The sequence below is a fragment of the Prescottella soli genome, from assembly GCF_040024445.1.
In the GTDB taxonomy this organism is placed as follows: Bacteria; Actinomycetota; Actinomycetes; order Mycobacteriales; family Mycobacteriaceae; genus Prescottella; species Prescottella soli.
The window spans coordinates 1,712,593-1,826,141 of sequence record NZ_CP157276.1 but is presented as its reverse complement, the minus strand read 5'-3'; the positions used below and the strand labels follow the sequence as shown (position 1 = coordinate 1,826,141).

Annotated in this window: 107 protein-coding genes and 2 pseudogenes (1 of these 109 running past the window's edge); 65 read left to right on the top strand and 44 right to left on the bottom strand. The window is 68.4% G+C overall.

Annotation, left to right across the window (positions count from 1 at the left end; translation table 11 throughout):
- The first annotated feature begins 18 nt into the window (after positions 1-18).
- Positions 19-699 (top strand): GOLPH3/VPS74 family protein, encoded by a 681-nt coding sequence (locus ABI214_RS08590; protein WP_348608715.1) that lies wholly within the window; start codon positions 19-21, stop codon positions 697-699.
- Between the two features lie 15 nt (positions 700-714).
- Here the strand turns inward: ABI214_RS08590 and ABI214_RS08585 are convergent, their stop codons facing one another.
- The 5 genes from ABI214_RS08585 to ABI214_RS08565 all read right to left on the bottom strand — a co-directional run bounded on the left by ABI214_RS08585 (position 715) and on the right by ABI214_RS08565 (position 5,231).
- Positions 715-2,220 carry a carboxyl transferase domain-containing protein gene (locus ABI214_RS08585; RefSeq protein ID WP_348608712.1) on the bottom strand — a complete coding sequence of 502 codons (1,506 nt, stop codon included), beginning with the start codon at positions 2,218-2,220 and terminating at the stop codon, positions 715-717.
- 75 nt (positions 2,221-2,295) lie between these two features.
- Positions 2,296-3,498 carry an ABC transporter permease gene (locus ABI214_RS08580; RefSeq protein WP_348608709.1) on the bottom strand — a complete coding sequence of 401 codons (1,203 nt, stop codon included), beginning with the start codon at positions 3,496-3,498 and terminating at the stop codon, positions 2,296-2,298.
- Positions 3,495-4,394, bottom strand: coding sequence for an ABC transporter ATP-binding protein (locus ABI214_RS08575; RefSeq protein ID WP_348608706.1), 900 nt, complete (start codon positions 4,392-4,394; stop codon positions 3,495-3,497). Before ABI214_RS08575 ends, ABI214_RS08580 begins: the two co-directional genes overlap by 4 nt.
- Positions 4,391-4,948: a hypothetical protein gene (locus ABI214_RS08570; protein WP_348608703.1), complete on the bottom strand. Its 558-nt coding sequence runs from the start codon at positions 4,946-4,948 to the stop codon at positions 4,391-4,393. The genes ABI214_RS08575 and ABI214_RS08570 overlap by 4 nt, the downstream gene beginning before the upstream one ends.
- Positions 4,949-4,964: 16 nt before the next feature.
- Positions 4,965-5,231, bottom strand: a complete 267-nt coding sequence (locus ABI214_RS08565) for a helix-turn-helix transcriptional regulator (protein ID WP_348608700.1) — start codon at positions 5,229-5,231, stop codon at positions 4,965-4,967.
- A gap of 100 nt (positions 5,232-5,331) precedes the next feature.
- On the opposite strand from ABI214_RS08565, the gene ABI214_RS08560 reads away from it, so the two are divergent.
- From ABI214_RS08560 to ABI214_RS08550, 3 genes are all read left to right on the top strand, one after another.
- Complete coding sequence (locus ABI214_RS08560; protein ID WP_348608697.1) at positions 5,332-5,874, top strand: hypothetical protein; 543 nt, start codon at positions 5,332-5,334, stop codon at positions 5,872-5,874.
- A gap of 168 nt (positions 5,875-6,042) precedes the next feature.
- Positions 6,043-6,639, top strand: a complete 597-nt coding sequence (locus ABI214_RS08555; RefSeq protein WP_348608694.1) for a copper chaperone PCu(A)C — start codon at positions 6,043-6,045, stop codon at positions 6,637-6,639.
- Positions 6,632-7,822, top strand: a complete 1,191-nt coding sequence (locus tag ABI214_RS08550; protein WP_348608691.1) for a Dyp-type peroxidase — start codon at positions 6,632-6,634, stop codon at positions 7,820-7,822. The genes ABI214_RS08555 and ABI214_RS08550 overlap by 8 nt, the downstream gene beginning before the upstream one ends.
- Positions 7,823-7,850: 28 nt before the next feature.
- Here ABI214_RS08550 and ABI214_RS08545 read toward each other — a convergent pair whose 3' ends face one another.
- Positions 7,851-9,488 carry an ABC-F family ATP-binding cassette domain-containing protein gene (locus tag ABI214_RS08545; protein WP_348608688.1) on the bottom strand — a complete coding sequence of 546 codons (1,638 nt, stop codon included), beginning with the start codon at positions 9,486-9,488 and terminating at the stop codon, positions 7,851-7,853.
- Between the two features lie 120 nt (positions 9,489-9,608).
- On the opposite strand from ABI214_RS08545, the gene ABI214_RS08540 reads away from it, so the two are divergent.
- From ABI214_RS08540 to ABI214_RS08525, 4 genes are read left to right on the top strand one after another with little or no spacing between them, the layout of a single operon-like run.
- A complete protein-coding gene (locus ABI214_RS08540; RefSeq protein ID WP_348608685.1) occupies positions 9,609-10,226 on the top strand; it encodes a TetR/AcrR family transcriptional regulator in 618 nt (205 codons plus the stop codon).
- The gene (locus tag ABI214_RS08535) at positions 10,223-11,239 is read left to right on the top strand and encodes a TIGR03617 family F420-dependent LLM class oxidoreductase (protein ID WP_348608681.1); all 1,017 of its coding nucleotides are present in this window, start codon (positions 10,223-10,225) and stop codon (positions 11,237-11,239) included. Before ABI214_RS08540 ends, ABI214_RS08535 begins: the two co-directional genes overlap by 4 nt.
- Positions 11,236-12,045: an enoyl-CoA hydratase/isomerase family protein gene (locus ABI214_RS08530; RefSeq protein WP_348608678.1), complete on the top strand. Its 810-nt coding sequence runs from the start codon at positions 11,236-11,238 to the stop codon at positions 12,043-12,045. Before ABI214_RS08535 ends, ABI214_RS08530 begins: the two co-directional genes overlap by 4 nt.
- Positions 12,042-12,965: an SDR family NAD(P)-dependent oxidoreductase gene (locus tag ABI214_RS08525; RefSeq protein WP_348608675.1), complete on the top strand. Its 924-nt coding sequence runs from the start codon at positions 12,042-12,044 to the stop codon at positions 12,963-12,965. The genes ABI214_RS08530 and ABI214_RS08525 overlap by 4 nt, the downstream gene beginning before the upstream one ends.
- Before the next feature lie 64 nt (positions 12,966-13,029).
- On the opposite strand, the gene ABI214_RS08520 is transcribed toward ABI214_RS08525, so the two are convergent.
- From ABI214_RS08520 to ABI214_RS08510, 3 genes are all read right to left on the bottom strand, one after another.
- Entirely contained in the window at positions 13,030-13,827 is a 798-nt protein-coding gene (locus tag ABI214_RS08520) for an SDR family NAD(P)-dependent oxidoreductase (RefSeq protein ID WP_348608672.1), read from the bottom strand.
- A gap of 80 nt (positions 13,828-13,907) precedes the next feature.
- A complete protein-coding gene (locus ABI214_RS08515; protein ID WP_348608667.1) occupies positions 13,908-14,945 on the bottom strand; it encodes an LLM class flavin-dependent oxidoreductase in 1,038 nt (345 codons plus the stop codon).
- A 41-nt stretch (positions 14,946-14,986) separates the two neighbouring features.
- Entirely contained in the window at positions 14,987-15,586 is a 600-nt protein-coding gene (locus ABI214_RS08510; RefSeq protein WP_348608665.1) for a class I SAM-dependent methyltransferase, read from the bottom strand.
- A 134-nt stretch (positions 15,587-15,720) separates the two neighbouring features.
- Here ABI214_RS08510 and ABI214_RS08505 point away from each other — a divergent pair, with 134 nt between their 5' ends.
- From ABI214_RS08505 to ABI214_RS08495, 3 genes are all read left to right on the top strand, one after another.
- Positions 15,721-16,557 (top strand): aldo/keto reductase, encoded by an 837-nt coding sequence (locus tag ABI214_RS08505; protein ID WP_348608661.1) that lies wholly within the window; start codon positions 15,721-15,723, stop codon positions 16,555-16,557.
- 107 nt (positions 16,558-16,664) lie between these two features.
- Positions 16,665-17,282 (top strand): PadR family transcriptional regulator, encoded by a 618-nt coding sequence (locus ABI214_RS08500; protein WP_348608656.1) that lies wholly within the window; start codon positions 16,665-16,667, stop codon positions 17,280-17,282.
- Positions 17,282-18,781, top strand: a complete 1,500-nt coding sequence (locus ABI214_RS08495; RefSeq protein ID WP_348608652.1) for a DHA2 family efflux MFS transporter permease subunit — start codon at positions 17,282-17,284, stop codon at positions 18,779-18,781. Before ABI214_RS08500 ends, ABI214_RS08495 begins: the two co-directional genes overlap by 1 nt.
- Before the next feature lie 101 nt (positions 18,782-18,882).
- On the opposite strand, the gene ABI214_RS08490 is transcribed toward ABI214_RS08495, so the two are convergent.
- From ABI214_RS08490 to zapE, 5 genes are all read right to left on the bottom strand, one after another.
- Positions 18,883-21,054 (bottom strand): hypothetical protein, encoded by a 2,172-nt coding sequence (locus ABI214_RS08490; protein ID WP_348608649.1) that lies wholly within the window; start codon positions 21,052-21,054, stop codon positions 18,883-18,885.
- Positions 21,055-21,114: 60 nt separating this feature from the next.
- A complete protein-coding gene (locus ABI214_RS08485) occupies positions 21,115-21,717 on the bottom strand; it encodes an RES family NAD+ phosphorylase (RefSeq protein WP_348608646.1) in 603 nt (200 codons plus the stop codon).
- Positions 21,718-22,338: a hypothetical protein gene (locus ABI214_RS08480; protein WP_348608641.1), complete on the bottom strand. Its 621-nt coding sequence runs from the start codon at positions 22,336-22,338 to the stop codon at positions 21,718-21,720. It lies immediately after the preceding gene.
- Positions 22,339-22,462: 124 nt separating this feature from the next.
- A complete protein-coding gene (locus ABI214_RS08475; protein WP_348608636.1) occupies positions 22,463-23,497 on the bottom strand; it encodes an alpha/beta hydrolase in 1,035 nt (344 codons plus the stop codon).
- Positions 23,498-23,695: 198 nt separating this feature from the next.
- The gene (gene zapE / locus ABI214_RS08470) at positions 23,696-24,751 is read right to left on the bottom strand and encodes a cell division protein ZapE (protein WP_348608633.1); all 1,056 of its coding nucleotides are present in this window, start codon (positions 24,749-24,751) and stop codon (positions 23,696-23,698) included.
- A gap of 42 nt (positions 24,752-24,793) precedes the next feature.
- Between zapE and ABI214_RS08465 the strand changes: the two genes are divergently transcribed.
- A complete protein-coding gene (locus tag ABI214_RS08465) occupies positions 24,794-25,384 on the top strand; it encodes a TetR/AcrR family transcriptional regulator (protein ID WP_348608630.1) in 591 nt (196 codons plus the stop codon).
- A 99-nt stretch (positions 25,385-25,483) separates the two neighbouring features.
- Positions 25,484-26,860 (top strand): hypothetical protein, encoded by a 1,377-nt coding sequence (locus tag ABI214_RS08460; protein WP_348608627.1) that lies wholly within the window; start codon positions 25,484-25,486, stop codon positions 26,858-26,860.
- 113 nt (positions 26,861-26,973) lie between these two features.
- Here the strand turns inward: ABI214_RS08460 and ahpF are convergent, their stop codons facing one another.
- The 3 genes from ahpF to ABI214_RS08445 form a co-directional block, all read right to left on the bottom strand.
- The gene (ahpF, locus tag ABI214_RS08455) at positions 26,974-28,566 is read right to left on the bottom strand and encodes an alkyl hydroperoxide reductase subunit F (protein WP_348611418.1); all 1,593 of its coding nucleotides are present in this window, start codon (positions 28,564-28,566) and stop codon (positions 26,974-26,976) included.
- Between the two features lie 166 nt (positions 28,567-28,732).
- The gene (gene ahpC / locus ABI214_RS08450) at positions 28,733-29,296 is read right to left on the bottom strand and encodes an alkyl hydroperoxide reductase subunit C (RefSeq protein WP_348608624.1); all 564 of its coding nucleotides are present in this window, start codon (positions 29,294-29,296) and stop codon (positions 28,733-28,735) included.
- A 368-nt stretch (positions 29,297-29,664) separates the two neighbouring features.
- Entirely contained in the window at positions 29,665-30,144 is a 480-nt protein-coding gene (locus tag ABI214_RS08445) for a cupin domain-containing protein (RefSeq protein WP_348608621.1), read from the bottom strand.
- A gap of 69 nt (positions 30,145-30,213) precedes the next feature.
- On the opposite strand from ABI214_RS08445, the gene ABI214_RS08440 reads away from it, so the two are divergent.
- The 3 genes from ABI214_RS08440 to ABI214_RS08430 all read left to right on the top strand — a co-directional run bounded on the left by ABI214_RS08440 (position 30,214) and on the right by ABI214_RS08430 (position 32,658).
- Entirely contained in the window at positions 30,214-31,593 is a 1,380-nt protein-coding gene (locus ABI214_RS08440) for a DUF1254 domain-containing protein (protein WP_348608618.1), read from the top strand.
- Positions 31,594-31,837: 244 nt separating this feature from the next.
- The gene (locus ABI214_RS08435; RefSeq protein WP_348608615.1) at positions 31,838-32,413 is read left to right on the top strand and encodes an HNH endonuclease; all 576 of its coding nucleotides are present in this window, start codon (positions 31,838-31,840) and stop codon (positions 32,411-32,413) included.
- Positions 32,410-32,658 carry a WhiB family transcriptional regulator gene (locus ABI214_RS08430; protein WP_348608612.1) on the top strand — a complete coding sequence of 83 codons (249 nt, stop codon included), beginning with the start codon at positions 32,410-32,412 and terminating at the stop codon, positions 32,656-32,658. Before ABI214_RS08435 ends, ABI214_RS08430 begins: the two co-directional genes overlap by 4 nt.
- Before the next feature lie 13 nt (positions 32,659-32,671).
- Here the strand turns inward: ABI214_RS08430 and ABI214_RS08425 are convergent, their stop codons facing one another.
- On the bottom strand, positions 32,672-33,742 hold the full coding sequence (locus ABI214_RS08425) for an NAD(P)-binding domain-containing protein (RefSeq protein WP_348608609.1): 1,071 nt from the start codon (positions 33,740-33,742) through the stop codon (positions 32,672-32,674).
- A 174-nt stretch (positions 33,743-33,916) separates the two neighbouring features.
- Here ABI214_RS08425 and ABI214_RS08420 point away from each other — a divergent pair, with 174 nt between their 5' ends.
- Both ABI214_RS08420 and ABI214_RS08415 read left to right on the top strand, forming a co-directional pair.
- On the top strand, positions 33,917-34,648 hold the full coding sequence (locus tag ABI214_RS08420) for an enoyl-CoA hydratase (protein ID WP_348608606.1): 732 nt from the start codon (positions 33,917-33,919) through the stop codon (positions 34,646-34,648).
- Between the two features lie 15 nt (positions 34,649-34,663).
- Positions 34,664-35,761: an MBL fold metallo-hydrolase gene (locus tag ABI214_RS08415; protein WP_348608603.1), complete on the top strand. Its 1,098-nt coding sequence runs from the start codon at positions 34,664-34,666 to the stop codon at positions 35,759-35,761.
- 28 nt (positions 35,762-35,789) lie between these two features.
- Here ABI214_RS08415 and ABI214_RS08410 read toward each other — a convergent pair whose 3' ends face one another.
- Positions 35,790-38,165, bottom strand: coding sequence for a glycoside hydrolase family 3 C-terminal domain-containing protein (locus tag ABI214_RS08410; protein ID WP_348608600.1), 2,376 nt, complete (start codon positions 38,163-38,165; stop codon positions 35,790-35,792).
- A gap of 77 nt (positions 38,166-38,242) precedes the next feature.
- Here ABI214_RS08410 and ABI214_RS08405 point away from each other — a divergent pair, with 77 nt between their 5' ends.
- The 14 genes from ABI214_RS08405 (at position 38,243) to ABI214_RS08340 (ending at position 53,167) form a co-directional block, all read left to right on the top strand.
- Positions 38,243-40,726 carry an HAD-IC family P-type ATPase gene (locus tag ABI214_RS08405; RefSeq protein WP_348608597.1) on the top strand — a complete coding sequence of 828 codons (2,484 nt, stop codon included), beginning with the start codon at positions 38,243-38,245 and terminating at the stop codon, positions 40,724-40,726.
- Between the two features lie 192 nt (positions 40,727-40,918).
- Positions 40,919-42,061 (top strand): globin domain-containing protein, encoded by a 1,143-nt coding sequence (locus tag ABI214_RS08400; RefSeq protein WP_348608594.1) that lies wholly within the window; start codon positions 40,919-40,921, stop codon positions 42,059-42,061.
- A gap of 118 nt (positions 42,062-42,179) precedes the next feature.
- A complete protein-coding gene (locus ABI214_RS08395; protein ID WP_348608591.1) occupies positions 42,180-42,587 on the top strand; it encodes a hypothetical protein in 408 nt (135 codons plus the stop codon).
- 44 nt (positions 42,588-42,631) lie between these two features.
- Entirely contained in the window at positions 42,632-43,786 is a 1,155-nt protein-coding gene (locus ABI214_RS08390) for a globin domain-containing protein (protein WP_348608588.1), read from the top strand.
- Between the two features lie 34 nt (positions 43,787-43,820).
- Positions 43,821-44,471, top strand: coding sequence for a ScbR family autoregulator-binding transcription factor (locus ABI214_RS08385; RefSeq protein ID WP_348608585.1), 651 nt, complete (start codon positions 43,821-43,823; stop codon positions 44,469-44,471).
- Between the two features lie 70 nt (positions 44,472-44,541).
- Positions 44,542-45,228, top strand: a complete 687-nt coding sequence (locus ABI214_RS08380; protein ID WP_348608582.1) for a PaaI family thioesterase — start codon at positions 44,542-44,544, stop codon at positions 45,226-45,228.
- Positions 45,229-45,334: 106 nt separating this feature from the next.
- Positions 45,335-45,526, top strand: coding sequence for an antitoxin (locus ABI214_RS08375; protein ID WP_280760256.1), 192 nt, complete (start codon positions 45,335-45,337; stop codon positions 45,524-45,526).
- Between the two features lie 63 nt (positions 45,527-45,589).
- Positions 45,590-47,224 (top strand): Na+/H+ antiporter, encoded by a 1,635-nt coding sequence (locus ABI214_RS08370; protein WP_348608579.1) that lies wholly within the window; start codon positions 45,590-45,592, stop codon positions 47,222-47,224.
- Positions 47,225-47,274: 50 nt separating this feature from the next.
- Complete coding sequence (locus ABI214_RS08365; protein ID WP_431357162.1) at positions 47,275-48,459, top strand: lipase family protein; 1,185 nt, start codon at positions 47,275-47,277, stop codon at positions 48,457-48,459.
- Between the two features lie 59 nt (positions 48,460-48,518).
- Positions 48,519-49,664: a sensor histidine kinase gene (locus tag ABI214_RS08360; RefSeq protein WP_408586123.1), complete on the top strand. Its 1,146-nt coding sequence runs from the start codon at positions 48,519-48,521 to the stop codon at positions 49,662-49,664.
- Between the two features lie 61 nt (positions 49,665-49,725).
- Positions 49,726-50,523, top strand: a complete 798-nt coding sequence (locus tag ABI214_RS08355) for a LytR/AlgR family response regulator transcription factor (protein ID WP_408585891.1) — start codon at positions 49,726-49,728, stop codon at positions 50,521-50,523.
- Complete coding sequence (locus tag ABI214_RS08350; protein WP_408586125.1) at positions 50,508-50,915, top strand: hypothetical protein; 408 nt, start codon at positions 50,508-50,510, stop codon at positions 50,913-50,915. Before ABI214_RS08355 ends, ABI214_RS08350 begins: the two co-directional genes overlap by 16 nt.
- Before the next feature lie 25 nt (positions 50,916-50,940).
- Positions 50,941-52,695 carry a cation acetate symporter gene (locus ABI214_RS08345; RefSeq protein ID WP_348608570.1) on the top strand — a complete coding sequence of 585 codons (1,755 nt, stop codon included), beginning with the start codon at positions 50,941-50,943 and terminating at the stop codon, positions 52,693-52,695.
- Positions 52,696-52,804: 109 nt separating this feature from the next.
- Complete coding sequence (locus ABI214_RS08340; RefSeq protein ID WP_348608567.1) at positions 52,805-53,167, top strand: Rieske 2Fe-2S domain-containing protein; 363 nt, start codon at positions 52,805-52,807, stop codon at positions 53,165-53,167.
- Positions 53,168-53,197: 30 nt separating this feature from the next.
- On the opposite strand, the gene ABI214_RS08335 is transcribed toward ABI214_RS08340, so the two are convergent.
- The gene (locus ABI214_RS08335; RefSeq protein ID WP_348608564.1) at positions 53,198-54,934 is read right to left on the bottom strand and encodes an N-acyl-D-amino-acid deacylase family protein; all 1,737 of its coding nucleotides are present in this window, start codon (positions 54,932-54,934) and stop codon (positions 53,198-53,200) included.
- 291 nt (positions 54,935-55,225) lie between these two features.
- Between ABI214_RS08335 and ABI214_RS08330 the strand changes: the two genes are divergently transcribed.
- Entirely contained in the window at positions 55,226-55,588 is a 363-nt protein-coding gene (locus tag ABI214_RS08330) for a DUF485 domain-containing protein (RefSeq protein ID WP_348608561.1), read from the top strand.
- Positions 55,585-57,228: a solute symporter family protein gene (locus tag ABI214_RS08325; RefSeq protein WP_348608559.1), complete on the top strand. Its 1,644-nt coding sequence runs from the start codon at positions 55,585-55,587 to the stop codon at positions 57,226-57,228. The genes ABI214_RS08330 and ABI214_RS08325 overlap by 4 nt, the downstream gene beginning before the upstream one ends.
- Before the next feature lie 66 nt (positions 57,229-57,294).
- On the opposite strand, the gene ABI214_RS08320 is transcribed toward ABI214_RS08325, so the two are convergent.
- Complete coding sequence (locus ABI214_RS08320; protein WP_348608556.1) at positions 57,295-58,038, bottom strand: class I SAM-dependent methyltransferase; 744 nt, start codon at positions 58,036-58,038, stop codon at positions 57,295-57,297.
- 109 nt (positions 58,039-58,147) lie between these two features.
- Between ABI214_RS08320 and ABI214_RS08315 the strand changes: the two genes are divergently transcribed.
- The 4 genes and pseudogenes from ABI214_RS08315 (at position 58,148) to ABI214_RS08300 (ending at position 61,707) form a co-directional block, all read left to right on the top strand.
- Complete coding sequence (locus tag ABI214_RS08315; protein WP_348608553.1) at positions 58,148-58,579, top strand: type II toxin-antitoxin system Rv0910 family toxin; 432 nt, start codon at positions 58,148-58,150, stop codon at positions 58,577-58,579.
- Positions 58,580-58,650: 71 nt separating this feature from the next.
- Positions 58,651-60,273: a substrate-binding domain-containing protein gene (locus tag ABI214_RS08310; protein WP_348608550.1), complete on the top strand. Its 1,623-nt coding sequence runs from the start codon at positions 58,651-58,653 to the stop codon at positions 60,271-60,273.
- A gap of 94 nt (positions 60,274-60,367) precedes the next feature.
- Positions 60,368-60,751 (top strand): annotated as a pseudogene (locus ABI214_RS08305) (helix-turn-helix domain-containing protein); the annotation flags it as partial.
- 59 nt (positions 60,752-60,810) lie between these two features.
- On the top strand, positions 60,811-61,707 hold the full coding sequence (locus ABI214_RS08300; RefSeq protein ID WP_348611409.1) for an IS3 family transposase: 897 nt from the start codon (positions 60,811-60,813) through the stop codon (positions 61,705-61,707).
- 71 nt (positions 61,708-61,778) lie between these two features.
- On the opposite strand, the gene ABI214_RS08295 is transcribed toward ABI214_RS08300, so the two are convergent.
- The 4 genes from ABI214_RS08295 to ABI214_RS08280 form a co-directional block, all read right to left on the bottom strand.
- A complete protein-coding gene (locus ABI214_RS08295) occupies positions 61,779-62,426 on the bottom strand; it encodes a CoA transferase subunit B (RefSeq protein WP_348608547.1) in 648 nt (215 codons plus the stop codon).
- Positions 62,423-63,187, bottom strand: coding sequence for a CoA transferase subunit A (locus ABI214_RS08290; RefSeq protein WP_348608544.1), 765 nt, complete (start codon positions 63,185-63,187; stop codon positions 62,423-62,425). Before ABI214_RS08290 ends, ABI214_RS08295 begins: the two co-directional genes overlap by 4 nt.
- Before the next feature lie 40 nt (positions 63,188-63,227).
- On the bottom strand, positions 63,228-64,592 hold the full coding sequence (locus tag ABI214_RS08285) for an MFS transporter (RefSeq protein WP_348608541.1): 1,365 nt from the start codon (positions 64,590-64,592) through the stop codon (positions 63,228-63,230).
- 362 nt (positions 64,593-64,954) lie between these two features.
- Complete coding sequence (locus ABI214_RS08280; RefSeq protein WP_348608538.1) at positions 64,955-66,034, bottom strand: AraC family transcriptional regulator; 1,080 nt, start codon at positions 66,032-66,034, stop codon at positions 64,955-64,957.
- Between the two features lie 353 nt (positions 66,035-66,387).
- Between ABI214_RS08280 and ABI214_RS08275 the strand changes: the two genes are divergently transcribed.
- From ABI214_RS08275 to ABI214_RS08255, 5 genes are all read left to right on the top strand, one after another.
- Positions 66,388-67,365: a quinone oxidoreductase family protein gene (locus ABI214_RS08275; RefSeq protein ID WP_348608535.1), complete on the top strand. Its 978-nt coding sequence runs from the start codon at positions 66,388-66,390 to the stop codon at positions 67,363-67,365.
- Positions 67,366-67,518: 153 nt separating this feature from the next.
- Positions 67,519-68,367, top strand: a complete 849-nt coding sequence (locus ABI214_RS08270) for a TauD/TfdA dioxygenase family protein (protein ID WP_348611406.1) — start codon at positions 67,519-67,521, stop codon at positions 68,365-68,367.
- A 52-nt stretch (positions 68,368-68,419) separates the two neighbouring features.
- On the top strand, positions 68,420-69,475 hold the full coding sequence (locus ABI214_RS08265; RefSeq protein WP_348608532.1) for a 3-keto-5-aminohexanoate cleavage protein: 1,056 nt from the start codon (positions 68,420-68,422) through the stop codon (positions 69,473-69,475).
- A gap of 93 nt (positions 69,476-69,568) precedes the next feature.
- Entirely contained in the window at positions 69,569-70,162 is a 594-nt protein-coding gene (locus tag ABI214_RS08260) for an RBBP9/YdeN family alpha/beta hydrolase (RefSeq protein WP_348608529.1), read from the top strand.
- A gap of 33 nt (positions 70,163-70,195) precedes the next feature.
- Positions 70,196-71,737, top strand: coding sequence for a long-chain-fatty-acid--CoA ligase (locus ABI214_RS08255; RefSeq protein WP_348608526.1), 1,542 nt, complete (start codon positions 70,196-70,198; stop codon positions 71,735-71,737).
- Positions 71,738-71,744: 7 nt separating this feature from the next.
- Here the strand turns inward: ABI214_RS08255 and ABI214_RS08250 are convergent, their stop codons facing one another.
- Positions 71,745-74,492, bottom strand: coding sequence for a cation-translocating P-type ATPase (locus ABI214_RS08250; RefSeq protein WP_348608523.1), 2,748 nt, complete (start codon positions 74,490-74,492; stop codon positions 71,745-71,747).
- A 248-nt stretch (positions 74,493-74,740) separates the two neighbouring features.
- Between ABI214_RS08250 and ABI214_RS08245 the strand changes: the two genes are divergently transcribed.
- Positions 74,741-76,201, top strand: coding sequence for a glycoside hydrolase family 5 protein (locus ABI214_RS08245; RefSeq protein WP_348608520.1), 1,461 nt, complete (start codon positions 74,741-74,743; stop codon positions 76,199-76,201).
- 52 nt (positions 76,202-76,253) lie between these two features.
- Here ABI214_RS08245 and ABI214_RS08240 read toward each other — a convergent pair whose 3' ends face one another.
- The gene (locus tag ABI214_RS08240) at positions 76,254-76,877 is read right to left on the bottom strand and encodes a TetR/AcrR family transcriptional regulator (protein WP_348608517.1); all 624 of its coding nucleotides are present in this window, start codon (positions 76,875-76,877) and stop codon (positions 76,254-76,256) included.
- A 126-nt stretch (positions 76,878-77,003) separates the two neighbouring features.
- Here ABI214_RS08240 and ABI214_RS08235 point away from each other — a divergent pair, with 126 nt between their 5' ends.
- The 9 genes from ABI214_RS08235 (at position 77,004) to ABI214_RS08195 (ending at position 87,821) form a co-directional block, all read left to right on the top strand.
- A complete protein-coding gene (locus ABI214_RS08235; RefSeq protein WP_348608513.1) occupies positions 77,004-78,149 on the top strand; it encodes an acyl-CoA dehydrogenase family protein in 1,146 nt (381 codons plus the stop codon).
- Positions 78,150-78,187: 38 nt separating this feature from the next.
- Complete coding sequence (locus tag ABI214_RS08230) at positions 78,188-79,411, top strand: acetyl-CoA C-acetyltransferase (RefSeq protein WP_348608510.1); 1,224 nt, start codon at positions 78,188-78,190, stop codon at positions 79,409-79,411.
- The gene (locus tag ABI214_RS08225) at positions 79,411-80,181 is read left to right on the top strand and encodes an SDR family NAD(P)-dependent oxidoreductase (RefSeq protein WP_348608507.1); all 771 of its coding nucleotides are present in this window, start codon (positions 79,411-79,413) and stop codon (positions 80,179-80,181) included. The genes ABI214_RS08230 and ABI214_RS08225 overlap by 1 nt, the downstream gene beginning before the upstream one ends.
- Positions 80,178-80,930 (top strand): SDR family oxidoreductase, encoded by a 753-nt coding sequence (locus ABI214_RS08220; RefSeq protein WP_348608504.1) that lies wholly within the window; start codon positions 80,178-80,180, stop codon positions 80,928-80,930. The genes ABI214_RS08225 and ABI214_RS08220 overlap by 4 nt, the downstream gene beginning before the upstream one ends.
- Positions 80,930-81,394 carry a MaoC family dehydratase gene (locus tag ABI214_RS08215; protein ID WP_348608501.1) on the top strand — a complete coding sequence of 155 codons (465 nt, stop codon included), beginning with the start codon at positions 80,930-80,932 and terminating at the stop codon, positions 81,392-81,394. Before ABI214_RS08220 ends, ABI214_RS08215 begins: the two co-directional genes overlap by 1 nt.
- Before the next feature lie 124 nt (positions 81,395-81,518).
- Positions 81,519-83,765: an ATP-dependent DNA ligase gene (locus ABI214_RS08210; RefSeq protein ID WP_348608498.1), complete on the top strand. Its 2,247-nt coding sequence runs from the start codon at positions 81,519-81,521 to the stop codon at positions 83,763-83,765.
- Between the two features lie 133 nt (positions 83,766-83,898).
- On the top strand, positions 83,899-85,260 hold the full coding sequence (locus tag ABI214_RS08205) for a hypothetical protein (RefSeq protein WP_431357157.1): 1,362 nt from the start codon (positions 83,899-83,901) through the stop codon (positions 85,258-85,260).
- 84 nt (positions 85,261-85,344) lie between these two features.
- Positions 85,345-86,586, top strand: a complete 1,242-nt coding sequence (locus ABI214_RS08200; protein WP_348608492.1) for an AAA family ATPase — start codon at positions 85,345-85,347, stop codon at positions 86,584-86,586.
- Positions 86,583-87,821, top strand: coding sequence for a vWA domain-containing protein (locus ABI214_RS08195; RefSeq protein ID WP_348608490.1), 1,239 nt, complete (start codon positions 86,583-86,585; stop codon positions 87,819-87,821). Before ABI214_RS08200 ends, ABI214_RS08195 begins: the two co-directional genes overlap by 4 nt.
- A gap of 609 nt (positions 87,822-88,430) precedes the next feature.
- Here the strand turns inward: ABI214_RS08195 and ABI214_RS08190 are convergent.
- Complete coding sequence (locus tag ABI214_RS08190) at positions 88,431-89,558, bottom strand: NDMA-dependent alcohol dehydrogenase (protein ID WP_348608488.1); 1,128 nt, start codon at positions 89,556-89,558, stop codon at positions 88,431-88,433.
- A gap of 134 nt (positions 89,559-89,692) precedes the next feature.
- Between ABI214_RS08190 and asnB the strand changes: the two genes are divergently transcribed.
- Entirely contained in the window at positions 89,693-91,534 is a 1,842-nt protein-coding gene (gene asnB / locus ABI214_RS08185) for an asparagine synthase (glutamine-hydrolyzing) (RefSeq protein ID WP_348608486.1), read from the top strand.
- 465 nt (positions 91,535-91,999) lie between these two features.
- Here the strand turns inward: asnB and ABI214_RS08180 are convergent, their stop codons facing one another.
- From ABI214_RS08180 to ABI214_RS08170, 3 genes are all read right to left on the bottom strand, one after another.
- Entirely contained in the window at positions 92,000-92,935 is a 936-nt protein-coding gene (locus ABI214_RS08180; RefSeq protein WP_348608483.1) for a hypothetical protein, read from the bottom strand.
- Positions 92,928-93,551, bottom strand: a complete 624-nt coding sequence (locus ABI214_RS08175; protein ID WP_348608480.1) for an RNA polymerase sigma factor — start codon at positions 93,549-93,551, stop codon at positions 92,928-92,930. The genes ABI214_RS08180 and ABI214_RS08175 overlap by 8 nt, the downstream gene beginning before the upstream one ends.
- A gap of 817 nt (positions 93,552-94,368) precedes the next feature.
- A complete protein-coding gene (locus ABI214_RS08170) occupies positions 94,369-95,172 on the bottom strand; it encodes an SDR family NAD(P)-dependent oxidoreductase (RefSeq protein ID WP_348608477.1) in 804 nt (267 codons plus the stop codon).
- A 98-nt stretch (positions 95,173-95,270) separates the two neighbouring features.
- On the opposite strand from ABI214_RS08170, the gene ABI214_RS08165 reads away from it, so the two are divergent.
- Together ABI214_RS08165 and ABI214_RS08160 are read left to right on the top strand one after the other, a co-directional pair.
- Positions 95,271-95,912: a TetR/AcrR family transcriptional regulator gene (locus ABI214_RS08165; RefSeq protein ID WP_348608474.1), complete on the top strand. Its 642-nt coding sequence runs from the start codon at positions 95,271-95,273 to the stop codon at positions 95,910-95,912.
- 185 nt (positions 95,913-96,097) lie between these two features.
- Positions 96,098-96,763, top strand: coding sequence for a peroxiredoxin-like family protein (locus ABI214_RS08160; RefSeq protein ID WP_348608472.1), 666 nt, complete (start codon positions 96,098-96,100; stop codon positions 96,761-96,763).
- A gap of 199 nt (positions 96,764-96,962) precedes the next feature.
- Here the strand turns inward: ABI214_RS08160 and ABI214_RS08155 are convergent, their stop codons facing one another.
- Together ABI214_RS08155 and ABI214_RS08150 are read right to left on the bottom strand one after the other, a co-directional pair.
- The gene (locus tag ABI214_RS08155) at positions 96,963-97,538 is read right to left on the bottom strand and encodes a hypothetical protein (RefSeq protein WP_348608469.1); all 576 of its coding nucleotides are present in this window, start codon (positions 97,536-97,538) and stop codon (positions 96,963-96,965) included.
- On the bottom strand, positions 97,529-99,412 hold the full coding sequence (locus tag ABI214_RS08150) for a DEAD/DEAH box helicase (RefSeq protein WP_348608467.1): 1,884 nt from the start codon (positions 99,410-99,412) through the stop codon (positions 97,529-97,531). Before ABI214_RS08150 ends, ABI214_RS08155 begins: the two co-directional genes overlap by 10 nt.
- A gap of 276 nt (positions 99,413-99,688) precedes the next feature.
- Between ABI214_RS08150 and ABI214_RS08145 the strand changes: the two genes are divergently transcribed.
- From ABI214_RS08145 to ABI214_RS08135, 3 genes are all read left to right on the top strand, one after another.
- Complete coding sequence (locus ABI214_RS08145; protein WP_348608464.1) at positions 99,689-100,006, top strand: hypothetical protein; 318 nt, start codon at positions 99,689-99,691, stop codon at positions 100,004-100,006.
- 56 nt (positions 100,007-100,062) lie between these two features.
- The gene (locus tag ABI214_RS08140) at positions 100,063-100,332 is read left to right on the top strand and encodes a hypothetical protein (RefSeq protein ID WP_348608461.1); all 270 of its coding nucleotides are present in this window, start codon (positions 100,063-100,065) and stop codon (positions 100,330-100,332) included.
- A gap of 179 nt (positions 100,333-100,511) precedes the next feature.
- Positions 100,512-102,062, top strand: coding sequence for an alpha/beta fold hydrolase (locus ABI214_RS08135; protein WP_348608458.1), 1,551 nt, complete (start codon positions 100,512-100,514; stop codon positions 102,060-102,062).
- A gap of 156 nt (positions 102,063-102,218) precedes the next feature.
- Here the strand turns inward: ABI214_RS08135 and ABI214_RS08130 are convergent, their stop codons facing one another.
- The 5 genes from ABI214_RS08130 to ABI214_RS25470 form a co-directional block, all read right to left on the bottom strand.
- Positions 102,219-102,665, bottom strand: coding sequence for a hypothetical protein (locus tag ABI214_RS08130; RefSeq protein WP_348608455.1), 447 nt, complete (start codon positions 102,663-102,665; stop codon positions 102,219-102,221).
- A 38-nt stretch (positions 102,666-102,703) separates the two neighbouring features.
- Positions 102,704-103,132 (bottom strand): hypothetical protein, encoded by a 429-nt coding sequence (locus ABI214_RS08125; RefSeq protein ID WP_348608452.1) that lies wholly within the window; start codon positions 103,130-103,132, stop codon positions 102,704-102,706.
- A 162-nt stretch (positions 103,133-103,294) separates the two neighbouring features.
- A complete protein-coding gene (locus tag ABI214_RS08120; protein ID WP_348608449.1) occupies positions 103,295-103,768 on the bottom strand; it encodes a hypothetical protein in 474 nt (157 codons plus the stop codon).
- A 202-nt stretch (positions 103,769-103,970) separates the two neighbouring features.
- A complete protein-coding gene (locus ABI214_RS08115) occupies positions 103,971-104,564 on the bottom strand; it encodes a hypothetical protein (protein WP_348608446.1) in 594 nt (197 codons plus the stop codon).
- A 4-nt stretch (positions 104,565-104,568) separates the two neighbouring features.
- A complete protein-coding gene (locus ABI214_RS25470; RefSeq protein WP_431357161.1) occupies positions 104,569-105,060 on the bottom strand; it encodes an SDR family oxidoreductase in 492 nt (163 codons plus the stop codon).
- Between the two features lie 141 nt (positions 105,061-105,201).
- Between ABI214_RS25470 and ABI214_RS08105 the strand changes: the two genes are divergently transcribed.
- The 5 genes and pseudogenes from ABI214_RS08105 to ABI214_RS08085 all read left to right on the top strand — a co-directional run bounded on the left by ABI214_RS08105 (position 105,202) and on the right by ABI214_RS08085 (position 107,719).
- Complete coding sequence (locus ABI214_RS08105; protein ID WP_348608440.1) at positions 105,202-105,333, top strand: HTH domain-containing protein; 132 nt, start codon at positions 105,202-105,204, stop codon at positions 105,331-105,333.
- Between the two features lie 18 nt (positions 105,334-105,351).
- Positions 105,352-105,954, top strand: coding sequence for a helix-turn-helix transcriptional regulator (locus tag ABI214_RS08100; RefSeq protein WP_348608437.1), 603 nt, complete (start codon positions 105,352-105,354; stop codon positions 105,952-105,954).
- 157 nt (positions 105,955-106,111) lie between these two features.
- A complete protein-coding gene (locus tag ABI214_RS08095; protein ID WP_348608434.1) occupies positions 106,112-106,453 on the top strand; it encodes a YybH family protein in 342 nt (113 codons plus the stop codon).
- A 164-nt stretch (positions 106,454-106,617) separates the two neighbouring features.
- Positions 106,618-107,382 (top strand): annotated as a pseudogene (locus tag ABI214_RS08090) (methyltransferase domain-containing protein).
- A gap of 109 nt (positions 107,383-107,491) precedes the next feature.
- On the top strand, positions 107,492-107,719 hold the full coding sequence (locus ABI214_RS08085; RefSeq protein ID WP_348612094.1) for a hypothetical protein: 228 nt from the start codon (positions 107,492-107,494) through the stop codon (positions 107,717-107,719).
- On the opposite strand, the gene ABI214_RS25465 is transcribed toward ABI214_RS08085, so the two are convergent.
- The 4 genes from ABI214_RS25465 to ABI214_RS08070 form a co-directional block, all read right to left on the bottom strand.
- Positions 107,679-108,164: a WhiB family transcriptional regulator gene (locus tag ABI214_RS25465; protein WP_431357160.1), complete on the bottom strand. Its 486-nt coding sequence runs from the start codon at positions 108,162-108,164 to the stop codon at positions 107,679-107,681. The genes ABI214_RS08085 and ABI214_RS25465 overlap by 41 nt on opposite strands.
- A 194-nt stretch (positions 108,165-108,358) precedes the next feature.
- Positions 108,359-108,484 carry a hypothetical protein gene (locus ABI214_RS25460; RefSeq protein ID WP_408585914.1) on the bottom strand — a complete coding sequence of 42 codons (126 nt, stop codon included), beginning with the start codon at positions 108,482-108,484 and terminating at the stop codon, positions 108,359-108,361.
- 55 nt (positions 108,485-108,539) lie between these two features.
- The gene (locus tag ABI214_RS25455; RefSeq protein WP_408585917.1) at positions 108,540-108,671 is read right to left on the bottom strand and encodes a hypothetical protein; all 132 of its coding nucleotides are present in this window, start codon (positions 108,669-108,671) and stop codon (positions 108,540-108,542) included.
- A 104-nt stretch (positions 108,672-108,775) separates the two neighbouring features.
- Positions 108,776-109,123, bottom strand: coding sequence for a hypothetical protein (locus ABI214_RS08070; RefSeq protein WP_348608431.1), 348 nt, complete (start codon positions 109,121-109,123; stop codon positions 108,776-108,778).
- A 758-nt stretch (positions 109,124-109,881) separates the two neighbouring features.
- Between ABI214_RS08070 and ABI214_RS08065 the strand changes: the two genes are divergently transcribed.
- Positions 109,882-110,328 carry a hypothetical protein gene (locus tag ABI214_RS08065; protein ID WP_348608428.1) on the top strand — a complete coding sequence of 149 codons (447 nt, stop codon included), beginning with the start codon at positions 109,882-109,884 and terminating at the stop codon, positions 110,326-110,328.
- A 1,266-nt stretch (positions 110,329-111,594) separates the two neighbouring features.
- Here the strand turns inward: ABI214_RS08065 and ABI214_RS08060 are convergent.
- The gene (locus ABI214_RS08060; RefSeq protein WP_348608425.1) at positions 111,595-112,185 is read right to left on the bottom strand and encodes a GNAT family N-acetyltransferase; all 591 of its coding nucleotides are present in this window, start codon (positions 112,183-112,185) and stop codon (positions 111,595-111,597) included.
- A gap of 791 nt (positions 112,186-112,976) precedes the next feature.
- Positions 112,977-113,549, bottom strand: the 3' portion of a protein-coding gene (locus ABI214_RS08055) for a PAS and ANTAR domain-containing protein (RefSeq protein WP_348608422.1). The gene runs 45 nt beyond the window's last position; 573 of the gene's 618 nt are visible here — the last part of the coding sequence; its start codon lies off the right edge, out of view; the stop codon is at positions 112,977-112,979.

The window sequence follows — 113,549 nt, the reverse complement described above, 5'->3', positions numbered from 1 at the left end:
CTCCGTACGGTGGGGGACATGACGCCGCTCATCGCCGAAGACCTGCTGCTGCTTCTGCTCGACGACGAGTCCGGCGGACCGGTCGTCGACGGCACGCGACTTCCGCGGGTGCTGGCCGGCGCGGTCCTGCTGGAGCTGGCGCTCGACGGGTACGTCACGCCCGCCGAGGACGGGGAGGACGTGAAGAAGGGGCGCCTCGCCGTCCGGCGGGAAGCGACTCCCGGCGATCCGATCCTCGCCGGCGCCGTCGAGGTGATCCGTGAGTCCCGGCGTCCGATGAAGCCCGAGACCGCGATCGAGAAGCTCGACACCGAGATGCGGGAAGCCGTCTTCGAACGGGTCGTCGACCGCGGCTGGGTCCGCGAGAGTCGACGCAAGATCCTCGGCATCTTCCCGAGCAAGACCTGGCCTGCGGTCGACGAGAGCCACGAGCGCGGGGTCCGACGCGACCTCGAGCAGGTGCTCGTCGAGGGACTCGATCCGAATCCGCGCACCGCGGCGCTCATCTCGCTGCTGTCCGCCGTGGACGCCGTCGCCAAGGTGTTCCCGGACGCCGATCGCAAGGCGATCCGTAAGCGCGCCAAGGACATTGCCGAGGAGGAGTGGGCGGGAGCGGCGGTCCGCAAGGCTGTCGACGCGATCAACACCGCCGTCTTCGTGGCGGTCATGGTGCCGGCGATGACGGCCGGGACGTCCTAGCCGCTGACGGCGGAGTCAGCGGCCCGGCAGGCCGAGGGTCCGGTAGCGGGCGAGGCGGGCGGTCATCCGGTCGTCGCCGGGGAGGTCGCGCAGCTCGGCGAGTTCGCGGGCGATCGCGGAGCCGACCCGCCGGGAGAACTCGACGGGTTCGATCGCGGCGTCGGGTGTCTCGGGGATGACGGCGTCGACGACCCCGTCGCGCAGGAGATCGAGCGACCGGATGCCCTGGGCCCCAGCCATCTGCGGCGCATGGGTGGTGTCACGGTGCACGATCGCGCTGGCGCCCTCCGGGGGAAGCGGTGCGAGCCAGCCGTTCTGGGCCGCGAGGACGCGGTCGGCCGGCAGCAGTGCCAGTGCGCCGCCTCCGGTGCCCTGGCCGAGGAGCACCGACACGGTGGGGGTGCGGAGGGTGACGAGGTCGGAGATGCAGCGGGCGATCTCGGGCGCGAGGCCGCGTTCCTCCGCCTCCCGGGACAGCGCGGCACCGAGGGTGTCGATCACCAGCACCAGCGGCAGGCGCAGCTCGGCGGCCATCCGCATGCCGCGGCGGGCCTCCCGCAGCGCGGCCGGCCCCATCGTGTTCAGGGCCGACTGGCCGGCCCTGTCCTGACCGAACAGCACGCACGGCTGCCCGCCGAACCGGGCGAGGGAGAGCAGCACCGTCGAGTCCACCTCGCCCTGGCCGGTGCCGCTGAGCGGCACGCGGGTGGCGGCGGCATGCCGCACCAGCTCCCGGATGCCCGGTCGATCGGCGCGGCGTGACACCATCACCGACTGCCACGCCGGAACGTCCGGGATGTCGTGCGGATCCGTGAGATCCGGGATGGCGACGGTGTCGTCGGGCGGGTCGCTCACCACGTTCAGGGCCCGGTCGACGAGGTCCCGCAACTGTTCGACGGAGGCGACGCCGTCGATGACCCCCTTGCTGTACAGGTTCTCCGAGGTCTGCACGCCCTCGGGGAACTTCTCGCCGTACAGCGCCTGGTAGACGCGGGGGCCGAGGAATCCGACGAGCGCGCCCGGCTCGGCGATGGTCACGTGCCCGAGCGATCCCCACGACGCGAAGACGCCGCCGGTGGTGGGGTCGCGCAGGTAGACGAGGTAGGGCAGGTGCGCGGTCTTGTGCGCGGCGACGGCCGCGGCGATCTTGACCATCTGCACGAAGGCGACCGTGCCCTCCTGCATCCGCGTGCCACCCGACGTCGGGGACGCCAGCAGCGGCAGTCCCTCGGCGGTGGCCCGCTCGATCGCCGTGACGATCCGTTCGGCGGCGGCGACACCGATCGAGCCCGCGAGGAAGGAGAACTCGCACGCGATGACGGCGACGCGGCGTTCGCCCAACAGGGCGGTGCCGGTGATCACGGACTCGTCGACCCCGGACTTGGCCGCGGCCGCGTCCAGTTCGGCGCGGTAGTGCGCGGCGGGGGAGACGTCGAGCGGGGCGGTGTCCCACGAGACGAAGCTGTCGGCGTCGAACACTCGACCGATCAGTTCCCGAGCAGAAATCCTGGTGCGGGACATGGTCTTTCCTCCATCTCGTGCATTGCCCACGGCGACCGCACCCATGCAGGGATTGGCCGCCGTGGTCCAGCCTAGCTACCGGCTGAGGGCCTCACGCCACGAGACCGTCTTGCCCATTCGCAGGATCGAGCGCTGGTAGATGCGAGCGGCGAGGGCCGACATCGCGACGGTGACCACCAGCATCAGCACGATCGTGCCCACGATCTGGGTCGCGCTGGCGACTCCCGCGGCGATCCGCAGCGGCATGAGGATCGCGGAGAACGGCGGAATCCAGCTCAGGACGTTCGACAGCGAACCGCCCGGGTCCTGCACCGCGCTGAACGCGGAGAAGAACATCGCCATGACCAGGATGGTGAGCGGCATCGCGGTGGAGTTGACGTCCTCCTGGCGCGACACCATCGAACCGGTCGCCGCGTAGAGCACTGCGAAGAACGCGAAGCCGAGGACGAACCAGCCCAGGGTGCCCACGAGCGTCCCCCACGCGGTGCCGCCCAGGGTGAGGACGCCGGTTGCGACGCCGGCGCCGACACCGACGACGCCGTACGCGGCCAGCTGCGCCAGGCCGACTGCGCCGATGCCGATCACCTTGCCCCACAACAGCTGCAGCGGACGCAGCGTCGACAGCAGCAGCTCCACGACGCGGGACGACTTCTCCTCGACGACGCCCATCGCGACGTACATGCCGAACACCAGGATCTGCATGTAGAGCAGCACGACGACGGCCATCGACAGTGCGATGCGCTGTCCACGTTCGGGATCCGGCGGGTCGATCGCGTCGACCGTGACGACGGCGGAGCTGGTCGCGTCGGCCAGCTGCGCGGCGTCCACGCCCTGGCTGGCCAACGCCGCGTTCTGCGCCTGTGCGGCGACGGCGCCGTCGAGCACGATCCGCAGCGACGTGTCGATCTCCGACTTGGTGATCGCGGTGACGCTGCCGCCGGAGCCCGGCACGACGGCGACGTCGAGGTCGCCGCTCTCGACCTGGGTGCGCGCGGTCTGCTCGTCGCCGACCTCGGTCACCTCGACCGGGTTCCCGGCCGCGTCGCCGGTCGCGACCAGCGCGGCACTCAACGTCTGGTCGCCCACGAGCCCGATCTTGGAGCGCGACTCGTCGTCGCTGCCGGAGAAGATCGACGCCGCGACGATGGCGCCGACGATGGCGATCAGGACGATCACGTTGCTGACGAGGAAACTCTTCTTCCTCACCTGGGTCAGGAACTCACGCCGCGCGACCAGCGCGATCGCGCGGCTCGGGCTGAGACCGTTGTGGCCGCTCATGCGGACACCACCTCTCGGAACAGTTCGGTCAGGGACGGCTTGCGGACCGCGAACTCGTGTACCGGTCCCGTCTTCAGCGCGGCGTGGAGCACGGCCTGGTCGTCGGCGCTGGCGCCGAGCGACAGCACGGTGCGGCCGCCGTCGTGGCTGACGGTCGTGACGCCGAACAACTGATCGGCCCACCCTGCGGGTGCCCCGGGGGCGTGGACCTCGAGCAGGACGTCGCCGCTGCCCCGGAGTTCGTCGACGGTGCCGATCGAGTCCATCCGGCCCTTGGAGATGATTCCCACCCGGTCGCACAGGCGCTGCACGAGATCGAGCTGGTGGCTCGAGAAGATCACGGGGACACCGGTGTTCGCCTTCTCCACGAGGACGTCGCTCATGACGTCGACAGCCACCGGATCGAGTCCGGAGAACGGCTCGTCGAGGATGAGGACGGCGGGGTCGTGCACCAGTGCGGCGGCCAGCTGCACGCGCTGCTGATTGCCGAGGCTCAACGAGTCGACGGTGTCGCCCACGCGTGCCGCGATCCCGAGGCGCTCGGTCCACCGGCGCGCCGAGTCCTCGGCCTCGCTCCGTGAAAGTCCGTGCAGTTCGGCGAAGTACGTGAGCTGCTGGCCCACCTTCATCTTGGGGTAGAGGCCACGTTCCTCGGGCATGTACCCGATCGAGCGACGGACCTCAAGATCGACGGGTCGGCCGCCGAGTCGCACCTCGCCGCTGTCGGCGGCGAGGACGCCCAGCGCGATCCGCATCGTCGTCGTCTTGCCGGCGCCGTTGCTGCCGACGAATCCGAAGATCTCGCCGGGGCGGACGTCGAAGCTCAGGTTCTCGAGCGCTACGACGTCGCCGTAGCGCTTCGCTATCCCGTCGAATGTGAGGGTCTGGCCGGTCATGCAAGCTCCTGGTGGTCGTCGGTGTCGGTATCGGGGTCGGGGCGTGTCCAGGCCAGGATCATCGCGGGCGCGCAGGCGCCGATGACGAGCGTGGTCAGGACGAGGAGTCCGGCGGAGTAGACGAGGTTGCTGCGGTCGATGTCCAGATCGAGCGCGCCCGCGACGATGAGGAACATCGCCGGGACGAACGTCAGCGTCTGCGTCACGGTCAGGCCGATGGAGCGGGCGCTGTCGCGCTGCTGGACCTCCCACTCGTCGAGGGCGTCGCGGGGCGCGTCGCCCTGACGTCCCGAGACGATCTGCAGGACGGTCCAGGTGACCAGGAACGCCACGCAGACCGGAATCCACAGCACCGGGCCGGTCTTCATGTCGTTCACGCAGACGACACCCACCGCGACCATGCTCAGCAGGATCAGGGTGAGTACGACGACGAGGGCGCGCCGTCGTCGCTGTGTCCGCCAGCGGGGCAGCCAGTGCCGGTACTGCTCCTCGTGTCGGAGGAACCGTCGGGTGCGGAAGTCCTGGTATCGCTCGAGCAGGCCGATGTCAGCCATCCTCGTCGACGCCTCCTTATCGGTCGGTTCGATACAGCTCGGTGCTGAGGGGACCGAACTCGGTGCGCGAGAACACGGCCTCCACCGGCAGTTCGAACACCGCGCAGATTCGCAACGCGAGGTCGAGGCTGGGGTAGTGGTCGCCGCGCTCGAGCGCACCCACGGTCTGTGGGTTCACCTCGATCAGTTCGGCGAGCTGCACGCGGCTCATCTTGCGTTCGGCGCGCAGCACGGCGATGCGATTGAAGATGGGGAGACTCGCCCCACGTCGCACCGGGCTCATGCAATCGATCGTTGTAAAAACCCAACGGTCTGTCAAACCAAGCAAAAGTTCGGCGATGCTTACACGAAGTCCATACGACGGTCTGTAGTAACCTCGGGGCATGCGGATCGGCCCAGGTGAGGAGCTCGCACGCCAAGTGCGTGGCCTTGCCGTCGCCGGATCCGTCATCGCGATTGCGATCGGTGCGCACGGACTGGCCGGGGGCGGCACGCCCCAGGGTGTCACGCTCCTGCTGCTCGGCGGCGTCGCGGCGGTGCTCGCCGCGGCCGTGATCGCGGTGCCCACCATCGCCACGCGTCGGCGGTGGCTCGTGCCCGTGCTGGCGACCGGCCAGGTGCTCTCGCACACGGCGCTGTCGCTCGGCGACGCCCATGCCGGAATGCACACGGGTTCGCACCTGACCGCGCCGATGCTCCTCGCGCACTCTGCGGCCGTGGTCGTGTGCGCCGCGCTCATCGCCGCCGCGGAACGGATCGGTCCGCGGGCCTGCGCGGCGCTGCGCCGGATCCTGCCGAGGATCCTCACCGTTCTGCCGGTGCGGCTGGAACCCGCGCTGCCGCGGGCCGTCGCCGACGTCCGGCCGGTGTCGGCGGTCGTGTGCGTCGGGTCGATCGCGCGCCGGGGCCCTCCCGCCTTCTGCTGAGTTCCCTCACCTCACCGCGTCACGACGCCATCGTCGTCGACGCGCGCCCTCCCGTCGGAAAGTTCCGGCGCCGGAGGGATTCCCCGGGCCGACGGCCCGCCATACCTGCCGGGCAGCGCCCGCGCGCCTGACGGCTGCCGCGCGCCCGCACACGAAAGGCACACGTACATGAAGGCATTCACCCGCACCCGCGTTCTCGCTATCGGCGTCACCGTCGCGGCCGGACTCACCCTCGCGGGATGCAGCAGTGACTCGAAGGACGACACGAAGGCGACCGACGCCGCATCGATCACGGTGCAGGACTCGTGGGTGAAGGCGGCGGACTCCGGTATGACCGCGATGTTCGGCACCATTCACAACGACTCCGGCAAGGACGTCACGCTCGTCTCCGCTACCTCCTCGGCCTCGCCGCGCGTCGAACTGCACGAGATGGCGCCGGATGCCACCGGTGCGATGAAGATGCGAGAGAAGGACGGAGGCATGACCATCAAGGCTCATGACACGTACGTGCTCAAGCCGGGCGCCGATCACATCATGCTGTTCGACCTGCCCGCCCCGGTGAAGGCCGGCAGCGACGTGTCGTTCACGCTGAAGTTCTCCGACGGCGCCACCACGCAGGTCACGACCCAGGTCCGCGACTTCACCGGCGCTCGCGAGAACTACGGCTCGCACGGCGAAGCCCCGAGCCAGGCCCCGAGCGCAAGCCCGGCGCCGGCCGCCGACCACGGCGACATGCAGAACCACGGTGAGGCGCACAGTGGCTGATATCAGCCGTCGGCAGTTGTTCGGGGTCGGCGCCGCCGCGATCGGCGGCGTCGGCCTCGGCCTCGGCACGGGTGCGGTCGTAGCGCGACCGGCGAAGGCCGAGGTGGTCGCGGAGACCGTTCCGTTCCACGGTGAGCACCAGGCCGGGATCGAGACGCCGCCGCCCGCGCACACCACGTTCGTCGGACTCGATCTCAAGCCGGGGACCGATCGCGCCGCGCTGGTCCGGATGATGAGGGTCTGGACCGACGACGCCGCCCGGCTGACCGCCGGGCGGGGCGCGCTCGCCGACACCGAGGCCGAACTCGCGACGGCCCCGGCCCGGCTCACCGTCACGGTCGGATTCGGGCCCGGCGTGTTCCGCGCCGCGGGCCTCGAGGACCGTCGACCGTCGTGGTGCAAGCCGCTGCCGCCGTTCGAGATCGACAAGCTCGAGCCGCGGTGGAACGACGGCGACATCCTGCTGCAGGTGGGATCCGACGACCCGGTCACGGTCGCGCACGCGGTGCGCGTCCTACTCAAGGACGCGCGGGGCACCACGACCGTCCGCTGGGTCCAGCGCGGGTTCCGCCGCGCGCGGGGCAGCGAACCCGAGGGCACCACGATGCGCAACCTGATGGGGCAGGTCGACGGCACGATCAACCCGAAGGGCGGCAGCGGCGACTTCACGGACGTCGTCTGGAACGACGGCGCCGAGCAGTCGTGGATGGCGGGCGGCACGTCGGTCGTCATCCGACGCATCCACCTCGACCTTGACGGGTGGGACGAGCTCGACGGTCCCGGCCGTGACGAGGTGATGGGACGCCGGATGTCCGACGGTGCGCCACTGACCGGTGAATCGGAGTTCGACACACCGGATTTCGACGCGGTCGGGCCCGGTGCGCTGAAGATCATCCCCGAGTTCTCGCACATCGCGCGGGCGCGGCCGATGGCCCCGCGGGAGCGGTTCCTACGGCGCGCGTACAACTACGACGAGGCCCCCGACGGTGTCGGGGTGTCCGACTCCGGGCTGATCTTCGTCGCCTACCAGGCGGACGTCGACGTCCAGTACGTGCCGGTGCAGCAGCGCCTCGCCGAGGCGGACATGTTCAACCAGTGGTCGACGCCCGTCGGGTCGGCGGTGTTCGCGATCCCGCCGGGATGCCGCGAGGGCGAGTACCTGGGGGAGGGCCTGCTCGGCTGAGAGCAGAGGGGCGACGGCCGGTTTCCAGTCAGTCTTGACCGAGCCGGCCGTCGTCCATCCGCCAGCGTCGGGTGTGGCGCATCGTGTCCAGCATCCGGCGGTCGTGGGTGACCAGCAGCAACGTGCCGGTGAACGATTCCATCGCCTGCTCGAGCTGCTCGATCGCCGGCAGGTCGAGGTGGTTGGTCGGTTCGTCGAGCACCAGCAGGTTCACCCCGCGTGCCTGCAGCAGCGCCAGCGCCGCCCGGGTGCGTTCGCCCGGCGACAGCGACGACGCGGGCCGCAGCACGTGGTGGCCCTTGAGGCCGAACTTCGCCAGCAGGGTCCGGACGTCTGCCTCGGGCCAGTCCGGAACCTGCGCGCCGAAGGCCTCGGCGAGCATCTCGTCACCTTCGAAGAGTCCACGCGCCTGGTCGATCTCGCCGACCGCGACGCCGGAGCCCAGCGTGGCTGTGCCCTCGTCGGGCGTCAGCTTGCCGAGGAGTACTTGCAGCAGCGTCGATTTCCCGGAGCCGTTCGGTCCGGTGACGAGAATCCGGTCACCCCAATCGACTTGGGCGCTCACCGGGCCGAAGGTGAAGGTTTCACGTCGAACGACGGCGCCGCTGAGCGTCGCGACCACGGCGCCGCTGCGGGGCGCGGCCGCGATCTCCATCCGCAGTTCCCACTCCTTGCGGGGCTCCTCGACCACCTCGAGCCGCTCGATGCGCCGCTGCGTCTGCCGGGCCTTCGCGGCCTGCTTCTCGGTGGACTCGGCGCGCGCCTTGCGGCCCATCTTGTCGGAGTCGCCGTTCTTGGCCTTGCGGCGGGCGTTGCGGACGCCGTGCTCGAGCCAGTTGCGCTGCATCTGGGCGCGGTCCTGCAGGGACGCGAGGTTGCCCGCGTACTCGTCGTACTCCTCGCGCGCGTGCCGACGGGCCACGTCGCGCTCCACCAGGTACGCCTCGTATCCGCCGTCGTACACCGCGATCTGCTGCTGCGCGAGGTCGAGTTCGACGATTGCGGTCACGGTGCGCGCCAGGAACTCTCGATCGTGACTCACCACCACGAGCGCGGTACGGGTCTCGCCGACGAACCGCTCGAGCTGCTCGAGGCCCGGCAGGTCGAGGTCGTTGGTCGGTTCGTCGAGCAGCAGCACGTCGTACCGGGACAGCAGCAGCGAGGCCAGTCCGGCCCGGGCGGCCTGACCGCCCGACAGGTCCGTCATGTGTGCGTCCCCGGTGACGTCGAGGCCGAGGTCGGCGAGCACCTGCTCGGCGCGTTCGGCGAGGTCGGCGCCGCCGAGCGCCAGCCACCGGTCGAGGGCGGGGGAGTAGAGGTCCTCGCCGCCGTCGGCGAGCGACTCGGCGGCCGCGTTCATCGTCGATTCGGCGGCGGTGACGCCGGTCCTGCGGCCGAGGAACTCGAGGATCGTCTCGCCGGGAATGCGATCGGGTTCCTGCGCCAGGTAGCCGACGGTCGCGTCCGGTGGACTCAGGGTGACGGTGCCGGTGACGTCGGCGTTGCCGACCCCCGCCAGCGTCGTCAGCAGCGTGGACTTGCCTGCTCCGTTGGCGCCGACCAGTCCGATGACGTCGCCGGGGGCGATGGTCAGATCGAGTCCGGAGAAGAGCGTGCGCTCGCCTCGGGACGCGGAGAGGCCGGAGATGCGCAGGGTTGCAGTCACGAGGCGATTATCCCTGGTGGAGCCGCGGTCACCTCGCGCCGGTGCCCCGGCCATGGGCGGCTCGACCGATTTCGCGGATTCGCTCCGGGACCCCGAAGTAACGTCCTAGCATGAAATGTAATGAACGCGAACGCTCCCCGTGTCGGTCGGCCGCGGGACCCCGGCAAGGATCACGCGGTCCTCGTTGCGGCCCGAGGATTGCTCGGCGAAGTCGGGTACCAACAGACAACCCTCATGGCCATCGCGCGACGGGCGGACGTGAGCACGCCCGCGATCTACCGTCGCTGGCCCAGTCGCGAGGCCCTGATCGAGGACGCGATCCACGGGCCCGCGGCCGACGGGCTCCCCGAGGCCACCGACGACCTCCGGGCCGACCTCCGGGCGTGGGCGAGCGTGTTCGTGGCCCGCGCGTCCAGTCCCGCGGCCCGCGCCGGCATCCCCGGTCTGCTGGGCGACGCCCAGTCCGACGTCGATCGCGCCCGCCTGCTCGCGCGACAGGCACCGGCGTTCGAGTCGTTCGCCGCCCGCCTCGAGCTCGCCGCCGAGCGGGGCGAGATTCTTGCACCCGTGGACGCGTCGATCCTCTTCGAGATCCTCACCGGGACCACGTCGGTGCGCGGATTGGTCAAGGGCGGTAGGGAGTCCGACGCCTTCGCGGGAGCACTGGGCGACGCGCTGCACGTCCTCGCATGCCACGGATCCGGGCGCGACACGGCGACCGAGGCGGAACCGTCATGAAGGTGGATGTTCAGCTCGACGGGCGACCGGAGAACGCGGCCCGACGGGCACGCGAGCTCGTTGCGCTCGGCGTGGACGGGCTGTTCACGTTCGAGGGTCCCCACGATGTCTTCCTGCCGCTGGTCGCGGCGGCGGCCGCGGTGGACGTGGACCTGATGACGAACGTCGCGATCGCGCTGCCGCGCAGTCCGATGCACCTGGCGCACACCGCTTACGACCTGCAGACGCTGAGCCGTGGCCGCTTCCGGCTCGGCCTCGGTTCCCAGATCCGTCCGCACATCGAGAAGCGCTACGGCGCGCAGTGGTCGCGTCCCGCCGCGCGGATGCGGGAGACGGTGCTCGCGCTGAAGGCGATCTTCGATGCGTGGGAGGGCAATTCGCGGTTGCGTTTCGAGGGCGAGTTCACCACGCACACGTTGATGCCTCCGACGTTCGATCCCGGTCCCAACCCGTACGGCCCGCCGCCGATCTGCCTCGGTGCGCTCGGGCCGCTGATGACCCGAACCGCCGCCGAGGTGGCCGACGGGCTGCTGGTGATGCCGTTCAACAGCGTCCGGCACTTCCGCGAACGGACGCTGCCGGCGGTGGAGGAGGGCCTCGAACGCGGTCGGCGCAGCCGCGAGGACCTCGCGATCTACCCGCAGGTGATCGTCGGTGTCGGCGGCACCCCGGAGGAGCTCGACGCGGCGTCGCGTGGGGTGCGGGGGCTGCTCGCGTTCTACGGGTCGACACCCGCGTACCGGCCGGTCCTCGAGGTCGAGGGGTGGGCGGATCTGCAACCGCGGCTCAACGCACTGTCGAAGCAGGGCGAGTTCGCGGCCATGACCGACATGATCGACGACACGATGCTCGCGACCCTCGCGGTGCACGGCACGCCCGAGGAATGCGCCGCGCAGATCGTCGCGCGGTTCGGCGATCACGCCGATCGGGTGTGCTGCTACTTCCCCGGATACCCGGTGCGCGAGGAGCACATTGCCGAACTGGTCGCGGCAGTGAAGGCGCCGACGCGGTGAGCGTCCTCGTCGAGATCGCCGACGGCGTCGCGGTCCTCACGCTCCACCGACCGCGGCAGCGCAACGCCTTCACCGGCGAGATGGGACGCCGACTCGGCGCCCTCTACCGGGAGCTCGACGCAGACGACGCCGTCCGCGTCGTCGTGCTCACGGGGACACCGCCGGCGTTCTGCGCGGGTGCCGACCTGACGGCGGGCAGCGGGACGTTCGCCGCACCGACGGAGGACGGGTTCTCCGCGTCCCCGGTCGATCCGCCCGCGTTCGACCTGCGCAAGCCGGTGATCGCGGCCGTGAACGGGCACGCGATCGGCATCGGACTGACCCTCGCGATGCAGGCCGACGTCCGCATCGTCGCCGACGACGCGAAGTACGCGATCCCGCAGGTGCGCCGCGGCGTCGTCCCGGATGCGATGGCGCACTGGACGGTTCCGCGCGCGGCGGGTATGGCCGCGGCGGCCGAGATCCTGCTCACGGGAAGGACGTTCGACGGCCCGGAAGCGGTGCGGCTGGGGATCGCGAGTCGCAGCCTGCCTGCCGAGGAGGTCCTGCCGGCCGCGCTGGCGATGGCGCGGGACATCGCGACCAACGTGGCTCCGATGTCGGCGGCGCTGAGCAAACGCCTGCTGTGGGACACCGCGCGGTACGGATTCACGCCGCAGCAGGTCGCCGACCACGAGACCGAACTGCATCACCGGGTCATGGGCACCGCCGACGCGGCCGAGGGCGTGCGAGCCTTCCTCGATCGCCGCAACCCCGACTGGACCGCGAGTGTGTCGGCCGACTGGAAGGAACTGCCTTGGGAATGAACGGCTTCGGACCCGACTCCACCACCGACGACGTCCTCGCCGGCGTCGATCTGGGTGGCCGCACGGCGTTGGTGACCGGCGTGACGAGCGGTCTCGGTGGAGAGACGGCCCGCGCGTTGGCAGCAGCCGGTGCGGCGGTGATCCTCGCGGCCCGCGACGGTGATGCCGCGGCTGCCGTGGCGGACGAGATCCGGCGAGCCGTCCCCGGTGCGGAACTGTCCTCCGTCGCAATGGATCTGGCCGACCTGTCGAGCGTCCGCACCGCGGCCGACCGCATCGGGACGCGGCCGATCGACCTGCTGATCAACAACGCGGGCGTGATGTACACGCCGTTCGGGCGGACCGCCGACGGGTTCGAATTGCAGTTCGGGACCAACCATCTGGGACACTTCCTGCTGACCGCGTCGCTGCTGCCGAACCTGCGGTCCGCGGCGGAGCGCTCCGGGTCGGCGTCGCGGGTGGTGACGGTGTCCTCCGACGCGCACCGCGCGCACGCGGTCGACCTCGATGATCCGAACTTCCTGCAGCGCCCGTACGACAAGTTCGTCGCATACGGGCAGTCCAAGGCTGCCAACGTCCTCATGACCGTCGAGCTTCGAAGACGGCACGCGGGCAATGGGATCCACGCATTCGCGGTGCACCCCGGCGTGTGCGCCACCGGGCTGTCCCGGCACATGTCGCGCGACGACTTCGCCGAGATGAAGCGGATGAGTGCCGGCAAGCCGGGCCTGCTGGCCAACCTCAAGTCGATTCCCGCGGCGGCGGCCACGTCGGTGTGGGCGGCCAGTGCCCCCGAACTCACGTCCGAGAGCGCCGCGTATCTGTCCGACTGCCGGATCGACCGGGCCGCCGACCACGCCGTCGATCCGGAGACCGCGGCCGCGTTGTGGGAGTTGTCCGAGCGGCACGTCGGCCGCTGACCGCCCGAGGCAACAGGCCTGGGGTCGACCGCGCTGTCGCGGCCGACCCCAGGAAAGTGCTGGGCTACTTCGATTCCGGTGGCAGCATCGCCTTCGATGCGGACTGCGCGGCCAGCAGAAGCTCGGCGCGGTTGCCGCCGCTGCGCTTCTCGACGGCGCGCTCGTTGCCCTTCGCGACCGCGACGGGGCCGTTGCCCAGGTTCGCGAGGGCCTGCGCGGCCACGTCCGCGGGCTCCGAGACGTTCAGGCCGGGGATGTCCATGTTGAGTCCGGCGCGGGCCATCGCCGGGGTGCGGGTGACGCCGAGGACCATCTCGAGGACATCGACGTCGTACTCGCGCATCTCGAGCCACAGACCCTCGGCGAAGGTGCGGCAGAACGACTTCACGCCCGCGTAGATGCTGATCTGGGCCGAGCCGAGGAAGCCGGCCATGGAACCGACCAGCAGCAGGCCGCCGCGGCGACGCTCCTTCATCGGTGCGCCGAAGTGCTGGATCAGCCTGAGCTGGCCGGTGATGTTGAGGTCGATCACCTGCTGGAAGCGGTCGAGGTCGCCGGTGACGAACTCGTGGCCGTAGGTGTTGGCGCCCGCGTTGTAGACGAGCAGACCCACCTCGAGTCCGTCGGTGACGCTGCGGATCTTGTCGAGCATGTCCGCGGCAGTCAGGTCCACGGTCAGTGTCCGGACCTCGACGCCCTTCGCGCGGGCCTTCTCCGCCGTTGCCTCGAGCGGCTCCGGCTTGCGCGCCAACAGCACCAGGTTCAGGCCGGCATCGGCGAGCTGAACGGCGAACTCCTCGCCGACGCCCTCGGAGCCGCCGGCGATGACGGCCCACGGCCCGTACTTGGCTGCGTCGATCATGTATCGATCCCCTCGTGTTCGATCCCGCGGTTCGGGAATGTGCGCACGAGTATCGTGTGACCTGCACCGTCTTTCTGCGGCTATTCCACTGGCCGGGACTGCTTTCCGGTGCCGGACATGTCCCCCCACGCGGCGCAGATCTCGTAGCTGCGGATCCGGTCGGCCAGGTCGAACATCGTCGAACCGATCATGATCTCGTCGGCGCCCGTCATCTCCACGAGCGCGTCCAGTTCGTCGTACACCTTCCGCGGCCCGCCGACGATGTAAGCGGCCGACGACCCCGCGACGAGCCGTTCCTGTTCCGGGGTCAGCGGATTGGCCGCGGCCTCCTCGGGGCTGGGGAATTGGCCGGGATCGTTCGCGCGCAGCCGGGCCATCGAGAGCTTCATCGGCGCGGCGAGGTAGCGGGCGCGTTCGTCGTCGTCCGCCGCCATCACGGTCACCGTCAGCATCGCGTACGGCTCGTCGAGTATCTCCGACGGCCGGAACGACTCCCGGTACGCCCGCAGCGCCGGCATGGTCTGGGCGGGCGAGAAGTGCCGCGCGAACGCGAACGGCAGTCCGAGGATGCCGGCGACCTGGGCGCTGTAGGTGCTCGACCCGAGCAGCCACATTGCAACCCCGGCTCCGAGGCCGGGCACCGCGGTGATCGCCGCGTACGGGTGGTCCGCTGGGAAGCCGTCGTCGATGAACGCCCGCAGGTGCGCCAGCTGCTGCGGGAACTCGTCGGCGTCGAGCGGATCGGCCTGCCGGCGCAACGCGTGCGCGGTCACCTGGTCGGTGCCGGGCGCACGGCCGATGCCCAGGTCGATCCGATCCGGGTACAGCGCGTCGAGGGTGCCGAACTGTTCGGCGACGACGAGCGGCGCGTGGTTGGGCAGCATCACACCGCCCGACCCGACCCGGATGGTGTCGGTGACGGCGGCGACCTGCCCGATCATCACCGCGGGTGCCGAACTGGCGATGCCCGGCATCGAGTGGTGTTCGGCGAGCCAGAAGCGGTGATAGCCGAGCTTCTCGGTGGCACGGGCCAGCTCGAGCGTGTTGCGGAGCGCTTGGCCGACGGTGGATCCCTTGGCGATGGGGGACAGGTCGAGTACGGAGAGCTGGGGCGTCACCCCGACGTCAACCCGTTCGCACAGCGAAATGTTCCGGCCGGTCAGCGGCGGACGAGCCGGAAGAATCTCGGTTCGGTCGTGGCGAGCAGCCAGGGTGCGCCGACGGTGTCCATCGCGGTGTCGCCGACGACGGTCCACCCGCCGAGCGCCCGCTCCACATCGGCGCGGGACGCGCCGCGCGGCAGCGGGCCGCGCCGGCCGGGCGAGAAGGAGAACAACACCAGCTGGGCGCCGGGCTCGGTGACTGCGGTGAGCCCGGCGCCGTACGCGGCGCGCTGGTCGTCGCCGAGTCCGTGGAAGCAGCCGACGTCGAGTGCCAGGGCGTATCCGCGCTCGACGTATGCGGGGAGGTTGACGACGTCGCCGAGCACGAACCGGACGTCGGCGCCGGCGATGGGCAGTTTCGCGCGTGCCCGATCGATCGCGAGGGGGACGGCGTCCACCCCGGTGACCGACCACCCGCGGATCCCGAGCTCGATCGAGTGGTCGCCGGTGCCGCAGCCGAGGTCGAGGGCCTTCGCGCCGGCCGCGGGCGGCGCGACGGCACCGAGCAGGGTCGCGAGCTGGTCGGCGAAGACGCGCCCGGCGTGCTCCCATGGGGTGAGGCCGAGTCGGTACGCCAGCCGGTAGGCGAGGTTCATTGCCCGCCCCTCTCGGGCGATCAGACCAGTCGGATCGAACGTAGGCCCCGCGGCGGGGGTCGCGCAACGGAACCGTGGTGTCCACTTGTTGGGATGGTGGGAACACATGGGGGCGTCGCGCTGGTTGCCCGGATATGACTTCCATCGGTTCCGTACCCGCCGTCGCCCTGGGCGACGGCAATTCGATTCCGCAGCTGGGGTTCGGGGTGTTCCAGGTGCCCGACGACCAGGCGTACGCCGCCGTCTCCGAGGCGTTGAAGGTGGGATACCGAAGTATCGACACCGCCCGCATCTACGAGAACGAGACCGGAACCGGTCGGGCGATCGCGGATTCCGGTGTCGCCCGCAAGGACCTCTTCGTCACCACCAAGCTGTGGAACGCCGATCAGGGCTACGACTCGACCCTGCGGGCCTTCGACGACAGTCTCGCGCGCCTCGGGCTCGACTATCTCGACCTGTACCTGATCCACTGGCCGGCGCCCGCGCAGGATCGCTACGTCGACAGCTTCAAGGCCTTCCAGCAGTTGAAGGCCGACGGCCGGATCCGCTCGATCGGCGTCTCCAACTTCACCGCCCGGAATCTCGAACGGTTGGTCGAGGCGGTCGGGGAGGCGCCCGTGCTCAACCAGATCGAGCTGCATCCCGAGTTCGCGCAGTCGCAGATGCGCTCGGTGCACGCCGACATGGGCGTCGTGACGGAGGCGTGGAGTCCGCTGGGGCAGGGCGCCGCCCTCGGGAATCCGACGATCCGCGCCCTCGCCGAGGCGCACGGCCGGACCCCGGCGCAGATCGTCCTGCGCTGGCACATCCAGCTCGGCAACGTCGTCATCCCCAAGTCGGTGACCCCGGCACGCATCGCGAGCAATTTCGACGTCTTCGATTTCGAGTTGACCGCCGACGACATGTTCGCGATCAGCTCCCTCGACAGGCCCGACGGGCGGCTCGGCCCGGACCCCGACGCGTTCGGCTGACGCGTCCGGGGCCGCGGTGTTCCTCGTCACAGGCGGTGAACGGCATTGCCCGAGGGGTTCGCGCGGCCGTATATTCCACGCGGAATATTTGATGTGGAAGCGGGGTGGTGACGGTGCTACCGCGGTCGGCCACACCCCTCGGAATCTCGGTGCTCGCGCTGCTGTTCGAGCGGCCCATGCACCCGTACGAGATGTGCCAACTTCTCGTCGCCCGCCGGAAGGACCGCATCGTCAAGGTTCGCCCCGGTTCGCTGTACCACGCCGTGGAGCGACTCGAACGCGACGGACTGGTGGCGGTACTGGGCACCGACCGGCAGGGGAACCGGCCGGAGCGGACCACCTACGAGATCACCGTCGCGGGACGACGCGCGGTGCGCGAGCGGGTCGCCGAGATCGTCGCGGCCCCGGTACCCGAGTACCCCCAGTTCACGCTCGGGCTCGCGGAGTTGCACAACCTCGAGTCCGACCAGGCCCTCGGCCTGCTCGAGCGTCGGATCGAGACTCTCGTCGCCAACCTCTCCGAACTCGACGATCTGTTCGAGTTCGCACGGGATCGAGAGGTCCCGGAACTGTTCACGATCCCGTTCTCGTACATCCGGGCGATGACGCAGGCAGAACTCGACTGGCTGCGTACCCTCGCCGACCGCATCCGCAGTGGTGACATCCCGTGGGTGACGGACGAACTCCTCGAGTCCGCGAGGCTCGCAGATCAGAAGGGCAACTGATGAAAACCGACTTCCGGCCGTGGCCGGCCCTGTGGGCCCTCTGTCTGGGCTTCTTCATGATCCTCGTCGACAGCACGATCGTCGCCGTCGCCAATCCGGTCATCACCGCGGACCTGAATACCGACGTCAACGCCGTCGTGTGGGTGACGAGCGCGTACCTGCTCGCGTACGCGGTGCCACTGCTGGTGACCGGACGCCTCGGTGACCGGTTCGGGCCCAAGAACCTGTACCTGGTCGGTCTGGTCGTGTTCACCCTCGCGTCCCTGTGGTGCGGCCTGTCCGGTGGAATCGAGATGCTCATCGTCGCCCGCGTCTTCCAGGGACTCGGCGCGGCGATGATGACGCCGCAGACGATGGCGGTCATCACGCGAATCTTCCCGCCGGACAAGCGCGGTACCGCGATGGGCCTGTGGGGTTCGGTGGCCGGTGTCGCGACGTTGGTCGGTCCGATCCTCGGCGGTGTGCTCGTCGACAACCTCGGCTGGCAGTGGATCTTCATCGTCAACGTCCCGGTCGGTGTCATCGGTTTCGTCCTCGCATGGCGCCTGGTTCCCTCGTTGCCGACCAACAATCACAAGTTCGACCTGATCGGCGTCGCGCTCAGTGCGATCGGACTGTTCTGCATCGTCTTCGGGCTGCAGGAGGGCAACTCGTACGACTGGGATGGCCGCGCGTGGGGCCTGATCGGGGCCGGCGTCGTGGTGATGATCGCGTTCGTGTGGTGGCAGAAGGTCAACCGCAACGAGCCGCTGGTTCCGTTGGAGCTGTTCAAGGATCGCAACTTCTCGGTCGCGAACCTCGGCATCGCGACCATGGGTTTCTCGATCACCTCCGTCATGCTGCCGTTCATGTTCTATGCGCAGAGCGTGACCGGGCTGTCGCCGACGCGTTCGGCGTTGCTCATGGCTCCGATGGCGATCGTGACCGGCATCCTCGCGCCGTTCGTCGGGCGTCTCGTCGACAAGGCGCACCCCCGCTACATCGCCGGTCCGGGCTTCCTGGCGTTCGCGCTGGCCACGTTCTGGCTGGCCGTCGAGCTGACCCCGACCACGCCGGTCTGGAAGATCCTGATCCCGATGGCGATCATCGGTGCGTCCAACGCGTTCATCTGGGCGCCGCTGTCCGCCACCGCGACGCGGAACCTGCCCGTCGCGCACGTCGGCGCCGGCTCGGGCGTCTACAACACCACCCGTCAGGTCGGTGCGGTGCTCGGTAGCGCCGCGATGGGCGCGCTCATGACCTCGCGGATCACCTCGGAGTTGTCGACCCTCGGCGTCGGCGGCGTGAAGGTCGGGGAGGCGCACTTCCAGGGCGGCCAGTTGCCGGCGATGGTGCGGGAGCCGTTCGCGAACGCCATGTCGCAGTCGGCGATGCTGCCCGCCGCGGTCCTGATGCTCGGTTTCGCGGTTGTCCTCTTCTTCGTCAATCCCCGCAAGGGGCAACCGGTTCCGGACGCTTCCCAGGCTGCTGGCGACGAATCCGTCCCCGCGCACAGCTGACGGGCCGCTGAACGCTCCGGCCGCCGACCGCATCTCTCGCGGTCGGCGGCCGGTGGCGTTTCACGGGGCGGTCGGCGTCCTCGAGGATCGGGGGTCGGGGTTCATGCGGTCTCCAGTTCGTCCAGGATCGGGCGCAGGCGGGCAAGGGCGCGTTCATCCTCGACAGCGATGTCGCCGCTGGAGTCGAAGCGCTCGTCGCGGTCCACGAGGGAACGGAGCTTCTTCGCGACGGCGCCGCGAACCGCTGCCGGTGCGGCCGTCAGCCGCTCGGCGAGCCGGAGGCCGACGTCGCGCGCCCACCGGTCGGTCACGGCACCCGCGACGACCTTCACGATTCGCGCGGGAGCGCCGGGCAGGGGCAGCCCGAGGTCGAGGAGGGCGAGCGCGGCGGCGGCGCTGGTCTTGACGAGCGGGCCGTTGTAGTCCTTGCGGCCGGTGACGACGAGGTCGGCGAGCAGCGCGTCGAGGTCGGTGTGTGCCTCGGGCGGTAGCAACTGCTGGGCCCGCCAATCGAGCGCGAGACCGATCGCTTCTTCGATCGGCCCGCGACCGGCGTCGATGATGCTGCGCAGTACAGGCCACCCGGTGGCGGCCTCGTCCGACTCGACGGCTGCGAGGATGCGTAGCGCGGTGATCTGGTCACTTCGCTCGTAGTCGCTTGTCGCGGGCTTCTTGCCGACGAGGCTGCGGCACCAGTCGAGGAAGCGCGGGTCGGTGCGGTCAGGCCAGTGCGCGAGCACCTCCGACTCCCTGTACTCGAGGTCGGCGTCGAGGACGCGGTGGAAGTCGTCCAAATCCTTCGTCAGCCGTGCGAGGGCAAGCAACATGGTCGCGTCACCGGTGACGCTGACCTCGTGGACACGGTCGATGCTTACGGTGTCGCCCCACATCGCGAGCGCGGCGGCGGCCTGCTTCGGCGCGACCGGCAGCAGCTCCCGAACCTCGGGCAGTGCGCCGGCGGTGGCCTCGGCGGGCCACGAGGCGAGCAAGTCGATCAGCTGTCCGGCGCCGTCGCGGGACGGATCGGCCGGAGGTTTCTGCCGCAGCGCCTGCCGGATACCGGCGACGAGCATCGTGACGGACGGTGCGTGCTCGCGCGCGAGCGTGTAGCCGAGCGCGGAACGCCCCGACGCCGAGGTGACAACCATGAGGCCACGTGCGGCGGGGTTCGTGAGCAGGGCCTGTGCCATAGGGCGTGCCCACCGTCCGTCGCCGGCCCGCAGCAAGGCGAGGGCGGCATCTGCCCGAGCATCCGTGTCGAAGGTGCTCGACCCGACGGCGGAGGTGCCACCGGTAGTGACCCGCTCGGCGAGGGCGACGAGCGCGTCACAGACCTCGGGCGTCGGCGGGCACTGCCGGAGCGCGGCGATCATCGCCTCAGGAGCGGCTTCGGGCAGCGCCGCGAGCGCGAGCAAACGACGCACCGCCGCCGGCGCGTTGCTCCGGGACCCGATGACGACATCGACGAGACCCGCGATCGTCGCCTCGTCCGGCGTCGGCAGCGCGGCCAGTACGCGAGTCGACGCCTCGGGGTTGACCGCGCTCAACCACTCCGGCAGATTTCCGACACCGAACGCGATGCACGGGGCAACCTCGACGGCGAGCTCCCATCCCGACACGAGCGCGTCGAGGTCGGCGGTCTCCGTGCCCCCCACCGCGATCCGCGCAAGCGTTGCCGCCATCACCAGGCCCGGATCCCCGTCGGCGAGCGCCGCCGAGGCATCGACACCGAGAGTCGTGAGCGCGGCGACACAGGCCTGCTCGACCTGCGCGGCCGGCCGTGCGCTCGCCCGCGCCGCGAGCGTATCGAGAGCAGCGGACTCGGTCGTGCACGCCGCGGCCTGCAGCAGTGCCGCGGCCGCGGCCTCCGGGCCGCCGTCGGCGATGAGAGGTCGCACGAGCGCCGCGATCCCGGTCAACGAGCCTCGAGCCGACCGGACGAGGGTGGCCGTCTCGGCGTCGTCCACCTCGACCTGTTCGTAGTCGCGCACCGCGTCGGCGAACATCAGCAGCAACCACGCCGTGTTCTCCGCGTCCGCGGTCTGCCGTGCGCCGAGCAGCGATGCGATCGACGTCATCGCCGGCGCGGTCGAGTCGTAGAGGGTTCCCTGGTGCAACACTGACGCCCACAGTTCGTGCAGCGACTCTTCGACTGTCTCCGCGTCGGCCAGTCCCTCGATCCAGCCGGGCACATCGCTCGCCTCGCCGTATGCATGTTCGAGCGTCGGCCAGTCGACCTCGGCGAGCTGGGTGCGCCAGGGCACGCTGTTCATGAGTCTCCTTGATTGTGGAACAACCCGATGTCGGGCTGGCCGTTGTACGACTTCGCCGCCTCAGGTAATCGTGTAGCCGAGCTGATAGGCGGCGGTGTCGATCGCGTCGGAAAGTGCGGGATGTGCCAGGGGGAGTGACAGTTCGGGCCGGGCAGGGAAGGCGTCGGAGGCGCGTTCGAAGACGGCGACGGCCGTGCCGCCCGCGACCCGCCCGCGGTAGACGATCCCGTCGATGGTGTCGTGGGCGAGATGGATGTTGCGCGCCCAGTGCTGCGCGAGGCTATGGGGTGCCGAGTCGAGGGCGTCGTTGCCGCCCACGCGGGTGGCCCAGGATGCGCCGCCGATCCCGGATACGTCGAGCAGCCTCAGAGGCCGGGTGAACCGCAGTCCGGTCACGTACGGGTCGCCGCGGTGGCGGTCGATGACCCGCGCCGACTGGAAGGCGTCGGCCAGCGCGCTGCGGGGGCTGGCCGCGCCGTACCAGATGCCGTAGTCGGGATGCTCGTTTCGTGGGGCGGGGTGGTGGTCGAACCGCAGGATCGACCCGAACGTGCGCAATCCGCTCCACGGAAGGATGTGCAGCCCGGTGGTGCGGTGCACCCGCCACGTCATCTCGGTGGGCTGCCACTCGATCGACGGGGGCGGTGGGAGCATCGCCGCCATCTACGCAGACTCCCACTCTGCCGCGGTGATCACGTCGGCGGCCCGTTCGATGTCGGCCGCGGTGCCGGCACTGCCGGTCAACCACGCCACTATCGACACCGTTCGGCCTTCGGCGATCAGCGACGGCTGCGGTCGGGTAAGCAGCGCCTGCACGCTGAGCGGGTGAAGGTCCTTCCCGATCAGCGGTGTGAGCTTGTCGAGGTGAGGGACTTCACCGGTATCGGTGAACTGGGCAGGGGGCAGCAGCCGGCTGCGGCCCGAGTCGAACGCCCACAGCGTGCCGGCGGCGAGCCGTTGCCGGACGCGGGCGGGGGTGACGCCGAGACGGTCGGCGGCGTCGTCGATCGACAGGGCGCTGCGGACCAGCTCGACCATTCGGATCTCACGGTCGAGGCGTGCTGCCGTCGCCACGGCGGGGTCACCGACGAGACCTGCTTCCTCGAGGATGCGGGCATCGTGCTCGGACAGCTCCGGGACCACCAGCTGGCGGGAGGCGAGGCCGTGCAGGATCTGCACGAGGTCGTCTCGGCCGATGTCGGCACCGGTCACTTCGCGCAGAGCGTCCTCGAAGGCCAGGTCGCCGCTGCGGTAGCGGTCCTCGGCAGTTGTCGAACCGTTCATCTCCGACCACCGCCCTTTCGCCGATTATCGCGCGCAAATCAATGCTAGCGCGACCGAGTGGTCGGCGACACCGGCGACCTGTCCGCCTCTGCGAGTGCAACACTCGGGGCGACAGGGCGGCGGGCTAGAGGCCCATCGACCGAGCGATCGTCGGCCACGAGTTGTGCAGGTCGTCCTGCCAGTAACCCCAGGAATGCGTGCCGGTGGGCTTGAAGTCGAACGTGGCCGGGATCTTCAGGTCGGCGAGGCGATACGCCAGGTTGTGGGTGCAGTAGTTGGTGGCGGCCTCGATGACGCCGCCGACGACCGCCTGGTTGGCCAGCGCGAACGGACGACCGTCGATCCCGGGGCCGTCGAGCGTCTCGTGAGGGCCCGGCAGTCCGGAGCCTGTGCTGATGTAAAGCTCTGTGCCACGCAGCTTCTCGGCGTTGACGACGGGATCGTTCGCGACCCAGCCGGGGCCGTCGAGCGGGCCCCACATGTTGGTGATGTCGACGCCGCCCCGCACGCCGGTCACCATCTGGATCGCGTTCTGACCGGCCCAGGTGCTGGTCTCCGCGCAGCCGCTGTAGGAGCCGACGCTCTTGTAGAAGCCGGGCTTGGCGATCGCGTAGTTGAGCACCGCCGTTCCCGTCATCGAGATCGCCGCAATGGACTGGACCTTGTTGGTGCCGAACTCGGCGTCGATGACCGGGGGGAGCTCCTCGAGCATGAACGTCTGCCACTTCTGGCGGCCGAGTTTCGGGTCGTCCTTCTGCCAGTCGGTGTAGTAGCTGAACGCGCCCTCGAGCGGGGTGACGACGTTGACGTTCTTGTCCTCGAAGAAGTCCATGACGTCGGTCTGGCGCTGCCATGTGGCACGGTCCTCGCCGCCGCCGGCGCCGTTGACCAGGTACAGCGTCGGGCGCGGCTCGCTGGTGTCCGCGGGCAGGATGACCTCGAGGGGAATGTCGCGGTCCATCGACGGCGAGTACACCGAGATGGTGACCTTGCGATCGGAGTTCTTGGTCGACTTCACCAGGTGGGCGCCGGAGGCGTTCGACGCGGCGGTGGCGCCGCTGTCGGCGGACGCCGTGGCCGGCACCACGAGCAGTGACGCGGCCGCCACGACCACCGCGGCCGCGAGTACGCGGGCGCGCCCCACCTTGGAATTCCTCATCGAACGTCCTCCCGTGAAGGCCTTGAAGGCTGTAGATGCCGCGGCACCCAAGGTGCTCCCGGCTGATCGTCGGCGGTGCCGCACTTCCCTCCGGGCGCGGCGTTCGCGCCGCACGATACCGACGGGGAAGCGGTGAATGTCTCGATCGGGGCGGGCGGGGCGAGATTCACCCGCAGATTCACACCGCAGCGACGAGGCTCATCCGGTTGCGTACTCGCCGGGAAGCGCAGCCGGGGCCGCGGGCACGCGCCGTAGTTGCCGGAGCCGGCTCATCACCCGCTCGATGTCCGCTGCGAGGCAGTCGATTCCGGACGCGTCGAAGAACCCCTCGTCGGCGAGGAACACGACGGGGGCGTCGTGGTCGTACAGGACGTCGACAAGGTTGACGAACCGTTGACTCGCGTCCCGTCCCGCGTCGTGCAGGGTTGGCACCTCGCTGACGACCCAGGTACGGGGCGTCCGGGTAAGGGCTAGATAGTCGGAGGGAGCGGTGGAGCCGCTGCACAGATCCGCGAAGGTGAACCACAGGCAGTCGTCGTCGGCGCGGAGGGCCGCGATCGGATGTCCGACGGGTCGAAGCAGCCGACTCTCGTCGGGTCGGGGCCGCGTCAGGCCGAGTGTCGTCAGCTGCCCCCGGTCACCGGGCGCGGCCCAGACTCCCGAGGCGAAGCCGGTTTCGTGGCGGCCGGTGAGAGTCCGGTAGTCCTGTGGCCCGTCCACGGTCACGACGGTCATGGTCCGCTCGATGAGTGCGATCGTGGGCAGGAACGCATCGTGGAACAGCGGATTGGGCAGCAGGGCCGCAGGAGGATGGTTCGACGTCACGACCAGCATGACGCCGCGGTCGAGCAGCGCCGGGAGCAGGCGCTCGAGAAACTTGGCATCGCCTATGTCGTGGACGTGGAATTCGTCGAAGCACAGCAGTCGCACGTCGCCGAGCAGCGCGCCGAGGCTCTCGTGAAGGTCGTAGCGATGCCGCTCGAGCGTCGCGTGGAGGTCGACGAAGAATGCGTGGAAGTGGACTCGCATTTTGCGGTCGGTCGGCACCGCGGCGAAGTACGTGTCCATCAACCAGCTCTTGCCGCGGCCGACCGGACCCCACAGGTAGACCCAGCGGCCGTCTGCGTCCTCCAGTTCCGCGGCGGCCCGGCGTTGGGTCGCGTCGAGCACGAAACCGCTTGCGCGCGAGGCTTCGTCGAATGTGCCGGACGGAACTCGAAGCGCCGGTGGTCGGGTGCGCCGGAACAGTTTCATGGTGCGTGACTCTATCATCGTAGAGTTTGACAGGATGGAGACATGAGTCACCGTCCGTCGCGTCGCGAGTCGATCTGCGAGGCCGCCCTCGACCTCGCGGCCGAGGGCGGCAACCACGCCGTCACCCATCAGGCGATCGACAAGCATCTGGGGCTGGCGAAGGGGTCCACCTCGTACTACTTCCGTACACGCGACGCGCTCGTGACAGCGGCGGTGCGCCGTCTCGCCGAGCGTTCGCGGGCCGCGTTCCTGGACGTGCATGTGCCCGAGGGGAACCCGTCTGCCGAAGGCGCCGCCGAACTGATCGCCGGGCAGCTCGATCGCCTGCTCACCGGCCGGCGTCGCGATGTACTCGCCCGATACGCGCTCGCTGTGGACGCCGCGGCGGACGAGGAATTGCGCACCGCGATCGGCTCGTGTCTGTTCTCGGTGGACTACGCCACCGGACTGATGGGGGCGCTCGGCGCCTCCGACCCGCGATGCGCGGCGCACGACCTGATCAGTCTGCTGGAAGGTCTGGTGTTCGACCTGACCTACGGATCTCGGTCGGTTGCAGTCGATATCGCGGATCATCCTGCCGCACGGCTACGTTCGACGATCCGATTGTGGCTGGGTGCTCTCGCCGAGGCGTGATGTGTCGGAGGGCTCCGGTACCGTCCCTCGCATGACGACTCCCGACGATTTCGACGCCCTCGAGCCGATTCGCCTCGTGACCGGCGGGAGCGCCAAGTTATGACCCTTGATGCACGAATTCCGGCTGGGCACGACAGTGAGGTACGCGAGCTGCTCGCTGCTTGGCGCGTGATCCGCAAACGCGTCCCCTACGAATGGGATGACGCAACCGAGATGACACGATTCGTGCCGTCGCGTGATGCCGACCTTGCGCCGTTGGTCGGCATGCTCCGCGAAGCGGGCCTCGACCCCGATGCGACGGATGAGGTCAGCCACCATTCATGTTGGGATCGATTGCGCGCGAGGGCCGCTGAGTGGGACGTACCTGCCGCTGCTGAGGCATTCACCGCCTCGATGTGGTCCGCGCCGGGAGGGTGGCGCAGCGTACTCCCGGCGGTTCTGCTTGCGACGTCGGCGCCGGAGCACGAGCTGACGCCGTGGAGCGAGCAGTCCACAGACGTGTGTGAGGTGTGCGGCTGGCACGCCGGGCGCAGGCAGGTCGTCGACGACTGGGCGTCGAGGATGGCGGGGACGACACCGCTGGACGGAGACCCCATCGGTTGCGGTCTGGCGCTTTCGTGGACGGTGGGGGAGCGGCCCGTCGCCACCGACTACGATCGCTGGGTTCTCGGCGCGGTACGTGCGGTGATCAAAGCTCTACCGCCACAGACCCGACACGCAAAGGCGGCCGATGCGCTCAGGGCAGCCAAGATCGTACCGATGGACCGTTATGCGGCGGTCGGTTTCCTCGAGACACTCGCGCTGGTCGGCGTGCTGGCACCGATGGAGCGCCCGGGACTCGCCGAGAGGTTCACTACGTATCGCGAGCGGGATCAACGCCCGAACGTGCGCGTCGAACCGCAGGCTCCGCTGGCATGGTGGAATTCGAGTGTCGGTGATCGTGGTTGGCGTGACGACGTGTTCGACCGCCTGTTCGGATCCCTCGATGTTCCGGTGGTCGATCTTGAAGCGCCGCAGCCGTCTCCCGTTCCGCCGTCGAAAGAGACCACGCTGGGAGGGCTGGCGGCGCGCGTACGTGCGTTGACACCGAGACCGCAGAAGGTCGCAACATCGATCGGCACCGGGCCGGCGGCGGCAGGTGACGTGTGGGCAGTGCGAGCGCGACCCGATGCGTGGGTCACGGTCTATGTGCACGAGATCATGCTCTCGCGGGACCGTCCTTACGCGAAGACGGAATTCCTCTCGGGGGTCTTCCCGCAGATGCCCAGCGCCGATCAACTCGTGTTGGTGGGGCAGCCGCGTGCGTCGGGTCGAGACGTCAACTACGTGCACTCCCTGGAAAAGACGCCGTGGGTACGTCGCGTCGCACAAGGCATGCCGGCGCCGCACGCCGACGAAGCTCTGCCCGAGCGAGGCGGCTGGCAGGCGGCCAAGCAGCTCACGCACCTCGCCGGATGGAACTTCACCGAACTCTGAGATATCCGCACGTCGGGTTTCCGACAGGGCTTGTCCCGGAACGAATCCGAGCCCTGGAACGGCCGCGTCGCGGCTGCTCCAGGGCTCGGTCGTACGGTCGAGCGGGGAGACCCCTACCCGGCTACCGCGGCGGCCGAGTCGTCGGCCGGGGCGGTCGTGCGGATGAGGTGGTCGAACGCCGACAGTGCCGCCGTCGCACCGGCACCGGCCGCGATGACGATCTGCTTGAACGGCACGGTGGTGCAGTCACCCGCGGCGAACACGCCCGGCACCGAGGTCTGGCCACGGTCGTCGATGACGATCTCGCCACGCGCCGACAGTTCGACGCTCCCGGCCAGCCACTCGGTGTTGGGCAGCAGGCCGATCTGGACGAAGATGCCCTCGAGCTCGAGGGCGTGAGACTCCTCGGTCGTGCGGTCCTGGTACTTCAGGCCGGTGACCTTGCTGCCGTCCCCGAGGACCTCGGTGGTGAGGGTGCTGAGGAGGATGTCCACGTTGGGCAGGCTGCGCAGCTTGCGCTGCAACACCTCGTCGGCGCGCAGCACCGAGTCGAACTCGATGAGCGTGACGTGCTCGACGATGCCCGCGAGGTCGATCGCGGCCTCGACACCGGAGTTGCCGCCGCCGATGACGGCGACGCGCTTGCCCTTGAAGAGCGGACCGTCGCAGTGCGGGCAGTACGTGACGCCCTTGTTCCGGTACTCGGTCTCGCCGGGCACGTTCATCGAGCGCCACCGCGCACCGGTCGACAGGATCACCGTGCGGGCGAGCAGCGAAGCGCCGCTCTCCAGTGCGACCTCGACGAGGCCGTTCTCGGTGACGGCCGGTACGAGCTTCGCGGCGCGCTGGGTGTTCATGATGTCGACGTCGTACTGGCGGACGTGGTTCTCCAGCGCCGCACCGAACTTCGGTCCCTCGGTGTAGGGAACGGAGATGTAGTTCTCGATCGCCATCGTGTCGAGCACCTGCCCACCGAACCGCTCGGCGGCGATGCCGGTGCGAATTCCCTTGCGAGCGGCGTAGATCGCGGCCGCGGCGCCGGCCGGGCCACCACCGACGACGAGCACGTCGAAGGGATCCTTCTCGGCGATCGCGGCAGCGGCACGATCGGCGGCGCCGACGTCGAGCTTCCCGATGATCTCCTCGAGGCTCATCCGGCCCGAGCCGAACAGCTCGCCGTTGAGGTACACCGTCGGCACCGCCATGACCTGACGGCCGTCGACCTCGTCCTGGAACAGGGCACCGTCGATCGCGACGTGGCTCACGCCCGGGTTGAGCACGGCCATCAGGTTCAGGGCCTGCACGACGTCGGGGCAGTTCTGGCAGGACAGCGAGAAGTAGGTCTCGAAGTGGAACTCGCCCTCGAGGTTCCGGACCTGCTCGAGCAGCTCGGGGGACTCCTTCGACGGGTAGCCGCCGACCTGGAGCAGCGCGAGAGCGAGCGAGGTGAACTCGTGGCCGAGCGGGATGCCGGCGAAGCGGACCTCGACGTCGGTGCCGCTGCGGCGAATGGCGAAGGACGGGCGGCGCTCGTTGTCGTCGCGGCGCTCGTAGGTGATCTTGTCCGACATCGCGGCGATCTCGGTGAGCAGCTCGGCGAGCTCGGTCGACTTGGCGCCGTCATCGAGGGAGGACACGAGCTCGATCGGCAGGGTCAGCCGCTCGAGGAGGGACTTCAGTTGGCCGGCAAGCGAGGCTTCGAGCATGGGGATCAACTCCATCGACGGGGAAGGCTGTGATCGGGACCCGGACCTCGTCTCGAGGCCCGGGGAGTTCGTTCGTGGTGGTACTCGTCGCGCCACGGGGGCGCCGAGACCTGGGGGGTGGGCACGGGCCCAGGAAATCTGGGCCCGTGCCGCGATGAGACTTACGTCAGATCTTGCCGACGAGGTCCAGCGACGGAGCCAGGGTCTCCTCGCCCTCTTCCCACTTGGCCGGGCAGACCTCACCCGGGTGCGAGCGGACGTACTGCGCGGCCTTGACCTTGCGAAGCAGCTCGGCGGCGTTGCGGCCGATGCCCTCGGCGGTGATCTCCATGAACTGGATGACACCGTCGGGATCGACGAGGAAGGTGCCGCGGTCGGCCAGGCCCTGGCCCTCACGGAGCACCTCGAAGTTGGTGCTGATCTCGAGGGTCGGGTCGCCGATCATGGCGTACTGGATCTTGCCGATCGTGGCGGACGAGTCGTGCCACGCCTTGTGCGTGAAGTGGGTGTCGGTGGACACCGAGAAGACCTCGACGCCGAGGCGCTGCAGCTCCTCGTAGTGATCGGCGAGATCACCGAGCTCCGTCGGGCAGACGAAGGTGAAGTCGGCCGGGTAGAAGAAGAAGATCGCCCACTTGCCCTGGATGTCCGCGTCGGACACGTCGACGAACGCGCCGTTCTTGTACGCGGTCGCGGCGAAGGGCTTGATCTGCTTGTTGATCAGGGCCATTTGAACCTCTGTTCGGTCGGAGTTGGATGCCAGACGTTTCAAAGGTTAATCAACATCCATGGATAGTTCAAATCTATGGGATCTATCTCATAGATACCAAAGACCTATCAATGCTCGCGTGGTTGTCGAGTCTGCGCTGGTACCGCGGTTCTAGGCCTGGTCGTGGGCGTATCCGCCAAGGCCGGCACCAAGGCGAGTGCGCCTCCTGTCGCTGAAGGACTGCGGCGTGACTTCCACGGCGGGGGAGTCTCCGCCGCAATCGAATTGACGTGCCGAGGGGCGGGCCCGCCGACGTCGTTCGCGAACTCCTTTGCCCGCCAGTGCAACAGAACCTGTCGCGTGAGGCCGCCGGCCTTTCGGGCCACGGCCTAGAACTGGGTGGGATCGGGCAGCGGGTAGTCCTGTCCCTCGATGCGGAAGTCGGCGAAGTCGAAGCCGGGAACGACGATGCAACTGACCAGTGCGGCCTCGTCCCCGGTCGGTCGCGCCCGCTGCCAGTGGCGCGGAGGCACCACCAGTTGGGGGCTCTGTCCGGACGAAATATCCGGTCCGAGAACATGCGTCGTGGCAGGTCCCGGCGCATCGTCGTCGCCGCCGAGCTCGAGCACCAGCGGACTGCCCCGGTGGTACAGCCAGATTTCGGTGCCGCGCACCGTGTGCCAACGTGACTGTTGGCCCGGCTCGAGCAGGAAGAGGATTGCGGTCCCGGCCGATCGGGCCCCGCCGAACATGTTGGGCAGTGCGACGCCGGGTAACTCGATGTCGCTTCGCCACGTCTCGGAGTACCAGCCGCCTTCGGGATGCGGCAGGAAGTCGAGGGTCCTGGCCCACTCGGGAAAACCGGTCACCAGATCATGATGACTGCAATGTTCGCGGATAGCGAGCGCGCACGCGGCAGTGATGGTGAAATGGGCGACATGACCCACCCGAGTGGAGATTCGGCAGTCGGTTCGGATTCGACGGTCAGCGTCGAGTCGGTTGTCAGGGCGTTCGTGTACGGGTTCGCTCCGGTGTTCAACCTGTCGCAGGTGGAGCGGTTCGTGACGACGGGTGTGGGCGCGAATTCCGCCGCCCCGTTCAACTCCTTCAGTCATGCACCGGGACTGGCCGGTCCGGACGAGGAATTCGTCTCCATCAACAACGACACCATCTACTCGATGGCGCAGCTCGACCTCAGTGTCGGGCCGCTGATCCTCGACGTGCCGGACACCGCGGACGCGTACTTCGTCCTCCAGTTCGTCGACGCCTGGACCAACAACTTCGCCTACATCGGCAAGCGCGCGACCGGCACCAAGGCCGGCCGGTACGTGCTGGTGCCGCCGGGCTGGCCGGGTGAGCTTCCGGCCGACATCACGTCCGTGCACTGCTCGACGCGGATCGTGTCGATCGTCGGGCGGTGGGCCTGCGACGGGCCCGACGACGTCGACCGCGTCCGCAAGCTGCAGGACCAGATCGCGCTGACGCCCCTCGCCGCGAACGATCCGGAAGGGCTGCCGGAGCCGGACCCGGCGGTGCCGGAGGAACTGATGTTCTGGGAGCGGCTGCGGCTGTACCTGCAGGCGTTCCCGCCGGCGCCGCACGACGTTGCCCTGCAGCAGGCGTTCGCTCCGCTGGGGCTGCTCGAGACCGGACCGTCGCCGTACGTGAACGTCGACCCCGCCCTCGCGGCGGTTCTCGTCGAGGGCGCTGCGCAAGGGCGGGCCGGGATCGAGGCGGCGCTGAAGTCGGGAGCCGGCGACAGCATCGTGAACGGCTGGCATCAGACGTACCACGTGTTCGACTACAACGACGACTTCTTCGAGATCGGAACGATCGACGGCGCCGAATGGCGAATCCCGGACCGGGCCAAGGCAATCGGTCTGCGCGCGGCGGCAGCGATGGGCGGATTGTGGGGTAACCACGGCTACGAGGCGGCGTACAGCCCGGTCTACACGGACTCGGCGGGCGACCAGTTGACCGGGGAACGCACGTACACCATCACTTTCGCGCCGACGCCGCCGGTGGACGCCTTCTGGTCGATCACCATGTACAGCATGCCGCACTTCTACCTGGTGGCCAATCCGATCGGGCGGTACTCGATCGGGGACCGCACACCCGGCCTCGTCTACGGCGCCGACGGCTCGCTCACCCTGACGCTGAGCGCGACCGAGCCGACGGACCCGGCGGCCCGCGCCAACTGGTTGCCCACCCCGACTGGGGCCTTCCGGCCGTTGCTGCGCATGTACATTCCGCACGAGACGGTGCTCGACGGCAGCTACGAGATGCCGCCCGTCGTCCGGGTCGATTCGCGTTCCTGACCCGCGGCCGCGTCTGCGCAGATAATCGCTGTCGCCCGGATCGCCGTCGTGCGAGACTGATCAGCCGATCCACCAGACACGAGCGAGGACGGGAAGGACGGCGCCGCGATGACCGCATCGAATCTCACTGTTGCACAGACGATGCAGTTGCCCCGCCGCATTCACTGACGTACGCCTGCCCGCGTCGTCCGCCGTCTGCTCACTGCCCCCCGTCACCATCCCCTCGAATCGAGGCTCCGTTGTCATGCCCAGCCGCGCCCGTACCGCGATCACGGCCCGCACCTGGATGAACTGCCAGGTGCGCGTGCTGAACTCGACGTTCGACGACTTCGACGTCGTCCCGGCCGCCCGAGCGGTCGTGCTCGTCGTCGAGAACGCCGCCGTCACCGTCGTCGAACGGACCCCACGCTTCGTCGTGCGGTCCCAGCGATTCGCGATACCGCTGCCCGAGGTGGTCCGGCTCGTCGAGTACGTGCACACGCCGCCACGGCCGGTGATCGACGACGACACCCGCGCGTGCTTTGCGACGGTACTGCAGAGGGATCGCCACCGGTGCGCCTACTGCGGCACGATCGGCGCCCGGACCGTCGATCACGTCCAGCCCCGAAGTCGCGGTGGCGCAGACACTTACGGAAACCTGGTCGCGGCCTGTGCGAGTTGCAACCAGCGCAAGGCCGACCGGACCCCGGAGGAGGCCGGGATGCCACTGCTGTGGGTTCCGCGCGCACCCCGTGACGACATCAAACGGCAGCGGCGAATCTGGCGCGACCTCGCCGCGCTGCCCGACCACCCCGTCCTCGAAGGGAGGAGATCCCCGTGACCGCAGTGCCGACCCTCGCCGACCTCCTCACCGCCGCCGACCCGACGCGATGGGAGCGGGCGGCGTGCCGGGGTGACGCCCACCCGGATCGCTGGTTTCCGGATCCGAGCGAGTCGTACGACTACGCGGCGGCGGTGTGCGCCCGCTGCCCCATCACGGACGGGTGTGCCGCGTACGCGTCCGGAACCGGGCAGTCCGGGGTGTGGGGCGGACGCGAGTATCGGCGCGGCGCGGTGATCCGGTGACCCGGTGGCCGGCTCACCGCGCGAGATAGCGGGTCAGCTCCCGGGCCGAGGCGCGGCCGGCACGGTTGGCGCCGATCGTCGACGCCGACGGTCCGTACCCCACCAGGTGGACCCGCGGATCGGCGGCCACCTGGGTCGCGAGCCTGCCGGTCATGGTGATTCCGCCGCCGGGCCCGCGCAGGCGCAGCGGTGCCAGGTGGTCGAGCGACGAGCGAAATCCCGTGCACCACAGGATGACGTCGGCGCGCTGCTCGGATCCGTCGGCCCAGCGGACGCCGGTCTCGGTGATCTCGGAGAACATCGGCAGTCGGTGCAGCACACCGCGTTCGCGGGCCGCGCGGATCGCCGGGGTGACGGGCAATCCGGTCACCGAGACCACCGATCCCGGCGGGAGCCCGCGACGCACCCGATCCTCGACGAGCGCGACTGCGGCACGGCCGATCTCGGGGGTGAACGGCTCCTCGCGGAACTGCGGTTCGCGACGGGTCACCCATGTCGTGCTCGTGACGCACGAGATCTCGTCGAGCAGTTGGACCGCGGAGATCCCGCCGCCGACGACGATCACGTGCTCGCCCTCGAATTCGCGGGCCGAGCGGTAGTCGCGCGTGTGCAGTTGCCGTCCCTCGAACCGTTCGGCGCCGGGCACGGACGGGACGAAGGGGCGTTCCCAGGTTCCGGTGGCGTTGACCAGCCCGCGGGTCAGGTACATCCCCTCCGGGGTCTCCACGGCGAGCCGCTCGCCGCGGTCGCACACGACGGTCACGTGCACGGGCCGGTGCACCGGCAGTTCGAACCGCTTCTCGTAGAGGCCGTAGTAGTGGGGGACGGCGTCGGCAGCCTGCACCGTGTCGGTGTCGGGTCCGAGTGTCTCGGCGAACGCCATCCCGGGCAGATCGTGCACCCCGTTGACGGTCTGCAGCGTCAGCGACGGCCACCGGAACTGCCACGCACCGCCGGGACCGGGTGCGTGATCGAGGACCACGAACTCACGCTCCGGGGCGAGGCCGGATCGGCGCAGCTGATAAGCGGTCGACAGGCCGGCCTGTCCGGCTCCGATCACGACCACCTCGAGCTCGGTGTCCATCCCACTCCGTTCTGACTTAGCCTGGATTTGCCGCAACGCTCGCGACGGCTCCGTTGTTCCAGGGTGCTCGACGTGACTGTGGATGCTGCGTTACAGGTACTGTTCGGGTCGCACCCGCCGGGGACCGTCCACAGGGGACGGCGCCTCGCACCCGAGAAAGCGAGTGGAAGCCAGATGATCGGGACCAGCCGTGACGGCCATGTGGTCACGCTCGAGTTGCAGCGGCCGGATCGACGCAACGCCCTCAACACCGAGTTGTGTATCGCCCTGCGCGAGGCCCTCGAGAAGGCCGTCGCGGAGGAGGCCCGGGTCATCGTGCTCACCGGGCAGGGCACCGCGTTCTGCGCCGGCGCCGACCTGTCCGGCGACGTCTACGCCGAGGGCTTCACCGACCACCTGCTCGGCATGCTGCACACGATCGACTCGATCCCCGTGCCGGTGATCGCCGCGATCAACGGGCCCGCGGTCGGTGCCGGTACTCAACTCGCGCTCGCGTCGGACCTGCGGGTGGTCGCGCCCGAGGCGCGGTTCGGCATCCCGGCCGCGAAACTCGGTATCAGCGTGGACAAGTGGACGGTGCGCCGACTGGTGTCGCTCGTCGGCGGCGGTCCGGCGCGGACGATGCTTCTCGGTGCCGAGATGCTCTCGGCGGAAGAGGCTTTCGCTCGGGGTCTGGCCAACAAGGTCGGCGACCTCGTCGCCGCGCAGGAGTGGGCGCGGACCATCGCGGAACTCGCACCCCTGTCCTTGCGGCACCTCAAGCTGGTGTTCAACGACGACGGCACCCGCGAGGCGCAGACGGAGGAGCAACTGGCTGCTCTGTACGCGGCATGGGGTAGCGAGGACGCGCAGGAGGCGCGTGCCGCGCGCCTCGAGAAGCGCGCTCCGGAATTCCGGGGCAGGTAGGGAGGCGGGGTGACGATGATCGGCAGGGGAGTGCTCGTCGCGGCGGCGGCCGCCGGTGCGGGCTGGGTGGCACGCGCCGCATGGGGAACGCTGCCCGCGCTCGGGGCGTCCCGAGCGGCGATCGAACCGTATGCAGCGGCATCACCGCGCTACCGCGACAGTCGATTCCACAATTCCGATCCCAGCTCGTCGCTGCCCTCCGGATCGCAGTCCGGTCTCGCGAAGGCGTTCCTCACCCGCGGCACGATCGGCCGTCCGCGACGTGCGATCCCGCTCGCGACACCGCTCGCTCCGACCGTCGCCGGTGAGCTGGCCGTGACGTGGTTCGGGCATTCGAGCGTGCTGGTCGAGATCGACGGCCGCCGTGTGCTGACGGATCCCGTATGGAGCGAACGGGTTTCGCCGTCCGCAGTGGTGGGACCCGCACGCATGCACCCGGTGCCGTTGGCGTTGGGGGACCTGCCCGCCGTCGACGCCGTCCTCGTCTCGCACGACCACTACGACCACCTCGATCAGGCGACGATCACCACCCTGGCCCGGACCCAGGACACCGTCTTCGTCGTGCCCATCGGGGTGGGCGCCCACCTGCGGCGGTGGAGCGTCCCGGACGCCCGCATCGTCGAGCTCGACTGGGACGAGAGCGCCGACGTCGCCGGGCTGACCTTGACGTGCACGGAGGCCCGGCACTTCTCGGGACGCGGGCTCGCCCGCGACACCACGCTGTGGGCGTCGTGGGTGATCGCCGGACCGAGACGGAAGGTGTTCTTCGGCGGCGACTCCGGTTACACGCCGCGGTTCGCCGACCTCGGTCGCCGGTACGGGCCGTTCGACGTCACCCTGCTCCCGGTCGGCGCCTACGACGAGCGCTGGCCCGACATCCACATGAACCCGGAGGAGGCGGTACGCACCCACCTGGACGTGGGCGGCGCGCTGCTGATCCCGATCCACTGGGCCACGTTCAACCTCGCGTTCCATCCGTGGGCCGAGCCGATCTCGAGGCTCTGCCACGCGGCCGCCACCGCGGGTGTCGCCATGTCGGTGCCGATGGTCGGTCAGCGGGTCGACGCGCTCCGTCCACCGGACCAGAAGATCTGGTGGGAAGACCTGGGCTGAGCTGTCATCGGCTGTCGCGCAGCACAACTCACCTGCGCCGCAGCGATGCGACCAGTGCCCGGACGCCGCGCACGCCGCGACCGTTGCAAATGTCCACGAACGCCCGCACCGCGTCGGGTGTGACGCCGCCCTGGGTGAGCATCGGCACCATCCTCGGCGGCAGCTCCTGCAGCGACCGCTCGAACAGCAGCGTCAGCGGATCGTCCTCGTCGAGCGTCGGAGCCATCGCCGCGACCCTGCGTCGCATGAACGTCGTCAGCAGCGTCGCGGCGGGGTGGCGGATGTCGGCGATGGGGGTGTCGACGGTGTAGCGGCCGGGTGCGTCGACGACGTTGTCCGGCAGCGGCCGACCGTACAACGCCGCGAACGCATCCCGCTCGAACACCGGTGATCCGTGGTACGCGGCGGGACCCGGGTCGAACCCGCTCCGGTCGGACGCGAGTCGCACGGTTGCGGACAGGCGAATGTCGCGCGAGGACGCGCCGACCCGGATCTCGAAGTCGCCCGACTCGATCGACCAGTCGTCGATCGTGGTGTCCCAGAACGAGAACGCGCGCCTGTCCACCTGCACCGTGACGCGGCGCGACTCCCCGGCCACGAGGAACATCTTGGCGAAGCCCGCGAGTTCCTGCTCGGGGCGGAACACGGTGGATTCGACGTCGCGCACGTACACCTGCACGACCTCGCTGCCCGGACGGTCGCCGGTGTTCGTGATCCGTACGGACACGTCGAACCGCTGCTCGGCCGCGTCGTCGTTCGAGACCTCGGCGATCTCGAGTTCGGACCACGCGAAGGTGGTGTAGCTCAGCCCGTGGCCGAACGGGTAACGCACATCCAGCCCGGCCGCGTCGTAGTACCGGTACCCGACGTAGATGCTCTCGCGGTACTCGAGCGTGGCCGGCCCCGCCGGCCACACGTGCACCGGGTTGTCGGCCGTCCGCAGCGGGAACGTCTCCGCGAGCCGTCCGCCCGGTTCGGCGTCGCCGGTGAGGATCCGGGCGATCGCGCTGCCCGCGGCCTGCCCGCCGAGGTAGCACTCGACGATCGCGGCGACGTCGTCGTGCCACGGCATTGTCACCGGCGCGCCGCCGGCGAGGACCACGGCAACCCGCGGGCACACCTCCGCGACCGCGGCGATCAGGGTGTCGTGGCCACTGGGCAGACTCAGGTTCGCCCGGTCGACGCCCTCGGTCTCGTAGCTGTCCGGCAGCCCGGCGAACACGACCGCGACGTCCGCGTCCCGGGCGGCGGCGAGTGCCTCGTCGATCAGCGCGGAGTCGGTCTGCCCGGACCCGCGCCGATAGCCGGGCGCATACGTGAGCCGGTCCGCGCCGACACGTTCGGACAGGTCGGTCCACGCGTCGTCCAAGCGGTGCGGATTGATCCCGGAACTGCCGGCGCCCTGGTACCGCGGCTGCTTCGCGAACTCGCCGATCACCGCGACGCGGGTCGACGGCTCGAGCGGCAGGACACCGCCGTCGTTCTTCAGCAGCACGGTGCCGGCCTCGGCGGCGCGGCGGGCGAGGGTGTGGTGGGCGGCGGCGTCGTACCCCTTCTCGGCGCTGCGCGCCCCCGCGGTCCGCTCGATCAGGCGGGTCACCGCGTCGGCGGCTCGTTCGACCGCGGCCGCGCTCAGCTCACCCGACTCCACTGCCGCGAGCACGGCGTCGTCGCCGCGGCCGTCGTAGCCGGGCATCTCGAGATCCAGCCCCGCCGCCAGGCACGCCGACCGCCGCGTGACCGCGCCCCAGTCGGAGACCACCAGGCCGTCGAAACCCCACTCGTCGCGCAGAATCCGGGTGAGCAATTCGTGATTCTCGACACAGTAGGTGCCGTTCACGCGGTTGTACGCCGCCATCACCGTCGCGGGCTCCGCCTCGACCACGGCGTGCTCGAAACTCGCCAGGTAGATCTCGCGCAGCGCTCGGGCGTCGACGAGCGCGTCGATGCTGTAGCGGCGGAACTCCTGGTTGTTGACCGCGAAGTGTTTGAGTGACGCGCCGACCCCGGTGGACTGGACGCCGCGGATCCAGGCCGCCGCCATCCGGGAGGAGAGGAACGGGTCCTCCGAGAAGTACTCGAAATTGCGTCCGCACAGCGCGCTGCGCTTGATGTTCGCGCCCGGGCCCAGCAGCACGCTCACGTCCTCCGTGCGGGCCTCGGCGCCGAGCGCGGCACCCACCCCACGGAGCAGTTCGACGTCCCACGTCGCGGCGAGCGCCGACGCGGTCGGGAAGCACGTCGCCGGGACCGACTCGGGGGAGTACCCGGACTCGGTCCGTTGTTTGCGGACGCCGTGCGGCCCGTCGGCGAGCGTGATGGCGGGCAGACCGGCACCCTGCGGGGCCTGCGTGTGCCAGAAATCGGCGCCGGAGGTGAGGGACACTCGAGCTCGCGTCGTCATGGAAACAGCATGCCCCCGTCGTCGCCGCACCGTGGTCCATCCGAGTCCCCGCCGCCGCGTTGGAATAGCCTTCTGTCATGGCAACGGACGAGTCACTGGGCCAAGACGCGGCAGTCAGCGCTGTCGGCACCCTGGAGACCGATCCCCGGCACATCGAGAACGGCCTGACCGCCGACGAGGTGGCGCAGCGGGTCGCGAACGGGCAGACCAACGACGTCCCCGATCAAGGGAGTCGCTCGGTCAAGGACATCGTCCGGGGAAACGTGTTCACCCGGATCAACGCAATCCTCGGCGTGTTGCTGGTCATCGTGCTGTCGACGGGGTCGATCATCGACGGGATGTTCGGTCTGCTGATCATCGCCAACAGCGGGATCGGCATCATCCAGGAGATCCGCGCCAAACGAACACTCGATCAGCTCGCGATCGTCAGTCAGGCCAAGCCGATGGTCCGTCGTGACGGCGCGGCGGCGCCCGTCGCGCCCAGCGACGTGGTGCTCGACGACATCATCGAGCTCGGTCCGGGAGACCAGATCGTGGTCGACGGCATCGTCGTCGAGGCGTCGGCGCTCGAGGTGGACGAGTCGCTGCTCACCGGCGAGGCCGATCCGGTGCACAAGGCAGTCGGGGCGCAGGTCCTGTCGGGCAGCTACGTCGTCGCCGGCAGCGGCGCCTACCGGGCGACCAAGGTGGGACGCGAGGCGTACGCCGCGAAGCTCGCCGAGGAGGCCAGCAAGTTCACGCTCGTGCATTCCGAGCTGCGCAGCGGCATCGACAAGATCCTGAAGTTCATCACGTACCTGATGATCCCGGCGGGTCTGCTGATCATCTACAACCAGCTGTTCTCCAGCGGCCAGGCGCTCGGCCCCGCGCTCAACGGCATGGTCGCGGCCCTGGTCCCGATGGTCCCCGAGGGCCTCGTGCTGATGACGTCGATCGCGTTCGCGGTCGGTGTGATCCGGCTCGGGCAGCGCAAGTGCCTGGTGCAGGAACTGCCGGCCATCGAGGGTCTGGCCCGCGTCGACGTCGTGTGCGCGGACAAGACCGGCACCCTCACCGAGAACGGCATGAAGCTCGCCGAGCTGCGCACCGCCAAGCCGGACGACGAGCAGGCCACCCGTGCCCTCGCCGCGATGGCGGCGGACGACCCGCGCCCCAACGCGAGCATGGTCGCGATCCGCGAGGCGCTCGCCGACGACCCCGGCTGGGAGCCCACCGCCGTCGCGCCGTTCTCGTCGGCCAAGAAGTGGAGCGGCCAGTCCTACGGCAACAACGGCAACTGGCTGCTCGGCGCCCCCGACGTCCTGCTGGACCCGGACAGCGACATGGCCCGCGAGGCCGAGGAGATCGGCGCGCAGGGACTGCGTGTGCTGCTGCTCGGCAGCAGCGACCGTCCCGTCGATGCCCCCGACGCCCCCGGAGTCGTGACGCCGCGCGCGCTGGTGGTCCTCGACCAGAAGGTGCGCCCGGACGCCCGCGAGACCCTCGAATACTTCGCGGGCCAGAAGGTTCAGGTCAAGGTCATCTCCGGTGACAACGCCGTCTCGGTGGGCGCGGTCGCGACGTCGCTCGGTCTGCCCGGCGGCGACAACGCGATCGATGCACGCCAACTGCCGGAGGATCCGGAGAAGCTCGCCGACACCCTCGACGAGGCCACCACGTTCGGCCGGGTCCGGCCCGACCAGAAGCGTGCGATGGTCGGCGCCCTGCAGTCGCGCGGGCACACCGTCGCGATGACCGGCGACGGCGTCAACGACGTGCTCGCCCTCAAGGACGCCGACATCGGAGTCGCGATGGGCTCGGGCAGCCCCGCGACCCGCGCGGTGGCGCAGATCGTTCTGCTGGACAACAAGTTCGCGACGCTGCCCTACGTCGTGGGCGAGGGCCGGCGGGTGATCGGCAACATCGAGCGGGTCTCGAACCTGTTCCTCACCAAGACCGTGTACTCGGTGCTGCTGGCCTTCCTGATCGGCATCTCGGGCGTGGCGGCGCAGATCTTCCACTTCAATCCGCTGCCGTACCCGTTCCTGCCGCGGCACGTGACGATCGCGGCGTGGTTCACGATCGGCATCCCGTCGTTCATCCTGTCGCTCGCCCCGAACAACGAGCGTGCCCAGTCGGGATTCGTCGGCCGCGTCATGCGGTTGGCGATCCCGTCGGGCGTCATCATCGGCATCGCGACCTACGTGGCGTACCTGCTCGCGTACAAGGGCCCCGACGCCACCGAACAGCAGGTCGAGCAGGCCAGCACCACGGCGCTGATCACGCTCATCATGATCGCGTTGTGGGTCCTCGCGGTCGTCGCCCGGCCGTACGTGTGGTGGAAGATCGTGCTGCTCGTGGGCTCGGTGCTCGGCTACGTCGTCCTGTTCGGATTCGATTTCACCCGCGAGTTCTTCAAGCTGGATCCGTCCAACGTCGCCGCCACGACCGGAGCGTTCGTGATCGGATTCGTCGGCGTGGTGGCGGTCGAGATCGCGTGGTGGGTCACCGGTCGGATCCACGGCGAGCACCGGCGCCTGTTCGCGTCGAGCGACGACCTTCCGGGCGTGCACGGAGCATGACGTCGCGGTCCCCGAGGTCCGCCTCGGGGGCCGCCTTTGTTTCCAGCACGAAAACGTTGCGCAATCCCGACAAATTCAATGATCGCTGTCTGTAGAGTCCCACCCGCAGACACGACGGACCACTGGGTTTTCGGTCGGGATGAAGGGGAGAAGACCATTACAGCGCAACTGTTGTCGGGGGAGCATGCCGAGGTGATTCGGGCGACTCTGCCCGTGGTGGGCGAGAACATCGGCGCCATCACCGAGCTGTTCTACACCAAGCTGTTCGACGCGGCGCCGGTGCTCGAGCGCGACGTGTTCAACAGGAGCAACCAGGCTCGGGGCGAACAGCAGAAGGCGCTGGCCGGTTCCATCGCCAACTTCGCGACGCTTCTGATCTCCGATACCGACGAGGACCCTCGTACGACTATCGGCCGGATCGCCCACAAGCACGCATCGCTCGGCGTCAGCGAAGCCCAGTACGACGTGGTGCACAAGTTCCTGTTCGAGGCCATCGTGGATGTTCTCGGCGACGCGGTGACCTCCGAGGTCGCGGAGGCGTGGGACGCCGTGTACTGGCTCCTGGCCCACGCGCTCATCGACGCGGAGAAGCAGCTGTACAAGGCTGCCGACGTCGACCCGGACACGGTGCTCCGGGAGATCCAGGTCCTGGACGTCGTCCGGCGCACCGAGGACGTGATCTCACTCGTCCTGGACGCCAGCGGATTCCAGGATCCCGTCCCCGGCCAGTATCTGTCGATCGGGGTGAGGCTTCCCGACGGCGCGCGTCAGATCCGCCAGTACTCCATCGTCGACTTCGACAACGGCCGGATCGAGGTCGCGGTAAAGCGGGACACGAGCGATCCGCTCGGCGAGGTGTCCAACTTCATCCACGACCACGTCACGGTGGGATCGACGGTCATCGCCTCGCCCCCGTTCGGTGACGTCAGCCTCCCCGAAGGCGACGGCCGCGTGTTCCTCCTGTCCAAGGGCATCGGCAACGCCCCCTTCGTCGGGATCCTGGGCGGCATGGTCGCCCAGGGGCGGAAGAACCCGGTCGTCGTGATCCACGCCGATCTCGACAGCGCATCGCACGCGTTCGCCGACACGACCGCGGACCTGGTCGACAAGCTGGGCGGCGAGCACGTCTTCTGCTACGCGGAACCCGCGGAAACCCCCGAGGAGATCTTCGCCGGAGCGATCGAGGACCGCGCCTTCGCGGACGGCGACAACGCGCTGATCTGTGGCTCGGTGGACTTCGTGGCGGCCACCCACAAACTGCTCAACGTGGCCGGAGTCGACGACTCCAGGATCCACTACGAGGTCTTCGGGCCGGACTCCTGGCTTCGATCCTGACCACTCGATACGCATGAATACCGGGTGGAGCCATTCGAATGTGGCTCCACCCCTATTCTGTTTCAGCCACTTTTCGCATAGTGGATCTCCTTGTGACAAGTAACAAAGGAATAGAAGGATGACCCTGACCCGTCCGGGGGTCGGTGCGGAGATCGATCATCGAGAATCCCTTCGCTACGAACCGTTCGCGGCGACCCGCGAGATCTTCTCTCCGCTGAGGGATGCGGAATTGCAGGGGTCGGCGACAACCGATCTCGACGCGTACCTGCAATCCCTGGAGATCCAGTACTACCTGAAAGGGATTCTGGACGTATTCCAGGAGGCTGACGACCTGTACCGTCCTCACGCCTCGTCGGTCGGCGTATCCGGGGCGGTGGAACGAATGGTTGCGATCCTCGAGAACAAGTTCGGTCCCCGATTCCACGAGGACATTACCGATTCTTCGGTGGAGATCGCCTTTCACCAGGGGGTCGGCGAAGCTCTGTCCGCCGTTATCGATTGGTCTCGAAAGGTTGTGACTATCTGATGTCCGAAGCTGCCGTTGCGCCGAATTCGTCGCTCCTTTCGCCCGTGTCCCTGCCCATCATCGAGGCGACGCTCCCCGTGGTGGGCGAGAACCTGGGCGAGATCAGTCGCATCTTCTACGACAATCTGTTCGGCAGTCTCCCCTTGTTGGAGAAGGACCTCTTCAACGAGGCGAACCAGGAAAGCGGGGAGCAGCAGAAGGCACTGGCAGGCGCGGTCGCGGCCTTCGCCACCCTGCTGGTCACCGAGGACGCACCCCCGGTCGATCACGTCATGTCTCGAATCGCCGCCAAGCACGCATCCCTCGGCATCACCCCGGTGCACTACGACCTGGTTCATCGGGCCCTGTTCAAGGCCATCGTCCAGGTTCTCGGGGACGCCGTGACCGCGGAGGTCGCGGCCGCGTGGGACGAGGTCTACTGGCTCATGGCGAACTCGCTCATCAAGCAGGAAGCCGGGATATACGAGAAGGTCGGCGTCTCGGCGGGGCAGATCTGGACCGCGCTCACGGTCGTCGGTCGCCGCGAGATCGCTCCTGGCGTGTGGACGTTCACCCTCGCCGGCGACGACAACTGCCCGATGAAGAAGTTCGAGGCCGGTCAGTACGCCTCCGTTTCGGTGATCTACGAGGACGGCAGCCGCCAGATCCGCCAGTACACCGTGATGGCGGGCCAGGAGTCGGGGACCTGGGAGTTCACCGTCAGCCCGGTGCCGGGCGGTCGGGTGTCCAACAAGCTGATCGCCGAGGTCGGCGTCGGGTACCCACTCGTGGTGTCGATCCCGTCGGGCACGCCGTATCCGATTCCGGGGGACGGCCCGATCGTGCTGGGATCCTCCGGTGTCGGTGCCGCGCTCACGGTCGCCGTCCTCCAGGCGATGGTCGAGGACCGGGACACCCGCCCGGTGCACGTCTTCCATGTCGACAACGACGAGGCGTCGTTCGGGCATCGTGCCCAGATCCTGGAACTACTCCGCGCGTACGCGGGCAAGAGTGCGATCGACACCTTCTACGTCGGCGACATGGAGGAAGGGCTCGGGCTGCTGCGCAAGCGCGACTGGGACCGGAAAGCCGACGTGTACCTGTGCGGATCTCCCCAGTTCATGCGCCAGGTCCGCAAGATCGCCGTGGTGAAAGGGGTCCGCCCGGAGCACATCCACTACGAGGTGTTCGCCCCGGACTCCTGGCTGGGCTTCGACTGAAGTCGGCCGGCGGGGACTCGGGCGGAGGTGTGACGTGGCGCAGCAGGCTCGTGCGGTGGCGACCCGGCGGCAGATCGTGGTCTGTGCCGCACAGGTCTTCGACCGGTTCGGCTACTACGGCGGACGCGTCGACGAGATCGTCGACAGTGCGCGGATCACCAAGGGTGCGTTGTACTTCCACTTCGGATCCAAGGACGGCCTCGCGCAGTCGATCATTCGGGAGCAACGCGGCATCGCGGAGGCGTCGACGGAGGCGATCGCCGCAGCCGAGGTGTCGGCCCTCGAGCAGGTGGTGATGCTGTGCCACGAGATGGCGCGGCAGATCGTCACCGACCCGATCGTGCGCGCGGGGATCCGACTGACCGTCGAACTGGGTGCGTCGGGCGGGGGCGGTGGGTCGTCGGATCCGTACAGCGTGTGGACGGACGGCTGTACCCGCTTCGTCGAGCGCGCGATCGAGCAGGGGGACGTCGCCGACTACGTCTCTGCGCCTGTGATCGCGCGGCACCTGATCTGCGTCGTCGCCGGGGCGCAGGTGGTGTCGCGGATGCGGACCTTCTTCGAGGACCTGGATCGGCGCGTCGGCGAGATGTGGGCGGTGCTGTTGCCCGCGATCGTGCCGCCTGCCCGGCACGACCGGATCCGGTCGGTCACCTCCGCCAGGTGGTACGCCGCGGCGAGGTGAACCCCGATATGTAGTGTGCACGTCACGTGCATGATGCACATCGGGTACTTGCGGGTGGGAATGAGGCATTGTGGCGGATTCGATCGAGGAACAGCAGGTCCTCTACGTGTACGACGGTCTGACGGACGACGAGATCGCCCGTGAGGTCGACCTCTACGGCCCCCTGACCGAGAGCGTGCGGGATCTGATCGAGGTCGCGTTGGCGACCGAGGTCGGCGACGACGACATCAGTCGTGCACGCGAGCACATCGAAGCGGCGAAGGCATTGCTCGGCAAGCAGACCCGGCAGCACCCCTACGGTGTGCGGTGGAGCGAATCGGGAACGAAGCGGGCATGGGGGAACGCGGTCGTGGGCCTGCGCAACGCGGTCGCGCCGCCGGTGACGATCAACCGCGATCCCGACGGCCGGGTGTGGGCCGACTTCGAGCTCGGCATGGTGTACGAGGGTCCGGCGGGCCTGACGCACGGTGGCATCTCGGCCCTCGTGCTCGACCAGGTTCTCGGCGAGGCGGCCGAACACGGCGGCGCGCCGGGAATGACCGCGACGCTCACGCTGCGCTACCGCCGTCCCACCCCGCTCGGCAAGCTGCACGCCGAGGCCCGGATCGACCGCATCGAGGGCGTCAAGACCTTCGTCACGGGCCATCTCGCCGGACCCGACGGCGTGTGCGTCGAGGCGGAGGGGATCTTCATCCTGCCCCGGTGGGCGCGGTCCGGCGACGCGTCGGGCGCGCTCCCGATTCCGGGATCCGCCTGAACGGACACCCTCAGGGGTGCCGAGGTGGAAGCCGCGTCGGCGTCGATGTGAAACTGGACGGCGGGCACGGCAGTCGTGCACGAACGACGTGGAGGAGGATGTCGCCATGGGCTTCATGGATTCGGTCAAGGGACTCGTGGACAAGGGCCAGGAACTCGCTGCAGAGCATTCCGACAAGGTCCAGGAAGTGATCGACAAGGCCGCGGACATCGCCGACGAGAAGACCGGTGGCAAGTACAGCGAGCACATCGACAAGGCCGCGGAGGCGGCGAAGAAGGTTGTGCCGCCGAAGGAGTGACCGTTGTGCGGTGACGGCGCGGCCGATGAGTGACCGGGGGCCGTTCGGCGGCACAATCGTCGTGTGAACGGAACTCTCGTACTCCTCGTCGTCATCGTGTCGATCGCGGTGACGAGTCTGGCGAAACGTCGGGACCTGCAGGTCCCCCTCGTGCTCGTCACCGTCGGTTCGGCGGCCTCGTTCATACCGGGAATGCCACGGCTGGAACTGGACCCGACGATCATCCTCGGGGTGGTTCTCCCGCCGCTGCTGTATTCGGCGGCGCTGGACTTCTCGCTTGCGAGCCTGCGGCGCAACATCGCCCCGATCCTGCGCCTGGGTGTCGGGCTGGTGTTGGTGACGGCGTTCGTCGTCGGATTCTTCGCGAACTGGTTGGTGCCCGAGCTGACGCTCGGTGCGGCCCTCGTCCTCGGCGCGGTGGTCTCACCGACGGATGCCGTCAGCGCCGTCTCGGTGGGCCGCAAGCTCGGCCTGCCGAAGCGGGTGCTGACGATTCTCACCGGCGAGGGGCTCCTCAACGATGCGACCGCGCTGACCCTGTTCACGGTCAGTGTCGCCGCCGTCGCCGGAACCCGAGTCGTCGTCCAGCAGCCGGTGCTGTTCTTCCTGTACGAGGTCGCCGGTGGCGTCGCTGTCGGTCTCGCGATGGCCACGGTCGTGCGGCTGGTGCGTGCGCGCATGTACGACTCACCGCTCGAGACCGTCCTCGGGCTGGTGCTGCCGTTCGCCGCCTACCTCGCCGCGGAGGAGCTCCACACGTCCGGCGTGCTCGCGGTCGTGGTCGCCGGTTTCGTCATGGGGCACCACGCCACCAACGTCTCGATTCCGACCCGACTCCAGGAACGGTCGCTGTGGGCGACGCTGGACCTGCTGCTCGAGATGTTCGTCTTCGCGTACATGGGGCTGCAGCTCAAGTTCGTGATCGACGACGTCGCCGCCGAGGGTCTGCCCGTCCATCACGTGTTCGGGTACGCGTTCGCTGTTCTGGCGGTGGTCATCCTGGTGCGCCCGCTGTGGGTCTTCCTCAACTGGGGAGGACAGCGGTTGCGGTTCACGCCGCGGCGCGGTTCGGCGTCGAGTTCGGGGCTCACCTGGAAGCAGCAGCTCGTCGTCTCGTGGGCCGGAATGCGCGGCGTCGTGACGCTCGCCGCCGCCGGCGGTATTCCGGTGCTGACGGCGTCGGGCGATCCGTTTCCCGGCCGCGGCGTGATCCAGGCGATCGCGTTCGTCGTCGCGGTGGGCACCCTCCTGATCCAGGGGTCGACGATTCCGTTCATGATCGAGCGCCTGGACGTCGCGGACCCCGCGGAAGCCGAACGCGGCCGCCGGCAGACGCAGCTGGCGCGTCGGATCGCTGCCGACGCCGCCGACCGGGCGCTCGCCGAGGTCGCGGCCGGCCCGCCTCGCGGAGCCGACCCCGACGAGTTCGTTCGCGCACTCAACCGGGTGCGGGTGTCGATCCGGGCGCAGGCGCAGGTCGAGGAGGCCGAGGGCGACGACGAGAGCGTCACCAAGCTGCGAAAAGCGGGCACGCTGTTCGATTCGGTCCGGCGCCGCGTACTCGAGGCGCAGCGCAGTGCTCTCATCGCGGCGCGCGACGAGGGACTCCTGGACGACGAGGTGCTGCGCGCCGAACTCGAATCCCGCGACATCGAGGAGGCGGCGGCCGAACAACGCGAGCGCCGCCGTCGTGGATGATCCGCTCCGGTGACCGCGGCGGGCACAATCGAGCCGTGACCCGAATCAGGATGGCGCTCGCCGCGCTCGCGTGCGCGACGGCGGTCGCGGGCTGCTCGGCGACAGCGGGGGAGCCCGACGCCGGGACCACGACGAGCACCGCGACCGGCACCGCGGCGATCGCGCTGCCGGATCCGGCGGAGCGGGGCCTCGTGACGTCCGCGGAACCGTTCACCGGCACCGGGCTGTCCGGCCATCGGATCCTCTACCGGTCGACGTCGGGGATCGACGGCCGCGGGACCGACGTGTCGGGCACCCTGTTCGTGCCGCCCGGGCAGGCGCCGCCGGGTGGGTGGCCGATCGTGACGGTGGGGCATCCGACCACCGGCCTGCTCGACGATTGCGCACCGTCGCGCGACCCCGACCTGCTCGGGTCGGGCGGGCTGGTTCGGGACTTGCTGGCCCGTGGAGCGGTCGTCGCGGTCACGGACTACGAGGGCCTCGGTACCGGCGGGCCGCACCCCTACCTCGAGCCGATCACGGCCGCGCACAACCTGATCGACGCGGTCCGGGCCGCGCGGTTCCTCGTCCCGGCCGCTTCGCCGCGATGGGCGGCGATCGGGGTCTCGCAGGGCGGGCAGGCGTCGTGGGCGGCCGCGGAGCAGGCGGCGCAGTACGGTGACGGACTCGAGTTCGTCGGCGCCGCGAGCCTGTCCCCGCCGGCGGACCTGACCCCGATAGTCTCCGGCGGCTCGCCGAATCTCGATGTGCCGCAACAGCTGTTCCTGCCGATGCTGCTCGACGGGCTGGCGGTGGCACACCCCGACCTCGACGCGAGTGCCTACATTCGCGGGCCGCTCGCCGAGAACCGGGACGTGATGCGCTCGTGCACAGGACCGCTCGCATCGAGGAAGCTGTCGGTCGCGCTCAGCGTCACCCCGGCAGACACGATCCCGCGCAGCACCGACGACGTCGTCCGGATGCACGAGTGGCTCGCGCAGGACGCCCTGCCTCAGCGACGCGCCGCAGCGCCGATGCTGGTGGTGGTCGCCGGTCGTGACAACCTCATCCGCCCCGACTGGACCACCGCCGCGGTCGGCCGCGCGTGTGGGCTAGGCGACGCGATCGAGTTGCGATACCGGGCCGACGACGTGCACGCCGATTCGCGCGCGCTGCCCGGCGCGATCGACTGGGTTGTCGGACGGTTCACCGACGCGCCGATCGTGAACACGTGCGCCGGGCAGGCGGCCCCGTGAGCGTGGTGCTGTGGACCGCGCTGGTGGTCGTGGTCGCCGTGGCGGCCACGGTCGTCGCGATGCGCACGCGGCGGGTGCTCACCACGCCGGCCGAGCGGGCCGTGCACGACACGCTGCACACCGCGTCGCTCGCGGCCGGGCCGCTGCGCCGCGGGCTCGACGAGGCGTCGTCCCGGGAGGCGGCGCCGCACCTGCGCCGCCTGACGGGTGCCGAATCCCTCGCGATCGCCGGCCCGGACGGCGCACTGCTCGCGTGGAACGGCCCGCACGAGGCGCTGGCGGACCAGTTCGTCGCGGCGGCGGTGCGGGCGATCGCCGGCGGCCGCCGGGTCCTGGTGGGACAGGGTGATCTCGAGCGCGGGTCCGGCGACCACGACGTGCGCGCCGTTGTCGCGCAGCCGCTGCTGATCGAGCACACCGGCGTCGTCGGGGTGCTGGGGGTCGTCAGCACCGCGGAGCCGGGCCCGGCGATGCTGGGCGCGCTCACCGAGGTGGCGCGGTACGCGTGCAGCCAGATCGAACTGGCCGAACTCGACGCCTCCCGCGCCCGGCTGGATCGCGCCGAGGTGCGCGCGCTGCGCGCGCAGATCAGCCCGCACTTCATCTACAACGCCCTCGGCACGATCGCGTCGTTCGTCCGGACCGACCCCGACCGCGCCCGTGAACTCGTGCTCGAGTTCGCCGACTTCACGCGCTACTCGTTCCGGTCGGCGGGCGAGTACACCGTCCTCGCCGACGAACTGCGCAACATCGACCGCTACCTCACCCTGGAGCGGGCCCGGTTCGGCGACAACCTCGAGGTGCGGTTGCAGATCGCGCCCGAGGTACTCAGCGTCGTGCTGCCCTTCCTGGCGCTGCAGCCGCTGGTGGAGAACGCGGTGCGGCACGGGCTGTCCGGGAAGCCGGACGGCGGCACCGTCACGATCGTGGCGTCCGACGCCGGCCCGGACTGCATCATCAGCGTCGAGGACGACGGCGTCGGCATGGACCCGGAGCTGCTGCGCTCCGGGGAGCTGGACGCGGTCACCTCGGGGACGGGCGGACCGAGCACGTCCGAGGCCGCGCACGTGGGGCTCGCGAACGTCGACGACCGGCTGCGGGCGGCGTTCGGCGACGACTACGGCCTGGTCGTGGAGACCGCACCCGGCGCCGGTACCAAGGTCAGCATGCGGGTGCCGAAGTTCCGCCCGGGGATCCGGGCCTGATCCCGACCGTTCGGCCCGGCTGGTCCGGGTCGGGGACGTGACATGGCACGATGGATCCGTTGTGAAAGAGACCCCTGACGGCCCCGCAGATGGCCTCCTGACAGTGCTGGCAGTCGACGACGAACGCCCTGCCCTCGACGAGCTGGCCTTCCTGCTGCGTGCCCGCGACGAGATCGGCGAGATCCGCACCGCCGGCGACGCGACGACCGCGCTGCGAATCCTGCGCGACGGCGGCGTCGACGCGGTGTTCCTCGACATCAACATGCCCGGTCTCGACGGGCTCGAGCTGGCCGGGATCCTGACGCAGTTCGCGAGCCCGCCGTCGGTGGTGTTCGTGACCGCGCACGAGGACCGCGCGGTGGCGGCGTTCGATCTGGGTGCCGTCGACTACCTCCTCAAGCCGCTGCGGGAGGAGCGCCTCGCGGAGTCGGTGCGCCGCATCGTCGAACGACGCCGCCGCGCGCGCGACGAGAGCGACGAGGACGCGTCGGCGGACGAGGTGATCCCGGTGGAACTCGGCGGGGTCACCACGCTGGTGCCGCGCTCGACCGTGAAGTGGGTCGAGGCGGACGGCGACTACGCCCGCCTGCACACCGCCACCGGATCGCACCTGGTGCGCATCCCCATCTCGTCGCTCGAGAGCCGCTGGTCCGACGCCGGTTTCCTGCGCGTGCACCGCTCGTACCTGGTGTCGCTCGGCGAGGTGACCGGCATCCGCAGCGTCGGGTCCGGGCTGGTGGTGTGCCTGCGGCCGCAGGGCGACGCCCCGGCCGTGGAACTGCCGGTGAGCCGTCGCCACACGCGCGAACTCAAGGACCGGCTGATCCGCGGGCCGCGCCAGAGCTGGACGTCGCGGTGACGTCGCCGGACGCCATCCCTCCGCCGTACGGACGGGCGGCGGCGGCGCGCGAACGGGTGGTGCTGGCGCAGCGTCGCGGCGCCCGCATGGTGCGTACCCGGGTCGAGGTCCAGGAGCAGACCGAGGTCGGCGACGCGATGATCCGCGGACTCGTCCGTGCCCAGCTGAGCCTGGCGCTGCGTGTCGCGCTCGTGGTGGGGCTGCTGTTCGGGGCGATCCCGCTGCTGCTGGTCGCGTTCCCGGCTGTCGCCGGCGTCGCGGTTCTCGGGGTCCGTCTGCCGTGGCTGCTCGCGATCTGTCTGCCCGTGCCGATCCTGTTGGCGGCCGGTCGGTTCTACATCCGTGCCGCCGAGCGCAACGAGCAGGACTTCGCCGATCTGGTCGACGACTAGCGATGTCGTCGACGAGGCGATGCCGATGACCGGACAACCGATTCCCCTCCTGACGGTGCTGGCGCTGGTCGTCGCCGCCGCGGCCACCGTCGGCATCGGCATCTACGGGGTTCGCCTGGCGCGCACCACGTCCGATTTCCTCGTCGCGTCGCGCAGCGTGGGACCGGGGTGGAACGCGGCCGCGATCTCCGGCGAATATCTTTCGGCGGCTTCGTTTCTGGGTGTGGCCGGGCTGATCGCGAAGTACGGTGCGGACGCGCTGTGGTACCCGATCGGCTTCACCGCGGGCTACCTGGGCCTGCTGCTGTTCGTCGCGGCGCCGCTGCGCCGGTCCGGCGCCTACACGGTGCCGGACTTCGCGGAGTTCCGGCTCGGCTCGGTGCGGGTGCGCCGGCTCGCGATGGTGGTCGTCGCCCTCGTGTGCGGCCTCTACATGGTTCCGCAGTTCCAGGGCGCCGGACTGACACTGAACATCCTGCTGGGTGTGCCCCGGTGGGTAGGCGTCGTGGTCGTCGGGGCCATCGTGATCGGCAACGTCGTCGGCGGCGGGATGCGCTCGATCACGTTCGTGCAGGGCTTCCAGTACTGGCTCAAGTTCACCGCCGTCGCGGTGCCGGTGGTGGTGCTGTCGGTGCACTGGTTCGCCGACGAGAAACCGGTCGGTGAGCCCGCCCCGCCGACGGTAGCGGTGCAGACGTCGGTGGACGTCACCACCGATGTCGTCGTGCAGGTCGCGACGCCGACCGACGTCACCGTCGACGGCGAGCTCGACGGACGCGAGACGTCGGGCGCGGTGCAACTCGGCACCGGCCGGCACGAACTGGGGAAGGGCACGACGCTGGTGCTGCCCGCGGGATCGCCCGTTCCCGTCGTCGCGGGCGCCCCCGCCGACGGCGCCGGATGGGTCGTGCCCGGCGGCGGATTCGGCGGCTCGCACCCGCTCTACCAGGTGTACTCGCTGATCCTCGCGACGTTCCTCGGCGCGATGGGACTGCCGCACGTCCTGGTCCGCTTCTACACCAACCCGGACGGCCGGGCCGCGCGGCTGACGTCGCTCGTGGTGATCGGGTTGGTGGGCGTGTTCTACGTGTTCCCGGTGCTGCTCGGCGTGTTCGCGCGGCTGTACGTGCCGCAACTGCTCATCACCGGCACGTCCGACGCGGCGGTCCTGCTGCTTCCGGGATCTGTGCTGTCGGGCTGGGGCGGACAGTTGCTGGCCGCGCTCGTCGCGGCGGGCGCGATCGCGGCGTTCCTGTCGACGTCGTCGGGGCTGTTGGTGAGCATCGCCGGTGTCGTCAGCACCGACGTCCTGCGCGGGCGGGTGCGGGACTTCCGGGTGGCGGCACTCGTCGCGGGCGCGGTGCCGCTGGTGCTGGCCCTCGGCGCCACGGCGTTCGACCTCTCGCGATCGGTGGGGCTGGTGTTCGCGGTCGCGGCGTCCACGCTGTGCCCGCTGCTGGTGCTCGGCATCTGGTGGCGGGGGCTGACGGCGGCCGGTGCGGCCGCGGGGTTGACGGTCGGGATCGTGGTCGGCGGGGGAGCGGCGCTGCTCGCCGTCGTCGACGCGGTGTCCGACGAGCTGTGGCACGGCTGGCCCGCGGCGCTGATCGGTTACCCGGCCGCGGTGAGCGTGCCACTGTCGTTCGCGGCGATGGTGGTGGTGAGTCTCGCTACGCGGCGACAGATTCCGCGTGACGTCGGCCGGATCTTCACCCGCATGCATGCCCCCGAGCGGCTGGGCATGGGCCGCGACCGCGAGGGCGACCTGCGGTCGATGTGAGCCCGGGTTCCGGTGGGCGGGTCTCGCGATTGACGCGCTGCGTGGGAACCGGCCAACGTGACAGGGTTGCGTGTACGCCGGTGTGCACGCCGGGAAGAAGGAGACCCGCGTGGCGGAATGGCAGTGCCTCGGAGCGGCCGACGACTTTCGCGACGGCAAACCGCATGCCGTCCGTGCATTCGACACCGACCTGGTGGCCTACTCGGACCGGGCGGGCGTCATCCACATCCTCGACTCGCGCTGCCCGCACATGGGCGCCGATCTGAGCAACGGGCGGGTCGTCGGCGACAACATCGACTGCCCGGCGCACCGCTGGCGCTGGAACGGCGAGGGACGCTGCGTCGGCGGTTCGCCCAAGCTCCTCCCGATCCGGGCGTGGACGTCGGAGGAGCGGGAGGGCCTGCTCTACCTGCAGGCCTCCGATGCTCCTCCGACCGGTCGGCCGATCAGGGCAGCCAACGCCTGGTGGTGAACACCGCGGTGATCACCACCAGGCGGGTGTTCACCGCGCGCCGCGGACCAGGGCGCCGGGCCGCGCACCGGTGTCCTGGCCGTCGCGCAGCACCACCTGACCGGACACGATGGTGGCCCGGTACCCGTCGGCGCGTTGCAGCAGTCGCCGTGCCCCGCCGGGCAGGTCGTGCGCCATTTCCGGTGACTTCAGTTGCAGCCGTTCGAAGTCGATCACGTTCAGGTCGGCCTTCTTGCCTTCGGCGATCACTCCGCGATCGCCGAGCCCGTAGATGGTCGCCGTGTCGAGGGTCATCTTCCGCACCGCGGTCGCCAGCGGGATCTTCTCGCCGCGGCTGCGATCGCGCGCCCAGTGCGTCAGCAGGAACGTCGTGTTGGACGCGTCGCAGATCGCACCGACGTGCGCTCCGCCGTCACCGAGCCCGACCGCGGTCGCCGGGTGCAGCAGCATCTCGCTGATCGGATCGAGGGTGAAGTTCGAGTAGCCCAACAACGGCCGGAAGAACAGCGCGCGGCCTGCTTCCGTGAGCAGCAGGTCGTACGCGTACTCGAAGGGATCCCGCCCCGCCCGCCGGGCCTCGCGGGCAAGGCTCGAGTCGGGATCGGGCTCGTACTGCGGCGGGTCTCCGAGGTTGAACGTCCGGTCCAGCTTGCTCAGGTAGGGCATCCGGTTGTCGGGCGAGTCGGCCTCGTCGAGGATTGCTCGTCGGGTCGCCGGGTCGCGCAGCGCCGAGACCAGCGCATCGAGGTCACCTCCCGCGCGTTCGACGGCGGCGACGTAGCTCGGACGGGTGTTGAAGGCGTTGAACGTCTGCAGTCCGGTGAGCAGCCCCAGCGGGCGGGCCGACACCTGCGGGCGCAGCGGGATGCCGGACTCGTACGCGGCTGCGGCCAGGTCCAGCAAGCGCTTCCAGTCGTCCGGTGCGCCGTCGTGCTGCAACAGGCCGAAACTCACTGTCCGCCCGGTGAGTTCGGCCAGTCGCACCATCCAGTCGAGTTCCCGATCGGGCGCGGCGAGATCCTCGCCCATGATGCCTGCGGGCGCCAGTTCGAAGACCCCGGTGCCCGCGGCGGCCAACGCCCGCCCGATCCCGAAGAGCTCGTCCTCGGCGGCGAAGGTGCCCGGCACCGGCTCACCGTCGATGGCTCGATGCACGATGGTGCGCGAGGTCGAGAACCCGAGCGCCCCGGCCTCGACGCCCTCGCGGACCAACTTGGCCATCAGCTCGATGTCCTCCGCCGACGCGGCCTCGTTCCGGGCGCCACGCGCACCCATGACGTAGGCCCGCACCGCTCCGTGCGGGACGTGCGTCCCGACATCGATGGCCAGCGGCTGGCGGTCGATCGCGTCGAGGTACTGCGGGAACGACTCCCAGCTCCACCGGATTCCCGCGGACAGCGCGGCACCCGGAATGTCCTCGACGCCCTCCATCAGCCCGATCAGCCAGTCCCGCGCGGTGTCGGCTACGGGTGCGAATCCCACGCCGCAGTTGCCCATCACCGCGGTGGTGACGCCGTGCCAGCAGCTGGGAGTGAGCATCGGATCCCACGTGACCTGGCCGTCGTAGTGCGTGTGGATGTCGACGAACCCCGGGGTCACCACCAGCCCGGTCGCATCGATGACCTCGTCGGCGTCCGCGCCGCTGAGCCCGCCGCCCGGCACGACCGCCGCGATCCGGCCGTCCCGGACACCGATGTCGGCGACATAGGGGTCGCTGCCGGTCCCGTCGACCACTGTCCCGTTGGAGATCACAAGAGAGAAAGCCATATCCACTCCTCGCTGATCGTCGACCGGCGCGCCATCCGCACCGTGATGACGTTCCGAAGATTAACTGGACATGGTGTCAGCGAGTGGTATTTCGGGGCGTTCGGACGGCGGCGCGCGGCGTTGGCAGCCGTACCGCTCGTCGCGGCCGGACGACCGTTCGGCGCACCTAACGACAGTTCGGCGTGTGACCGGTGCCACAGCCTTCTCCTGTGACCTGGCTCTCACTAGCGTCGCATCGCACACCCCCGCACCAGCGGCCGCGACGCGGTTGCCGATGTCCCAGGAGCCACCATGACCACCACCGACCTCGGTTCGGGCGCGCCGCCGCAGCGGCCGGCACCCGACGCGCAGGCCTTCGTCGACATGCAGGCCAGTCCGCAGTTCCAGGAACTGCGGCACCGCTTGCGGCGCTTCGTCTTTCCGATGACCGCGTTCTTCCTCACGTGGTACGCCGTGTACGTCCTACTGGCGACGTACGCGCCGGACTTCATGGCCACCAAGGTGTTCGGCAACGTCAACCTCGGGATCGTCCTGGGGCTCGGCCAGTTCGCGACGACGTTCGTGATCACCGCCCTGTACGTGCGGTTCGCGAACCGCGAGCTCGATCCGCGGTCGTCGGCGATCCGCGAGGAACTGGAAGGACCGGCCCAGTGATCACCACGCTCGCGCAGTCCGCGCCCGCCACCGATGTCGGCAACCCGCTGTTCAACATCGCGATCTTCGTCGCGTTCGTCGTCGGCACCATGACGTTGGTGATCCGGGCCAGCCGGTCGACGAAGAAGGCCTCGGACTTCTACACCGGCGGCGGCCAGTTCTCCGGACCGCAGAACGGTTTCGCCATCGCCGGCGACTACCTGTCGGCGGCATCGTTCCTCGGCATCGCCGGCGCGATCGCGGTGTACGGCTACGACGGCTTCCTGTACTCGATCGGGTTCCTCGTCGCGTGGCTCGTGGCGCTGCTGCTGGTGGCCGAACTGCTGCGCAACACAGGACGATTCACGATGGCCGACGTGCTCAGCTTCCGGTTGAAGCAGCGTCCGGTCCGGATGGCGGCGGCCCTGTCGACGCTCGTCGTCTCGCTGTTCTACCTGCTCGCGCAGATGGCGGGTGCGGGCGGTCTGGTCGCACTCCTGTTGAACATCAAGGACTTCGCGGGGCAGGCGATCGTCGTCGCCGTCGTCGGCGTGCTGATGATCGTTTATGTGCTGATCGGCGGCATGAAGGGCACCACCTACGTGCAGATGGTCAAGGCCGTCCTGCTCATCGCGGGCGCCGCCATCATGTTCGTCCTGGTGCTGCTCGCGGTGAAGGGCAACTTCTCGCAGCTGCTGGCCGACGCGCAGAACATGGTGAACAGCTCGGCCAACGAGGCGGTCGCCGGTCGCGACGTGCTCGCGCCGGGCGCCAAGTACGGCATCAGCGACATGTCGCGGCTCGACTTCGTCTCGCTCGGTATCGCACTGGTCCTCGGCACCGCGGGTCTGCCGCACGTGCTGATGCGCTTCTACACGGTGCCCACCGCCAAGGAGGCGCGGCGTTCGGTGACGTGGGCGATCGGACTGATCGGCGCCTTCTACCTGTTCACGCTCGTCCTCGGCTACGGCGCCGCGAAGATGGTCGGCCCCGACGAGATCCTCGCGGCCCCCGGCAAGGAGAACTCGGCGGCTCCGCTGCTCGCGTTCGAACTCGGCGGCACCATCTTCCTCGGCATCATCTCCGCGGTCGCCTTCGCGACGATCCTCGCGGTCGTCGCCGGCCTGGCCATCACCGCGTCCGCGTCGTTCGCTCACGACATCTACGCGAGCGTCATCAAGCGGGGAAAGGCGTCGGAGGAGGAGCAGGTCCGGGTCTCGCGGATCACCGTGGTGGTCATCGGTGTCGTCGCGATCGTCCTCGGCATCCTGGCGATGGGCCAGAACATCGCGTTCCTGGTGGCGCTGGCGTTCGCGGTCGCCGCGTCCGCGAACCTGCCGACCCTGCTGTACTCGCTCTTCTGGAAGAAGTTCAACACCACCGGCGCGCTGTTCAGCATCTACGGCGGTCTGATCAGCTGCCTCGTGCTGATCGTCTTCTCGCCGGCCGTCTCGGGGGCCAAGACGTCGATGTTCCCGCACGCCGACTTCTCGTGGTTCCCGCTGGCCAACCCGGGCATCGTGTCGATCCCGCTCGCGTTCGTGCTCGGCATCGTCGGCACCTACGTCGGCCGGAACAAGCTCGAAGACCCGGTCAAGCAGGCCGAAATGGAGGTCCGCTCGCTCACCGGCGTCGGCGTCGAGAAGGCCGTCGCGCACTAGGCGCACCAGGACGGACACCGGTCGGCCGGCCATCTCGCCGGCCGACCGGTAGCTCGTGTCGTGCAGTCAATCGATGCGGGTGGCGTGGACTTCCCAGAAGGGAAGGTGGGCTCTGCCGTCGATCAGGAGGGGTTCGATGATTCGAAGCCGTTCGAGCAGCGGTTCGAACTCGTCGGACATGTCGGGGTTGCCGGCAGCCATCGCCTCGAGGGCATCGACGCTGAGATTGCCTTGATAGGTGGTCGGTCCCAGGTAGGTGAGGTTCCAGCCTCCGGCAGGAAGGACCTGTCGGAAGTTGTCCTCGGGAATCGCGAGCGGGAAGCTCAAACCGTTGACGTTGTGCGGGCTGAATTCGAACATGAACAACCGTGCCCCGGGCTTCGTCGCCCGATGCAAGGCCCGCAGATAGGACTTCTGCAGATCCGTGTCGGTGCTGAAGGTGTGGTAGAAGGCGCTGTCGACGACGGTGTCGAACCGATTCTCGAGCCCTTCGAGCACCGTCGCGTCGGCGACCTGGAAGTTCACCGATACCCCGGCGGCCTCCGCGTTGTCTCGGGCGCGCTGGATGGCGGTGGGTGACGCGTCGATACCGGTGGCGGAGTAGCCCTTCGATGCGTAGTGGATGGCATGGTGCCCGGGACCCGTTCCGGGGTCGAGGACCTCGCCCTTGACCGCGCCGAGCGCGACGAGCTGTCGAATCACCGGCTGCGGCCCGCCGATATCCCAGGGTGTGGCCGTCGGCAATCCGTGCGCCGTCTGTTCATCGCGGTACATCTCTTCGAAACGTGATGGATCGACTGGCACGTTCATGCTCTCGACGGTAATCCCCGATCCCGGGCTGCGGTATGCCCGGCGGAGGGTTGCGGCAAGAGCCGCAGCTGTCGTGTACGTCACCTTTGTCATTGGTTACGATCCGTCAATGGCCAAGCTGAAGGTGTCCATGGACGTGCCGATGAGCCCGGAGGACGCATGGAACAAGGCGTCGGATCTGACGGGGTTCGACCAGTGGCTCAGCATCCACGAGGCGTGGCGCGGTGAGCTGCCGGCAGCATTGAGCGCGGGCACCACGATCAGTTCGGTGGTCACCGTCAAGGGCCTGCGCAACCGGGTGACCTGGACGTTGAAGCAGTACAACCCGCCCCGCAGCCTGGTCCTGAAGGGCGACGGCAAGGGCGGCGTCAAGCTCGGGTTGGTGCTCAGCGTCGACCCCGCGGCCGAAGGTGCGAGGGTCGCCCTCGACATCGATCTCGGCGGCGCGCCGCTCTTCGGCCCGATCGGGGCGGGCGTCGCGAGAGCACTTCGCGGCGACATCGAAAGCTCCCTGCAGAAGTTCGTCACCCTGTACGCCTGACTCGGGCGGAACCCGCCCGATCATCCGCCACCACCAGCGCTCGCTGCGCCTTCCCTGGAGGTCTCCAAGCCATGGCCGGTCGTCACAGCGCACCGCGCGCGAAAACCGTCTCTCCCGTCGTCAAGTACGGATCGATCGGCCTCGCCGCCGTGGTCGTCGTGGGTGCGGGCTATTTCGTCGTCGACAGTCTCGCCGGCGGCGGCTGCGATTCGACGACCGCGTACACCGTGGCCGCCGACCCGTCGATCGCCCCGGTGCTCACCGAGGTCACGACCGCGATGTCGGCCGACGACCTCGGTTGCCGCAGTTTCACGGTCGAGGCGGCGTCGGGCGTCGACGCGCTCGGGGCCCCGGGGGAGCAGGGCGGCCCGGACCTGTGGATCCCGGACTCCTCCCAATGGGTCGCCAAGGCGAACAGTGGATCGGGCACCTTGTTCGACGTCGCGGCACCGTCGGTCGCCGCCACCCCGGTCGTGATCGCGGCCCGCCAGGGCGACATGCCCTTCTTCGCGACGTGGCTGAGCGCGCTGCAACTGCACGGGCTGCGGATCGGCGATCCGCTCACCAGCAGTGTCTCGGCCGCACCGATCGTCGGTGCGCTCGCCGAGGTGGACGCGGGCACGGTTCCCGCCGACGCCGTCCCGGGCGCTCTCGTTCCGCTCGCGCAGGCGCAGGCCGCCAATCTTCACCAGGCGGACGTGCTCGCGCGGCTCGGTGCGGTCGCCGCCGAGGGCGGCATCGCGATCGCGACCGAGGGACAGGTGGTGGCGCGCAACCAGAGCGACCCGTCGAAGCTGGCGGTGACGGTCCCCAACACCGGTGCCGTGTTCCTCGACTACCCGGTGGTGGTGACCGCGCCGGGCTCCGACCACGCCGCGGCGAAGGAGGCCGGCGTCGCACTGGCCGAGGCGATGGCGTCGGAGTCGGGGCGTGCTGCCCTGTCCCGCAGTGGTTTCCGTGGACCTGACCGTGGCCCCCTCGATTCCGGTCGCGGCGTCGGGGACGTCACGACCCTCACTCCGACCGATGCCGCCGCGACGGCGCAGGTGTTCAAGCGGTACGCCGTGCTGGCGCTGCCCTCGCGCGCGCTGGTGGTCGAGGACGTCTCGGGCTCGATGAACGAGAAGGCCGGATCGGAATCCCGGATCGCACTGACGGTCCAGGCCAGCGAGACCGGCGCCAAGCTGTTCCCCGACAACGCGCAGCTCGGGTTGTGGGCGTTCTCGATCGGCCTGGGCGGCAACGGGCAGGACTACAAGGAGCTCACGCCGATCCGACCGATGGGCCAGATGGTCGACGGTGTCAGCCACCGTCAGCGTCTGACGGACGCGGTGCGCACCCTGCCGACCCTCGTCAAGGGCGGAACCGGCCTGTACGACACCACGCTCGCCGCGTTCCGCAAGGTCAAGGAGGGCTACGATCCGGTGGCCGTCAACAGCGTCATCCTGCTCACCGACGGTGCCAACGAGGACCCGTCGAGCATCTCGCTCGACGAGCTGCTCGCGACGCTGAAGAAGGAGCAGGACCCGGCCCGTCCGGTCATCATCGTCACGATCGGTATCACCGAGGACGCCGATGCCGCTGTTCTGCAGAAGATCTCGGCAGCGACCGGCGGAACGAGCCACGTCGCCCGCACGCCGGCCGAGATCCCCGGCGTGTTCGTCGACGCGATGCGTAGCCGCGCCGCGAGCTGACCGTCCCGACGCGAGAACGGGGGTGGGCGGCCGATGAACTGCTCCCCGGAAGTTGGACTGAGAAATTCAGTTCCGACGTCCGGGGAGCAGTTCTGTGTATCCACAAAGTTCACTATCGAAGGATCAGCGGACCACGGCGGTAGCGTTGTTCGAGGCCGGTTGGGCCGGTCAGGCGGTCGCGAAGCGGTTGGGCGTGAGCCACTCGGCCACCGATCGTCTGTATGACCGGTGGCGGGTTCGAGGCAGAGGAGCGCTGGTGGTCAAACCGTTCAAGCGGTCGTTCACATTCGAGTTCAAGCTCGAGGTGGTGCGCCGGTTCCTTGCGGGCGAGACGAAAGTCGCGCTGGCAAGGAACCTCGACCTGTCGTCGCCGAAACTGATCGAGACGTGGGCGCGCACGTACCGCAACGAGGGCGCGGACGGGTTGCGGCCGAAGCGGGCCGGCCGGCCACCGAACCCTGCCGGTACCGGGTCGGTCGAGGCCAGCGAGCTTGAACAACTACGGCGAGAGAACGAGCGCTTGCGCGCGGAGGTCGCATACCTGGGAAAATTGCGCGCCTTGAGGGCGCAGGAACGACAGCGAAGGTCCACGCTGTCGTCTCCCTCAAGGCCGAGCATCGCCTCGATGTGCTGCTCGAGGCTGCCGGGCTGGCCCGGTCGACGTTCTTCTATCACCAGGCCCGCCTGCAGGACCCGGACCCACAAGCAGAGCTGAAGTCCGCGATCGTGGAAGCGTTCGAGCGCAGTAACGGTCGCTACGGTCATCGCCGCATCCACTGCGAGGTGGTCAAAGCCGGTCGGCAAGTAGCGAAGAAGACCGTGCTCACACTCATGCGCACGCTCGGGTTCGTCTGCCGGGTGCGGCGCAGGAAGAGATTCACCTCCTACCGCGGTGAGGCCGGCGCGGTCGCTGCGAACCTGCTCGACCGCGACTTCGACGCCAGTGCACCGAATCAGAAGTGGGTCACCGACGTGACCGAGTTCCGTGTCGGCGACCGCAAGCTGTATCTGTCGCCGGTCATGGATCTGTTCGACCGACAGATCATCGCCTACTCGATCGGCCTGGCACCGACTCTCGAGTTGACCAACAGTTCTCTGCGTGCCGCGCTCGCGACTCTCGACGACGGGCAGGCACCGCTCGTGCACTCGGACCAAGGATTCCACTACCAGCACTCGTCCTGGCGGCGGCTGCTCGCGAATGCCGGTGCGACCCAATCGATGTCCCGCAAGGCCAACTGCTATGACAACGCCGTGATCGAGAACTTCTTCGGCCACCTCAAAGCCGAACTCTTCCACCACACCCGATACCTCGAGACCGGCGCACTGACCACCGCACTTCACGAGTACATCCGCTGGTACAACACCGAACGGATCTCCACGAAGCTCGAAGGCCTGAGCCCGGCGCAATACCGGACCCAGGCCCTCGCCGCCTAGGCTCTTACTTAGCCAGTCCAACTATCGGGGACCAGTTCACGACCGGCCGCCCACCCCCGTTCGCGTTGTCGTCAGAGCAGTGCCGCGTCCGTGGCGGCCCGCACCTGCTCCTCGGTGACGCCCGGTGCGCATTCGCGAAGTGCGAGACCGGCATCCGTCACATCGATCACGGCGAGATCGGTGATGATCCGGTGAACCACCGCGCTTCCGGTCAGCGGCAGCGTGCAGCGTTCGACGATCTTCGAGGCGCCGGACTTGTCAGTGTGCTCCATGAGCACGATGACCCGGCGTGCGCCGTGAACCAGGTCCATGGCGCCGCCCATGCCCTTGACCATCTTCCCCGGAACCATCCAGTTGGCCAGATCGCCGGTGGCGGAGACCTGCATGCCGCCGAGCACCGCGGTGTCGATGTGGCCGCCTCGGATCATCCCGAAACTGGTCGCGGAGTCGAAGAACGCCGCGCCGGCGTTCACCGTCACCGTCTCCTTGCCGGCGTTGATCAGATCCGGGTCCACCTCGGCCTCGGTCGGGTACGGGCCGGTGCCCAGGATCCCGTTCTCGCTGTGCAGCGTGACCTCGACGCCTTCGGGCAGGTGATTCGGAATCAACGTCGGCAGACCGATCCCGAGGTTGACGTACTCGCCGGACACGAGTTCCTGTGCGGCGCGTGCGGCCATCTGCTCGCGCGTCCAGCCGACGGTCTCGACCACCGCGGTCATCGTGTGCCCTCCTTCGCGGCCGAAACGGTCCGCTTCTCGATCTTCTTGTCCTGCTGTCCGATGTGCACGATGCGGTCGACGAAGATGCCGGGCAGATGGACCTGCTCCGGATCGAGTTCTCCGGCCTCGACGATCACCTCGACCTGGGCGACGCACACCCGGCCGGCCATTGCGGCGAGCGGGTTGAAGTTCATCGCGGCCTTGTTGAACACCAGGTTGCCCTCGGTGTCGGCGACCATGGCGTGCACCAGCGAGAAGTCGGCGGTGATCGATTCCTCCAGGACGTAGTCGCGTCCACCGAACTCCCGGATCTCCTTCGGCGGCGACGCGAGCGCCACCGAACCGTCCGCGGCGTAGCGCCACGGCAGGCCGCCCTCGGAGATGGGGGTGCCGACTCCCGACGGGGTGAAGAACGCCGGGATCCCCGCCCCGCCCGCGCGCATCTTCTCCGCGAGCGTGCCCTGCGGCGTCAACTCCACCTCGAGTTCACCCGACAGGTACTGGCGCGCGAACTCCTTGTTCTCCCCGACGTACGACGCCGTGACCCGACGAATGCGCCTGTCCTCGAGCAGGATTCCCAGGCCGTGGCCGTCGGTGCCGCAGTTGTTGGAGAAGACCTCGAAGTCGGTTGCCGTGCCGGCGGCGAGCGCGGCTATCAGAACGTCGGGGATGCCGCACAGTCCGAATCCGCCGACGGCCAGGGACGCCCCGGAGGGGATGTCGGCGACAGCGTCGGCCGCCGATGCGTAGATCTTGCTCATGAGTACCTTTCCGTCTCCGACTGTCTCGGCTGTCGCTGGGTCAGGCGGACGCAGTGCTCTGCGCCGCGAGCTTGCGCATTCCCGCCGGGTAGACGCGCTTGCCGACAAGCAGCGCGACGATGGCAGCGACGTAGAAGAACGGCGCGAGCTGGAGGGATTCGAGAAGTCCCAGTCGATCGGCGAGGATGCCGATGACGAAGGGGCCCAACGCCAATCCGAGAACATTGTTGGCGATGGTGAGTGTACCCAGTGCCGACGAGCGGACCGACTCGTGGGTGAGGCTGGCGACCATGGCGGCCGTCGGACCGGAGCAGCCGGCCGAGAAGAATGCACCGATTCCGAGCAGGACCAGCTGGGGGGCGCCGGTGCCCAGACGGAATCCGATGCCGAGTGCCACCAGGGAGATCATGCAGAACACGACGGCGGTCACCCACTTGCGTGCCGGATTGGTACGGCTCACCCGGTCGGTGATCATGCCGCACACCACCATTCCCGTGCCGACCAACAGGACGAACAGCGCGGCCGCCCCGGCGGCCTTGTCGAGCGCCATGTCGTAGTACCGGTTGAAGAAGCTGGGCGTCCACGAGAGCAGGACGGCCGCGGTGAACATCTGGAATCCGCCGGCGAGGTAGGCGCACCACACGGCAGGGTTCGTGAACAGGGTGGACACCGGGACGCGGATCACCGGGGCGGACGGAGCGGCGCCATCGGCCGGGGCGACGGGCTCGTCGTGCACGGCGTACTTCGCGAGACGCGACTCGGTGACCACGGCCCGGAACAGTGCGACGAGGATGAGTCCCAGAACCGCCATCGCGGTGAACGACCACCGCCACCCGACGTTCACGGCGATCACGCCACCGAGCGAGACGCCGACCACGGAACCGAACGATCCGCCGGCCATGAAGGCACCGCTCAGCGATGAGTGCAGACGCGGGGAGAACACGCTGAGGACCACGGCGATGCCGACGCTGCCGTACGCGGCCTCGCCGACTCCCACGAAGAACCGCGCCGCCAGCATCTGCTCGTAGTTGGATGCGATCGCGCAGCACAGCGTTGCGATGCTCCACATCACAGCCATCAGAACCAGGCTTCTGACCCGGCCCCACCGGTCGGCGAGCAGCGACAGCGGGAACGTCAGCAGGCCGACCATCAGAGCGACGACGCTCGTGAGCGAGGCGAGCTGGGAATCGGACAGATCCCAGTCGGCCTTCAGCATCGGGAAGACGGCGCTGAGAACCTGCCGGGACATGTAGTCCGACAGCAGCAGCGCGAACGCGAGGGCGGCGACGAGCCACGGGTAGATCCGGGACCGCGGGCGACTCGGGGCCGAGACGACGTCCTGCTCGATGTGGTCGGGTTCGATGGTTCCGACCAGCTGGTCGGTCGGTGCTGGGGACAGTCCCATGGTTGCTCCTGGAGGCGGATGGGCTGGGAGCGCGGCGATCGAGGGCGCGGCGATCGATGTCGCGACGGGGGCTTGGTCTAGGAGGGGGCTTCGAACGCGGTCAGCTCGGCCTGGGGAGTCTACTTGCCGTTGACGCCGAGTACATCGCCATGAACTGTTCGCCCCACTGGGAAAGGGTGTTCCACAGCGGATTCCAGCTTCCGTCTCGCTGCATGCGGTCGATCGTGGGGGTGAGTGTCGGCTCGGTGGTCGTGGTCATGGCAGAGCTCATTTCACCGGAGGGCGGATACGGAAGTGATGCGTGCTACTGCGCGCAAGGGAACGTGGCGCACATCACGTTATATGTACTCCGTTTACGATAATTACCCCTCCGGGACGTCATTCTGTGCATCTTGGGACACGCCTGTCCCGTAGGCGCCGACGGTTCCTGTGAAGACGCCCGTCGCTGCCTGTTTGCGCCACTCTCGCGGGCTGACGCCGAACTGCTGGTTGAACCAGCGGGAGAAGCTGCTCGGAGTCGAGAACGAGAGCATCTCCGAGATCTCGGTGAACGAGTAGCGGGTCCCGCTGACCATCCGATTGGCGAGTTCTGCTCGGGTGGTGTCGAGGACGGAGGTGAACGTCTGGCCGGATTTTGCGAGATGGCGATGGACCGTGCGGCGGTCGACGCCGAGGCTGCGGGCCACCTGGTCGATGGAGCACCGGCCGGTCGGCAGGAGTAGCTCGACGAGTTCGCGGACGCGCCCTTCGAGCGTCGGTTCCTCCGGTGTCGAGATCGTGTCGAGGAACTGCTTCGCGTACGAGCGCAACCCCGGATCGGACAGACGGTTCGGTTCGTTCAGATCGTTTGTGTAGGTGACGATCCCGCTGAAGTCGTTGTCGAAGGAGAGGGGCGCGGCGAACATTCGGCGATGTGTGGAGTCGTCGGTGGGCCGGCCGTGCTCGAAGCAGACGGATACGGGGTGCCATCGATCGCCGAGCAGGTTGCGGAGAAGCTGGTAGACCACCGTGACTGCGAGTTCGATCGACTGACGGACGGGCATCGGTTCGCCGGGTTCGAAGCTCACCTGTATCGCGGACAAGCCGTCCCGCTCGGTCATGCGGATGTGCAGGGCCTCGTTGTACATGTGCTGGTACCGGATCAGCATCTGGAACGCGCTCCGGGCATTGGGCTCCTCGCGGATGCTCACGCTGAGCGGTCCGAGCGTGGACAGTCGACGGTGTTCGGCGAGCTTGAGTGCGAAGTCCGGGCGACCGGACACGGCCGACGACAGTTCGAGCAGGCGCGCCACCGAGGCGGCTGGGATCCATCGATCCTGAAGGTCGAGGCTCGAGGGGTCGAGTCCAACGGTCCTCAGCAGCTGTACCGGATCTATGTTCAACATGCGGCTGACCTCGATATATCCGGTCAGCGAGGCGTATCGCGCGAGGGGCTTGGCCACCCGTATCACCCTCCTCGGGCTGGTCGTGCTGTCCCGCAAGGGTAAGTGTGCGCCCAGACACATCCCAACCCGGGTGTGCGGCCCGACATATCTCCTGGGTCACACTCATGTCCCCAAAGGGAAAGAAATATGTCCCGTGAAGGTATGTGTGATCGGCCACATGTCGATACTGTCGTGTCAGCTGAGTCACACGGGAATCGTCCCGGCGATTCACGTGCCGTTCATGTCGAGGCGAGTGTGCAAGCGCCGGCTCGACATGAACGGATACGAAAGAGGTTGCCGCCCAGAATGTCCCGGCGACCGCGCAAATGGGTCGACCTGCCCGGGGTCGATTCATGATCAAGGAGAGAGCTATGGCAAAGGCGATTCGCTTCTACGAGACCGGTGGCCCGGAGGTCCTGAAGTGGGAGTCCGTGGAGGTCGGTGAACCCGGCCCGGGCGAGGTGCGGATCCGACACGAGGCCGTCGGACTGAATTTCGCGGACACCTACTTCCGTACCGGCATGTACCCGGCCCCGCTGCCTGCGGGAATGGGTGTCGAGGCCGCGGGTGTCATCGAGGCGGTCGGCGCCGGCGTGGAGGGCTTCGCGGAAGGTGACCGGGTCACCTACACTGGCAGCCCGCTCGGCGCGTACAGCACCGAGCGCGTCATGCCCGCCGAGCACCTGATCGCGCTGCCGGACGGCATCGAGTTCGAGACCGCGGCCGCGATGACGATGCGCGGGCTCACCACGTCCTACCTGCTACGCCGGATCTACCCGTCACTGAAGGCGGGCGACACCGTGCTGCTGCACGCCGCTGCCGGTGGTGTCGGTCTGATCTTCTGCCAGTGGGCAAAGCTGCTGGGCGTCAATGTGATCGGTACTGTGTCGAGCGACGAGAAGGCGGAGGTCGCCCGCGCTCACGGATGCGGTGAGGTCATCGTCTACAAGCGCGAGAACGTCGCGGAGCGGGTTCGTGAGCTCACCGACGGAGCCGGTGTGCCGGTCGTGTACGACAGCATCGGTGAGTCGACCTTCCAGTCGTCGCTCGACTCGTTGGCCCGACGGGGCCTGCTCGTCGCCTTCGGTACGGCGTCCGGCCCGATTCCGCCGATCAATGCAATGCAGTTGGCGGTCAAGGGGTCGCTGTTCGTGACCCGCCCGGCGCTCGCCGACTACATCGCCGATCCGGCCGAGCGTGCCGAGCTCGCCGGCGAGCTGTTCGGGCATGTCGCGGCCGGCCGCATCAAGATCGAGATCAATCAGCACTACGCGCTCGAGGAAGCCGAGAAGGCCCACCGCGACCTGGAGTCGGGCATCAGCATCGGCTCGTCGGTGTTCTCGTTCTGAACCTGAATCATCCATCTGCGCAATGTCGTTCGGTTCGCCGTCACAGCACGTGACGGCGCCACGGCGCACCACTTCCAGCTTGTACAGGAGAATGTCATGACCACTGTCGAACTTGCACCCGGCCGTAGGGCGACCGTCACGACTGTGACGCCGATGGATGCGCGTCCGCTGACCTGCAGCATCGGTGCCGAACTCCACGGCGTCGACCTCGCCGACGTGGCTCGCGACGACGACCTCTTCGCCGAGCTGAAGTCGCTGCTGCTGGAGCACAAGGTGCTCTTCTTCCGCGACCAGGAAATGAGCCGTGCCGAGCACGTCGCGCTGGCCGAGCGTTTCGGGTCCCTCGAGGATCATCCGGTGGTGGGCAGCGATCCCGACCATCCCGGTCTCGTGCGGATCTACAAGGACCTCGACAGCCCGCGCGAGGCGTTCGAGAACGCCTACCACTGCGACGCGACGTGGCGTGTGAATCCTCCGATGGGGTGCGTGCTCCGATGTGTCGAGGGCCCCTCGGTCGGTGGCGACACGATCTGGGTGAACATGGCCCTGGCGTACGAGCGGCTGCCCGAGCGTGTCAAGGAGCAGATCGAGGGGCTGCGCGCCCGGCACAGCATCGAGGCGTCCTTCGGCGCGCGACTGCCGATCGAGAAGCGCCTCGAACTCAAGGAGCGCTTCCCGGACGCCGAGCACCCGGTGGTCCGCACGCACCCCGAGACCGGCGAGAAGATCCTGTTCGTCAACAGCTACACGACGCACCTCACGAACTACCACACCGAGGAGAACGTCCGGTACGGCATCGACTACGCCCCGGGCGCCGGTGAGCTGCTGCGGTACCTGCAGACCCAGGCGACGATCCCGGAGTACCAGGTGCGTTGGCGTTGGACGAAGAACAGCGTCGCGATCTGGGACAACCGGTCGACCCAGCACTACGCGGTCCAGGACTACTGGCCCGCAGTTCGAAAGATGGAGCGCGCCGGGATCATCGGCGACCGCCCCTTCTGATTTTCGTTCCGTACCTACATTTCTCACCTCTATCCAGAAACGGAGTCAATCCATGCATTTCCAGGACGATGCGTTCTTCCCGGAGAACCAGGAGAAGCTGGTCATCACCGTCGCGCCGTACGGCCCGGAGTGGGCGGTGGAGGACTTCCCCGAAGACCTGCCGCTGACGATGGACGAGCACGTCCAGCAGGCGGTGGACTGCTACGAGGCCGGCGCGACGGTGCTGCACATCCACGTCCGCGAGGAGGACGGCAAGGGCTCCAAGCGGCTGTCGAAGTTCAACGAGCTCCTCGGTCGCCTCCGTGAGGCCGTGCCGGAGATGATCCTGCAGGTCGGCGGCTCGATCTCGTTCGCGCCGGAGGGTGACGGCGCCGACGCGAAGTGGCTGCCGGACAACGTCCGCCACATGCTCGCGGAGCTGGATCCGAAGCCGGACCAGGTGACGATCGCGATCAACACCAGCCAGATGAACATCATGGAGCTGATGACGCCGGGCGACATCAAGGGCACCTCCCTGGAGAACGCCGAGCTCGCCTCGACGTACCGCGAGATGACCGTCCCCGCCGGTCCCGAGTGGGTCGAGGAGCACCTGCGTCGTCTGCAGGCCGCCGGTATCCAGCCGCATTTCCAGCTCTCGTCGATTCCTCAGCTCGAGACGGTGGAGCGGCTGATCCGTCGTGGCGTCTACACCGGCCCGCTGAACCTGACGTGGGTTGCCATCGGTGGCGGTTTCGACGGCCCGAACCCGTACAACATGATGAATTTCATCGATCGGGTCCCGGACGGCGCGTGCCTGACGCTCGAGACGCTGATGCGTTCGGTGCTGCCGGTGAACACGATGGCCATGGCGATGGGTCTGCACACCCGCTGCGGCAACGAGGACAACCTGTGGGCGCCGAACGGCGAGGTGAAGATCACCTCGGCCGAGCAGGTGCGTCAGCTGGTGCGCGTCGCCAAGGAGCTCGGCCGTGAGGTCGCCACGGCGAAGGAGGCCCGCGACATCTACAAGATCGGCACCACGTACGCGAACGCCGACGAGACCCTCGCCAAGCTCGGCTACGCCCCGAACCGCCAGCCCGGCCAGGTCGGCTTCACCCAGCACGCCTGACCCGCTGTCACCCGTCTGCGACAGCAGCGAGCGGGGACACCTACAGGTGTCCCCGCTCGTCCGCCCGTCTCGAGATCTTTTGGAGGAAATGCCTTGAGCAGCTCCGTTTCCCCGACCGTCGTTGTCGTTCCCGGACTGCGTGACCACGTCGAGGACCACTGGCAGACCCTGTTGGCCGCCGGCCTGGACAAGGTCCGTACCGTTCCGCCGCTCGAGCACGACAAGCTCAGCCTCGACGCCCGCGTGGCGGCACTCGACGCCGTCCTCGCCGACATCGACGGGCCCGTCGTGCTCGTCGCGCACAGCGCCGGTGTGATGATCACCGTGCACTGGGCCGCGCGGCACGACCGCCCGGTGGCGGGCGCGATCCTGGCCACCCCGTCGGACCTCTCCACCCCGCTGCCGGCCGGCTACCCGTCGCTGGCGGACCTCGAGGCGAACGGCTGGAACCCGGTCCCGCGTAGCCCGCTGCCGTTCCCGAGCATCGTCGCCGCCAGCACCAACGACCCGCTGGCCGACTTCGCCGTCGTCGTCGACCTCGCACACGCGTGGGGCGGCCGTCTGGTCGACCTCGGGGAGGTCGGACACCTCAACCCGGCGTCCGGCTACGGCGAATGGCCCCGTGCCACCGAGCTCCTCGACGAGCTGTTCACCACGATCGGCGTCCAGGCCGCGCCGAGCCACTGACCCTCACGACCGCTGCCCGAGAGAGACGCCCCGATGCTCAATCTGTCCATGTTCCTGGAAGACTCGGCCCGCAAGTACCCGAGCCGTGACGCGCTGGTGCTGGGGGAGGACCGGTTCACCTACGCGGAGACCGACGGTCTCGCGAACCAGATCGCCAATCTCCTCGTCGCGTCCGGGATCGAGCCCGGCGACCGGGTTGCGATCTCCTGCCCCAACCTGCCGTGGTTCCCGATCGTCTACTACGGGATCCTCAAGGCCGGTGCCGTGGTCGTTCCGCTCAACGTCCTGTTGAAGGGACGGGAGATCGCGTACCACCTGCAGGACTGCGGCGCCAAGGCGTACTTCTGCTTCGAAGGCGGACCGGATCTGCCGATCGGGGAGTACGGGCGGGACGGATTCCGCGAGGTGTCGTCGTGCCGGTCCATGTTCGTGATCGGTGGGGACAGCGGAAGCGGCGAGGGGATCGAGGCGCTCTCTGCGGTGCTCCCCGACCAGTCCGCGACCTTCGAGACGGTCGTACGTGAGGCAACGGACACGGCGGTCATCCTCTACACGAGCGGAACCACCGGTCAGCCGAAGGGCGCCGAGCTGAGCCAGTCGAACATGGTGATGAACGCGCTCGCCGCCAACCGACTGTTCGACAGCACCCCGAGTCGGCCGGACACCCACCTGTTGACGCTTCCGCTGTTCCACTCGTTCGGTCAGACCATCAACATGAACGCCGGGTTCTCGATGGGTGCGACGCTGGTGCTGCTGCCGCGCTTCGAGGCCGGTGCCGCGCTGGAAATCATGGAGCGCGAGTCGATCACGATGTTCGCGGGCGTGCCGACGATGTACTGGGGCCTGCTCGGTGCGGTGGACGACTCCGTGGACGTCGGCCGGATCGCCGCGAATCTTCGCAAGGCCATCTCCGGGGGAGCGGCGCTGCCCGTCGAGATCCTGGAGAGGTTCGCGCGCCGGTTCGGGGTTCAGATCCTCGAGGGCTACGGGCTGTCGGAGACCTCGCCGGTCGCCCTCTTCAGCGACCCCGAGCAGGATCCGCGTGCCGGCTCGATCGGCGTTCCGCTGTGGGGCGTGGAGGTCCGCCTCGTCGACAAGGACTGGAACACCGTGGAGGGCGCCGACGCCGTGGGCGAGATCGCGATCCGCGGCCACAACGTGATGAAGGGCTACTACGACCGTCCCGAGGCCACGGCAGAGGTGATGAACAACGGCTGGTTCCGCACCGGCGATCTCGCGCGACGGGACGCCGACGGCTTCTACTACATCGTCGACCGGGCGAAGGACATGATCGTGCGGGGCGGGTTCAACGTCTACCCCCGCGAGATCGAAGAGGTCCTCATGACGCACGAGGCGGTCTCCCTGGCCGCGGTCATCGGCGTTCCGCACGAGAGCCACGGTGAGGAGGTGCGGGCGTACGTCATTCCCGAGCCCGGCACCGCGATCTCCGGTGACGAGTTGGTCTCCTGGTCGAAGGAACGCATGGCGAGCTACAAGTATCCGCGTGAGGTCCGGATCGTCGAGCAGTTGCCGATGACCGCCACCGGGAAGATCCTCAAGCGCGAACTCGCCTGATACGCAGTTACGTCCGGGCGCGCTCGGGTACGACGACGTCGGCGGCGGCACGGGGTATCGGGGACCCCGCCCGCCGCCGGCGTCGAAGTGCTTTCTCGGCTTCGATGACGACCGGAACGATCAACGACCATCCGATGCACGCGAGCCACTGTGGTCCGGTCAGGGACGTCGTCAGGAGCAGATCCTGGAGGAACCCGATCTCGACGGCGAACACCGTGATGACGGCGGCGATCGACAGGATCCTGACCGCACCCAGAATCGGCGGTGCGAGACCGGATTCCGGATCGCGCCGCATCACCAGTCCGCCGAGGATCGAACCGAACGACAGCACCACGAACGTCATCGTCATCGGCACGTTCGCTTCGGTGGAGCTCATCTCGCCCGGCGCGGTGAGCATCGCGGCCAGCGCGACCACGAACTGGAGCACCCCGTACGCCAACCATTGGCCGATGGACCGGCGGTTGGCGATCGGCACCGCAGGGTCACGCGGGGGCTTGTCCATCAGATGCGGTGGCGACGGGTCGGCCATGATCACGGCCACCGGAAACAGCGTGATGAAGAAGTGCTGGAACAGCACCATCAGTGGTGTGAGGGCCACTCCGTCGTTGATGTCGAAGACGCTCGCGACGAGGAACAGCAGCACCAGTGAGAACAGCTTGGCCATCTGGTAGCGGATGTACGACACGATCTTGTCGTAGATGCTGCGGCCCAAACGGATTGCAGTGATCAGGGTTCCGAAGTTGTCGTCGGTGAGGATCATCCGGCCGGCCTGCTTGGTGACTTCGCTGCCGGACCCCATCGCGACACCGATGTCGGCCTTCTTCAGCGCGGCGGCGTCGTTCACGGCATCCCCGGTCATCGCCACGATCGCGCCACTGCGTTGCATGACGTCGGCCAGGCGGAGTTTGTCCTGCGGCGTGACGCGGCCGAACACGTGGAGGCGGGGAAGCTCGGCGGTCAGTTCCGCGTCGGTCATCGCCTGGAGTTCGGCACCGCCGATCGCGCCCGGCCCCAGTCCGAGTTCGGCCCCGATCGCCGCCGCCGTGATCGCGTGGTCGCCGGTGATCATGCGGACCTCGATGCCGGCCCCGTGTGCGGTGCGGACCGCTCTCACGGCCTCCGGTCGGAGCGGGTCGATGATGCCGACCATCCCGACGAACGTGAGGTCGGCGACGAACGACATGGGGTCGCGTCGCACGGCGTCCTCGTCCTCGCTCTCGCCGTCGAGTTGTCGTGCGGCGAAGGCCAGTACGCGCAGCCCCTTCTCGGACATGGTGCGATTCGCGGTCAGCAGCTCTTCTCGTACGTCGTCGAGCGGTACCCGACTTCCGTCCGGGCGGAAGGCGCTCGTGCACCGGTCGAGGACGACGTCGGGTCCGCCCTTGACCACTTCCAGGAACGACGTGGTTCCCTCGACCGGGAGGTGGTGGAACGTCGCCATGAACTTGTACGCGGAGTCGAACGGCACCTCGGCGACGCGGGGATACGTCCGCCTGGTGAGCGGTGCGTCGGCGCCCATCTTGGCGGCGAGCACCACCAGTGCGGCCTCGGTCGGGTCGCCGACGACCTCCCCGCTGTCGGAGACGACGGCGTCGCTGTCGAGGCAGAGTCCGTACGCGAGCAGGGTGAAGTCCGGGACCGGTTCGCCCGCAACGTGGGTGATCGTCCCCGACTTGCCGTACCCGACGCCGTCGACCGTGAACCACCGGCCGCGGAAGTACAGCGACCGCACCGTCATCTGGTTCATCGTCAGAGTGCCGGTCTTGTCGGAGTTGATCGCACTGGTCGCGCCGAGCGTCTCGACGTCGGTGAGATTCTTGACGACGGCCTTGGCATCGGCCAGCTGCCGCGCCCCGTAGGCGAGCATCGCCTGCACGAACGTCGGAAGACCGGTCGGGATCGCGGACACTCCCATCGAGATGCCCAGCAGGAGGACCGTCGTGACGTCCTGTCCGCGGATCGCGCCGATCGCGACGATGATCGCCACCGCTGTCCACGCGATGATGCCGAGCACCTTGGTGAGCGAGTCCAATTCGCGCTGAAGGGGGGACTTGCTCGGAGCGACGGCCGACAGCATCGACGCGATGCGACCCATCTCGGTGTGCATGCCCGTCTCCGTGACGACCATCGTGGCGGTGCCGCGGGTGACCGAGGTGTTCTGGAAGACCATGTCGCTGCGGTCACCGAGCGGCGCATCGGCATTGTCCAGTGACCGGGCGTCCTTCGCGACCGGGGTGCTCTCACCGGTCAGCGCAGCCTCCTGCGTCTCCAGGGTCGTCGACGCGACCAGGCGGCCGTCCGCCGGGACGATGTCGCCGGCCTCGAGCGCGACGACGTCGCCGGGCACGAGGTCGGTCGCGTCGAGAGCCGTGACCTCCCCGTCCCGCACCACCCGCGCCTGCGGCGTCTGCATCTTCGCGAGGGCGTCGACGCTGGCGCGTGCCTTCAATTCCTGTCGCGTGCCCAGCACGACATTGAGCACGACCAGTACCGCGACCACGATCGCCGTCGGCACCTCCGAGATGACCAGGCTGACGACGACGACGGCCACGAGCATGAGGTTCATCGGATCCCGAAGCTGCCGCAGGGCAATGGCCCAGCCGGAGGGGCCGGGCGCGGACACGATCACGTTCGGGCCGTACCGGGCCAGGCGAACCGCGGCCTCGTCGCTCGTCAGCCCGGTCTGCGTGTCGGTGCCGAGTTCGGTCACCACGGCGTCGATGTCGTGGGTGTGCCAGGTCTCGGCAGCGGTCATCGCGTGCCGATCGAGCCGGGCCGACGTCCGTCCATGAGGTCCTCCTGCACCGGAGCGCGCCTGCGATCAATCGCACCAAGCGGGAGTGGGCTGGGTCAAGCCCCGGGGCGGTGCTGTGTGGGTGCGAGCTGACGAGGCATCACACCGCAACCCTTCCGCTGCGAGCAAAAGGCTCGAATCGCCCACGAAATGGGCGTATTCGAACTAGGCTCGCGCGAAAGTTGGACGCTTGTACAGGAAGGCCCACGTTGCGCGCACTGCTGTTGACTGCCCTGACGGTACTGACCCTGCAGACCGTCGTCCCCGCGGCGGAGGCGACCCCCGTCGACGACGGCTGGACGCTTCCGCAGCTGACCGTCGTCGACCGCACGATCAAGGACGTGGACGGGCGGACGGTGCTGCTACGCGGCGCCAACGTCAACCAGCTCAACGACTACGCGCCCAACGGGACCGGGCTGCCGACGGTCGCCCCGTTGGATCGGACGGACTTCGAGCGTATGGCGGCGCTCGGCTTCAACGTGGTGCGGCTGAACGTCGCGTGGTCGGCGCTCGAGCCGACTCCGGGTGCCTTCGACGCCGCGTACGTCGGCCGGGTCCGCCAGGCCGTTCAGGACGCGAAGGACAACGGCATCTACACCGTCCTGGACATGCATCAGGACGCGTGGGGGCCCTACGTGGGAACCCCGGAGGGACAGGACTGCGCGCCGCTGATGAAGCCGGGAATCGGGTGGGACGGCGCCCCCGGGTGGGCGACGCTCACCGGCGGGTGGACGACGTGCAACATCGGCGGGATCCGAGAGGTCTCGCCGGCGGTCGCCCGCGCGTTCCAGGCGTTCTACGACGACGAACAGGGCGTGCAGGGCCACCTGGTGCAGACCTGGGCGCGACTGGCGGCCGAGTTCAAGGACGAACCCGCGGTGGTGGGATACGACCTGCTCAACGAACCGAACCCCGGCCTGCGGGACCCGTTCACCGCGGCCGACCAGATCGGGCGCTTCTACCAGCGCGCGATCACGGCCATCCGGCAGGCCGAGACGGGCGGCTTCCAGCACCTGGTGATCTTCGAGCCCAGCGCGATTTGGTCCGCACTTGGATTCGACGCGCTGCCGCCCCGCCAGTACGTGAGCGATCCGCTCGCAGTATTCTCGCCGCACCTGTACAGCCAGTCGATCACGGTGAGCAGTGAATTCCCCTCTCTCGAAGACGGATTCCGGATCGCCGCGCAGGCGGCGGACTGGTACGGAGCGCCGTTGTGGACCGGTGAGTGGGGCTGGTTCGGAGAGCCGGGCGACCAGGCCGGTGACGTCGGCCGGTTCGTCGATGCGATGAACGACCACCGGATGGGTGGAGCGTGGTGGTCGTGGACCCAGGCGTGTGGTGACCCGCACGCGGTGCGCGACGGTAACACCGCCAAGCCGCAGGGCAACCTCAACCGCATCGACTGCCCGTCGGGCGAGGCAGAGGGGCTCGTCGAGGGATTCGCGGAGCAACTCGCCCGCGCCTACCCGCGGGCGGTGCCGGGCCTTGCCGAGGTGACGGCGCAGGGCTTCAGCGGGACCGGGACCGGGCGCGTCGAGGCGTGGTACCCGGGTGCCGAGCGGCCGCGACTGGAGACCGCGAACCTCGCGGATGTCGAGCTGACCCGCGTCGACGGTGGTTGGCGGCTGACGGCCCGCGCGGACGGCGACTACTCGGCCACCCTGTCCTGAGCGATCGCTTACGGGCTGAGCGATCGCTCAGCCCGTAAGGGCGGCCATCTCCTCAATCGCTCGCCTTGACCATCCGCTCGGCCAGGGCGGCGAAGGCCGTTCCGACGGCCTCGGGCGTGTGCAGCTCCCGGGACGGGTACCAGCGCACCGTGTCGATGCACAGCGACAGGACGGCCAGCGTCGTGGCGTCGATGTCGGCCACGGCGAACTCGCCGTCGCGCGTTCCCTCGGCGATGATGTCGCGCACCGTGGCCACGATGTCCCGGCGCAACTGCACGACCTGGGCATGGTTGTCCTCGTCCAGCGCGGACAGTTCGTACTGCACCACCCGCCCCGCCGTGTGGTTCTCGGCGTGCCAATGGGCGAAGGCGTAAACCGTCGCACGCAGGCGTTTCGTCGGTGATCCGGGGGTGTCGGCGCCCGCGCGGATCGCGCCGAGCGCCGCGACGTGCCCGGTCAGGCTCAGCCGGGCCAGCACGTCCTGCTTGGACCGGAAGTGGATGTACATCGCGGCCGGGCTCATGCCGGCCCCTGCGGCGATCTCGCGGGTGCTCGTGCCGTGGTAGCCCTTCGCGGCGAACGCGTCGCGCGCCGCGTCGAGCAGGCGTTGCTCCGCTTCCCCGGTCGGGCGATCCGTTTCCGTCGCCCCGGCTCGCGCCGCTGTTCGCGATGACATGTGTTCCGACCCTCCGCCGCATCCGTCGACCCGGTGTCGACGCGCTCGCGTTGACATTCTCACACCCTACCCCGCACACTAAGCGAACGCTTAGCCGAACGAGGTTGAGTCGGAAAGGGTGTTGAAGTGAAGAGATCAGTTTTCACCGACGATCACGAGCAGTTCCGCGTTTCCGTCCGCGATTTCCTGGCACGTGACGTGGTTCCGAACGTCGAGTCCCATGCCGAGAATCGGCTGATCCCGCGCGAGGTGTGGCACGAGGCCGGCAAGCAGGGAATCCTCGGACTCGAGATCCCCGAGGTTTACGGCGGCGGCGAGGCGGGGGACTACCGGTTCAACGCGGTCGCCACCGAGGAACTGTCCGCCGTCAACGCCGCCCTGGCCTCCGCGTTCGGCATCCACTTCGACATCGTGACGCCGTACGTCGTCGACCTCGCCTCCGACAACCAGAAGAAGCAGTGGCTGCCCCGGATGGCTGCCGGTGAGGCGGTCGCCGCCATCGGGATGACCGAGCCGTCCGGCGGGTCGGACCTCGCGAACCTCAAGTCCACCGCCGTTCGGGACGGTTCCGACTGGATCCTCAACGGTGCCAAGACCTTCATCACCAACGGCTACACCGCAGATGTCGTGGTCGTGGCCGCCCGCACCGACCCGGAGAAGCGCTCGAAGGGCATCAGCCTCTTCCTCGTCGACGCCTCGCTGCCCGGTTTCGAGCGGGGTCGCAAGCTCGACAAGGTCGGCCAGCCGGAGGCCGACACCGCCGAGCTGTTCTTCGACGACGTGCGCCTGCCCGCCGACGCGCTGCTCGGCGAGCCCGGCATGGGGTTCGTGGCGATGATGGAGCGCCTCCCGCAGGAGCGGATCGGTGCGGCGGTCTCCAACGTTGCGCACGCCAAGCAGATCCTGCTCGAGACGATCGAATACGCCAAGGAGCGCAAGGCCTTCGGCAACTCGATCGGGTCGTTCCAGCACAACAAGTTCCTGCTCGCGGAGCTGGTCACCAAGATCGAGGTGGCGCAGGCGTACATCGACGCCGCCGTCGCGGAGCACGCCGGCGCCGGTCTGAGCGCGGTCGACGCCGCCAAGGCGAAGTGGTGGTCGGCGCAGGTGCAGAACGAGGTGCTCGATCACTGCGTGCAGCTGTACGGCGGCTACGGGTTCATGCGCGAATACCGCGTCGCCCGCGCCTGGATGGATGCCCGCGTCACGAAGATCTGGGCCGGTTCCAACGAAATCATGAAGGAAATCATCGGGCGCGATCTCGCGCTGTGATCCGACCCGGCGCCAGCCGGTCGAAAGGAACGCACATCATGACCGAAGCAGTCATCGTTGCGACCGCGCGCTCGCCCATCGGGCGGGCCGGCAAGGGATCGCTGGCGGGAATCCGTCCGGACGATCTTGTCGCACAGATGGTTCGGGCCGCCCTGGACAAGGTTCCCGCGCTCGATCCGAACACGGTCGACGACCTGTACCTCGGCGCGTGGGAGCACACGGGCGAGCAGAGCGAGAACATCGCGCGGCGCGTCGCGGTCCAGTTGGGAATGGACGCCGTCCCCGCGGTCACGGTGAATCGAGCCTGTGCGTCGAGCGTGCAGACCACGCGGATGGCGTTCAACGCCATCAAGGCCGGCGACGGCGACGTGTTCATCTCGGCCGGTGTCGAGTGCGTCTCGCGGTACCCCCAGCAGAACGGCGTCGGCGCCGGTGACGTGAACCTCCAGAATCCGCTCTTCGATCAGGCGCAGGAGCGCACGGCGCGCCTCGCCGCGACGAACGAGACCTGGACCGATCCGCGTGACGCGGGCGCCCTGCCGGACGTCTACATCACGATGGGGCAGACGGCCGAGAACGTCGCCACCTTCCGCGGCATCGGCCGCGCGGAGCAGGACGAATTCGCTGCTCGCTCACAGCAGCTGGCGGAGAAGGCCATCGCCGACGGCTTCTTCGAGCGCGAGATCACTCCGGTCACGCTGGCCGACGGCACGGTCGTGCGCACCGACGACGGCCCGCGTGCCGGGACGACCGTCGAGAAGCTGTCCGGTCTCCGGACGGTGTTCCGCGAGAACGGCACCGTCACCGCCGGCAACGCGTGCCCCCTCAACGACGGTGCCGCCGCGCTCGTCGTGATGAGCGACCGCAGGGCCGCCGAGCTCGGCCTCACCCCGCTCGCGCGGGTGGTGTCGACCGCCGTGAGCGGTCTGTCGCCGGAGATCATGGGCCTCGGCCCGGTGGAGGCGTCGCGTCGTGCGCTCGCGAAGGCAGGCCTGTCGATCTCCGATATCGACCTGGCCGAGATCAACGAAGCGTTTGCGGCGCAGGTGATCCCGTCGTACCGGGACCTGGGCATCGACATCGACAAGCTCAACGTCAACGGCGGCGGCATCGCCCTGGGGCATCCGTTCGGTGCCACCGGCGCCCGCATCACGACCACCCTGCTGCACTCCCTGCAGGAGCGTGACCTGCAGTTCGGCCTGGAGACCATGTGCATCGGTGGAGGACAGGGCATGGCCATCATCTTCGAGAGGCTCAGCTGATGACGAACGTGATTGCTGCACAGGAACAGAGCGCATCGAACGTGTCGTTCGACTTCGCCGGGCAGACCGTGATCGTCACCGGGGGTGGTCGGGGGATCGGCCTCGAGCTCGGACGGTTCTTCCACGAGGCGGGCGCCACGGTGTACCTGGTGGACTTCGACGGTGACGCGCTGGTGGAGGCCGTCGCCGACGTCGGGTGCCGCTCCGCGGTGGCCGACGTGAGCGACAGCGCCTCGGTGCAGGCCGTGGTGGACAAGGCGATCGCCGAGACCGGCCGCATCGACGTGCTGGTGAACAACGCCGGCATCCTCCGCGACCGGGTGCTGTGGAAGCTCACCGACGACGACTACGAGCAGGTCATGGCCGTCCACGCCGGCGGAACCTTCCGGTTCACCCGGGCCTGCGTGCCGCACTTCCGTGAGCGCGGGTACGGCCGCGTCGTCAACGTCACCTCCTACACCGGTCTGCGCGGCAATCCCGGGCAGGCGAACTATGCGATGGCCAAGGCCGGCATCATCGGTTTCACCAAGACCGCCGCCAAGGAACTGGCCCGCTTCGGCGTCACGGTCAACGCGATCTCGCCCAACGCCGAGACCCGCATGATCGCGTCGATCCCGGACGACAAGAAGGCCGAACTGATCGCGCAGGTGCCGATGGGTCGCTTCGCCGACCCGCGCGAGATGGCCGCCGCGGTCGCGTTCCTCGCGTCCGCGAACGCCGGATACATCACCGGCACGGTCCTTCCCGTCGACGGCGGCATCTCGATATGACGGCCCGCTTCGCAGGCCGTGTCGCTGTCGTCACCGGGGCAAGCCGGGGGATCGGCCTCGCCGTCGCCCAGCGTCTGGTCGACGAGGGTGCCCGCGTCGTGATCACCGCGCGCAAGCAGGAGGCGCTCGACCAGGCAGTCGAGCAGCTCGGCGGCCCGTCGGTCGCGCTCGCCGTCGCGGGACGTGCCGACGACGAAGCGCACCAGACCGACACCTTCGAGCGGGCGGCGCAGGCATTCGGCCGGGTCGACGTGCTCGTGAACAACACCGGGATCAATCCGGTCGCGGGTCCGGTGCTCGACACCGACCTCGACGCGGCACGAAAGATCTTCGGGGTCAACGTCCTCGGCGTGATCGGGTGGACCCGACAGTTCCGGCAGCAGCTGGGTCGGGCGGCCGGCTCGGTGGTCAATGTCGCGTCGGTCGCGGGGCTGCGTCCGGCCACCGACATCGGGGTGTACGGCGTGAGCAAGTCCGCGGTGATCGGGTTGACCGCGCAGTTGGCGGACGAGAACAGCCCCGCCATCCGGGTCAACGCGGTCGCACCGGCCGTGGTGCGGACACGCTTCGCCGGACCGCTGTTCGAGGGACGCGAGGATCGGGTGATCGCCGACTACCCGCTCGGGCGCCTCGGCGAGCCCGAGGACATCGCCGCGGCGGTGGCCTTCCTCGCGTCGGAGGACGCCGCCTGGATCACCGGGCAGACGCTCGTGGTCGACGGCGGCCTCACCTTGGCCGGGGGTGTGTGATGACTGTTTTCGCATCGGTCGACGCGCTGCGGTCCGCGGCCGGCACCGACCTGGGGACCAGCGACTGGGTCACCGTCACACAGGAGCGGATCGACGCCTTCGCCGAGTGCACCGAGGATCGGCAGTGGATCCACACCGATCCGGTGCGCGCGGCAAACGGCCCGTTCGGCGGGCCGATCGCCCACGGATACCTCACGCTGTCGTTGTTGTCGCGCTTCCTCGAGGACCTCGTGCGGGTCGAGAACGTGGCCGCGGCCGTCAACTACGGTCTCGATCGCGTGCGCTTCCCGGCCCCGGTGCCGGCCGGTGCGCGGGTGCGCGGGCACGGAAGGATCGCGTCCGTCGACGAGATCCCCGGCGGCGTGCAGCTCGGTCTGGAGATCACCGTCGAGTGCGAGGGCGTCGGCAAGCCGGTCTGTGTGGCGCTGTCCCTCGCTCGTTTCCTGGCCGAGGTTCGGGTGTAGTTCCCGGGGACCCCCTCGCCGCTTCTTCCCTCCGGGCGGCGCGCTTGCGCCGTCGGCGCCCGCACGCGGGGCGTCGGCGGCGCACAATGTGCGTACAGCAGCGGAACTCGAGGGAGGTGCCCGCGTGCCGACACGCACCATCGACGGCCGTCGTGTGGCCGTGAGCAGGCTCGACAAGGTGCTGTACCCCGCCACGGGCACCACCAAGGGCGAGGTGATCGACTACTACACCGCGATCGCGCCCGCGATGCTCCCGCACGTCGTCGAGCGCCCGGTCACCCGCAAGCGCTGGCCGAACGGCGTCGACGAGCCGTCGTTCTTCGAGAAGAACCTCGCAGTCTCGGCGCCGCAGTGGCTCGCCCGGCACGCCGTCCACCACAAGGACCGCACCGTGCGCTATCCGAGCATCGACTCCACGGCCGCGCTCGTGTGGATCGGTCAGCAGGCCGCGCTGGAAGTGCATGTCCCGCAATGGCGATTCGTCGACGGTGAGCCCGGGCCGGCGACCCGGCTGGTGTTCGACCTCGACCCGGGCGCGGGGGCCGGCCTGCCCGAGTGCGCGCGGGTGGCGTTCGCGGTACGCGATCTCGTGGCGACGCTGGGGTGGACGGCGTACCCGGTGACGAGCGGCAGCAAGGGCATCCACGTCTACGTGCCCCTGGACCGGACGCTGGCGCCGGGCGGCGCGTCGACCGTGGCCAAGAAGGTGGCGACGACCCTCGAACAGCTCCATCCCGATCTGGTGACCGCGACGATGTCGAAGTCGGTGCGCGGCGGGCGGGTCTTCCTCGACTGGAGCCAGAACAACGCCGCCAAGACCACGATCGCGCCGTACTCGATGCGCGGGCGCACCCATCCGACCGTCGCGGCGCCGCGGCTCTGGGACGAACTCGAGGATCCGGACCTGCGGCACCTGCGATTCGACGAGGTGCTCGAGCGGTACCGACGGGACGGGGATCTGCTGGCCGATCTCGACGCGCCGTGGGACGCCCTGTCCGAATACCGTCGCAAGCGCGATCCCGAACGCACGCCCGAGCCGATTCCGCAGACGGAAGCCGAAGGCGGTGAGGGCAATTCGTTCGTCATCCAGGAGCATCACGCCCGGCGCCTGCACTACGACTTCCGACTCGAACGCGACGGCGTCATGGTCTCGTGGGCCGTTCCGCGCGGCGTCCCGACGTCCCCGCGGGAGAACCGCCTGGCCGTGCACACCGAGGACCATCCCCTCGAGTACGCGAGCTTCGCGGGCTCCATCCCGAAGGGGGAGTACGGCGGCGGAACCGTGAGCATCTGGGACGCCGGCACGTACGAGCCGGTCAAGTGGCTCGACGACGAGGTGATCGTCCGGCTGTACGGCGAGCGGGTGCAGGGCCGGTTCGCGCTCATCCGCACCGAGGGCGACCAGTGGTTGATGCACCTGATGCGGGACGACGGCGACAACCGTGACTTCCCGCGGGGGCTGCGGCCGATGCTCGCGACCAGGAGCGGCACTGCCGGCCTCGACGGTCTCGATCCGGACGAGTGGGCGTTCGAGGGGAAATGGGACGGAATCCGCTTGATCGTCGAGTTCGACGGCGAGACCCTCACCCTGCGCGGCCGCGCAGGCAACGACGTGACCGACCGGTATCCGGCACTGCAATCGCTCGCTCGCACCCTCGACGGGCACCGGGTGGTGCTGGACGGGGAGGTGGTCAGCCTCGACAGCGCAGGGCGGACGAGTTTCACGGCGCTGCAGGCCGGTGGCGAACCCCGGTTCTGGGCGTTCGACATCGTGTATCTGGACGGGGTGTCGCTGCTGCGCAAGCGGTACGACGACCGCCGCCGCGTCCTCGACGCGCTCGCCGCCGCGGTGGACGGACTCGTCGTCCCGCCGCAGCTGACGGGTTCGGTGCCCGAGGTCGTCGAACAGAGCGGTGATCTCGAGGGCGTCGTGGCGAAGCGCCGCGATTCGGTCTACCTGCCGGGCAAGCGCGGATCGGGATGGATCAAGACCAAGAACTGGCTCACCCAGGAGGCGGTCATCGGTGGGTGGCGTCGCGGCCGCGGCGGCCGCGACGGGCGCCTCGGCTCGTTGCTGCTGGGGATCCCCGGCGGTGACGGCCTGCGCTACATCGGACGGGTCGGCACCGGGTTCAGCGAATCGGAACTCGACCGCCTGGGCGCACTGCTCGCCCCGCTCGAACGACGGACCAGTCCCTTCGTCGACGACGTCCCCGACGCCGATCGCCGCGAGACCGTGTGGGTGACCCCGAAGATCGTGGGGGAGGTGCGGTTCCGGGACCGCACCGGCGCCGGGCGGCTGCGACACCCGAGCTGGCGGGGACTGCGCGACGACAAGACCCCCGACGACGTGCGGGAGGAGTCGGGCTGAGCTTGCCGCTTCCGAACGTCATCGGGCCGCGTCGGGACCACCGAGGGTGGCTGAGATCGCCACGGCACGCTACGATTGCGCCGATGACGACTTACTCCGATCCAAGATTGGGGGCCCAGTTCGCAAACGGTGAGTGCTGATGCACCCTCCGACCGCGAACGGGACCGATCCCCGACTCTCCTACTGGCTGCGCGTGCGCGAGTTCGCCGTGCCGCCCTCCATGATCGAGACCGCAACCGAACGACGCCTTGCAGGCGACTGGTCCGGGGCTTGTGCCGCAGCGGGTTTCGATGCCGACATCGATCTACGGGCACTGATCCGCAGGCACGGCGACGACGTCGCGACACAGGTCCTGGCCGACCTGCGACACCTGGCACCCGACCTGCTGCGCTGGCACCTGCCGCGGGTAGCGCCCGACGGACTGCTGCGTCCCGGACTGACCGTCGCGCTGGCCCGATACGGACCCGCGATGCACCGAAAACGGTGCGGCGGAGCCGGTTCGGTACACTTGGTGGCCCGCACAGCTCCCGCCTGGGCGGATGCCGGACAGCGGATCGTGCTGACGCTGTGGGACGGCACGGATTCCACCCGCCATCCCCATCCCCACCCCAACCGGCGCTACCGACTCGACCTCCATCGGCACCTGTGGGACGCGCGCAGGGCGAGTGATCTGCGAATGCGCTGCGGGACAGGACGATTGTCGAATGGACACGTCCTCGCTCGAGCGGTCCCGGAGGGCTGCGCCGTCGACCGCTGGGCGGCCGAAGCGGGCATCGTGCTCCGTGCGGACGGGCAGGACGACGGCCCCGTGCGAGTGCGGTGCGGTAGACAGTACGACCTGGTGGTGGAGCCTGTCGCCTCCGGCGCCGATCCTGCCGCGGTGCGGCTCGTGGACGACTACCCGCGCGGACGGCTCGCCGCGCTCCCGGTGTTGCCCGATGCCGCGACCTGGGTGCTGCCCGACCTGGAGCTGATCCGGTCGGGAGCGATCACCGCCGACCGGTTGCACCCGCTCGTCGCCGTCGCTCTGGAGCCGGGCTGGTCGCCGCCGGCTCCGTCCCGGACACCGAACCGGGAGAACCGGATTCACCTGGTGGACTGCCGCGGTGAACCGCACCGGATCGGACTGGCCGACGGTGCACTGACCGCGCTCGATCACGACCCCGCCGAGATCCGGCGCGAGGAACTTCTCGCCGCACTGGGCGGCACCCCGCTACCGTGCCTGCAGGCCATCGACCGGGCCCATCGCCGTCCGGACTGCCTGCCCGGCGTTCGTGAACGTCTGGACCACGGAGATGCCGCCGGGGCGCTGTCCGTCGTCGAAGGACTGCTCGGCCCCGACGCGGTTCTCCGTGACGGCCCCTTGCTGGACGAACTCCGGGCGTCCGCGGACCGCCGCAGCACATACGACCGGTTTCGCGCCGAACCGGTGGAAACACCGCCAGTATCGCGACCTCGGCGCTCCAAGCGGTCGCGTCGCGCCCGCTCGCACTGAGCCCTCCCTCAGATCCTCGAAACCCACTGTCCTGCAGTGCGGCCGGATGGCCGCATCCTGCGACTCCCCTCGACACCACAGGTGATGCACATGACTTCCACACTCCTCCCGAACCCACCCCTGACTGGCGAACTCGACAGTGCCGCAGCACTGTCGGCAATGCTCGGCGCCGTCACCACCGAACCTCGACCCGACGACCAACTCGAGGCCCTCACCCTGGCGGTGGCCGCGGACCTACCGGTGCTGCTGTGGGGCGAACCGGGAATCGGCAAGACCGCCGCCCTGACCCAGCTCGCCGAGGCCGTGGACCTGCCGTTGACCACGGTCATCGCCAGCGTGCACGAGCCGTCGGACTTCTCCGGTCTGCCCGTCCTCGGGGACGACCCCGCAACGCACGGTGTCCCGATGGCCCCGCCCGACTGGGCCGTCCGGCTCGTGCGAGCCGGGCGGGGACTGCTGTTCCTGGACGAACTGTCGACGGCACCGCCCGCCGTGCAGGCGGCCCTGCTCCGTCTCGTCCTGGAAAGACGAATCGGGACACTGCAACTCCCGCCCGGTGTCCGCATCGTTGCCGCCGCCAACCCACCGTCCTCGGCAGCGGACGGCTGGGAGCTGAGCCCACCGTTGGCCAACCGTTTCGTGCACCTGCACTGGACCCACGACCACGAGGTGGTCGTCCGAGGTCTCGGCGGGACCTGGCCCCGCGCGACGCTGCCCCACCTCGACCCGGAGAAGTTCTCCGACGCAGTGACCTTCGCCCGCCGCGCGGTCTGTGAGCTCCTCACCGCGCGTCCCGCTCTCGTACATCAACTCCCCGGCAGTCAGACCCGCCGCGGCGGCGCCTGGCCGTCGCCGCGGAGCTGGGACATGGCCGTGCGGCTCATCGCTTTCGCCAACGCCGCCTCGTCGTCGACGGACGTGCTGTCCCTGCTGGTCCGGGGCAGCGTCGGCGACGGGCCCGGTTTCGAGCTGCTGGCCGCCATCGACCACATGGACCTCCCGGACCCCGAGACGCTGCTCGCCGATCCGCCGGCCGCCGGCCTGCCCGATCGTGGCGATCTGCGTCAGGCCGTGCTCGACGCGGTTGTCGCCGCCGTCCGCCGACAGCCGGAGAAGTCCCGCTGGGACGCGGCGTGGACGCTCCTGGTGACCGCGGTGCAGACCGGGCCACCGGACCTGGTGGTCGTGCCGGCGACCACACTGGCCACCCTGCGCCGGGACGACTGGGAGGTGCCTGCGGAGATCGACCAGCTCGCCGGGGTCGTGTCGGTGTCCGTGGCGGCGGACCGGTCCGCCGACCGCGCTGCCGCGCAGGCCGGTCGATGACGGTGTCGTCGGAGCTCGACTCCGAGAAGATCTACGCCGCCCGGCTGCACGCCGCCCGCGCGCGGCCCTACTTGGCGACCGCCCTGTATGCGCTGCACATCGTCGCGTCGCCCCGCGTGCCGACCATGGGTGTGGACCGGCACTGGCGCTGCTACGTCTCGCCCGCTTTCGTCGCCCAGCGGCCGGTGGATGAGCTGGCTTCGATGTTGGTCCACGAGGTGTCGCATCTGCTGCGCGATCACCACGGCCGCAGCGACCGCTACGCCCGCGCACATGACCTGACCGGCCGCGCCGATCGGCTGCGGATGAATATCGCCGCCGATGCGGAGATCAACGACGACACGTTCGGAGACGGATTGCCGACACCCGACGATGCCGTTCTGCCGTCGACCCTGGGACTGCCGGGCGGCCAGCTCATGGAGGACTATCTGAGCCAGTTCCGCCTCGGTCCCTGTACCGACGGGCTGACGTGGCTCGATTGTGGCAGCGGCGCCGACGGGCTGTGCCGGGAGTGGGAGCTGGGTCCCGACGGGGCGAACGGGCTCAGTGCCCAGCAACGCGACGCGGTCCGGTTCCGGGTGGCGCACGGCATCGTCGGTCGGCCCGGCCAGGCACCCCGCGGATGGCAGCGGTGGGCGGAGGAAGCCCTGCACCCGACACAGCCGTGGCGAGCCCTGCTGGGCGCGGCGATCCGCACGGCCACATCCTCTTCCGGCACCGGCGAGAACTACACCTACCGTCGCCCGGCGCGGCGCTCCGCCGCCGTGCCCGGCGCGGTTCTGCCGAGCCTGCGGCGCACCCCACCCCGGGTCAGCGTCGTCGTCGACACGTCGGCGTCGGTCAGCGACGCGGAACTGGGCAGCGCGCTGCTCGAGGTGGCCGCCATCACGCGGGCCGTGGGCGGGCGCCGCGACCTGGTCACGGTGGTGTCGTGCGACGCGGCGGCCCGGGTCGTGCACCCGTTGTGCCACGCCGAGGAGATTCCGCTGTTCGGGGGCGGTGGTACCGATCTGCGCACCGGATTCGCCAGGGTGCTGCACGGTCGGCCCCGCCCGGACGTGATCGTCGTCCTCACCGACGGGGAGACGCCCTGGCCCAGCAGCCGGCCCGGGTGCCGGACGGTCGTCGGTCTGTTTCCTCGGATTCGCCCGAGGGGTTGGCAGGACGACGACTACGTTCCCGACCTGCCACCGGAATGGGCGCAAGTGGTGGAGATCGGCACACCTCGGGCCTGAGCGGCCGAGGCGGTCAGAGGGGTTCAGGCCGTGCCGAACGGGTTGTCGATGATGTAGCGCCACTTGCCGTCGCCACCCCCGGCGCGCGACACCGGTTGCGGTACCGGAGATGTCGACCGGGGTGCCGTCCGGGCCGTCGCCGCGAATCGACCAATCCACGATGAGCAGGGCGACGTCGTCCTCCACGTAGACATGACGGGGACGGACGTCGATCGGCAGCCCGAGCCCCTGGAAGCGTGCGTTCGCGGCCGCCCGGTCGGCACCGGCCACCGGCACGCCGGGCTCGGGGACCAGGACTCCGTGCTCCTCGTAGAAGGCCTCCACCGCGGCAGGTTCACCGCTGTTGAACGCGGCCGCGAACACGGCCGGGGGCTGGTCCAGCGTCGGCTACTCGTCGGGTTCCCGTCACGCGCCGAGTACTCGTTGACCGAGGCCGGCTCTGCGGCCGCTGCTGATCGAGCTGTACCGCAAGGGCGAGCGACTGCAGGAGCTGCTCGGGCCCGAGTGCTAGTTTGTGCAACGCCTCGGCCACCGTCGTAGGCGACGGCGGCCGAGGCGTTGTCCACGGCCATTGCCCGATCAGATTGCGAGACGCGCCCGACCGGCGACCTACCAGTCTGCTTCGGTGTAGCGGATGACGCCGCGGATGTTCTTGCCGTCGAGCATGTCCCGGTAGCCCTCGTTGAGCTGCTCGAGCGAGTAGGTGTTGGTGACCATGTCCTCGAGGTTGAGCAGACCCGCCCGGTACAGGTTCAGCAGGTTCGGGATGTCGACGCGGGTGTTGCAGCCACCGTAGATGTTGCCCCGCAGGCTCTTCTGCAGCATCGCGAAGGTGAAGGAGTTGAGCTTGACGTCCATGTCGGCCATGTGGCCCATGGCGGTGACGACGCAGCGGCCGTTCTTGGCCGTGAGGGTGAGGGCCGGGTCGATGTACTCACCCTTCATCTCACCGACCGTGATGATGGTCTTCTGGCACATGCGGCCCCACGTGATCTCCATGATCGGCGCGATCGCCTCTTCCATCGACGGGAAGGCGTGCGTGGCACCGAACGCGAGGGCCTGCTCGCGCTTGAACGGAACCGGGTCGATCGCGAACACGTGGCGGGCGCCCGACGCGACGGCGCCCTGCAGTGCGCTCATGCCGACACCGCCGACGCCGATGATCGCGACCGAGTCACCCGGCTCGACCTCGGCGATGTGTGTCGCCGAACCCCAACCGGTCGGGACACCGCAGCCGACGAGGGCCGCGAGCTCGAACGGGATGTCCTTCTCGATCTTCACGGCCTGGGACTCGTGGACGGTCATGTACGGCGAGAAGGTGCCGAGCAGGCTCATCGGGATGACGTTCTCCCCGCGTGCCTGGATGCGGTAGCTGCCGTCGGCAATGGCCTGACCGCTGAGCAGCCCCATACCGAGATCGCAGACGTTCGAATGTCCCGACGAACACGACGGGCAGCGCCCGCACGCCGGGATGAACGAGAGCACGACGTGGTCGCCCACCTCGAGATCCTTGACCCCATCGCCGACCTTGATGACCACACCCGCGCCCTCGTGGCCACCCATCGCAGGGTAGGACGCCATCGGCGTCGCACCGGTGACGATGTGGTGGTCGGAGTGGCACATGCCGGCGGCTTCCATCCGGATCTGCACCTCGCCGGCGACCGGATCACCGAGTTCGATCTCTTCGACCGACCACTTGTCGTTGATACCCCACAGCAACGCACCCTTGGTCTTCATTGCAACACCCTCCCCTTATGTGACTAGCGGTAGCTGTGACGATAGCCACAGATCCTCCAAATTGGAACACGTTCTAGGTTGTTCTCGCAAAAATTCGTAATAGCTGTGCAGGTAACCGAATTGGGGGACGTTACATGTGTGGAATCGCAGGCTGGGTGTCGTTCGACTCCGACCTGACCCGACAGCAGAGTGTCATCGACGCGATGACCGACACGATGGCTTTGCGCGGGCCGGACGGCAGCGGCACTTTCGTACGCACTCACGCGGGGCTCGGGCATCGGCGGCTGGCCATTATCGATCTGCCCGGTGGGGTGCAGCCGATGAGCGTGAGCACCCCCGCTGGGGACGTCGGAATGGTGTACACGGGGGAGACGTACAACTACCGGGAACTGCGTGATCAGCTTCGGGCTCTGGGTCATTCGTTCCGCACCGACAGTGATGCCGAGGTGGTTCTCCACGCATACCTGCAGTGGGGCGAGAGCGTCGTCGATCGCCTCAACGGCATGTACGCCTTAGCGATCTGGGACCAGCGCGAGGAGAAGCTGGTGATGATCCGAGACCGCATGGGCATCAAGCCGCTCTACTACTACCCGACACCGGACGGTGTCCTCTTCGGGTCGGAGCCCAAGGCAATTCTGGCGAACCCGTTGGCGCGCAAAGCCGTCGATCTGGACGGGGTTCGTGAGCTGTTCGCCATGACCAAGGAGCCGCGCAGGTCGTTATGGAAGGGCATGTACGAGTTGCGGCCCGGCACGCTGATCCGGGTTGATCGCAATGGAATTCACGAGCGCACCTACTGGCGCCTGGAGGCGGTCGAGCACACCGACAGCAGGGTGGAGTCCGTCGAGCGGGTGCGGGATCTGCTCACCGACATCGTCGACCGGCAGCTGATCTCCGATGTGCCTCGTTGCGTATTGCTCTCGGGTGGGCTGGATTCCAGCGCCATCACCGGTCTGGCCGCGGCGAGTCTCGCGCGCCACGGCGAGCAACTGCGCACCTTCTCGGTGGACTTTCTCCATCAAGAGCAGAACTTCGTCCCCGACGAGGTACGCGACACCCCCGACTCGCCGTACGCGCGCGAGGTCGCGGCGTTGGTGGGGTCCGCACATAACGACGTGATGCTGAATTCGGCCGATCTGCTCGATCTTTCAGTGCGGCGTGCGGTGATCAGCGCGCGCGACATGCCCGGACTCGGCGATATGGATCTATCGCTTTACCTGCTGTTCAAGGCGATTCGCGAGCAGTCGACAGTGGCGTTGTCGGGTGAATCGGCCGACGAGGTGTTCGGCGGCTACCCGTGGTTCCACGACGAGAGGGCGGTCAATGCAGACGCCTTCCCGTGGATGGCCTTCACCGGCGCGCACACCGACGACGCCCACTGGGACGTCCTGAATCCGGAGCTGCGCGAAAGGTTGGATATCGACAGCTACATTGCCGACCAATACACCGCGGCGTGCGCGGAGGTGGAACACCTGCCCGGCGAATCCGAGGTCGAATACCGCATGCGCGAGGCGTGCTACCTCCATCTGACCCGGTTCGTGCGGATCCTGCTGGACCGCAAGGATCGCGTATCGATGGCGGCCGGCCTGGAGGTTCGGGTGCCGTTCTGCGATCATCGCCTCGTCGAATACGTCTACAACACTCCGTGGCCGCTGAAGACCTTCGACGGCCGCGAAAAGAGCCTGCTGCGCCACGCCGCGAAACATGTGCTCCCGCAATCGGTCGTCGACCGTGTGAAGAGCGGGTACCCCTTGACACAGGATCCCGCTTACGCGACGAACCTGCAGCAGCTCGCGAAGGAGATCCTGGCTGAGGCCAATTCGCCGCTGTTCGACCTGATCGACCGGACCTGGATGCAACAGCTGGTGGCACAAGATCCGATGCGGATGGATCCCGCCACCCGGGCGAGCCTGGATCGCGCGGTCGACATCTACACCTGGTTGGACCTGTATAAGCCGGAGCTGCAACTGGATTGAGTATGGCTACCGTGCGCCCATTCTCGAGATGAGGACTTCGCGATGCCCTCCGTGGGGCCCCGCGCTTGGCGGGTTACCGGACGTCAGGCGGGATGGAAACAATCACGCTGCGCTCTCGACATATGAGACCATCAGGTATGAATATGCAGTTTTGGGAGGTAACGGCGCTCTTCCGGCATCTGCGGAACTATCTCGTGAATGCCCGCCGCTTTTTCACAGGCTGGAGTGTCACCGAGATTCCTCGCACGGACCGCCCTCATTCCGAAGACCGCTGAGCCGACGACGGGCCGACACGATCGATGCGATGACCCGCGAGCGTGGTGGCGTGGTCGTCGAGTACCTCCCGTCGCGGCGGATGTCGGCGATGGAGTCTTCGACGTGCTGGGCGCGGGCCCGGTCGGCCGGTGGTAGGTGTGACGGCGTCCAGGACGCTTTCGGCGGCGGCGGCCGCAGCATCGATGTCTGTCACGGGTGCGCCGGCGGCATCTGGTCGACCATCTCGGCAAAGGCGTTGACCTGGCCGCCAAAGAGTTTTCCATCACGGTCCACCGTCTCGACACTGATCAGTGCTCCGGTCCCACTGTCGATCACCATCCGGTCGACGTAGCCCTCCTCGAAGGTGAACTCGACGACATAGCCGGGCCGCCCGGTCCGATCTGTGCCGATGCCGAGGTCACGTGCCCGGATCGCGTCGAGGTCGAGCCCGGCGAGGACTCGATAGATGCCGGCCTTGACCTCGGGCGTGACTGCGGGGTCCGGAAGCAACTTGGTCGCCAACCGATAAAGTGCCCGGTCAGGGGCTTCGTCGGTGTACCCGAGTCCGAGCTGGCGCGACAGGCTCAGCATTTGTGTCCGCAATTGGTAGGGGTCGGCAGGAAGGCCGGCCAGTTGAGCGCTCGTCAGGTATCCGGAGGTTTCGTGGAGGTCCCCGCCGATCTTGCCGACGAGTGCAGTTCCGTCCGGGCGCACGAAGGTGTCGTACGTCGGGTGATCCGCATCGGTCAGATTGGTGAATTGCAGGTGCCGGACCGGTCCGGCCTCGATCGGCTCGGTCGTCGCCGCGACCAAGGCCGCCGATTGCTCCAGAGTGCGCGCCGCGCCCACGATAACGACCTGGCTCTGATCGGGTACACCCATGTGGTCGTATCCGGCGGCGAAGACGAGCACCGAGACGGCGACACAGGCGGCACTGACCGCCGCCGTCACCCGCCCCGGCCGGCGACGGAGCCAACCGGGCTTGGCGACCGTAGTCGGTGACCCAGTGGCCTCGAAGGCAGATGACTGCGTGGACTCGTCGATTTCTATGGTGCGCATCAGGTTTTGTCTCGCTTGGAGGATGACCTCGTCGCGGGGAGGTTGCGGCTCGGGTCGCCGACTACGGATCTCCGTGAAGTCACCCATGTCCATCTCCCTGCCCCGGTTCGGTCTGCTGTCGCCCTGTTCTTGTGAGTTCGTCGGGTTCCGGTTCACGCAGCTTGCGGCGGAGCCGGTTCAAGCGCGAACGCACGGTTCCGACAGGGATCTGCAACGCCTCGGCGATCTCGGGATAGCTGAGGTCTTCCCACGCGTAGAGCAGCAGCGTGTCGAGATCCGCCTGCGAGAGTCGCCGCAGCCGGCGCTCGAGCGCGCGGACCTCGCGGCGGGCGTCGATCGAGGCGTCGACCCGGTCCTCGAACGGCAACGGGCCATCGGGCCTCGGGTGACGGGCGAGCAAGGCGATGTCCCGGCCCAGGCGGCGACGGTTCGAGTTCAGAAGGTTGCCGGCAATTCCGTACAGCCAGGGCAGCGCGTGCTCGTAGGCCAGGTCGAAACCGGCCCGCCGACCGAACGCCACCACAAACACATCCGAGGCGAGATCATCCGCCGCATCGTTCCCCGCTCGACGAGCGAGATAGCGATGAATCGTGCCGAAGTGGCGATCGAAGATCCCCGCGAAGGCGTCCGGATCCGTCAGCGACCGGGCAATCAGCTCATTGTCTCGCGGGCCAGGGACCTCACGGAGTACATCAGTGTCCACGTTCCCATTTGTCACAGACACCACTCCCGGTTCACGGTCGGGTGCGGGATCGCATTGACCTGGCGGCATGTGAGAGTTGACGGTGCGGCTGCCGTTGCAGAACCGTCCTCCGCAAGCGACACCGGCGCGGCCACGGCCACCCTCACATCGACAGTGCTGCGACGACCGCGTGAACCCAAGGAATCCGCGCCTTGGGGCGGGTCTTCGCGCACGATCAGCAGCTCCTCAACAGGGGGGGTGACGGCCCCGGGGGATCCCGAATCGCACCACAGCCGCCATGATCGCAGGACCGGCGCCGTTGTTGTTCGCAGGCCTCGTGGTCACCACCGACCGGACCACCAGCACCGGGCACGTCGATGGCCGCGAAGTGCTCTCGATCCGGAAACCCGGATGGTCCTGAGGCAAGGAATCGGCTGCTGACGTCGTCGAAGGTCAAATCGGTGCTCCTGGCTGTGAAGACCGGTGTGGTCCGGAGTGTCGGTGAGGGCGACTTCGTGCCGGAAGACGCGGCAGTCGCCGTTGAGCCGACTGCCTAGAGCGACGGGTAGCGCTGTGTGGCAGTGCTTCTCGCAGGAGATGAGCCGGATGCGCCGGGAACGTTGCGGATGCAGGCGGGGAGCGACCTCCTCGTTCCGTGCCCGAGCCTCATGGGGGCGACGCGGCACGTGCGGTCGCGTCGGAGTTCATGGCGACGGGAGATCGTCCGCAGAGCGCGAACTGGGTCGAGCTCCAGTTGCTGCTGGCAGAAGGTTGTCGATGTCCCGAGAGGCTGGTGGGAGCCACGTTGAGCGTGGCGACGCAACCGGGGGCGGGGTTGTCAGTTGCTGGTGGTGGCGCGGCCGATCAGCTGTCCGAAGATGATCGTCTGCATGCGGCGCGGGGTGGCGTACTTGCCGATGAAGTCGCTGATCTTGTTCATGCGGCCGGGGATGACCAGCGGTTTGCGTCCGAGGTTGCGCAGGGCTTTGCCGACGACTGCGCCCGCGGGAGCCATCGGCAGCGGCATCTGGGTGAAGTCGATGCCTTCGGCGGTGTCCACGCCCTCGGTGCGGGTGGGGCCGGGGGCGAGGGTGAGCACGTCGACGCCGTTGTGGCGCAGTTCGTAGTTCAGCGCCTGGCCGAAAGAGGCGATGTAGGCCTTGGCCGCGGCGTAGTTGGCCAGGCCGGGCGCCGGTGCGAACGCGACGGTGGACGCGATCAGGATCACCGCGCCGCGGCCTTGTGCACTGAACCGGCGGCCGTAGGCGTGGGCGAGTTGCAGGGGGACGACGAGGTTGAGCTCGACCAGCGCGGTCTCGGCGTCGAGTGGGTTGTCCAGGAACCGGCCCGCAGTGAGCACACCGGCAGCGGCGACCACCAGTCCGATGTCGAGGGCCTGGGTGCGCCGGCTCAGTTCGCCGACAGCTCCGGGGCTGCCAAGGTCCAGCTCGATGATCTTGCAGACGGTGCCGTGCTCGGCGAGCAGGCGGTCGGCCAGCGCGGATAAACGCTCTTTACGGCGGGCTACCAGCACGAGGTCGAATCCGGCGGCAGCGAGCTGAGCGGCGAACTCGGCACCGATTCCCGCCGACGCTCCGGTCACCAGCGCATAGGGGCCGTACCGCGCCCGAAGATTCTTCATGGCGATCTCCCTCGAGGGAGGAGTTCGGCTTGACGGAGCCAATGGTGTTCCAGAAAAAATGGAATGTCAATTCCAGAAAATGCTAGACTGCAGATGTCATGAGCAGCACAAAGCCGCGGCGCCTGACGCCGAAGGGTGAACAGACACGGCAACGGATCGTTGTCGCGGCAGCGCAGTTGATGTTCGACCGCGGTGTCGCCGCGACAACCGTCGAGGACGTGCGCGACGCCGCCCGGGTGAGCAACTCGCAGGTCTACCACTACTTCACCGACAAGAACGCGCTGATCCGGGCGGTGATCGCGTATCAGAGCGACACCATCGTCGGCGCGCAGGAGCCCATGTTCGCCCGGCTGGACACCGTCGACGGTTTCCGGGCCTGGCGCGACTTCCTCGTCGCGCACCAGCGGCAGATGCACTGCCGGGGCGGCTGCCCGCTGGGCTCATTGGGCAGCGAACTGGCCGAGGTCAACCCGATTGCCCGCGCCGATGTCGCCACGGCGTTCCGTCGCTGGGAGTCCGGGGTGCGCTCCGGGCTGCGATCGATGGCCGAGGCCGGTCGCCTCGACCCCGCCGTCGACCCGGACAAACTCGCCACCGCGACGCTGGCCGCCCTGCAAGGGGCGCTGCTGCTGACCCAGCTGCAACGCGACACCGCGCCGCTGGAAGCCACCCTGGACACGATGATCGACCACATCGCATCCCGTACCCGGCCCGCCCCGGACGGCGCCCCCGTCTCCTGACCGCACCTCCGTGTGCCCGCTGCCTCGTGCATCGGATCGGTCGCCGGACGGCAGGCCGAAAAATGGACTTGATATTCCATTTTTGTCTCGGTAGGACTGGAGGAGCGAATCCATTTTCGCCAGGCACCGGACCAGTACGGCCGGGTGCTTGTCTCCTCGCTTCCAATGCCTGGAAGGAGACCGATGTGACCAGCACGAACCCCACCATCGCCGAGCGCGTCGAACTCATGCACCAGTCCATGGCCGGCCAGATCCCCGAGCGCGCCCTGTCCGCATTCGCCGCCGAGCAGATTGGACTCGACAGGGACGGAATCCCCGAGGGTGTCGCGACGCCCGGTACTGCGATGCCGGACGCCGACCTGCTCGACGTGCACGGCAACCCCACCAGCCTGTACGCGGCCCTGGCCGGGAGGCGCGCGGTCCTCGTTACCTACCGGGGAGCCTGGTGCCCCTACTGCAACCTGGCTCTACGGACCTATCAGGAGCAGCTGGTGCCGGCACTGTCCGACCGCGGAGTCGGGCTGATCGCGTTGAGCCCGCAGAAGCCCGACGGTTCGTTGACCATGGCCGAGAAGAACGATCTGACCTTCACCGTGTTGTCCGATCCCGGAAACCAGATCGCCCGAGCACTGGGCGTCCTCACCGCACCCACCGACCAGGTCCGCGAAGGCCAGCGAAGCCTGGGCCTGGACCTGGCAACAATCAACGCCGACAACGGATATGGCGTGCCGATGCCGACCGTGCTGGTCATCGACACCGACAGAACGATCCGCTGGATCGACGTCCATCCCAACTACGCCACCCGCACCGAAACCGCCGACATCCTCACCGCGCTCCACCTGATGGATTGACCGCCACCAGGAAGCATCCGCACTTCGGGGCTGTGCCTCGTGGTACGGCCTCGGAGCGTGATGTCGGATCCCGCAGAGTTCGAGCGTCCCTGAGCGTGGTGGTGACTGATGTGCCCTTCGTCCGGGCATCGCAGGCCCGTCCCGACCGTCCGAACCGGTTCGCGCCGGTGCGGATGGGGCCGTAGTCCGACCCGCGCACTCAGTCGCCGTAGAAGGCCGCTGTGTCGATCTGGCTCAACGGAATCACGTCGGCGCCTGCGGCCGCAGCGGCGCGCCGGGTTGCGGGCGACAGCTTGTCCCGCAGGGTGATCGCGAGTGCCGGTTCCTCGTCGATCTGCGACACCAACTGGTACACGGCGGCAAGATGATGCAGGCATGGGCGTTTGCGGCCGGTGCACGCGCAGGTCGTGGTGTGCGCCGACGGCACTCCGGTGACCGAGATGGACTTCGCCGTGAGTTCGGCGACCAGGGAGTCGGGGATCTCGCCGGACGCCACCCAGCGGGTCCCGGCGCCGGCACGGGTGACCAGGGCGCGTACGGCGGCGGATTCCTTCCCGCTCCACAGGGGTATGGCGATCTCGACCGGGACCACTTTTCCTCGGACGGTCACCTCGGCCCGGATCCGGCCCGCCTCGACGGCGGTGAGGGTGACCGAGCCCTTGCCGGCGAGGGCGCGGGCCTGTGGCAGAAGCGAGTTCGGCGAGGACGCGCCGGTCGACTCGACGGTTCGCAACCACGCGCGGCCCCAGGCGGTGACGCCGAACTTCACGCCCATCGCTTGGTCCCGATCGCGTCGAGGTCGAGCAGGGCGCGCAGCTCGGTGTCGGGGAGATTGGCCAGCGACGCCTCGGTGTTCCCCGAGACAGTCTCGGCCAGAGCGCGTTTCGATTCATGCATGGTGGCGATGTGGTCTTCGATGGTGCCTCCCGTGACGAGGGTGTACACGTTGACGGTCCGGCGCTGGCCTATCCGGTGCGCCCGGTCGGTAGCCTGAGCCTCCACCGCAGGGTTCCACCACCGGTCGTAGTGCAGCACATGGCTTGCCCGGGTGAGGTTCAGCCCGAAGCCGGCCGCTCGCAGACTGAGGATCAGCACGGGCGCCGCGTCCGCCCCGGTCTGGAAGTCGTCGACCAACTGCTCCCGCCGCTCCACGCCCAGGCCACCGTGCAGGAACGGGATTGTCCCTGCACCCAGTTCGGCGGTCAGGTGCGACGACAGCAGTTCGCCCATGCCGCGGTACTGGGTGAACACCAGCGCCCGGTCGCCGTCCGCGACGATCTCCGCCAGCATCTCGGTTGCGCGGTCGAACTTTCCGGAGCGCCCGGCCAGTCCGCTGTCGTCGCCGGTGGCGACCTGTGCGGGGTGGTTGCAGACCTGCTTGAGCGTTGTGAGCAGCGCCAGTACGTTCCCGCGCCGCGCGACGCCGCTGCCCAGTCCGGCGGTGAACGCGTCCGCCACGGCCCCGCGGTACAGGCGAATCTGCTCGTCGGTGAGGGTGCACGCCACCGTGGAGAACTGCTTCGGCGGCAGTTCGGTCGCCACCTGAGCCTTGGTGCGGCGCAACACGTAGGGGGCGATGACGGCGGCGAGGCGGTCCGCGGCAGTGCGCGAGCGTCCCGACTCGATGGGTGCCGCGAACCGCTGCCGGAATCGCGCGCGGGTACCGAGCACGGTGGGGTTGGTGATGTGGAAAAGCGACCACAGCTCCTCGAGCCGGTTCTCGACCGGGGTGCCGGTCATCGCGACCTTCAGCGTCGCGGGCAGTCGGGCGGCGGCCTTCGCGGCCAGCGACGTCGGATTCTTTATCTGCTGGGCCTCGTCGAACACCACACAGTCCCACGCAACGGCCGCCAGCTCGTCCGCGTCGGTTCGCAGGACGCTGTAGCTGGTGAGCACCGCCACGGCACCCGGTGCGGGGGTCGGCAGCCCCCGGTTCGCGCCGTGGTGCACCACCACGGGCAAGTCCGGGGCGAAGCGGTCCAGTTCGCGGCGCCAGTTGCCGATCACCGAGGTCGGGCACACCACCAGGTGCGGTCCGGCCCCCGCGCGGGTGGCCAGCAGCGAGATCGCCTGCAGCGTCTTCCCGAGCCCCATCTCGTCGGCGAGGATGCCGCCGCCCTCACTGGCCAGCGCACGTAGCCAGGTGACGCCGTGAGTCTGGTAGGGACGCAACGTCGCCCGGATTCCGGCGGCGGCCAGCTCGCGGCCGGTGCCGGCCGCGGCGGCGAACTGGCGCAGCGCCGCGGCCGCCGTCCCGATCGCGGTCTCGTCCTCGCACAGGGACGCGTGAGCGGCGGTCGGCATCGAAGCGGTCAGTTCCGCCCAGGACGCATCGTCGCCGTGGTCGAGCAGCAGTGCTGCCCGGCGCCACGCCGACACCGATGCGCCGAACTCGTCTGCGTCGACCTCCGACGTGCGCAGGGCGGATAGCGCGTCGGGCAGGTCCACGACCCGAACCTCCACCGTCCGCGGTGCGACCGTGGCCGCGTCGACGGGGACCGCCAGCCGGCAGGTCGTGGCGGTGCCGGCTGGGAGTCCGAGGGTGGTCAGCGCCGACTCGACGTCCGTGATGCCCCACCACGCGAGGGTCGCGAGGGTGGGGACGAAGGTGGCTTGAAGACGCCCGGGGTCCGCGCTCGACTCGTCCATGTCCGCGGAGGCTAGCCGCTCGACGGTCCCCGCCGCCAATGAAAATCGTGCCAAAAGCTGCAGCTCAGGTGTGGTAATCCCGACATTGACGGGTACCGGATCGTGCTGTCTTCGGGAGTAGGCGATGAGTTCCGGATCCCGCGCGGGTCTGCCTGGGATTTACCTTCCGCGCGCGTTTCGACGACGTGCGAGCCTCCGGCAGAGGCCGATTGGTGTGGGCAGCAGGAAGAGGAAATGGTGGCGGGGCTGTTGTCGAGGCACGCGAATCTGCGGAAAGTGGTTCTCGTGCTGACCATTTCATGGCGAGGTCTGTCCGTCGACGGCGGCAGCCGACCGAGGTCCGCAGGACACCACCACTGTCCGGTCTGCCGGTTTTCGGCGGCTACGATCAATCCGGGGGCGCTCCGGGTCGAAGACGTGCCCAGGGTCGAGAGTCTGGAAGTGCAGGTGGGGGAGTCGGCCGACAGCCAGGGCATGTGGAGTGAACGGGGCGCACAGATAGCGATCATCTGCGCGGGCCTCGTGCTCGTCGTGCACGCGCCGCAGTCGACCTTCGAGCACCTGCAGCAGTGGCAGGAGGTGTTTCCGAAGTGAGGACTGTGTGGCAGTGGATCGGCCGGCACCAGTTCTTCACCATGATGGTCATCAGCATGACGGCCCTCGGTGGCGCTGCTGCCCTCAGCACGACGGCAACCATGGAGCCTGCGACCCGCACCGGGTGCACGATCGACGCGATCAACGAACCGCCGGGGGCGAAGCGGGATACGCTGGTCAAAACGTCCTGCGGCGGCGTGCGATCATCGAACCGGAGCATCACCGATCAACTACAGGTCGGCGGAACCTACGACTTCGGGGTTACCGAACGCACCACACTGTGGTGGACGTACACATCGATCGACACGGCCCGGCCGTCGCGGTAGCCCGCTCATCATGCTCCGTCCAGGAAGAGACGGAAGCTATCCCGGCGCATGCCGACTCGGTTCGACGAAAAGCGGTCCCGCGCACTACCGTCGTGGATGTGCTGAATTCGGGGAACAGTATTCGGAAGTCGCGGTCCCGCACCGGTCGGGGTGTTCGAGTCGGTGCCGTTGCGATCGGTGTGACGATCGGATTCGTATCCGTCGCAGTACCTTCGGCCGCCGCCGACCCAACCGTCGGGGAAGTAGCATGGGGCCCGTGCCCGGCCGAGTACGCGCTCGATCCGGACACCGACCAGTGTGGAACCGTCACGGTGCCGCGCGACTATGCGAATCCGGGGGCCGGATCGATCGACGTCCTCGTCACCCGTCACCGTGCCGAGGATCCGGGGGCGCGCCGGGGCGTGCTGTTCACCAACCCCGGCGGGCCGGGCGGCGACGCGATCGCGTCCAACAGCATGCTCGCGCAGGCGCTTCCCGAGCAGATTCGCCGGCAGTGGGACTTCATCGGTGTGCAGCCCCGAGGCCTCGCACACGCCGGGGCGGTCGAATGCGACGTCACCCCGGAGATGCTGGCCGCGATGAACGTCGGCTTCGCGGGCGGGGCGGCGCGGCTGGCGTGCGATGGCTCAACGCCCGGCGCCACCGCGCACATCACCACCGAGAACACCGCCCGCGACTGGGATCAGGTGCGGATCGCGCTCGGTGCCAACGTGATCGACGTCTACGGCCTGTCGTACGGCACGCTCCTCGCCTCGACGTACGCCACGCTGTTCCCGCAGCACACGGGACGCATGGTGCTCGACTCGGCGGTCAATCGCGACTGGATCTGGAACGACGTCCTCTGGCAGCAGAACGACGGCTACAAGGCGCGCTTCTACGACCTCATGGACTGGATCGCCGCCAACGACGCGACCTACGGCCTCGGCGATACGCCGCTGAAGGTGTACCATCGCTGGTCCGACCGCATCGTCGAGGAAGCGGGCGGCAACCCCACCCTCGCGCCCCCACCGGCCCGGATCGGCGACGTCCCGCCCAGCCTGGAAAGCGTCGCCGACGCGTACCGGGCCGGTGTCGACCTCACGGGCCCAGCCCGGGTCCAGTTCGAGGCATTCCTGCGTCGTCTCGCCGATCCGGCGCATACCCAGTCCGGGTCGAGCATCTATGCCCTTACGCGCCAAGTACTTCCCGCCCGGAACAGCTGGCCGATGGTCGCCCGCGTCATCCGGGACGGCCTCGGGGCCCTCGCCGAAGGCGCGCCCAGCGACGTCACCGAGGACCAACTCGAGTCGATGGTCCAGGCTCGAATGATGCAGGCGATCGTGCTCTGCAACGAGAACGCAGTCGGGCCGCGGCCAGAGCGACTCCCGGGCTGGTTCTTCTCGACGTTCATCACCGGCGACCTGTTCGATGCGATCGGCTACGGCTACAGCGCAGGACCGGGGTGCGTAGGCGCACCTCCGGTGACCACGGTACCTGAGATCGGCAACAAGGGCTTGGCCACGGCGCCCCTTGTGCTGCAGGGATTGCGGGACCCGCAGACGCCCTACGACGGCGGTGCCCAACATGCCCGCGACATGGGCGCGCACCTGCTCACCGTGGAGGGCGGAGACCACGGCGCCGCCATCCAGGGCGGCAACACCACGGTCGACACCGCGATCACGGACTACCTGCTGACCGGGGCCACCGACATTACCCATGCGCCCGAGGCGCCGATCACCGCGCCGCTGTAGCCAGTCGGCGGTCCCCGCCACCACAGCCGGTGGCGGGGACCGAGCTGCGTTCTGACCTGCGATGTGACAACAAGTGTGGCGCCGATGGCGTGCGATGGTGGTTCACCGAAGTCGGCATTTGTCCGGTCGTTGGGCGACCTCGCGCGACTGCGGGACTCAGTAGCTGGTCATGCAGTCGCGCAGCAGGTCGGACGAGAGTTCGGCGATTGTGCAGGTGATTCTGCGCCAGCCGGGGTCGCCTCCGAACTGGTCCTGCGACGAGTCGACCAACACCTCGATGTCGTTCGTGCCGGCCGCGGCACGTAGGTAGTAGACGATGGGATCGCCCTCTGTCGTATAGAGGGTGAGCGCGAACTCGCCGCCGTCGCGTTGTCGACCGTCCGACAGGCAGTCGATCACCGACGGGGTGAGTGGCTCCTGTGGCTCGGTCCCTGGGCGAGGCGCCGCGTCGCCGCAACTCGGTAGAGCAGAGCGCCAGGTGATTTCGGCTGGCTTCGGCGCGGCTGGCGGCTCCTGGCTGAAGTAGACAAGCGCGGTGACGGTGGCGAGGAGGATGGCGAAAGGGATGCACCGAATCGCTACCTGCATCTTCTCCGCCCTCATGATGATCAGGCTAGATGCTGCCGCATGGTGGCCCGGTGTCAACGAGCGAAAAAGCGTTCCATCAGTTGACCGAGGGAGCCCTCGTCCAAGCGGGGGAGGACGTCCGTCCACACACGCAGTGGCGGCCACCCGATCACGGGTACGTCGACGAACACGAGGGGCCGCTGCGGCGAGGAGAAGTCGCGCATATCGAGTGTCGAGCACCCGGGCGTCGGCTCGAAACGGTTTGCGCAATACACCCTCACCCCGGGCTCGACCGGAGTCAGAACGCGGGTTCCCGGGACATCGGGGTTCCAGAAGCCGGGGTCCTGCGGACCGAGCACGTCGTCGACGGCTTGGGGGTAGCCGCGAGGAGTCGACGGGTTGGCGGGCTCGGCACCGGCGGGGGCCGAACCGATCAGAACCGTTGCAGCGGCCAGAGCGAGAACGACACCAGTACGCCGTCCGGAGGGAATCGGCAGGGCCATGTCGGAACTCCTCGATCAGGGAACGTGCGAAAACGTGTCCTCACGTCAGCTGTTGTCCACGTCGAGTTTCCGGTTCGCGTGGCTGACCGGCCGACAGTGCTCCTGCGGCAAGGGAACCCGGACCCTGCACTCTGGATCTGGACGACCCGGTCAGCCGCTGCCCTAGCCCTGCTGGAAAAGGTGGTCATAGCCGATGGCGAAGGTGAGGTCGGACGGTTCCACCATCGCCGTGCGCCGGTCACCGACCTGCGGTCGCACGCTACCCGTGGGCACCTCACAGCCTGCGTCGAATGTGTCAAAACCCGGGCCACTGATACGGACCGTCAGTTCGGCGATGTCCGTGCTCTCGTCGCTGCCCCGGATCCGGTTGACGGCGAGGATCTCCGCCGTCGCCGCGATCCCGGCGGCCTGGAATCGCTTTTCGTCCCAACGCCACCCGTAAGTACTGAGTGCAAGCCCGATTCCGATCGGGAGGGTGACGACTCCCCACCACAGGCCGGTCGCCAGCGAACCGTCGGCCCACCCGGCGATCGGCCCGGCCAGGATGAGACCACCTGCAATCGAATACGTCATCACCCCGGCGGCGGGACCGATGAGCTCGACCTGTCGCGGCCCCTTCGCGTTCTTGTTGGACACCTCGACACCCTATGTGCGGCACCACGCTTACAACGCAGGCTTGTCCGTGGTTCGGTGTTCGCCGCGGACATGTGATCCGTGGCTCCCCTCATTGGCCATTCCTTGGCTGGAGTCACACTCGGCGGTGCAGCGTGGCGCGACTCCGCCAACGTGAGCGCGACCTGAGCGCGCAGGTCACCGGGACGACGCCTTCAGTGCTGCGCTACGCCTCGCGGGCCGCGACGCGCGCGAGCAGCCGATCGCCCCCGGCGCCGAAACGGTCACTGAAATCGCGGGCGAGTTCGGGGCCCTGCAGGGCGGCAAAGCTGCGCGCGTCGAGCTCGGGATCAGCGTCGTCCGCGGAGTGCAGCCAGATCCACACGTCATTCCCCGCGGCATCGCGAAACTCGCCATCCGCCTGCATCCGCTGGATCGCACGCACGATCCGGTTCTCGTATTGCAGCCGGAGGGCATCATAGGCATCTGCCTCGAGCTCTTTCCCCGTACCGTCGATCACTGCCTGGGTGCCAGAGAGCGCCCAGATTGCGCTCGTTACCCGCCCTGGCGCGGCATCGTCCGGATCTTCAGCGCAGAGCGGCCACTCTGACGGACTCCAGGCCCACTGCGCCTTGTCGGCGCTCGACCCGTCGAGCCCAGTGGCCCAGGTCGCACCGGCCCCGGCGACGAAGAACCCGGTGAGGTCTTCGACCATGCCGCAGGCCACCATCGCGAGCGAGTCGTCGGCATCGCGGAGTTCCGCGACGCACGCGCGGAGCGTAATGAGGATCGCCGCGTCGAGGCTGGCAAAGTCAAACACGGGCTCACCGTAACACCAGGAGACGGCGCCGAGCGTGACGCCGGCCCCGCCGTCGACTCCGCTGCGAACGGCGCTGCCCGACTGCAAACCGGCAGCGGGACAACCGCCGCGCGCGCTCGGCCACACAGCGCAGATGGGTTACGGCAGAAGGTGTTTCATCGAGAGCGGCCTCGGTCGCGGCAAGTCCATCGATCTCACCCACGCCTTGCCGCTTCTCGGCACCGACGCTGCTTTGAAAGACGACGTGCCCGATACCGTTCTCCGTAACCGCGCGGGCCACATTCGTGGTGGCGCGGCCATAGTCCACGAGCGGATCGGCGCTACCAGCCGGCGGATCCACCCAATGCAGCGAGTCGACACCGGCTGTCGCGAGGACGACGGCGTCCGCGTCGAATTGGTCGACCTCGACCACGTCGACCTCGGAACGGACGTCCGCCGCCAGCCGATCAGGGTTTCGTGCGAGCGCAAATGGCCGCACACCTGCACGGATGAGCATGGTGACGACATGACGGCCAACGTTTCCTGTCGGAGTAGCGACGGCTATACGCATGATGATTTCCTCTCGTCGAGATCAATTGCGCAACCGTTTCGACGATGACGGCCGGATCCTGTCCGCCATTGCGGGCAGAATGGGCGGATGGAGAACGACCCGACCGCGCGTGCCCTGACGCTGCTCGCGATCCTCCAACCAGGAACCGAATGGACCGCCACAGCACTCGCAGATCGACTCGGCACCAGTGCGCGCACCGTGAGGCGCGACATCGACTGACTTCGCCGACTCGGCTACATGATCCACGCCCGTCCTGGGCCGGCGAGTGCCTGTCGGCTCAGGCCGGGGCTGTCGATCCCCCCGCTGCTGTTCACGGCCGACGAGGTCGCTGTGATCACCGCTGGCTTGCGACTGATCGCACCTCACCTAAAAGGTGACAACAGTGCGGCCGTCGCACCGGCGAAGCTTGATCAGGTGCTCCCACAACGTTTGCGCTGCCGCGCCGCAGCTATCGATCTTGCTATCGAGGTGCTCGAGGAGGACCACAGCGTCACCGCACAAACCGTCGGCGCAGTAGCGGACGCTGTGGCGGAGTCCGGTCGCATCCGGTTCACGTATCGCGATGAGAACGGTGCGTGGTCATCTCGAGTAGTGGATCCGCACCGTCACGTTCACAGCGCGGGCCACTGGTACCTGGTCGGGTTCGACTTCGATCGTGGCGATTGGCGGACGTTCCGATTCGACCGCATCTCCGCCGTCGACCGGATCGCGGGCACCTATCGCCGACGCGACTTTCCCGAGGAGTCGATCGGCCGCTGGTTCGGCACTGAGTTCGGACGCGCCAACGAACACTCCCACAACGGGAAACAAGCTAGTTGCAGCCGCGCCGAACGTTGCTGATACGTGACGGATAGGTTCGACGTGGGTCCCAATGCCGCGAGTACGTTCTCGTCGCCGTGGTTCGTGTCATACCCGGCTGCGACGATCACGAGATGTCCTGGGAAATCGATAGATCGATCTGGAATGGAGCTTGCACACCTTGAACGGAACAGCGACTATGTGGGCCGCGGAACCTGAGGACCTCAACCGGTTGATCGTCGAGCGATTGAATGCCGGTGACGTCGATGGGCTGGTCGCACTATACGAGCCTGACGCGGTGCTTGCCTTGCTGGATGGTCGGGTAGCCACCGGGACCTCCGAGATCCGGTCCGCCTACGAACAGCTCGTGGCGGGCGCCCCGGTGTTCTCCCCGGGCGCGGTACAGCCCGCCCTCCGCAGCGGCAACCTGGCGATGACGTCCGTGCGCCTCCCCGACGGTGGGGCCACCGTCGAAGTCGCGCGCCGACAGTCAGACGGCCGCTGGCTTTGGGTGATCGACCAGCCCCAAGTTCTCGGGTAGATGCGCGGTCACTTCCGCACCTGATCCATCACGGAGTGGGCCAGGATCCTATGGCGGGATGACCAGGCGCCGGTCGAACTTCCACGGGGCGCTGGCGGCGTAGACCTCGCATCCCCAATAGATCCGTTCGCTCTGTCCGCAATCGTTCTGCGACGGTGGGCTGCATGGGCTGTGCATTCGAGGATCTGGTGGCCGAGGCCGAGGCCGAGGCCGCGGCGGTGTCGGTGTCCGGGCGGGATTCTCGTGTCTGGACGGGCGGGTGACGGAGGAGCGGCCGTCGTGGGGCTATCAGCGGCTGATCGGGGAGCGTATGCGTAGGGCCCGGTCGGCCCTCGACATCCAGACCGGCGGCGGGGAGGTGCTGGCCGGCGTGCCGACATTCCCGCCGCTGATGGTTGCGACGGAGTCGTGGCCACCCAACGTCGCGGCGGCCACGGCGTTGCTGAATCCGTTGGGGGTGGTGGTCGTCGCCGACGATGAGCCACCGCTGCCCTTCGCCGACAGTGCCTTCGACCTGGTGACCAGTCGGCACCCGGTGACGGTGTGGTGGGACGAGATTGCCCGCGTGCTCGAACCTGGTGGCACCTATCTCGCGCAGCATGTCGGCCCGGCGAGCGTCTTCGAACTGGTCGAGTACTTCATGGGCCGCAAACGGAGAAGGTCCGGCGGGCACGGCATCCGGACGATGCGCGCCGTGGCGCTGAGGCGGCGGGTTTGGACATTGTCGAAATCCGTTCTGAGTCGCTGCGGAGTTCTTCGATGTCGGGGCGGTGATCTACTTTCTCCGCAAGGTGATCTGGATGGTCCCGGGCTTCACGGTGCCGGCCTACCGCGACCGACTTCGCCAGCTCCACGAGAGCATCGAATCCGATGGGCCCTTCGTCGCGCACTCCACCCGATACCTCGTCGAGGCACGGAACCCCGACTAACTCGCGCAGCGAGCCCGCCGCGGGACAGCTGATCACGGGGTCCTCTCTCACTGTCGCCATTTCGGCTCCGGTGGCAGCGGTCGTGTTCGCTCGGACCCCACGGCGAAGGTTGTTCTCTCTGGCGCTGACGGTGTTTGTCGCGGCGAATATCGCCGCATCGCTGTCTACTTCGCTGGCGATGTTGATGATCCCGCGGGTCGTTGCCGCCGGTGTGCCGATCGGCACGTGGATCGGCGGGCACCTTGGTTGGCGCAAGACGTTCATCGCCGTGGCAGTGGCCGGCACCGCACCGCTGGTTACTGCGGCCCCGATTCATCGGATGCGTAGTAGCCCATGACAACCCCGGATACCCAGTAGAGGGTGGGCCTCGAGGTCACCCGCGCAGAAAGGTGCTGCCTGCGTTCGTCGTCAGCCGTGCCGGATCCTGGGTCGGGGCTACCTATGGGGGTCCGTAGTCGACACGCTGACGCAACCAACACGCGCCTAGCGGGGTGAACCCGGCGCTCCGGATTCACCCCGCGGTTGGCGAGCCGTTGCGCCAGCTGTCGGGCGCTGCGGCCGCGCCGGTACTCGCGCCCGCCCCATACCCCGGACTGACCGATGGCGGCCGCGTAGTCGCCGCAGGCGGTCGTGATGGGGCAGCGTGCGCAGACACGCGCGGCGCAGTCGAACGGCTCGCTCGGATCCGGGAACCAGTGGTCGGGGTGGCGGTCGCCTCGGCAGGCGGCGACGTCCCAGTCGATGGTGTCGTCGGTGGCTGGCAGCAGGTCGGCCAGAGTCATCATGGTGGTCATCGGATTGTGCCTCCTTTCAAGGTGATTCAGCACCACCACGCGTGCGGCGGGGACGACGTCGAAGTCCTCAACGATCCGCTTCGGTTGCAGGTCATCTTCGTCAGGTTGGGGATGTCGCTGAGCATCATGCCCCGGTAGGCGAAGTGGTCTGGGTAGTCGATCGGGGCGCCGTCCACGGACAACTACATCCCGCCGAAGAGCTGTAGGTTGAGGCCGGTCGCGGTGACGATCACGTCGGCCTCGAGCTCGGTGCCCGACGTCAACAGGACTCCGTTCGGGGTGAACCGCTCGATGGAGTCGGTGACCACCGACGCCCGTCCCGAGATGATGACCTTGAGGAGGTCGCAGGCGCTGATCCCAAGGCTACGGCGGGTTGAAGTGGATGTCGATGTCGATGTCGAAGTCGGCCGGCAGCAGCTTGGCGTTGGCCTCGCGGACGATGCTGCGCACCTTCGACGGCTTGCGCTGGGCGAGCTGGTGAGGTTCGGACGCCAAACAGGAGACTGCTGAAGCGGTACTCCCTGCGCCCGTAGGGGTGAATTAGATCTACTGAGTGGCAGCCCCTGGAGTCGAGTCGCGACCGGCCACTTTGGTTCTGGCTATGGCTTTTCGAGGATGCCGACGAGCGTGATGATGAGCGAAGTGTGCTTCGTTGTGTCGGGTGCAAACACACGGGCGGTTGGCGTGCTTCCGGCTTCGTAGAAAAGGCTCACCAGTGTCGTCAGATAGCTGAGATCGGGATGCGACTTCGTCACGAAGTAGGACAGACCATTGCCCTCCAAGACGAGGCTGTCGGCGACGCTACCGAGTTGTGCCGAGACGCTAGTAAGTTGCAGGCGCTTACCGGCCGGAACCGGCGGAAACGTGAAGTGGCATTGCGCCCCCGGGCACGTCGACGAATCGCCGACTGCCGCGGTTGCCTGGTACGGTTCGGCCGCCTGCGCCATACCCGTAAGTGTAGTGGCGCGTGGCGCGGCCGAGTGCAGGTTCGAGAACCTGCTCACGTGATGATCATTCAACTGCCTGACTGCGCTCCGACCGTCGTGCGGCGACATTTGCCGGAATACGTTGGTAGATGTGCCAATTCGACACCGAACATTCGCCGCGAATCCGAGCTGCAGTCTGGACGCCGTTCCAGACGGGAGCGAGGAAGGAAGGTGGGCATGAACAATTGCCAACTACATTAATCGGCATCACAGATGGCACCATCCACGCGATCCGGGTCAGGCACCTGCCGGTGAGAATCGCCACTGTAGTTGTCATTTCACGGTGTATTGACCTGCGAGGTGACAACTAGCGTGACGACGACAGGCGCGATCGTCGTCATCGAAGTTGGCATTTGTTTGCGGCTGTTCGTTGCTGAACGAACTGTGTCGAATGGCCGGACTATGGCGTCCGTGCAGGACTGCTCGACGCGCCGACCTGTGATCTTCAGCCCAACGTGGCACGGTTCTGAGGGTTGAAAGTGGCATGCCGATCAGGCTGCAGAACGCCTTGGGTGTGCCGGCGACTTCTGAAACTGACGAAAAGGACACCCGTCAAGCAGGGCCCGGTCCGATGAGTTCTCGCGCGGCCGCCGGTCTATCTGTGCGAGCAGTCGACTATTGCGTGCCTTTCGGGCGTGGAGCGCCTGAGGAAATGGAACGATCGCAGTGCTGGGGGAGGTCAAGGGCGCCCGGGGTTGCGGATTACGAGAGGACCAACAATGACAGCCACCGCAGACACGATGCGTCCGCTCGACAGCGTCATCGGACGGTGGAGGACGTCGGGAACGGTGTTCGACGAGCATGGGCAGGAGGTGGCGATCATCGCCGGCACCGACGAGTACGAGTGGATGGCCGGCGGTATGTGGGTCATCCATCGTGTCGACGTGATGATGGGCGACGACCACGTACAGGCCCTCGAGCTGATCGGCGACCACGACACCGAGACCGACACGTACACCATGCGGGCATTCGACGGCTCCGGGACGTTCGGGACGATGACCGCACGCCTGAACACGGACGGCACGTGGACCTTCCTGGGCGAACGGATGCGCAGCACGCTCCGGACGTCCGAGGACAACTCATCGATGACGGCCTGCTGGGAGCGGCCGGACGAGTCCGGCCACTGGATTCACTGGATGGATATGGACTTCGACGCCATAGCTTGACAGCGCGCATCAGGCCTCGGCCGCCGCCACTTCCAACCAACAGAACACCGCATCCATGACACCGACCCCGATTCACACGGTATCCAGGGTCCCGTGCTGCACGGGACGGACGGCACGCATCAGCGTATCGAGCGAAGAAGGCCGCGACGCGCGCCCATTTCCCGCGCGGCTGGCAGCCCTGCCCCCGCCCCGTCCTGACCGGATACGCGGCGGACGGGACCGTCGTCGGCAGCATCGAAATCGGACCGAACTTCTAGAACCGCGCCGACCTGCACCGCCCCTTAGCGATCGAGGACGATCTTCCGTCACGAGGTCGAAGCCTTTCGCGGCGCCACGAACTTCCCACCCGACCACCCGCGGTGGTCGATCCCAAGCCACCACTGAAGCTACCCATTCGGAGGATGGGGGAGACGACCTGGTGGTCGGCGCGCAGCCGGGGGGTCCGAGGTCGGCGAGTCGAGCTTCGGCTTCGGGCACTGGTAGCGGCTTCAGATCAGCGCGGATGCGTGGCAGGTACGCGACTGCGTGGGCGGTGTGTGGAACCGGTATCGGGTCGGAGTCCACGACCGCCGACGACTGGATCCAGGTGTCGTCCGCAGTGACCTGGAGGAGCACGTCACCACGCTCGAGCTGGCCCCGGCCAGCGAGTGTGTCGACTCGCAGCCATTCGGCCGGGTACTCCGCGGCCGGCCCGGCCGAGGTGCGGCGCGCGTGTGCCGCCCACGCGAGTGTCTCGTCGGCTCCCGGCTGGTGGTCAGTGATGTGCCACAGGAACATCCGGTCGACTGGGGTCGGTAGGAGATCGTGCCCAGTGCCCATCCGGCCACCGATGCCCAGCAACGGGACGGTTCGGCCGATCGCCCAAATAGCGGCGGCGTTGGCGATGAACACCTCGTGACGACGGTGGTGGTCTGGTCGATGCTGTCGATGAACGTGCGGGCTGCGGCGACTGCTTCGGGGTCGTCTGTGATGATCACGGCCTTGTCCGTGATGGTGGAACTGCGTGAGGCTCCGGCAGATCCGACGATCGCCTGCTTGGTTGTGGCGATGACGTTGGCGTGCAGGTTCGGTGACGACAGCACCCGCACCCCATTCTCGACGAAGTGTGCGAGAGCGGGCGGTGAGTTGGCGTGCGCCCGTACTGCGGGGTGGGCGGCGTTGACGATCAGGATGTCACCGCCGCGGAGCGGGAGCAGGTCGGGGGCGTCGATGCCCAGGTACGCGCCTGGTTCACGGCGCGGACCAGCTACAGAACTCCGTGGCCGCCTAAGTCCGCAGCATCGCCCACACCTTCGGCCCGTCGTCGGGCAGGGGCACGCTTCCGACGACCTCGAACCCCAGGCGTTCATAGAAGGTGACATTGGACGGAGACGACGTCTCCAAATACGCCGCATAACCTTGATCCCGCGCCGCTTTCAGCCCGGGCTCGAGCACAGCTCGACCCAGACCCCGACCCTGCGAGGCAGGCGCAACACCCACCGTCGCCAGATACCAGACGGGATCCGTCGGCCGCAGGCAGGCGGTCGCCTCATCAGCCCTCGCAGCCATTTCCGCTCGATCACCATACAGATCGGTGACCTGGTCCGCGATATCACCGAAAGCCGCGTCCAGACCCGCCGAAGACGGCGTCGTCCACACAGCCACCGCAGTCAAATCATCTGATACCCAGACGTTTCCGCATCGCAACCCGATCTCCGTCAAAAATAGTCGCTGCAACGACCGCACGCGGTCTCGGTGATCTCGTGAATCGACGGTATGCCGGGTGAACGGGTAGTCAGCAAAGGCAAGACCGAGGGTCTCTGCGGCATCGACAATGTCTCTCGACGTCGCCGGCCGGATCCGAAAACTGCTAGTCACGTGCCTCGACGCTACCCGCCGACTCGGGAGGGCGTGCCCGCGACGAACTTCCCAGCTCAGGATGCCGGGCGATTCACCCGCCAGCTCTCGAAGCGCCGGCCCCATGGTATTGCGACCCCGCCCTCGCGATGAGGTCGCCGCTAGTACAGGTGATGTGTCGTGTGCTCGGCCCGTTCGCAATTGGTCTCGACGGCACGCGTGAGTTGTGGGGGTGGGGCTCTTTCGTCGGGCTCAAGACGGGGTCGATCGGTCGGTGACAAGGCTCTGACCTGCACGCGTTCCGGTTTCCGGCATGGAATTGAGGGCCCCGGCGGCGGTCGACGCCCCACCAGATGGAGGCGGGAGGAAACATGGGCGCGGGTCTGTTCGAGAGTTGAACCACAGTCGCCACGAGGCACCCCATGGGGGAGCGGAAGTCGGCGGGGGACGTGTCATCTATGCAGGTAAACCACGATGAATCGCCGCTGCTCTCGTCGGCAACTCGCCCCGGCGGTTCCGAGGTTCGATCCGGTCTGATGCGGGGGACCGGCCCGTCACCAGCGGGCCGGTTCCGCTTGTGAGTGTGGTCGATCGTTTTCACGCGGTGCGGCTTGGCTCTCGCACTCATGGCTTGGGTGTGAGAGGACATTGGCTGTTTTGCGTTGGGTGGGATAGATGGTTTGTGGATCGGTGACTGTGGCCGCCGGTTCAGAGTGGCCGGTCGGCGGCGCGAGGGCGGGAGGTGCAGGCTGCAGGTCGGGGCCGAAGGTTCGCGATTTCGGGGCTGCGTACTTTCTTGGTTGCCTGTTGCTTCAGGTCGGTTGCCGGCCGGAGGCGAGGAGGATGCGATCGAAGGTTCCGCGCACGTCGAAGGGGATGTCGAGGGCGGTGGGGAGTGCTGCGACCAGTTCTTCGGCTACGACACGGAGTTTGACGTTGGATTGTTGAGACTTCCAGGTGAGGACGTCGAAGGCGTGGTCGGCGGAGATTCCGTAGATCACCATCAGCGCGCCTTTTGCCTGTTCGATGACGGTGCGGGACTCGATGAATGCGGAGATGTTCTCGGTGATGGTGCGGTCGACGTCGCTGCGGATGGAGTCGGTGACGTCGATGTAGAAGCCGGACATCCCGACGACGCGCCCGTCGGCCGTGGTGCGTTGACCGACGGCGACGAGGTAGTGAATTTTGCCTGTGGTGTCGATGATTCGATGCCTGCTGCTGAATGGTTCGCCGTCCTGCAGGACCCGCCGCATCAGGTCCGCCGAGCTTTCGCGGTCGTCGGGATGCTTGTGCGCGAGCACTTGAGCGGTGGTGGGGACGATCTGGCCGGGTTCGTAGCCGTGCATGCGGGCGACCGCGTCCGACCACTCCCACCGATCGCCGTC

What these genes read in the sequence shown, in the direction of transcription:
- ABI214_RS08590 (WP_348608715.1), top strand. Translation starts at nt 19, where the DNA reads ATGACGCCGCTCATCGCCGAAGACCTGCTGCTGCTTCTGCTCGACGAC.
- ABI214_RS08585 (WP_348608712.1), bottom strand. Translation starts at nt 2,220, where the DNA reads ATGTCCCGCACCAGGATTTCTGCTCGGGAACTGATCGGTCGAGTGTTC.
- ABI214_RS08580 (WP_348608709.1), bottom strand. Translation starts at nt 3,498, where the DNA reads ATGAGCGGCCACAACGGTCTCAGCCCGAGCCGCGCGATCGCGCTGGTC.
- ABI214_RS08575 (WP_348608706.1), bottom strand. Translation starts at nt 4,394, where the DNA reads ATGACCGGCCAGACCCTCACATTCGACGGGATAGCGAAGCGCTACGGC.
- ABI214_RS08570 (WP_348608703.1), bottom strand. Translation starts at nt 4,948, where the DNA reads ATGGCTGACATCGGCCTGCTCGAGCGATACCAGGACTTCCGCACCCGA.
- ABI214_RS08565 (WP_348608700.1), bottom strand. Translation starts at nt 5,231, where the DNA reads ATGAGCCCGGTGCGACGTGGGGCGAGTCTCCCCATCTTCAATCGCATC.
- ABI214_RS08560 (WP_348608697.1), top strand. Translation starts at nt 5,332, where the DNA reads ATGCGGATCGGCCCAGGTGAGGAGCTCGCACGCCAAGTGCGTGGCCTT.
- ABI214_RS08555 (WP_348608694.1), top strand. Translation starts at nt 6,043, where the DNA reads ATGAAGGCATTCACCCGCACCCGCGTTCTCGCTATCGGCGTCACCGTC.
- ABI214_RS08540 (WP_348608685.1), top strand. Translation starts at nt 9,609, where the DNA reads ATGAACGCGAACGCTCCCCGTGTCGGTCGGCCGCGGGACCCCGGCAAG.
- ABI214_RS08535 (WP_348608681.1), top strand. Translation starts at nt 10,223, where the DNA reads ATGAAGGTGGATGTTCAGCTCGACGGGCGACCGGAGAACGCGGCCCGA.
- ABI214_RS08525 (WP_348608675.1), top strand. Translation starts at nt 12,042, where the DNA reads ATGAACGGCTTCGGACCCGACTCCACCACCGACGACGTCCTCGCCGGC.
- ABI214_RS08520 (WP_348608672.1), bottom strand. Translation starts at nt 13,827, where the DNA reads ATGATCGACGCAGCCAAGTACGGGCCGTGGGCCGTCATCGCCGGCGGC.
- ABI214_RS08510 (WP_348608665.1), bottom strand. Translation starts at nt 15,586, where the DNA reads ATGAACCTCGCCTACCGGCTGGCGTACCGACTCGGCCTCACCCCATGG.
- ABI214_RS08505 (WP_348608661.1), top strand. Translation starts at nt 15,721, where the DNA reads ATGACTTCCATCGGTTCCGTACCCGCCGTCGCCCTGGGCGACGGCAAT.
- ABI214_RS08495 (WP_348608652.1), top strand. Translation starts at nt 17,282, where the DNA reads ATGAAAACCGACTTCCGGCCGTGGCCGGCCCTGTGGGCCCTCTGTCTG.
- ABI214_RS08490 (WP_348608649.1), bottom strand. Translation starts at nt 21,054, where the DNA reads ATGAACAGCGTGCCCTGGCGCACCCAGCTCGCCGAGGTCGACTGGCCG.
- ABI214_RS08485 (WP_348608646.1), bottom strand. Translation starts at nt 21,717, where the DNA reads ATGGCGGCGATGCTCCCACCGCCCCCGTCGATCGAGTGGCAGCCCACC.
- ABI214_RS08480 (WP_348608641.1), bottom strand. Translation starts at nt 22,338, where the DNA reads ATGAACGGTTCGACAACTGCCGAGGACCGCTACCGCAGCGGCGACCTG.
- ABI214_RS08475 (WP_348608636.1), bottom strand. Translation starts at nt 23,497, where the DNA reads ATGAGGAATTCCAAGGTGGGGCGCGCCCGCGTACTCGCGGCCGCGGTG.
- zapE (WP_348608633.1), bottom strand. Translation starts at nt 24,751, where the DNA reads ATGAAACTGTTCCGGCGCACCCGACCACCGGCGCTTCGAGTTCCGTCC.
- ABI214_RS08465 (WP_348608630.1), top strand. Translation starts at nt 24,794, where the DNA reads ATGAGTCACCGTCCGTCGCGTCGCGAGTCGATCTGCGAGGCCGCCCTC.
- ABI214_RS08460 (WP_348608627.1), top strand. Translation starts at nt 25,484, where the DNA reads ATGACCCTTGATGCACGAATTCCGGCTGGGCACGACAGTGAGGTACGC.
- ahpF (WP_348611418.1), bottom strand. Translation starts at nt 28,566, where the DNA reads ATGCTCGAAGCCTCGCTTGCCGGCCAACTGAAGTCCCTCCTCGAGCGG.
- ahpC (WP_348608624.1), bottom strand. Translation starts at nt 29,296, where the DNA reads ATGGCCCTGATCAACAAGCAGATCAAGCCCTTCGCCGCGACCGCGTAC.
- ABI214_RS08440 (WP_348608618.1), top strand. Translation starts at nt 30,214, where the DNA reads ATGACCCACCCGAGTGGAGATTCGGCAGTCGGTTCGGATTCGACGGTC.
- ABI214_RS08435 (WP_348608615.1), top strand. Translation starts at nt 31,838, where the DNA reads ATGCCCAGCCGCGCCCGTACCGCGATCACGGCCCGCACCTGGATGAAC.
- ABI214_RS08425 (WP_348608609.1), bottom strand. Translation starts at nt 33,742, where the DNA reads ATGGACACCGAGCTCGAGGTGGTCGTGATCGGAGCCGGACAGGCCGGC.
- ABI214_RS08420 (WP_348608606.1), top strand. Translation starts at nt 33,917, where the DNA reads ATGATCGGGACCAGCCGTGACGGCCATGTGGTCACGCTCGAGTTGCAG.
- ABI214_RS08415 (WP_348608603.1), top strand. Translation starts at nt 34,664, where the DNA reads ATGATCGGCAGGGGAGTGCTCGTCGCGGCGGCGGCCGCCGGTGCGGGC.
- ABI214_RS08410 (WP_348608600.1), bottom strand. Translation starts at nt 38,165, where the DNA reads ATGACGACGCGAGCTCGAGTGTCCCTCACCTCCGGCGCCGATTTCTGG.
- ABI214_RS08405 (WP_348608597.1), top strand. Translation starts at nt 38,243, where the DNA reads ATGGCAACGGACGAGTCACTGGGCCAAGACGCGGCAGTCAGCGCTGTC.
- ABI214_RS08395 (WP_348608591.1), top strand. Translation starts at nt 42,180, where the DNA reads ATGACCCTGACCCGTCCGGGGGTCGGTGCGGAGATCGATCATCGAGAA.
- ABI214_RS08375 (WP_280760256.1), top strand. Translation starts at nt 45,335, where the DNA reads ATGGGCTTCATGGATTCGGTCAAGGGACTCGTGGACAAGGGCCAGGAA.
- ABI214_RS08365 (WP_431357162.1), top strand. Translation starts at nt 47,275, where the DNA reads ATGGCGCTCGCCGCGCTCGCGTGCGCGACGGCGGTCGCGGGCTGCTCG.
- ABI214_RS08360 (WP_408586123.1), top strand. Translation starts at nt 48,519, where the DNA reads ATGCGCACGCGGCGGGTGCTCACCACGCCGGCCGAGCGGGCCGTGCAC.
- ABI214_RS08345 (WP_348608570.1), top strand. Translation starts at nt 50,941, where the DNA reads ATGACCGGACAACCGATTCCCCTCCTGACGGTGCTGGCGCTGGTCGTC.
- ABI214_RS08335 (WP_348608564.1), bottom strand. Translation starts at nt 54,934, where the DNA reads ATGGCTTTCTCTCTTGTGATCTCCAACGGGACAGTGGTCGACGGGACC.
- ABI214_RS08330 (WP_348608561.1), top strand. Translation starts at nt 55,226, where the DNA reads ATGACCACCACCGACCTCGGTTCGGGCGCGCCGCCGCAGCGGCCGGCA.
- ABI214_RS08320 (WP_348608556.1), bottom strand. Translation starts at nt 58,038, where the DNA reads ATGAACGTGCCAGTCGATCCATCACGTTTCGAAGAGATGTACCGCGAT.
- ABI214_RS08315 (WP_348608553.1), top strand. Translation starts at nt 58,148, where the DNA reads ATGGCCAAGCTGAAGGTGTCCATGGACGTGCCGATGAGCCCGGAGGAC.
- ABI214_RS08310 (WP_348608550.1), top strand. Translation starts at nt 58,651, where the DNA reads ATGGCCGGTCGTCACAGCGCACCGCGCGCGAAAACCGTCTCTCCCGTC.
- ABI214_RS08295 (WP_348608547.1), bottom strand. Translation starts at nt 62,426, where the DNA reads ATGACCGCGGTGGTCGAGACCGTCGGCTGGACGCGCGAGCAGATGGCC.
- ABI214_RS08290 (WP_348608544.1), bottom strand. Translation starts at nt 63,187, where the DNA reads ATGAGCAAGATCTACGCATCGGCGGCCGACGCTGTCGCCGACATCCCC.
- ABI214_RS08285 (WP_348608541.1), bottom strand. Translation starts at nt 64,592, where the DNA reads ATGGGACTGTCCCCAGCACCGACCGACCAGCTGGTCGGAACCATCGAA.
- ABI214_RS08275 (WP_348608535.1), top strand. Translation starts at nt 66,388, where the DNA reads ATGGCAAAGGCGATTCGCTTCTACGAGACCGGTGGCCCGGAGGTCCTG.
- ABI214_RS08270 (WP_348611406.1), top strand. Translation starts at nt 67,519, where the DNA reads ATGGATGCGCGTCCGCTGACCTGCAGCATCGGTGCCGAACTCCACGGC.
- ABI214_RS08265 (WP_348608532.1), top strand. Translation starts at nt 68,420, where the DNA reads ATGCATTTCCAGGACGATGCGTTCTTCCCGGAGAACCAGGAGAAGCTG.
- ABI214_RS08255 (WP_348608526.1), top strand. Translation starts at nt 70,196, where the DNA reads ATGCTCAATCTGTCCATGTTCCTGGAAGACTCGGCCCGCAAGTACCCG.
- ABI214_RS08250 (WP_348608523.1), bottom strand. Translation starts at nt 74,492, where the DNA reads ATGACCGCTGCCGAGACCTGGCACACCCACGACATCGACGCCGTGGTG.
- ABI214_RS08240 (WP_348608517.1), bottom strand. Translation starts at nt 76,877, where the DNA reads ATGTCATCGCGAACAGCGGCGCGAGCCGGGGCGACGGAAACGGATCGC.
- ABI214_RS08230 (WP_348608510.1), top strand. Translation starts at nt 78,188, where the DNA reads ATGACCGAAGCAGTCATCGTTGCGACCGCGCGCTCGCCCATCGGGCGG.
- ABI214_RS08225 (WP_348608507.1), top strand. Translation starts at nt 79,411, where the DNA reads ATGACGAACGTGATTGCTGCACAGGAACAGAGCGCATCGAACGTGTCG.
- ABI214_RS08220 (WP_348608504.1), top strand. Translation starts at nt 80,178, where the DNA reads ATGACGGCCCGCTTCGCAGGCCGTGTCGCTGTCGTCACCGGGGCAAGC.
- ABI214_RS08215 (WP_348608501.1), top strand. Translation starts at nt 80,930, where the DNA reads ATGACTGTTTTCGCATCGGTCGACGCGCTGCGGTCCGCGGCCGGCACC.
- ABI214_RS08200 (WP_348608492.1), top strand. Translation starts at nt 85,345, where the DNA reads ATGCACATGACTTCCACACTCCTCCCGAACCCACCCCTGACTGGCGAA.
- ABI214_RS08195 (WP_348608490.1), top strand. Translation starts at nt 86,583, where the DNA reads ATGACGGTGTCGTCGGAGCTCGACTCCGAGAAGATCTACGCCGCCCGG.
- ABI214_RS08190 (WP_348608488.1), bottom strand. Translation starts at nt 89,558, where the DNA reads ATGAAGACCAAGGGTGCGTTGCTGTGGGGTATCAACGACAAGTGGTCG.
- asnB (WP_348608486.1), top strand. Translation starts at nt 89,693, where the DNA reads ATGTGTGGAATCGCAGGCTGGGTGTCGTTCGACTCCGACCTGACCCGA.
- ABI214_RS08180 (WP_348608483.1), bottom strand. Translation starts at nt 92,935, where the DNA reads ATGGGTGACTTCACGGAGATCCGTAGTCGGCGACCCGAGCCGCAACCT.
- ABI214_RS08170 (WP_348608477.1), bottom strand. Translation starts at nt 95,172, where the DNA reads ATGAAGAATCTTCGGGCGCGGTACGGCCCCTATGCGCTGGTGACCGGA.
- ABI214_RS08165 (WP_348608474.1), top strand. Translation starts at nt 95,271, where the DNA reads ATGAGCAGCACAAAGCCGCGGCGCCTGACGCCGAAGGGTGAACAGACA.
- ABI214_RS08155 (WP_348608469.1), bottom strand. Translation starts at nt 97,538, where the DNA reads ATGGGCGTGAAGTTCGGCGTCACCGCCTGGGGCCGCGCGTGGTTGCGA.
- ABI214_RS08150 (WP_348608467.1), bottom strand. Translation starts at nt 99,412, where the DNA reads ATGGACGAGTCGAGCGCGGACCCCGGGCGTCTTCAAGCCACCTTCGTC.
- ABI214_RS08140 (WP_348608461.1), top strand. Translation starts at nt 100,063, where the DNA reads ATGACGGCCCTCGGTGGCGCTGCTGCCCTCAGCACGACGGCAACCATG.
- ABI214_RS08130 (WP_348608455.1), bottom strand. Translation starts at nt 102,665, where the DNA reads ATGAGGGCGGAGAAGATGCAGGTAGCGATTCGGTGCATCCCTTTCGCC.
- ABI214_RS08125 (WP_348608452.1), bottom strand. Translation starts at nt 103,132, where the DNA reads ATGGCCCTGCCGATTCCCTCCGGACGGCGTACTGGTGTCGTTCTCGCT.
- ABI214_RS25470 (WP_431357161.1), bottom strand. Translation starts at nt 105,060, where the DNA reads ATGCTCATCCGTGCAGGTGTGCGGCCATTTGCGCTCGCACGAAACCCT.
- ABI214_RS08105 (WP_348608440.1), top strand. Translation starts at nt 105,202, where the DNA reads ATGGAGAACGACCCGACCGCGCGTGCCCTGACGCTGCTCGCGATCCTC.
- ABI214_RS08100 (WP_348608437.1), top strand. Translation starts at nt 105,352, where the DNA reads ATGATCCACGCCCGTCCTGGGCCGGCGAGTGCCTGTCGGCTCAGGCCG.
- ABI214_RS08095 (WP_348608434.1), top strand. Translation starts at nt 106,112, where the DNA reads ATGTGGGCCGCGGAACCTGAGGACCTCAACCGGTTGATCGTCGAGCGA.
- ABI214_RS25465 (WP_431357160.1), bottom strand. Translation starts at nt 108,164, where the DNA reads ATGACTCTGGCCGACCTGCTGCCAGCCACCGACGACACCATCGACTGG.
- ABI214_RS08070 (WP_348608431.1), bottom strand. Translation starts at nt 109,123, where the DNA reads ATGGCGCAGGCGGCCGAACCGTACCAGGCAACCGCGGCAGTCGGCGAT.
- ABI214_RS08065 (WP_348608428.1), top strand. Translation starts at nt 109,882, where the DNA reads ATGACAGCCACCGCAGACACGATGCGTCCGCTCGACAGCGTCATCGGA.